Here is a 115,343-nt window from a genome sequence, read left to right on the forward strand (position 1 = left end):
CCGCGGCCCCGCCGGGCGCGCCGGCCGGTCTCGAGGTCGAACTCGACGTCGGTGGCGCCCGCGGCGGTGACGATCGCGTCGACCGCGGCCTGCGACAGCGGCGCCCGCCCGAGATTGGTGTGCACGACCACGCCGGTGGCGTTGATGACGGCTTTCAGGCTGGTGGCCCCTGCGGGCAGCGCCGCGACGGCGTGCTCGGCGACCTCTTCGGGGGCGATGTCGCCCCGTCGGGCCCGCTGCTGGGCGTCGGCGATCACGCTCTTGACCAGCGTGCGGCCCAGTCGGTGTTCGGCATCGGCCAGGCGTGGGTCGGTCAGCAGGGCATCGGTGCGCGGCACCCGCCTCCGCGGGTCACCGTCCATAGCGATTTCGGCGCGTTGGTGCACCCTGCGTGTCGCATTGCGCGCCCGATTCACGGGAGACATGGCGGAGGCGGACGGGAATCGAACCCGCCAGCGACAGCGACTGCCGCTCAGCGATTTTGAAGATCGTGCCGGTCACCAGACCGAAAACGCCTCCCTGACCCATCAGTCCATCATGGCAGGGCAGCATGGAGGCCATGGTTTCCCCCGCGAAAATCCGCCTCACCCAGTTCGCCCACGGCGGCGGATGCGCCTGCAAGATCCCGCCCGGCGAGCTCGAAGACGTGGTGCGGGGGCTGACGGCTGCGACACCGCAGAACCCGCTCGGTGAACTGCTGGTCGGACTCGACGACGGCGACGACGCGGCGGCGGTGCGCATCGCCGGCGGCATCGCGCTGATCGCGACGACGGACTTCTTCACCCCGGTCGTCGACGACGCCTACGACTGGGGCCGCATCGCGGCCGCCAACGCGCTGTCGGACGTGTACGCCATGGGCGGGCGCCCGGTGGTCGCGGTGAACCTGCTCGGCTGGCCGCGCGACATCCTGCCGTTCGAGCTGGCCGCCGAGACGCTGCGCGGCGGGCTCGACGTGTGCGGCGCGGCGGGCTGCCACCTGGCCGGCGGGCACAGCGTCGACGACCCCGAACCCAAGTACGGCCTGGCCGTCACCGGCATCGCCGATCCGGACCGGCTGCTGCGCAACGACGCAGGCAGGCCCGGGGTCCCGCTGTCGCTGACCAAACCGCTCGGCATCGGGGTGCTCAACAGCAGACACAAGAACACCGGCGAGCGATTCGCCGAGGCGATCGACGTGATGACGACCCTCAACGCCGAGGCCTCCGAGGCGGCGTTGCTCGCCGGCGTCCGATGTGCCACCGACGTCACGGGTTTCGGGCTGCTCGGGCATCTGCACAAGCTGGCCCGTGCCAGCGGGGTGACGGCGGTGCTCGACGCCGCGGCGGTGCCCTACCTCGACGGTGCGCGAGAGGCGTTGCGCGACGGCTATGTCAGCGGCGGTACCCGCCGCAATCTGGAGTGGGTGGCCCCGCACGTCGACCTGTCGGCCGTCGACGAGGACGAGGCGCTGCTGCTGGCCGACGCCCAGACCTCGGGCGGGCTGCTGATCGCCGGAGAGATCCCCGGCGCGCCGGTGATCGGTGAGCTGATACCGCGGGGCGAGCACACGATCGTGGTGCGCTAATCCGTCAGCGCGCGAAGTCGTTGGGCCGCATCGGTTCCCGGGACCGGCAGGTAGGCGACGATCTGGATGTCGGGCACGTCGACGGGGGCCACCTGGTGGTGCTCGAGGCGGAGCTCCCCGGCCACCGGGTGGTGGAACAACCGCTCCCGCGAAGTGAACCGTTCGATGCTGGCCGCCTGCCACGCCGCCGCGAAATGCGCACTGCTCTCGGACAATCGGGCGACCAGCGCGGTGTAGGACGGCTCCCCCACCCGCGGTCCGGCGTCGGCGCGGAACTCGGCGAGAAAGCGCCGGCTGTCGGAGTCCCAGTCCGGCAGCAGTTCTCGGATGTAGGGGTCCATGAAGACCAGCCACAGCAGATTGCGGTCGGCGGCGGGCACCTGCTCGATGTTCGGGTACAGCGCGGCGTAGGCGGCGTTCCACGCGGCGATACCCCAGTCCGGGGTGATCGCGAACGCCGGATAGCCGTTCAGCGCGTCGAGGAACCGCTGGATCTGCGGCGGCAGTGGACCGTCCGAGACCGCGGGATCCACGGTGTATCCGCCGAGGGCCAGCACGTACTCGTACTCGGCGGCCGACAGCCGCAGTGCACGTCCGACCGCGTCGAGCACCTGCTTGGACGGGTTGATGTCGCGGCCCTGCTCCAGCCACGTGTACCAGGTGACGCTGACCCCGGCCCGGACCGCGACCTCTTCGCGGCGCAACCCGCTGGTGCGCGACCGAGGCAGTTCAGGCAGCCCATGGTCAGCCCGCGCCACCGCTCGGCGCCGCGCCCGCAGGAACTCGCCGAGGGCGAGCCGTTGCTGCGCGCGTCTGTCCATACATCCGAGGGTAGGCGAGGGTGGTGGTGGCGATACCAGCATCAGCGCCGTCTTCCCCCGCACGCGCCGACGGCCCAGGGTGGAGGTCATGGAGCTGAGGTCGCGCACGGTCACCCACGGACGCAACATGGCGGGGGCGCGCGCGCTGCTGCGCGCGGCCGGGGTGGACAGCGCCGACATCGGCAAGCCGATCGTCGCGGTCGCCAACAGCTTCACCGAGTTCGTGCCGGGCCACACGCACCTGCAGCCGGTGGGCCGGATCGTCTCCGACGCGATCCAGGCCGCCGGCGGGGTGCCGCGCGAGTTCAACACCATCGCCGTCGACGACGGCATCGCGATGGGCCACGGCGGCATGCTGTACTCGCTGCCCTCCCGTGAGCTGATCGCCGACTCGGTCGAGTACATGGTCAACGCGCACTGCGCCGACGCCCTGGTGTGTATCTCCAACTGCGACAAGATCACTCCGGGCATGCTGATGGCCGCGCTGCGGCTGAACATCCCGACGGTGTTCGTGTCCGGCGGCCCGATGGAGGGCGGCACCGCGGTGCTGGTCGACGGGACCGTGCGCACCCGGCTGAATCTGATCTCGGCGATCGCCGACGCGGTCAGCAGCGAGGTGTCCGACCCGGATCTGGCGCGCATCGAGGAGTCGGCGTGCCCGACGTGCGGCTCGTGCTCGGGCATGTTCACCGCGAACTCGATGAACTGCCTGACCGAGGCGCTCGGGTTGGCGCTGCCGGGCAACGGCTCGGTGCTGGCCACCCACACCGCGCGGCGCGCGCTGTACGAGGACGCCGGCGCCACCGTCATGGACCTGTGCCGGCGCTACTACGACGAGGACGACGCGAGCGTGCTGCCGCGCGCGATCGCCACCCGCGAGGCGTTCGACAACGCGATGGCGATGGACATCGCGATGGGCGGGTCGACCAACACGATCCTGCACCTGCTGGCGGCCGCGCGGGAGGCCGAACTCGACTACACCCTCGAAGACATCGAGAAGCGCAGCCGCGCGGTCCCGTGCCTGTGCAAGGTGGCGCCCAACGGGCACTACCTGATGGAGGACGTGCACCGCGCCGGCGGCATCCCCGCCATTCTGGGCGAGTTGTGGCGGGCCGGGCATCTGCACGAGACCGTGCACTCGGTGCACTCGCAGTCGCTGGCGGAGTGGTTGCGCCGCTGGGACATCCGCGGCGGACAGGCCAGTCCGGAAGCCGTCGAGATGTTTCATGCCGCGCCGGGGTGCGTGCGGTCGGCGTCGGCGTTCTCGCAGTCGGAGCGGTGGGACTCGCTCGACACCGACGCCGCGCAGGGGTGCATCCGCGACGTGCGGCACGCCTACTCCGAAGACGGCGGGCTCGCGGTGCTGCGCGGCAACCTGTCGGTCGACGGCTGCATCGTCAAGACCGCCGGGGTGGACGAGTCGATCCTGAAGTTCTCCGGGCCCGCGCTGGTCGTGGAGTCCCAGGAGGACGCGGTCGAGGCGATCCTGTCCGGTCGGGTGCAGCCCGGCGACGTGGTGGTGGTGCGCTACGAGGGACCCAAGGGCGGGCCCGGGATGCAGGAGATGCTCTACCCGACCTCGTATCTGAAGGGCCGCGGCCTGGGCAAGGTGTGCGCGCTGGTGACCGACGGCCGATTCTCCGGCGGGTCCTCGGGACTGTCGATCGGCCACGTCTCCCCCGAGGCGGCCGCCGGCGGGATCATCGCGCTGGTCGAGGACGGCGACCTGATCACGATCGACATTCCGCACCGCTCCATCGAGGTCGACGTGCCCGACGCCGAACTGGACCGTCGTCGGGCCGCGCTGGAGACCGCGGGCGGCTACAAGCCGCGCAACCGGCAGCGCGTGGTGTCGGCGGCGCTGCGCGCCTACGCCGCACTGGCCTTGTCGGCCGACAAGGGCGCGGTGCGCGACGTCGACGCGGTGTAGCGCCGCGTAATCCAACCCGGCGAACGCTCACTCACCGGTGAGCCGGCCGCTGAGCCGCGCGTGCCGCTCCGCACTGGGGTCGTTCATCCCGATGATGGTGACGGACTTGCCCTTCGCGGCGTATTTCGTGGTGATCGCGTCGAGTGTGGCGACGGTGGACGCATCCCAGATGTGGGCGTCGCTCATGTCGATGACGATGTTGTCGGGGTCGCCCGCATAGTCGAACTGGTAGACCATGTCGTTGCTGGAGGCGAAGAACAGCTCGCCGGTCACGACATAGACGCGGGTGTCCTCGTCAGCACTGTCGACGGGGACGACTTCGGTGAAATGCGCGACGCGGCGGGCGAACAGCACCATCGCCGCCAGCGTCCCGACGGCCACGCCATAGGCCAGATTGTGGGTCGCCACGGTGACGGCGACCGTCGAGATCATCACGAAGGTCTCACTCTTGGGCATGCGGCGCAACGTTTTCGGGTGGATGCTGTGCCAGTCCAGGGTGGCCACCGACACCATGATCATCACGGCGACGAGCGCCGCCATCGGGATCTGCGCGACCAGATCGCCCAATCCGACGACCAGGCCGAGTAGGAAAACCCCTGCCAGGAATGTGGAGATCCGCGTGCGGGCGCCGCTGACCTTGACGTTGATCATCGTCTGCCCGATCATCGCGCAACCGCCCATGCCGCCGAAGAATCCGGTGACGATATTGGCCACGCCCTGCCCGGCTGCCTCGCGTGACTTGTCCGAGTGGGTGTCGGTGATGTCGTCGACCAGCTTGGCCGTCATCAACGATTCCAGCAGCCCGACCAGGGCCACCGCCAGCGCGTAGGGCGCGATCACCCGCAACGTGTCCACGGTCAGCGGCACATCGGGGATCAGTAGTGACGGCAGGCTGGACGGGAGTTGGCCTTCGTCGCCGACGTCCGGCACGGACCAGCCGAACCCGACCGCGGCCACGGTCAGCAGCAGGATCGCCACCAGCGGGGCGGGTACCGCGGTGGTCAGTTTCGGCAGGCCGGCGATGAGCAGGACGCCGACCGCGACCATCGGATAGACCAGCCACGGCACACCGACGAGGTGCGGCACCTGGGACATGAAGATCAAGATGGCCAGCGCGTTGACGAAGCCGACCATGACACTGCGCGGCACGAACCGCATCAGCCTCGCCACCCCGAGACCACCGAGGACCACCTGCAGCACGCCGCCGAGGATCACCGCGGCGATCAGATAATCCAGGCCGTGGCTGCTCACCAGCGGGGCGACCACCAGCGCGACAGCTCCGGTGGCCGCCGAGATCATCGCCGGCCGGCCGCCGACGATCGCGATGGTCACCGCCATCGTGAACGACGCGAACAGGCCGACGCGGGGATCGACGCCGGCGATGATGGAGAACGAGATCGCCTCGGGGATCAGCGCGAGCGCGACGACCAGGCCGGCGAGCACCTCGGTGCGCAGCCGGCGTGGGGAACGCAGCGCGGCCAGCACAGACTGCTCCTGTTGCGGTGTCGGTTTCGCCGCCGTCTCCATCGGTAGGTCCCTTCGCGTGACGCGGGCACGATCAGCCGCGCACCGTTGCGCGAAAAGTGGGGTGCGGGGTGCTCATCGAAGCGCGATCGGGTCACACCACCGGACGATGCCGGGCGTCCCCCGCGATGGGCACCCTACTCGCATGACCGCGACATCCGGAAAAGCCTGTGGCGCAGACCACTTGCGGCCCCGAGGTCAGACCTAGCAGACCGGTCAGGGCCGGCCCAGGGCATGGAGCACGCTGTCGACGACGCGGTCGAGGAAGTCGGGCGTGGTGGGCAGTCGCCGCCCGCAGATCCGCCAGAAGACCGGCGCTGCAATCAGGTCCAGCGCGTATTCGACGTCGACGTCCGGGCGGACCTCACCCCGGGCGATCGCGGCGTTGATCACCTCCAGGCCTGACTCTCGGCGGACGAGGCCGATGCGCGCGGTGAGCGCGTCGGCCAGGTCGGGGTTTCGGGTGGCCTCGGCGATCAGGTCGGGCAGCACACGCGACATCTGGGGATCGCTGATCCAGTCGTCGACGGCGCGCACCAGCGAGGTCAGGTCGGTACGCAGATCGCCGGTAGTGCCCGGGTCGGCGGCGGGCACGCTGACAGTCGTCACCGCGTCGAGAACCATGTCCTGCTTCGACGGCCACCGCCGGTAGAGCGCCGCCTTGCCCGCCTTGGCGCGCCGGGCGACGCCGTCCATCGACAGCTTCCCGTAGCCGAGTGCCGCGAGCTCGTCGAGGACGGCCGCGATGATGCCGTCGGTCACCTCCGGCCGCAGCGCACGGGACCGAGCGGGGTCAGCCACGGCGGTCTCCTGACGTCATGCCGGAATAATAACGCGAGACGGAACCGTTCCGTACCGTGTGTTCCGATCGACCGAAGGAGAACCGATGCCCAGCGATGACGAACGTCGCGCCCATACCGACAGCATTGTGGATGCGCTGCTGAACAGCTTGCGGCGCGCAGACATGCGCGCCTTCGCCGATCAGTGGGCGCCCGACGGCGTGATGGAGTTCCCGTTCGCGCCGCCCGGCTACCGCGTGCTGCGCAGCCGCGCCGAGGTCTGGGACTACGTCAAGGACTACGGCAGCATCATCCGTCTCGACGACATCACCGAACAGCAGCGCCACCACACACTGGACCCCACGACCGCCATCCTGGAATTCTCCGTCGAGGGCGTCGCCCTGCAGACCGGCAACGACTACCGGATGGGCTACGTCTCGGTGATCACCACCGGGCCCGAGGGCATCGTGCATTACAAGGACTACTGGAACTCGTTGGCCGCCGCCGTCGCGATGGGTGGGGTCGACGCGGTCATGACCGCCTTCGGACAGGAGCCAAATGCCTGACCACGATTGGGTTCTCGTCACCGGGGCGACCGGGAACACCGGGTCGCGCGTCGTCACCGGACTGCGCGAGCTCGGACGGCGGGCCCGCGCCGCGAGCCGGAATCCCGACCCCGCCGACAGCGACGCCGTGACATTCGACTGGGCCGACGCGTCCACCTTCGCTCCTGCACTGGCCGGCGTCGGAGCCATCTACCTCGTCGCGCCGGTCAGCGTCGTGGATCCGCTTCCGATGGTGCGGCCGTTCCTGGAGTCGGCTGCGGCTGCCGGGGTGCGCCGCGTCGTGCAGTTGAGCTCGTCGGCGGTCACGCGCGGCGACCCGGTCCTCGGCGAGATCCACGACCTCGGCGCCCGGCTCCTCCCGGGGTACACCGCGCTGCGGCCGTCGTGGTTCATGCAGAACTTCGTCGGCGACCATCCGCTGGCCGACGGGATCCGCCGGTCCCGGGAGGTGCTCACGGCTACGGGGGCCGGCCGGTTGGGATTCATCGACGCGGCCGACATCGCCGCCGTCGCGGTGCAGGCGCTGATCCGCCCCCAGTACGCGGGCGGGGAACTGCTGCTGACGGGACCGGAGGCACTGTCCTATCCGCAGGCCGCCGCGCTGGTGTCAGAGGCGATCGGCGAGCCGGTGCGCCACGTCGACCTGAGCACCGGAGAACTGGTGACCCGCCTCACCGGGGCCGGCTACCCCGCCGAGTACGCCATGGCGCTGGCCGCGCTCGACGCACGAATCCGCGCCGGCGAGCAGGACTTCGTCACCACTGTGGTGGCCGAGATCACCGGACGTCCGCCGACCGCTCTGCGGGAGTTCTTGACCCGTGAACGAAGCAGAATCGCGCGCTGACGCCGCCGAACGTGGAGTTTGCCCGGCAAGTCATCCGTATTGGAGTGGCGGGTTTTTCCGCAGGCGCCGAATTGCGCGATGCGATTCGCCGGATTCGATGATGCTTTTCCCGCGGGCGGGGTTGGATTCCCCGTCCGCGGGCGGCTGCCGATTTTGGCGATAGGTGTTTGATAAGGGAAACTTGTCCAGTGTCAGCGCCTGATCGTTCCAGCAGCCTCCGGGAACGTAAGAAGACACAGACCCGCCTCGCGATCCGCCACCATGCGTTCCGGTTGTTCGAGACGAAAGGCTATGCGAACACGACGATCGAGCAGATCGCCGCGGCAGCCGAAGTCTCCCCGAGGACCTTCTACCGGTACTTCGGGGTCAAAGAGGCTCTGCTCGTCTCCGACGATCACAGTGCCCCCATCGCGGCGGCCTTCGCCGCCGCCCCGCGCGAGCTCAGCATCGCTGCCGCCTACCGGCACGCCGTGGAGCAGGTGTTCGGAAATCTCACGGCTGAGCAGCGCGAGGACGCCGTGGTCGGACAACGACTGCTCTATCAGGTTCCCGAGGCGCGCGGGCTCATCTACGCCGAGTACGTGGCGCTGATCGACACGATCGCCGATACCCTCACCGAACGCCTGGGCGAGGAATCCGACGACCTCGAGCGGCGGGTGATCGCCGGCGCGATCGTCGGAGTGCTGATCGCCGCGTCGCACAACACCCCACTGCCCCACGAAACCCTGTTGAAAGCGCTGGCCATTCTGGACACGAAATTGGTCTGAGCGCTTCGCTCAACCGGCAGAACATCCTGCACCAGGGAACTACCGCGATTACGCATGACGATTTCGCATGCACGATTCACGGACGCGATGCGAAAATCTGAATTCGGCCCACCTCGGTGAGGGAGCACGGTGGGAGGAGACCGGGAACCATGTCAGCGCAGGATCCCACGCGAAGTTTGCGGGAGCGCAAGAAAGTCCGCACCCGTCTGACCATTCGCCGGGAGGCTTTCCGCCTCTTCGAGGCGCAGGGTTATGCCAACACCACCGTGGAGCAGATCGCCGAGGCCGCCGACATCTCCCCGCGCACCTTCTACCGCTACTTCGGGGTGAAGGAGAAGTTGCTCCTCTCCGACGACAAGATCTCCCCGATCGTCCGTGCCTTCGTCGACGCGCCGCCGGAACTGTCCGTCGTGGCCGCCTACCGCCACGCCGTCGCCACCGTGTACTCGGGGCTGACCATCGAGGAGCGCGACGACGTCATGGTCGGCGAGCGGATGATGTACCAGATCCCGGAGGCCCGCGGGCTGATCTACGCCGAGTATGTCCGCCTCATCGACCTGATCGCCGACGGACTCGCCGAGCGTCCCGGCGCGCCGTCCGACGAGGCGGAGCGCCGGGTGATCGCGGGGGCGATCGTCGGGGTGCTGATCGCCGCGGCACACAACACCCCCCTACCTGACCGGGCGCTGGCCGAGTATCTGGCGATACTCGACCGTCGGCTGCACTAGCGCTGTCCGCCGAGGGCCTCACCGGCCGGTCCGAGGTCGAGAAACACCGTCTCGCCGTTGGCGTCGTCGAGGCCGTCGTTGTCGGTGACGACGTAGAGGTTGCCGTTGCCCGCGACCGCGAAGCCCTCGACCTTCTCCTGGGTGAAGCCCCGGCCACCCTGCAGATCGGGAAGCAGGTTGCGCGCCAACGTCTTCGGCAGCACCTGCATCGGCGCGGCATCGGCCGGAACGGTCACGCGGTAGATCGCCTTGACCCGGGCGTCGGGTCCGTTGAGCTTGTCGCGCTCCAGGATCAGCAGCTCGTCGTCGTGCACCTGGATCTCGGACAGTCCGATCCAGTCGCCCTCGGCGCCGGTGGATTCGAGTGGGTAGCCGAACCACTCCCAGGTGGCGTCGGCCGGCCGGTAGCGGCCCAGCCGGGCCACCCCCTTCGGATCGGACTCGACCTCGCGCTGCACCGCCACCCAGACCGCGTCGCCGTCGCTGCCGCTTCCGAAGGCCACACCTTCGAGACCCTGACCGCTCAGCCCAGCCGAAACCTCTTCGGGCAGAGCAACCTTGGTGTCGATCGAACCGTCGGCGGCGACGAACACCAGTTGGTTGCCCGGGCCCTCCTCGCCCTCGACCGCGAGCACGAAACCGCCGTCGGGCGTGGCCGCGACGCCTTCGACGTCGAGCGTGACCGGTTGTCCAGCCTCGGTGACCGGCAACTCGGTGTCGATCAGTGCAGGCGACGTGGTGAGGTCGATGCCGAGGATCCGCGACGGCCCGTACGCGGTGTCGGTGGCGGTGTAGAGCCGGTTGGCGTCGGCCGGGTCGGCCGTCAGCGCACCGAGCGCACCCCAGGCGATGGGGGCGCCGTCGAGGTCGCCGGACGCGATGGACGGGAAGACCGGCCTTCCGCCGGCCGCGGCGTACTGCTGCCCGTACCCGTACACGTTGACCGACGCCCGGACCCGGGCTTCGGCATCGTCGGACTCCGAGGAGACGACCAGCAGGCCGCGCGACGGGATGGGCAGCAGGCCTTCGGGTCCCGGTGTGGTCGACAGGATCTGGCGGAACCGGGGCGCGGTGACGTCGCTGATGTCGTAGACGGCGACGAAGTTGCTCCGCTCGGCGGCCACCAGCGCGACCGGGCGGCCGTCGAGCTCGGTGATCGCCAGCCCTTCCGGCTCGGGACCCTTTGCCTCGGCCCGGCTTTCGATGTGCATGCCGGTGCGCACGGCCAACGTCTCGATGCTGTTGCCCGCGTCCCACACCGGCTCGCCCGTCCCGGCGTCGAAGATGGTCCAGCCGCGGGTGCCGCCTTTCCAGTCGCCTTCGTTGGCGGTGGCGACGTGGTCGTCGCCGATCCAGCCGATCGCGTCGGGTTCACGCGGGGTGTCGGTGATCGAGCCGGTCTGATCGACGGTGCCGTCCTCGGCGGTGTCGATGCCGTCCACGGAAACGGTTCCGGCGCTGAAGATCTTCTGCACGGCGCCGGTGCGGCCGTCGACGATCGCGATGCCGTTGTTCTCCTGCAGGGTGACCGCGACCTGGCCGCGGGAGTTGATGCTGACGTACTCCGGCTCGAGGTCCTCGGGGGTGTCCAGGCCGGCGGCGCGGGCGGCGTCGACGTCGAAGTCCACCCGGCGCGGCGTCCAGCCCGCGGGGGCGCCGGTGAGGTCGATCAATTGCAGGAAGCCGGTCGGGGGCTGGGGCAGGTCCCCCTCTTCGGCGCCGGGCGGGGTGAACTCCTCGTCGCGCTGGTTCTCCATCGCGATGGCGGCGAAGCTGCCGTCCTCGGCGATCGCGATCGAGTCGGGTTGGCCGTCGAGGGCGATGCTGTGCACGCGGGTGCGGTCGGTCACCCGGACGACGTCGACGCGCCCGGACGGCTGAGTGAGATCGGCGCCGGTGGTGTCGACGACGACGAGGACGAACTCCCCGACCGCTGCCACCGAGGTGGGTTGATCGTCGGCATGGCCGAGCTCGGACAGTGAAAGCGTGCCTTTGCCAACAGGTTCTGCGGGATCGCGGATGTCGACGAACCCGATGCGTCTGCCCGCGGCGTCGGTGTAGATCACGGTGTTGCCGTCGGGGGTGACGGTGGAGATCTCGGCGACGGTCTCGGCGTCCACCGGCTCGGTGGCCGGCCTGTTCAGATATACCGGGTAGGTGGCGGTGCGGTGGTAGCGCCCGGCGTCGGGCAGGTCGAAGTCCAGCGCCGCCGCCGCGCGCGGCAGGACCGGGCGGGATCCGCTTGGTCCGCCGTCGTCACGCGTATCGGTGGAGCAGGCCGTGAGCAGCAGTGCCGCGCTCGTCGCGGCGGCTGCCGCGCGGGTCAGGTGCGAGGCCGTCATCCGTCACCCTCTTCAGTTGTGCCGATGGGACGGTTGACCTTGGCGTGGTCAGGTGAGCGGATCGAGATCAGCGGATGAACACCGGATGACGGGTCGGTGGCCGGCGACCTGCGGGGGTTCGAACCGGATGAACGGCCGTCCCCGGTCTGTCCCGATCCGGCAGCCGACCCCGTACACCGTCGCGACCAGTTCCTCGGTCAGCACGTCGCCGGGGGTACCCGACGCGACGACCCGGCCACCGGTCAGCACCACGAGCTCGTCGCAGAACATCGCGGCCAGGTTCAGGTCGTGCAGCGCGATCACCGCGGTGACATCCAATCGTCCTACCAGAGAGAGGATTTCCAGCTGGTGGGCGATGTCGAGGTGATTGGTGGGTTCGTCGAGCAGCAGCTCGGTGGGCCGTTGGGCCAGCGCGCGGGCGATCTGCGCGCGTTGCCGTTCCCCACCGGAAAGGCTGTGCCATAATCGTTTCCGCATGTCGGACAACCCTGTCGCGGCCAACGCGTCGCTGACTGCGGCATCGGCGTCGGCGTCGGCGCCGAACAGCGACCGGTGCGGCAGCCGGCCCAGCCGCACCACGTCCTCGACACAGATGTCGAGTTCGGTGTCGGCGTGCTGCCCGACCATCGCGACGCAACGCGCCACCTCCCTGCGGGGTACCCGGGTGATCGGCCGGCCGTGCAGCTCAACCCGTCCGGAGTCCGGGGCGTCGAGCCCGGCCAGGATCCGCAACAGGGAGGACTTCCCCGAGCCGTTGGGACCCAGCAGACCGACCACAGATCCACGCCGGGGCTCGACGGTGACCCCGTCGAGCACCACGTTGCCCGATCGTGTCCAGGTCACCTCGACAGCACGCAGTGTCATGACGGGACACGTCGCCGGCGGAACAGGATCAACGCGAACGCCGGGACCCCCACCAGCGCGGTGACGACACCGGTGGGCAGCTCCTGCGGCGCGAATACGGTGCGGGCCACCGCATCCACCCACACCATGAAGATCGCGCCGAGCAGCGCCACAGTCGGCAGCAGGCGGGCGTGCCCCGGCCCGACCAGAAACCGCGCCGCGTGCGGCAGCACCAGGCCGACGAAGCCGATCGCGCCGGCCGCAGCGACCACTGTCGCGGTCATCAGCGCGGTGAGCACGAGCAGCACCGCACGGGTGCGCTGCACCGACACCCCGAGCGTGGCCGCGGTGTCCTGGCCGAACGCGAAGGCGTCCATCGTCGGCGCCAGCAGCAGGCAGCACACCAGACCGAATCCGATGACCACCGCACAGAGCCGGACATCCGTCCACGTCGCCCCGGACAGCGAGCCCAGCAGCCAGAACAGCACCCCACGGGTCTGCTCGGCGTTGGCCGAGGACAGCACCACGAAAGAGGTCAGCGCCGAGAACAACTGGGTGCCGGCCACGCCGGCCAGCACGACCCGGTCGGTGCCACCCCCGGCGAAATACGCGAGCGAGAGGACCAGCCCGAACGACACCACCGCACCGATGAAGGCTCCGCCGGACAGCGTCAGCGCGCCGCCACCCACCCCCAGCACGGCGACCAGCACGGCGCCGGTGGACGCCCCCGAGGACACCCCGAGCACGAACGGGTCGGCGAGCGGGTTACGCAGCAGTGACTGCAGAATCGCTCCGCACAGCGCCAGCCCGGCCCCGCAGAGCGCGGCCAGCACGGCACGCGGTAGCCGCAGCTGCCAGACGATGCCGTCCTGCAGCCGCGACACCCCGGAGGCTGGGCCACCCAGATGATGAACGACGACGGCGTACACGTCGGACACCGAGATGGCCGCCGGTCCGATGGTGATCGCGACCGCGCCCGACACGATCAGCAGCACGCCGGCGGACACCCACAGCGCCGGCAACAGCCACGGCCGGGTCCTCACCTCGCGGCCGGGAAACCGAACCGGTTCAGGCCCTCGGCGACCTTCTCCACACCGTCGACGGTGCGGATCGACGGGTTCAGGTCGGCGCCGTTGACCACCAAGTACCGCCGTCCGCGGACCGCGCTGAGCTGGCTGGTTACCGGATTGGATTCCAGGAACGCGATTTTGGAGTCCAGTGCGTCGCCTTCGATGGTGCGCCGGCTCAGGTCGGCGAGCACCAGCACGTCGGGGTCGCGGTCGGCGACGGTCTCCCAGCTGACCTGTGGCCACTCTTCTCCGGTGTCGTCGAACACGTTGCGCAGCCCGGTGTGGGCGGCGATCACCCCTGGCGAGCCGCAGCAGCCGGCCATGTACGGCGTGCGGATGTCGGAGAACCAGAACGCGGCATCGACGCCGGGTGCGACCGGGGTGACAGCGTCGAGACGCTGCCGCAGCTCGTCGACCAGTTGGTCGCCGCGCTCGCGGACATCGAAAATCTCGGCCAGGTCCGTGATTTCGCGGTAGATCAGGTCCATGGTCAGCGGGGTGGACCGCTCTCCGTCCTCGCTGGTGATGACCTTGCCCTCACAGTCGCTCGGCGACATGTAGGTGGGCACTCCGAGGTTCTCCAGCTCGTCGCGTTCGGCCACCCCGCCCGCGCCCAGCGTGCCGACGAACGACGCGGTGACCAGGTCGGGGTCGACGTCGAGCACCGTCTCCAGCGATGGCTTGTTATCGGCGAGACGCGGCACCGCGGCGTTGTCGGCGGCCAGGTTGTCCCGCACCGGGTCCGTCCAGGTGGCGGTGCCCGCCATCCGGTCGGCCAGGCCGAGCGACAGCAGGATCTCGGTGGAGCTCTGGTTGAGTGAGACCGCGCGCTGTGGCGGTGCGTCGACGACGACATCGCGACCGCAGTTGTGCACGGTGCGGGGGTAGTCGGCGGCCTCGGCGGTACCGGCAGCCGGAGTGTCTGCCGTGCTGCAGCCTGCGGCGACCAGCATCGCCGCCACCGTCACGAGTGCGCGCTTCATCGGCTCTGGTCCAGACCGGCGGCCAGCTTCTCGATGGCGTCGATCTCCCGGATACCCGGATCGAGTTCGGATCCGGTGAGCACCACGTAGCGCTGCTCCCGCACTGCGGTCATGTTGCGGGTGACCGGATTGTTCTGCAGGAACTGCTTCTTGGTCTCCAGCGAGTCACCCTCGATGCGTTTGCGGCTCAGATCGGCCAGCACCAGCACGTCGGGGTCGCGGTCGGCGACCGCCTCCCAGCTCACCTCGGGCCAGTCCTCGCGGGCGTCGGCGAACACGTTGGCGGCGTCCACGATCTCGGCGTACATGCCCGGCGCCGAACAGCATCCGGCCATGTACGGCGTCTTCACACCGGAGAACCAGAACGCCACGGTCGGCTGTGGCCCGTCGCCGTCCTCTTGGATCACCGTGTCGAGCCGCTGCTGCAACTCGGCGACCAGGTCGGCGCCGCGCTGCTGGACGTCGAAGATCTGCGCCAGCTCGGTGATCTCCTGGAACAGCGTGTCGATGCGCAGCGGTTCGATGCGGGTGACCTGCTCACCGGCGACCTCCGCACCTACGCACACCGACGGCGACTGGTAGGTGGGGATGCCGAGCTCGGCGAAGCGGCTGCGCTCGGCAACCACGGCCGGGGTGAAGGTGTGCGCACTGGCCGAGGTCACCAGGTCGGGATCGGCGTCGAGGACGGTCTCCAGCGACGGGTCGTTGTCCGCCAGCCGCGGAACCTTCGCGTTGTCGTCGGCCAGCTGCGGCAGCACCGGATCGAACCAGGTCGACGTCCCGGCCATGCGGTCGGCCAGCCCCAGCGACAGCAGGATCTCGGTCGAGGCCTGGTACAGCGACACCGCCCGCTGCGGAGGCCCGTCAAAGGTGACCTGCACCCCGCAGTTGTCCAGGGTCAGCGGGTAGACGGTGCGACCCGGCTCCGCCGCGCCGACGCCGTCGGCCGGTGCGGGACCGTCGTCGCGCGCGCACGCCACGCAGGACAGCAGTAGGACCAATAACGCGGCAACAGAGCGCACAGTGCAATTCCTTCGGTGCCGGGCCCATTCGCGGAGCCAGCCGACAATGACACGGGTTGCCGGCGGTCGGACTCGAGCCGATGCGGCCCATACCGTTGCGCGTCAGTTCCGGATTCGCACCGGATTCCCGACAACCTCGCAGCGCACTGTAGCAAAACCTTCCCGGCCTCCGGCATCTCGCCGAGCGCCGCCACTCCCGGTGACGGAAAATAGCGGAATGAACAGTTCCGAGTTGAGTATCGCGGCTTGGGATTTGGTGGAGCACTGCCTGCCATGGCTGACCCCGGAGGAACGGAGCACCGCGTTCGTTCGGTTGGGGGTCGGTGATTACAACGACGCGATGGTGATCGCGCTGAGGTCGACCGCCCGCGCGGATCAGGCCCTACCGGCTCAGCTGCTGTCCCGGCTCACCACGCTGCAACAGGTGTACTACTTCGACCGGGATCTCGCCGAGGTTCTGGCCGTGGTGTCACGGGCGTAGCGCTCAGCTGGCGGCAGCCTGCTCCTCGAGCTTCTCGACCTCGACGAGATTGTCGCCGTAGACGCCGGCGTTACCGAGACCGCAGTGCCGGTCCGCGGTGATCGCGTTGACCGTGGTGCCCGACGTCTTGCCCTGCCAGTGTCCGACGTTGGCCATCACCAGGCCGGGCATCAGTCCCGGCTCGTAGGCCGCGGGGCCCTGGAACGAGCCGCGGTCGTTGAAGACGCGCACCGTCTCACCTTCGGCGATGCCACGCTCGGCCGCGTCCGCGGGATGGATGAAGACCCGCTGGCCGCCCTGGACCTGCTGCTTGTCCGCGGCGTTGCCGTACTGGCTGTTGAGGAACGCATGCGGCTTCGGCGAGATGATCGACAACGGATAGCGTTGGGCGAGTTCGGGGTTGGACTGCGGGGACTCGAACGGCGGCACGTAGTCCGGCACCGGATCGACGTAGCCGCCGGGCTGCATCCCCTCGTACATCGACCGCCACACCGGGACGACGAAGTTTCCGCCTTCGGCGAGACTGGACTTGAACTCGCACTTGCCCGACGGCGTCGGGAAGTTGCCTTCGGCGTGCGGAGCACGGGTGTCGGGGGTACCGACGTTCAGCCGCATCCAGCCGACCTCTTCGAGTTTCGAGTAGGTGATGCCGTTCAGCGCCGGCGCGTCCCAGTCGTGAAAGTCGATGAGCATCTGCCGATCGGTGCGGTCCCAGTAGTCGTCCTGGAACCCCATCGTCTTGGCCAGCCGCCGGAACAGTTCCACGTTGGGCACGCACTCCCCGGGCGGCTCGATCGCGGGCTGGTTCAGTGAGATGTACAGGTGACCCCAGGTCACCATGATGTCGAGCTGTTCGGCCTGCATGGTGGCCGGGAGCAGCAGATCGGCGAATTTCGCTGTGTCGGTGATGAAGTGCTCGCTGACGACGGTGAACAGATCGTCGCGCATCAGGCCACGCATCGTCTTTTCCTGCGCTGGGCCTTGTGACACCGGGTTGGAGTTGTACACGAACAGCGACTTGATCGGCGGGTCGAGCTCCATCTCGCCGGTGAGCGCCATGCCCAGGTCGAGCTCGTTGACCACGCGGGTGCCCTCCGGAATCCACTCCGGTTTGCAGATCGCGTCGAACTTGGTGGGGAACTCCCAGATCGGCATCTCCATGGTGCCGCCGCCCACATGACGCCACGCCCCGACGAGTGCGGGCAGACAGGTGATGGCGCGGATCGCCTGTCCGCCACCACGACTACGTTCCAGTGCGACCCCTTGCCGGATGGCCGACGGCTGGCTGGTGGCGTATTCGTAGGCGAGTTTGCGTACGTCGGCGGCGGGGATGCCGGTGATCTCCTCGACACGTTCGGGTGGGTAGTTCGCGGCGCGCGCGGCGAGTTCGTCATAGCCGACGGTGTAGCGCTCGACGTAGTCGGTGTCGACCAGCCCCTGCGCGATGATCTCGTGGATCATGCCCATTGCCAGCGCGCCGTCGGTGCCGGGCCGGATCGGGATGTGCCAATCCGCCTGCCGCGCCGTGCGGTTGAGTACCGGATCGATCACGACGATCTTTGCGCCGTTGTTTCTGCGGGCTTCGAGCAGGAACGGCCAGCCGTGCAGGTTGGTGCTGGTCATGTTCATGCCCCAGACGATGATGTACTTCGAGTACGCCATCGATTCGACGTCCAGCCCGCCGCTGCCGCCGACGGTCATGTGCCACGCCGTCGACGAGCCGGACTCGCAGTAGGTCTTCTCCGCGACGGTCGAGCCGAGCCGGTTGAAGAACGCGTCCCCGGACGTCAACCCGTTGAGCACGCCCTGGTGCCCGAGATAGGCGTGCGGCATGATCGCCTGGCTGCCGTACTCGGCGATGATCGACGTCCAGCGGGATTTGATCTCGGCGAGCGCCTCGTCCCAGGTGATCCGTTCGAACTCGCCGGCGCCTTTGGCGCCGACCCGGCGCATCGGGTAGAGGAGCCGGTCGGACTGGTAGTGGTGTTCGTGGAAGTTCTTGACCTTGACGCACAGCCCGCCCCGCGTCATCGGGTGGTCCGGATCGCCTTTGACGTCAACGAGTTTGCCGTCCTCGACGTGGTAGAGCATCGCGCAGGTGTCGGGGCAGTCGTGGGGGCAGGCGCCCCGCACGATCGTCAGCGGCTTGGCGGAAGCGGGTACGGCGTCCAGCGTCATGGTGGTGTCCTTGTGACGGGGGCTGCGGACGCGTCCAGTGAAGGCCACGAGTGTGGCACCGCAATTTCGTCGACATTAAGTCGATGTGACCGTGGCCCCGGCTTCGGTCTTCAGTGGCCTGACTCAGCGGTCCGCCGCGTCAACCACTGCACGATCGGCCGGCAGGCCGGCCACGTGTCCGACGGCTCCAGGACGACCGGTGTCCGTGCCAGGCCGCGCTCGAGCCACGTGCGCGCTTCGACAAGGGCCATATCGGCGAAGCGGGTGTCCGGGTCGGTGTTGCGCCCTTCAGCGGTAACGAGCACGCGGCCGATCGAATCCGGCACCAGGAAGGCGTCTGCGACCATTCCCGAGGTGTCGCCGTCGATCGACACGGCGCACGTCAGTTCGTCGCCGCCCGCCAGCCTGGCCCCGATCAGCACCTCCTCACCGGCACCCGGCGCGTGGGTCACCCGGACCGCCCGGTAGACCTCCACGTCGGCCAGATCTGCCAGCCACCGGGGCGCGGTGTCGCGGCGTGCGTCGACCTCCCGGCGGCACTGCGCCCGCAGTTCCGGGTCGTCGAGAACATCGGCCAGCACCGCCAGCAGTGCGGTCGTCTCGTGGGCCGGCGTGTGGAGGAAGCCGTCGAGCAGTCGGGCCAGATCGACGGACTCCCGCTGGTCGTCCGGCGGCAGCCAGCCCGCCGGGGCAGGCTTGGTCGCCTCGATGAGCACGCTGACCACCCCCAGAAGATCCAGCGGATGACCGGCCAACGCCTGGCGCACCTCGTCGACGAGCAGTGTCTCCTCAGGGGATCCGGGTTGCTTCCCGGTCGACCGCTGGGCATCGCGGCGCATCTGCTTGGCCTTGCGGCGCCTGCGTGCGTCGTTCATGACCGCGACGCTACTCGCGGCAGGCGCCACCACCGACCACCGGCCACCGCCCGAGGCGGGCCGACACCTTCGTCACCCGTGTCTACGCAGCTCCGACTTCGCGATCGACCGCAGATGGACTTCGTCGGGCCCGTCGAAGATCCGCATCGAGCGGTGCCAGCCGTACATGGCGGCCAGCGGGACGTCATCGCTCACGCCCGCACCGCCGTACACCTGGATGGCACGGTCGATGACCTGCAGCGCCACCCTGGGCACCGACACCTTGGCAGCGGAAACCAGTTGTGCGGCAGCCTTGTTCCCGTATTCGTCGATCGTCTTCGCCGCATACTGGCACAGCAGTCTGGCCTGATCGATCGCGATCCGCGACTCCGCGATTCCCTGCTGAATGGTCCCCTGGTCGGCGAGCGGCCCGCCGAACGCGACGCGTGCCTTCGCCCGCGTCGTCATCAGGGCCAGCGCACGTTCGGCCGCGCCGAGCGCCCGCATGCAGTGATGGATCCGCCCCGGCCCCAGCCGCGCCTGCGCGACGGCGAAGCCCGCGCCCTCCTCGCCGAGGATATTGGCCACCGGCACCCGCACGTCCTCGTAGGTGACTTCGCAGTGGCCGTGCTGATCGTGGCGGCCGAACACCGGCACGTCGCGCACGATGGTCACCCCGGGGGTCTCGACGGGAACCAGCACCATCGACTGCTGACGGTGGGGGGCGGCGTCCGGGTCGGTCTTACCCATCACGATGAGCAGCCGGCAGCGCGGATCGGCGGCCCCGCTGGTCCACCACTTCCGGCCGTTGATGACGTAGTGGTCGCCGTCGCGTTCGATCCTGGTTTCGATGTTGGTGGCATCGGAACTCGCGACGTCGACCTCGGTCATCGAGAAGGCCGACCGGATCTCGCCGTCCAGCAGCGGGCGGAGCCAGCGCCGCTGTTGTTCGTCGGTGCCGAACAGATGCAGCAACTCCATGTTCCCGGTGTCCGGCGCCTGCCCGTTGGTGGCCTCGGGTGCCAGATGCAAGCTCCACCCGGTGATCTCGGCCAGACCCGCGTAGTCGAGCTGTCCGATGCCCGACTCGGCGGGCAGGAACAGGTTCCACAGGCCGCGCGACCGCGCCTGCTTCTTCAAGTCCTCGACCACCGGCGGCACCACGTGGTCGTCGGGCCCGGCATCGCGCCGGTAGCGCTCGTAGTCGTGTTCGGCGGGGAACACGTGACCGTGCATGAAGTCGACCAGTTCCGCCCGCAGTTCGAGCGCGCGGGCGGACGGACGCAGGTCGAGCGCGGCCCCGCCGTCGGCAAGGGTTGATTCCAGTACCGCGGTGTCCGTCGTCATCGGGTTCCTCTCAGAGCGGGGGAAGGTGCGCGCGTCGCCCGTTCCAACGCGCGGTTCAGCAGCGGGCCGACCATGTCGCCGACGCCCTCGAAATCCGCACCGGTGGTGTGTCCCTGGAGGTGGCGGGCGTGGATGCCCTCCAGGATCACGGCGATCTTGAAGTCTGCGAACACCAGGTACCAGTCCAGATCGGTGACGTCGATGGAACGGGCCTGCGCGTAGGCGTCGACGAGTTCGTCGCGGGTCGGAAAGCCCGCCATCGCGGTGGCTCCCGCGGTGATGGGGTTGAAGAACTCGCCCTCGTGATCCCAGAACGAGCAGAGGATCCCGAGGTCGGTGAGTGTGTCGCCCAGGGTCGACATCTCCCAGTCGAGCAGCCCCAGGATCGTTGTCGGGTCGTCACGGTCGACCATCAGGTTGTCGATCTTGAAGTCTCCGTGCACGATCCCGGGAAAACGGCTGTCCGGCATCGCAGCTCGCAACCGCCTGTGCAACTCGTCGACCTCCGGACGCGGAGAGGTCGCCGATGATTCCCACTGGCGCTGCCACCGTTTCAGCTGGCGCTCCAGGTAGCCGTCCGGATGTCCCCAGTCCGCGAGCCCGACCCCGGCCGGATCCACCTCGTGCAGCGCGACCAGCGTCTGCACCGCTGCGTCGGCGAGCGCTCGACGTTGCGCCGGAGTCAGTCTGGCGGTGTCCTGCGGAGTCCGCAGCGTGATGCCGTCGAGCTTGTCCATCACGTAGAACGACGCGCCGATGAGTTCCGGGTTCTCACAGAGCCCGACAGTCTTCGGAACGGGCACCGCGGTGCCGTGAAGCGCTGTCAGCGCCCGGTATTCGCGTCCCATGTCGTGCGCGGTCGGCAGCACGTGCCCCACCGGGGGGCGGCGCAGGATCCAGAACCTATCGCCGTCCGTGAGCTCATAGGTGGGATTGGAGCGCCCGCCGGCGATCAACCGGGACTGCAGCCGCTCGCCGACCGGTTGGGCATCGACGGCGGCCAGCCACCGCCGGACACGTTCGTTCGCGCCGTCGTCCAGAACCTGCCCGGTGCCGCTCATGACGCGCTCACCTCGTAGCGCCGCAGCTCCGCGGCATTCCACGGACCGACCGCCTGCCGTGGCGGCACCTCCGCGAGCCCGCCGAGATAGTCGGCGGACTTGGCGTGCCGGGAGACCAGGACGTCGACCACGGCCGGTGCGTTGTCGAGGGCGCGTTTGAGGGCGTCGGCCAGTTCGCTCGCGTCCTCGACCCGCTCGCCGTGCGCGCCGAGGCTGCGCCCCAGCAGGTCGTACCGGCAGCCGGGCAGATCGACCCCGACGATATTGCCGTCGAAGCGGTCGACCTGGTCGTGCCGCTCGATGTTCCACGCCTCGTTGTTGACGACCACGAACACCGCCTTGGCACCATGCCGGACAGCGGTGTCCACCTCCAGCGCCGTGAAACCGAAACTGCCGTCGCCGATCACGGCGATGACGGGATCGTCCGGCCGTTGCAGCGCTGCCGCGACCGCGAACGGCACCCCGACGCCGAGACAGCCCAGCGCACCGCAGTCGAGGTAGTCGACAGGCTTGAGCCCGACCCGGGCGAACGACAGGATGTCGCCGCCGTCGGCGATGGCGACCGAGCGGTCGGTCAGCAGATCGTTGACCGCGCCGATGACGAAGTTCGGTGTCATCCGGCCGTCCTCGTCCGGGTCCGGCGCAGCCAGTTTGGTCGCGAGCGCGCGTGCGCGGGCGGCGTTGGCCGTGCGGAGGTCCTCGATCCACGCGCGGTCCGGCGCGCTCGGCGCCGCACCACGTGCCAACAGCGCTGCCAGCGCCGCGCCGGTGTCGGCATGCATTTCCACATCGCCCCGGCGGTTCTCACCGAGCTCGTCGAAGCAGGTGCCGATCCGCAGGAAGCGGGCATCGGGCGCGAAGACCGCGGGCGAGCCGTAGCCGAGCTGGAAATCCAGTCGCCGGCCGAGCGTGATGACGAGGTCTGCCTCGTTCATCGCGCGACCCCGGACAGCGGGGACGAAGCCGGGAACGTCGTCGCGGATGGCGCCGCGGCTCTCCCCGGAGTCCAGATACACCGCCCCGGTCGCCGAGAGAAACTCGCGCACCGTGGCGGCCGCCGCACGCACCGACCGGCCGCCGATCACGAGGATCCGCGACGCGTCCCGGATCAGCTCGGCGGCGCTGTCGACAGCCACCGGGTCGGGCCCCACCACCGTCGGCTCGCGTCGCCGCATGGCCAACGCCGGGATATCGGCTTCGTGCACGACCTCGTCGAGCAGGTCGGTGGGAAAGTCGATGTAGGCCGGACCGGTTGCTCCCGTCGCCGCACCGATCGCGGCCGCGATCACCTTGTCCAGCCGTGGGATCACATGGTGGCGTTCGGAGACCTGTTCGGCGAGTCGCGTGATCGGCCTGACCACGCTCGCCTGGTCGATGTCCTGCATCGCGGCCATCCCGGTTTGTGGCCGCGGCGCCCGCCCTGAGATGACCAGCACCGGGCTGCGCCCGACGAACGCGTTCGAGATGGCCGTGACCGCGTTGGTGAGACCCGGCCCCGCCGTCACGAGGGCCACGCCCAGCTCGCCGGTGAGCTCTGCACCGGCATGGGCCATGTAGACCGCCGCCGCCTCGTGGCGTACGTCCACGATCTCGATGCCGTTGCGCGCCAGGGCATCCCATATCGGCTGAATGTGGCCACCGCAGAGGCCGAATACCCGGCGCACACCCTGACTGCGCAGGCGCTCGGCGATCAGCTGAGCAACTGTCGTCGAATTCATGGCTGACGCGTCACCTCGTCCCGCCGCACCGGGTGGTCCAGGCCGCGCTTGACCGTCCAGCCGGCTTCCTCCCGGTCCCACTGGGTGCTCGACTGTTCGGCGGCCCGCAGCGTGCGCTTGAGCACCTTCCCGGTCGGGGTCTTCGGCAGTTCGGGAATGAACTCCAGGTAGCGGGGCACCGCGAAGTACGGCAGACGCTTGGTGCAATGCGCCAGCACGGCAAGGTGATCGGGCGTTGCAGCACCGTCGGACACCACGAGGTAGGCCTTGATGTCGTCCTCCCCCTCGGTGGCCGGTTTGGCGATCACCGCGGACTCCTCGATCTCGGGCAACTCCGACAGCGCCACCTCGATGTCGTAGGCGGTGACGTTCTCGCCTTTGCGCCGGATGCGGTCGTTGAGGCGATCCATGAAGTAGTAGTAGCCGTCGGAATCCCGGTAGGCGGCGTCCCCGGTGTGAAACCACAGGTTCCGCCACGCCTCGACGGTCCGATCGGGCATCGCGTGATACTCCAGGAACGTGGTGAACGGATAGCGTGGGCGAACCACGATCTCGCCCACTTCCCCGTCCGGCAGCGGTTCGTCGGTGTCGGGGTCCACAACGGCCACCTCGAACCATTCGTCGAGCGCCTTACCGCAACTGCCCGGGCGCAGCGGTTCACCGGCGGGCCGGTAGAGCGGTAGACAGATCTCGGTCATCCCGTACGCCTCGATGCATGTCGTACCGAACCGGCGCTCGAAATCCTCCGCGATCACCGAAGGCAGCGGAATCGTCACCATCCGGCGCACCCGGTGGTGCGTGTCCTCGGCGCTCGCGGGGCGATTGAAGATGTACTGCGCCATCACGCCGAGCAGACTCGTCACGGTCGCACCACAGTCGCGCAGGTCCTCCAACCACCGGCTCGCGCTGAACGATTCGGCGATGACAAGCTCTGCACCGGTCATCAGGCACGGCAGCACCTGCATGAACTGCGCATTGGCATGGAACAACGGCAGACATACGTAATAGACGTCCGACGAGTCGATCTGCAGTTGCTCGACGACGTGCGCGGCGAACGTATGCATGTGGGCGTGTGGCACCACCACACCCTTGGCCGGGCCCGTCGTTCCGGAGGTATAGAGAATCGCAGCCGGGTCGCGGTACGACACCTCGACCTCGGGCGGTGTCCCGCCCGAGGAGTCGAGGTCATCCAGGGCAACTGCTTTCCAGGGCATTTCGGTCATCGATCCACGGACGACCACGGTGCCGAGCGTCGTCAGCTCGCCCGCCACATCCACGAGGGCATCGCTGTACTTGGCGTCGATGATCGCGACCCGGGCGCCGGAGTTGTTGGCGATGTGGGCGAGGCTGCCGCCTCGGCACGCGGTGTTGGCCCCGACCTGCACGGCGCCCAGGAGGTTGATCGCAAACCAGCTCACGACCAGGTCGATCGAGTTGTCCATCAACAGCACCACCCTGTCGCCCTGCGCGACACCGAGTGTGGCCAGGCCCCCGGCCCTGCGCTCGGCGAGCTCCAGTAATTCGGCGTACGTCAGGTGCTCGCCGGACAGGGCGCGCATGGCGACCTTGTCGGGATGGGTGGTCGCCGCTTTCCTCAGGAACGCCGGAAGGGTGAAACCCGTCCGTTGCTCGGGAGTGAACCGGGTGGTGGCGTGGGGCGCCAGGGTGGAGGTCATTCTGCCTTTCCTGCAAGGTGATCGGCGGGATTGGAGGGTCGGGGTGTCGCGGATGGATCAAACCTGCGCGGCAGGTTTGTCCTCCATGTCGTTGTTCTTGGTCTCGGGCAGAGCAAGGATGGCGACAAGGCTCACCGCGGACAGCGCCGCCAGCAGTACGCCGACCCAGATGCTGGAGTAGTTGGCGACGATCTGGGCCGCCAGGATGGGCGGTATGGCGCCGCCGATGATGCCGCCGAGGTTGTAGCTCAAACCCGCTCCGGTGTAGCGGAATCGGGACTGGAACATCTCCGGCAGCAGAGCGCCGGCCGGCCCGTTCGCCACACCGTAGACCGCCAGGGACACGGTCACACCGATCAGGAATGCCAACGGCGAGCCGGTGTCCAGCAGCGGGAACAGCGCCAGCGACCAGATCACCGCGCCGCCGTAGGCGCAGGCGATGACCTTCCGGCGGCCGACCTTGTCCGAGATGATCGCGGCGGCCGAGGTGACGACGCCCAGCACCACGGCGGCGATCATCCCGAAGCCGAGAATCGTCGTCCGGCTCATGTCGAGCGACCCGATGCCGTAACTCGTGAGGAAGGTGCTGCCGGTGTAGAACATCGAGAACACGGTGGACATCGCTACACCGGCGAGCGCGATCTGCTTCCACTGCTTCCGGATCGCATCGCCGAACGGCAGTTTGACCGGTGCGGCCTCACGCTCCTGGTTGAGCTTCTGGTTCTTGAAGACCGGGGTCTCCTCGACCGAGAGGCGAATCCACAGACCGACGATGACAAGCAGCATCGAGGCGATGAAGGGCAGTCGCCAGCCGTAGTTCTGGAACGTGTCGCTGTCGGCGCCGATGGTGATCGAGGCAATCCAGAAGGTGCCGCTGGCGAGGAAGAAGGCGCATGCCGGGCCGAGCTGCGGATAGACCGCCATCCTGCCGCGCTGTCCCTTGGGCGCGTACTCCGCGGTGAGCAGCGTGGCTCCGGCCCATTCCCCGCCCATGGCCAGGCCCTGCAGGAACCTCATCGCCACCAGGATGACCGGCGCCCAGATTCCGATGCCGCCTTCGAAGAGCCCGAACACCGACTGGTTGTAACCGGGCAGCACACCGATCAGCACAGTCGACAACCCCATGATGAGCAAAGTCCAGACCAGCGTGCGCTTGCGACCGATCCGGTCGCCGAAGTGGCCGAACAGAATCGACCCGACGGGGCGTGCGAAGAATGCCACACCGAACGTCGCGAACGACGCGATGGTGCCCATCGCGGGGCTGCTGCTGGGGAAGAAGACTGCGGGAAACACCAGGGCAGCGGCTGTGCCGTAGACGAAGAAGTCGTAGTACTCGATGGTGGTGCCGATCAGGCTGGCAGCACCGACTTTCCGAAGACTTCGCTGGTCAGTGCCGGTACTTACAGCGGGAGGCCGCGTTGCGCTCTGCTGGGTCATCAATTTCTCCAGGGTTCGACGATGCGTCTTTGGTCCTACCATAGGTGTGGTACACGCCACACGCAATGAGCGCAAGTGCTTACCGACACATTGCCTCAAAATTGCCACATATCGAGTTAGCAAAGTTCGCAATTTGCAGTTTCAACGCTCTCAATACTTCGCAAGATGGCCTCCTTGCCGACCCGCCTGCGATCTTGCGAGGGTCGACGTCATGTTCCGAAAAGTGGCGATTGCCAACCGCGGCGAGGCGGCGATGCGATTCCTCAACGCCGCAGGCGAGTACCGGATCGAGCGCGATGTGCCGCTGGAAACCGTCGCGATCTACACCGACGCCGACGCCGACTCGTGGTTCGTGCGGGAGGCCGACCACGCTGTGAACCTCGGTCCGACCATGTCGGTCGATCCCGCCACCGGTGCGCGTCGACACACCTATCTCGACGTGACTGCATTGGAAGCCGCCCTGTCCGCCTGCGGCGCCGACGCGGTATGGCCGGGTTGGGGTTTCGTCGCCGAGAACCCCGATTTCGTCCGCATGTGCGAGCGGATCGGCGTCCGGTTCATCGGCCCGAGCGCCACCGCGATGGACCTGCTCGGCAGCAAGATCGCGGCCAAGACGGTGGCTGAGTCCGTCGACGTCCCCGTCGTGCCGTGGAGCCACGGCCCGGTCGACACCGCCGACGATGCGCTGAATCACGCACGGCGCATAGGCTTTCCGGTGGTGATCAAGGCCGCTGCGGGTGGTGGTGGCCGCGGTATCCGGGTGGTGGCCGACGAATCCGCGATACCGGACGCGTTCCACAGTGCCCGTGCGGAAGCCCAGTCGGCCTTCGGCGACCCGACGCTCTTCGTCGAGGCGCAGGTCCTCGGCGGCCGTCACCTCGAGGTCCAGGTGGCCGCCGACCACGCCGGGAATGTGTGGACGCTGGGCCTGCGCGACTGTAGCGTGCAACGCCGCCGCCAGAAGGTGCTGGAAGAGTCTGCCCCGGTCGACGTCGGCGACGAACTGAGGGCGACCATCCTCGACGCCGCCCGCCGACTTTGCCGCGCGGTCGAATACACCAACGTCGGCACCGTCGAGTTCCTGTTCCGCCCCGACACCGGCGACTTCTACTTCCTCGAGGTCAACACACGACTGCAGGTCGAGCACACCGTCACCGAGGCCGTCACCGGCGTGGATCTGGTGAAGCTGCAGCTTGACCTCGCACAGGGGCGCCCGCTCGTCGGAGAACCGCCCACGCCTCGCGGACACGCCGTCGAAGTCCGTCTGAACGCAGAGGATCCCCGGCGCGGCTTCGCCCCGGCGCCCGGGCGCGTCGTCGAACTCCGGACCCCCCAGGGCCCCTCGATCCGAACAGACTCGGGCGTGGTCGTCGGTGACAGCATCGCCGCCGAGTTCGACTCGATGATCGCGAAGGTCATCGCCTGGGGGCGGGACCGGCCTGAGGCACTGGCCCGGCTCCGTCGTTCACTGGCCCGGTCGACGGCGGTGATCGAGGGGGGAACCACCAACCGGCGGTTCCTCATGGCCTTGCTCGACAACGCCGACATCCGCGCGCGGCACGTCGACACCACCTGGCTCGATCGCGCCCTGGAAGCCGGTGTGCTGCTTGACTCACCGGACGCCGCGGCCGCGATGGTCATCGCCGCGGCCGAGGCCCACCGGCAGGACCGCGCCGACGCCCTCGACCAGTTCGTGGGCAAGGCGGTCCACGGCCGTCTCGACGACATCGACGACGCCACGGCACCCATCGATCTGGAGTACGAGGGTGGGCGCCGGTCATTCCGGGTGCTGCAGTACAGCCCCGCCGACCTTTCCGTCACCATCGACGGGGAGAGCGTCGTCGACGCCCGGTTCGAGGTACGGGGCACGCACGAACGCCGGCTCATCGTCACAGGCGAGCGAAGCGACGGGGTCGGCAGCACAGGCGAGCGAAGCGACGGGGTCGGCAGCAGCGGCGAGCGAAGCGACGGGGTGGAGTGGCCGGCAACGGTCGTCACGAGCGGACCGCTCATCACGGTCGAACTCGGGCACAGCGTCTACCGCATCATCCGTGGCCACGGCGGACTCATACGGGCCGAATCGCAATCCGTCGTCGCGAAGATGGCGGTCGAGGTCGGTCAGGAAGTCAAGCCCGGTGAGGTCCTGTTCATCTCCGAGGCGATGAAGATGGAATCGCCGGTCATGGCGTCGTTCCCCGGTCGGGTCACCGAGATCATCGCCGACACAGGCACGCTCGTCGGTGCGGGTGATCCGATCCTGCGCGTCGAGGCAGTCGACCACTCCCGCTCCGACGACGCGGATCGCCTGTCGTTCGCGGCGTTGGTGCGCGGCACCGGCACCGCCCCGGTGGCCGACGCCGACATCGTGACGCGGCTCGTCCTCGGCCAGGATCTCGGCGACGATGTGGTCAGCGCCGCACGACTGTCCTTCGACGAAGGTCTACGCGTGCTGCGGACCATCGCCGACCGGATGGCCCTGTTCGTCGACGCTCCGGCCGGCGACGGCAGCTCACACCAAGGTGCGCCGCACCTTTCGGTGCGCCCGGACCTGCTGCTGTTCGCCGTCCGCTCACCGGATCGGATCCACGACGTGGCCCCCGCCGAGTTCGTGGCCCGGCTCACCACGATGCTGCACCACTACGGCGTGGACCAGATCAGTCAGGGCCCGCACCTCACCGAGGCGCTCTACAGCATCTGGCGCGCCGAGTCCCGGCTCGACCGGGTGGCTGAGCTCGCCGCGACTCTTCTGCAGAACTGGCTGACGCTGGATCCCGACACCGTGCAATCCCCCGAATTGGTCGGTGTACTCGACGATCTGATCGCCTCGACGGAGGGCGCCCATCCGGCGGTCGCTGATCTCGGTCGCGCGGTGCGCCACCGACTGGTCGAGTACCCGGTCCTGACGGCATTGCGCGCCGACGACGACAGGACGGCCGAACGGCTGGTGGGCGCGGCCACACCGGAGTCGATGGCCGGCCTGCTGCGGCTCCCGGCCCCGCTCGACCGTTATCTCGTCGCGGCGATCGAGACCGGCGACGAGAAAGGCGCTTTCGCCCTGGAAGCACTGGTGCGTCGCACCCACCGGCACCGCGAGCTCGATGCTGTCACCCCCCTGGCCTGCCGGCCCGGCGTCATCGGTCTGCGGACGGCGCGGTTCGAGAACGGCGAATCGGTTGCAGTGGTCGCGGTTTCGGGCCGGTCGGCGGACCTGCGGGACATGCTCTCGGTGGCTGCCAACGCCGTCGGACAGTCCGACGGGGCCGTGGAGATCGAGTTGTTCCTGTCCGATGTTCCCGGTGCCGATGACCTCGACGCGCAGGTCGAGACCACACTGGCCGACCTCGCCGGCGCCGGGAGGGTGGCGGTGACGGCGACGTGGTGGCTGCCCGGCACGGGGCTCGAAGTCCGGTCGCAGCAGCACCGCACTCTCGTCGGCGCCGCGGGACGGTTCGCCGCCGGCGACCATCCCCCCGGTATGCACCCCGCCACGGCGGACAGGCTGGAACTGTGGCGGTTCGCGGAGTTCGACATCACCGTGCTCGACGCCCCCGAGGGGATCCATCTGCTGAAGGTCGTCGCCAAGGAGAACCGCATCGACGAGCGTCTGATCGCCATGCTGGAGGTTTTCGATCTCGATGGTCAGGCGAGCACGTATGCCCGGCTGAAAAGTCAACTCTCACAGTCCGCCATCGCGATCCGGCAGGCCAGGGTGGTGCTGCGTGACCCGTCGGCGTCCTTGAGCAACCGCATCGTGATCTATGCCGAACCCGTGTGGCCGATGTCGGACACGCAGCTGCAGGCGGTGATCGCGGATCTGCTTCCCCTCACCCGCGGCCTGGGTCTGGAGAAGGTGATCGGCAGTGTGCACACCGTGAACGAGGTCACGGGCGAACGCACCGACGAGGTCATCCACATCACGACCCCCCCGACGGTCGGCGTGATGATCGGGCGCACCAAGCCCTCGAAGAGCCGGATACGGCCCATGTCCGACTATCGGCGACGGGTGGTGGCCCTGCAGCGGCGTGGCCTGGTGTATCCGTACGAGATCGTCGAACTACTGGTCGGCACCGGTGCCACCCACACCGAGCTACCCACCGGCGAATTCGTCGAATACGACTTCGTGGCAGCACGGTTCGATGCAGTCGATCGGCCACGAGGACAGAACACCGCACGCGTCGTCACCGGTGTGATCGACAGCAGGCCCGATGGAGCGGATACCTCCATCAGACGGGTGCTGATCCTCAACGAGCCGAGTCGCGACCTGGCGTCGCTGGCGGAACCCGAGTGCCGACGCATGATCGCGGCCATGGACCTGGCTGCCGAACTCGGTGTCCCGGTCGAGTGGTACGCCGTATCGTCGGGCGCTCGGATCGCGATGGACAGCGGCACCGAGAACCTCGACTGGACGGCGGCGGTGCTGCGTCGCATCGTCGAGTTCACCCAGGCCGGGGGCGAGATCAACGTCGTCGTGGTCGGCGTCAACGTCGGCGCGCAATCGTACTTCGACGCCGAGGCCACCATGCTGATGCACACCTCGGGTGTGTTGATCATGGTGGGCCGAAGTGCCATGGTGCTCACCGGAAAACAGGCACTGGAGTTCTCCGGCGGTGTCGCGGCCGAGGACAATGCGGGCATCGGCGGGTATCGGCGCATCGCCGGACCCAATGGTCAGGCCCAGTTCTGGGTTCCCGATGTCGAGTCGGCGTGCGCACTGCTGTTCCGGCACTACGAGTCCTCCCAGTCGCACGGCGCTCAGAGGCCGACGACCGATCCGGCGGACCGTGACATCAGTTCGTCACCCCACCTGGGCGGCACCGGCTCCTTCGAGACGGTGGGCGACATCTTCTCCCAGCGTCACAACCCAGACCGGAAGCGTCCCTTCGATATCCGCTCGGTGATGTCGGCGGTGCGCGATCAGGACGCGCCGCCGCTGGAACGGTGGAAGGGTTGGCAGGACGCGGAGAACGTCGTCGCCTGGGACACCCGCCTCGGTGGTTTCGCGGTGTCGCTGGTCGGGGTCGAGTCGCGCAACCTGCGGCGTAGGCTGCCCAGGCCCGCCGATGGACCCGATTCGTGGACCGCCGGCACGCTCTTCCCGCAGTCGTCGAAGAAGCTGGCCCGAGTGATCAACGGCGCGAGTGGCCGGCGTCCGCTGGTCATCCTGGCGAACCTTTCGGGTTTCGACGGATCGCCGGAGTCGATGCGCAAGCTGCAACTGGAGTACGGCGCGGAGATCGGGCGCGCCATCGTCAACTTCCGGGGCCCGATCGTGTTCAGCGTGATTTCCCGGTATCACGGCGGCGCGTACGTGGTGTTCTCCAAATCGCTCAACCCCAATATGGAGGTTTCGGCGGTCGAGGGATCCCGTGCCTCGGTGATCGGCGGTGCCCCCGCCGCGGCCGTCGTCTTCACCCGCGAGGTACGCGCCCGGGTTCGGCAGGATCCCGACGTCATCCTGCTGGAGAAGCGGCTCGCCGACGCCGCACCCGGTGACCGCGCGCTGCTGCAGCACGAACTGCACCAGCTGACGAGCAAGCTCACCACCGAGGTCCAGACAGCCGTCGCCAGGGAGTTCGACGACATCCACACCGTCGAACGGGCACTGCGCGTCGGGTCGATCGACCACATCGTCACTCCCTCGGACCTGCGCCCCTATCTGATCGGGGCGGTAACCCGCGGACTCCGCAAGACCAACAGCCACACCTCAGAAGGGACACGCCATGCATAAAGTCGTCATCACCGGACGCGGGATCATCGCGCCGATGGGCCATTCGGTCACCGATTATCTGGATGCGTTGCGCAACAACATGTCAGGAATCGGTCGTATCTCCTGGCCGGGTGAATCGGAGAGCTTCTGGTTCGCACCCGTCCGGGACTTCGAGCCGACGCGGTGGATGAGTGAGACGGTGGCCGACGGCACCGATCCCTTCGCGCAGTGGGCGCTCGCGGCGGCCGAACAGGCCAAGCTGGACGCGGGTCTCGGCGATCTGGACCCGGACCGGACCGGCGTGGTGCACGGCACCAGCATGGGCGGCACCCGCTCACTGAGCGAGGCGCAGCGCGGCTACGAGCAGCATGGCGCCAAGGGCGTCGACCGCAAGACCATGATCCGCATCCTGCCCAACATGGCCGCGTCCCAACTGTGCATGAGGTACTCCCTGCACGGCCCGCTGCTGACGGTGACCACCGCGTGCGCCTCCTCCAACGACGCAATCGGCAACGCCGCCAGGCTGATCCGCTCCGGCGAGGCGGACGTCGTGCTGACCGGCGGCACCGAGGCCGTGACCCTCGGCGACGGCGACTTCGCCCCGGCGTGGTACTTCGCCCAGGCCGCCTACGGGATGATCACGCCGAGCGACGACCCCAACCGCACCCTCACCCCGTTCGACAGGGACCGCACCGGCATCGTGATCGGCGACGGCAGTGCGATGTTCGTCATCGAGAGCGAGGAGCATGCACGCGAACGCGGCGCCCGCATCCTGGCCGAGATCGTCGGCTACGCCTCGCTGGCCGACGGCCCGCACCCGTCGGCTCCGGAGCCGAACGGAACCTGGGAGGCGCTGGTGATGCGCAAGGCGCTGGCTAATGCCGGACTGGAGCCCACGGACGTGGACGCCGTGTACGCCCACGCCACCGGGACCGCCAAGGGTGACACCGCCGAGATCCGGGCGATCAACGCCGTGCACGGCGGCCGGAACCTGCCGGTCACCGGCATCAAGGGGCACACCGGCCACACCGGCGCGGCCTCCGGGGCGATGAGCGCCGTCGCGGCGCTGGAGACCTTCGAGTCCGGCATGCTGCCGAATGCGTTCGGGACCGACGTCGTCGACCCCGAAGCGGACTTCCGGGTGATCACCGAGAAGCCGGCGCAGGTGGAAGCCGAAGTGATCCAGATCAATTCGTTCGGGTTCGGCGGCCAGAACGCGTCGCTGATCCTGCGCAGGCCGTCTTCCTGACCACCCCCACACACACGAAAGGTACTTCTTCATGGGCAACGTGCAGTACGACTTCACCGGAAGATCCGTCATCGTCACGGGCGCCGCGCGCGGCATCGGGTTCGAGCTCGGTTCGTTCTTCGCCAACGCGGGTGCACAGACCTACATGGTCGACAACGACGCCGACGAACTCAAGGACGCGGCCAAGCGGGCCGGCGGCGTCGCCGTGGTCGCGGACGTCGGCAGCACCGCTGACGTGGACGCCGCCGTCGCTGCGGTCGTCGAGGACAGCGGCAAGGTCGACGTCGTGGTGAACAACGCAGGGGTGTTGCGCGACAGGGTCGTCTGGAAGCTGACCGACGACGACTGGGAGGAGGTGCTGAATGTCCACGCGGGCGGCACGTTCCGGTTCACCCGCGCCTGCGTCCCGCACTTCCGCGAGCGTTCGTTCGGCCGGATCATCAACATCACCTCCTACACCGGTCTGCGCGGCAATCCCGGCCAGTCGAACTACGGCACCGCCAAGGCGGGCATCATCGGGTTCACCAAGACCGCCGCCAAGGAACTGGCCCGGTTCGGTATCACCGTGAACGCGATCGCGCCGAACGCCGAAACCCGGATGGTCGCCTCCATTCCCCCGGACAAGAAGGCCGAGATGGCCGCGGCGATTCCGATGGGCCGCTTCGCCCAGCCGAGCGAGATGTGTCCGGCCATCGGCTTCCTCGCGTCCGAGGAAGCCGGATTCATCACCGGCACAGTGCTGGCCGTCGACGGCGGGATGTCGATGTGAGCGGACTGACCATCGCCTCGCTGACCGAACAGAAGGATCTCGATCTGGGGCGCAGCCACTGGATGGAGATCGACCAGAAGCGCATCGACGTCTTCGCCGAGATCACCGAGGACCCGCAGTGGATCCACGTCGATCCGGTGCGCGCCGCCGACGGCCCGTTCGGCACCACCATCGCCCACGGCTACCTGACGATGTCGCTGATCGCCCCGGTGCTCAACGAGCTGTTCCTGGTCGATGACGCTGTCGCGTCGATCAACTACGGCGCCAACAAGATCCGCTTCCCGGCGTTCGTCCCGTCCGGCGCCCGGCTGCGTGGCCATCTCGTCCTGCTCGGGGCCGAGGCGGTCACCGGCGGAGTGCAGGCCTCGCTACGGGTCACGATGGAGATCGAGGGCGGCGAGAAGCCTGCCTGTGTGGCGGACATCCTCATCCGGTTGCGAGGTGCCGAATGAGGGCATTTCGGCTGCACTCCTACGACGGGCCGTCGGGCCTGCGTCTCGACGAGGTCCCCGACCCCGCCGGCGACGCAGAGACCGCGGTCGTCGACGTCCGCGCCATCGGGATCAACTTCCCCGATCTGCTGCTCACCAAGGGCCAGTACCAGCGCAAGCCGGACACCCCCTTCACCCCGGGCTGTGAAGTCGCGGGCGTCATCCGGTGGGCCCCGGAGGGGTCCGGCTGGTCGCCCGGTGACCGGGTGATGGCCTTCATCTGGGACGGCGCGTACGCCGAGTCCGTGGCGGTGCCGGTGCGCTCACTGGTCGCGATCCCCGACGACATGGGGTTCGACGTCGCCGCGGGCCTGGTGGTCAACCACCACACGGTGCATTTCGCACTGGCCCGGCGCGGGCACCTACAGGCCGGGGAGAGCGTGCTGGTGATGGGCGCCGGCGGCGGTATCGGCAGCGCGGCGGTGCAGGTCGCCAAGGGGCTGGGGGCGCGGGTGATCGCCGGGGTGAGCGCCGGCGAGGCCGGCAAGAGTCAGGTCACCGTGGCCGAGGAGTCCGGCGCCGACGACGTCATCGTCCTGGAGAAGGGCTTCGCCGCACAGGTCCGCGCCCTCACCGGCGGCGAGGGCGTCGACGTGATCCTTGACCCGCTCGGCGACTGGCTGTTCGACGAGGGCGTTCGGGCCCTGGCCTCGGAGGGCCGGATTCTGGTCGTCGGCTTCGCCGCGGGTGACATCGCGTCGCTGCGGACCAATCGCCTGCTGCTGCGCAACGTGTCGGCGGTCGGTGTGGCCTGGGGGGCGACGCTGGACAAGGATCCCGCGTTGCTGGCGTGGGGGGCCGAGGCGTTGCACCGGATGTACGCCGACGGGAGCGTCCGTCCTCAGATCGGACAGCGTTTCTCGTTCGACGAGATTCCGGTGGCCCTGGACAAGCTCGACGCCCACGGAATCCGCGGCAAGGCCATCGTCGAGCTGACCTGATCCGCGGTTGCGAAATCTGCTAATTCTGGCCCTCGCAGTGGGGCTAGGCTGACGTGGTGGACAAGGTATTCGCCGGCATTCGACTCCGGAGACTGCGTGAGGAACGCGGCCTCAGCCAGGTCGAGCTTGCGCGAATCCTTGCCATCTCGTCGAGCTATCTGAACCAGATCGAGCACGACGCCCGGCCGATGACCGTCACCGTGCTGGTGCGGTTGACCGAGGTGTTCGGCATCGACCCCGCGTTCTTCGCCCCGCGCGACACCGCCCGTCAGCTCGCGGAGTTGCGCGAAGCGCTGCCCGAGGTCGCGCCGGGAGTGCCCCACCCCACCTCGGACCTGCAGCAGCTGGCGACGTCGATGCCGGAGGTGGCCGATGCCGTGATCGGGCTGTACCGCAGGTACCGGGACGCGATGGTCCAACTGGAGGCGCTGACGGACTCGCGCTCCGAGGGCCCGTCGTCGATGCCCCATGAGCATGTCCGGGACTTCTTCTACCGGCATCAGAACTACGTGGACGTGATCGACCGGCAGGCCGAAGACCTCGCGGCCGAGATCGCCAAGCTGGGTGGTGAACGCACCGGCAGCCTGCGGGCGTTCCTTGAGCAACGGCACGGCATCAGAGTCGTTCCCGGCCGGCAGGAACGCGACGGTGACCTGTACACGTTCGACGCTTCCCGAGGGGTCCTGACGCTGGCCGCGGATCTGCGCGAAGGGCAGCAGGCGTTCCGGATGGCCACGCAGATCGCGTTGCTGGACGCCTCGTCGACGCTGGATCAGGTCCTCGACGCCGAAACCTGGCCGGACGAGACGACGCGAGATCTGGCCCGGCTCGGGTTGGCCCACCACTTCGCCAGCGCGCTGATCCTGCCGTATACGACGTTCCACACCGCGGCCGAGCGGTTCCGCTATGACGTGGAAATGCTGTCGGAGCACTTCGAGGTCAGCTACGAGACCATCGCCCACCGGCTCAGCACGCTGCAGCGTCCGGGACTGCGGGGGGTGCCGTTCATCCTGGTCCGCGTCGACAAAGCCGGGAACATCTCGAAACGCCAGTCCGCCACCGGATTTCACTTCTCCCACACGGGCGGGACCTGCCCACTCTGGAACGTCTACGACGCGTTCGCCACGCCCGGGAAGGTCGACGTCCAGATCGCGGAGATGCCGGACGGACAGCGCTACCTCTGGGTCGCGCGCACCGTGATCCGCCGCCGCGGCGGCCACGGCACCACGGCAAAGACCTTCGTGGTGGGACTCGGCTGCGAACTCCGCCAGGCCGGGCGGCTGGTGTACAGCAAGGGACTGGACCTGGTCGACCCCGACGTCGTCCCGATCGGACCGGGGTGCCGGACCTGCGATCGCCAGCGGTGCCCGCAGCGCGCGACACCACCGATCGGCAGGCAATTGTCGGTGGACGCCACCCGCGGGCGCTTTGTGCCCTACCCGCTGACGTTCCCTGGGCGTCCCGGCCAGCATGTCGAAAACAGTTCGGCGACTGGGTAGTTCATCCCATCTGAGTGGACGTGCCGAGTCCGAGGACATGGTAGAAGCCCATGATGTGCTTGGTGACGAGCTCGGCCGCGCCATCGCCGTCTCCGGCTGCTATCGCATCGAGGATGAGCTGATGCTCGTCGGTGACCGCGCTCATCGTGCCGGCAGGATCGTCGAGGTTCTCGAAGCCGGCCACCATGGCCTGCCGCATCGCCTCGCGCATGGCGGCCATCATCGCCGCCGCAAGACCGTTGCCGGACATCTGGGCGATGCCGACATGGAATGCGGTGTCGAGATCGTTGTACTCGGCCACGGTGTGCGGTCCGCGCATCTGTGTGACGAGCCTGCGCAATTCATTCAGATGGTCGCCCTCGACGACCCCGGCGGCCTTGTGGCAGGTCAACCGTTCCAGCATCAGCCGCGTCTCGATCATGTCGTCCTGGGTGAAGGACGCGAGTTGCAGGTGGATGCGCAGGACCATGCCCATGCCGACAGTGCTGTCCTTGACGATCCGCGACCCGGAGGTCGGCCCGGATCCCGTCCCGGCTTCGACGACCCCGATCGCCTCGAGGATGCGCAACGCCTCCCGCACCGCGCCACGGCTCACCCCCAGCGCCTCGGCGAACTGCCGCTCCGGCGGTAACCGATCCCCTGCCTTGAGCTTGCCGCTGTTGAGCCGATTCTCGATCTCGGCGACCACCTGCTCGTGGGTGCGCAGCCGAGGGAGCGGCTGCCACTGGGATGACGTTGTGTCCGACACGTGCCCCCTCCACCCCAGGTCGCGGAAATCGCTAGTGCCTTACTGTACCGACCACAGCGTGGTTCGCCCGGGTCTGGCAACGCTCGATGTCAGGCGGTCAGCCCGAGGTCGCGTCGCGGTGGACGCCCAAGAGGTACTCGTAGGCCGGCGCGTTCACACTGTTGGCCTCGATCTCCTCGGGCGTGAGTTCCCTGCGCACCTTGGCCGGCACACCCACCACCATCGACCGCGGCGGGATGACCATCCGCTGCGGCACGACCGCCCCCGGCGCGATGAGCGACTGCGCGCCGACGGTCGCCCCGTTGCCGATGACCGCCCCGATGCCGATCAGGCAGTCGTCCTCGACGGTGCAGCCGTGCAGAACCGCGTTGTGCCCGATGGTGACTCGCGCACCGATCTTGACGGGGAAGCCCGGATCCGTGTGGATCGTGACGCTGTCTTGCACATTGGAGCCCGGCCCCACCTCGATCGGATCGAACTCTGCCCGCAGCGTCGCCGAGTACCACACGCTGGCATTGGCACCGAGTGAGACGTTTCCGACGACTACCGCATTCGGCGCCACCCAGGAAGTGGCGTCCAACTTCGGCGTTCTGCCCGGCAGGGCGATGATCAGCGGCTCGGCCATGCGCCGATTGTGCCGAACGACATGAATGCATCCCCATCTGGGTTGCCGATCTCGACTCCGGGTGCCCCGCTGGTCAGGCGATGCAGCGGAACCCGATGTGCGTGGTGGCACTGTCCTGCGACTGGGACGAGCGGGCGGCGGGCCGGTAGCGGTGGCAGTATTCCGGCGCACACAGATGTGACCCGCCTTTGAGCGCCTGATGCACCGTCGGGTCGCCCGCCGGCGGGGGCGTCGGGCAGCACCCTTGGGCGGGTTGATCGAGTCGATGGTGCCGGGTGTACGGGGTGGTGGTCCACTCCCACACATTGCCGATCATGTCGAGGAGCCCAAACCCGTTGGGCGGGAAGGCGCCCACCGGGGATGTGCCGCTCCAGCCGAGCGCGCCCTCGTTGCGGTACGGGAAGCGGCCCTGCCAGGTGTTGGCCATCAACTGCCCGTCGGGGCGCACGTCGTCGCCCCACGCGTAGGCCGCGGTCGTGCCGGCGCGCGCGGCGTACTCCCACTGCGCCTCGCTCGGCAGCCGGCGTCCCGCCCAGCGCGCATACGCCGCCGCATCCGGGTAGGCGACCTGCACCACAGGATGATCGAGCCGGTCCTCCAGCGATGAGGCCGGCCCGAACGGGTGCCGCCAGCAGGCGCCGGGAACCCATGTCCACCACTGCCGCCAGTCGCGCAGATCCACCGGACCCGGTGTGGGCCGGAACACCAGCGCGCCGGGAACCAGGTCCGCCGGGGGAACACCGGGAAAGTCCGCGGGGTCGAGTTCGCGCTCGGCGACGGTGACATAGCCGGTGTCGGAGACGAATTCGGCGAACTGCGCATTGGTGACCGGATGACGCTCAATGGCGAACGGCGCCACCGAAACCGTGTGCACCGGCGCCTCTTCGGGATAGAAATCGACCGACCCCATGCGGAACGAGCCACCGGGCAGCTCGACCAGTTCAGTAAACACCCAGCAAGGCTAGGCGCTCGGTGCACGACCTCAGCCGGATCGGTGAAGGGTCCTGAGGCTGGGCGCCGGGGTGCACGTCTCTTTTTCTGCGCGTCAACAACTGTTGACGCGTCATCACATGATGACGCGCAGAAAAAGCGAAGTGGTCACCGGAGCCGGCATCGCTTCGTCGACGACGCGCCTGCCGCCGCGGCGCGCACCCACGTGTGCCCGGAGGTGCCCGACGAGCCTATTGACGCCCCACATCCGCTGTCGTACTGTATCGGCCATCACAATTTGAAACGTTTCATTACGCAATCGGCGGGGAGGCGCAGTGGCGGACACCGTGCAACGCGTGTGTTTCGTGATGTACCTCAAACCCGACCGGGTCGAGGACTACCTAACCGTCCACCACCACGTGTGGCCGGAAATGCTCGACGCCCTGCGCGCCAGCGGCTGGCGGAACTATTCACTGTTCCTCCGGCCCGAGGACGGCATGGTGGTCGGCTATCTGGAGACCGACGACTTCGCGCGTGCCTCTGCGCAGATGGCAGAAACCGCGGTCAACGAACGTTGGCAGACACAGATGTCCCAGTACTTCCAGCCCGCGGCCTCCGGCCCGGCAGGCGCTGACGGCGCCAACCCCGACACCGTCCGACACCAGCTCACCCAGTACTTCCACCTCCCCTGAACCGAGGAAGCCCATGAAGATCGGAGCTCGCTCCACCACCGGTTGGCGCGCCACCATCGCGGTCGCGATGTCCAACTACATCGAGGCCGGCTCGATCATCGCGATCGCAACCAGCCTCGGGTTCTGGCAGCACGAGTTCGGCATCAGCAACTTCGCCGTCGGACTGCTCGCCGCGCTGAGCGCCAACGCGTTCGGTGCCGCGATCGGCGCCATCCTCGGCGGCCCGCTCTGCGACCGGTACGGCCGCAAAGCCATCTACACCTACGACCTGCTGGTCTACATGGCCGGCGTACTGCTGGCCGCGTGCGCGGCCAACTACACGATGCTGCTCGCGGCGTTCGTCGTCACCGGCATCGCGGTCGGCGCCGGCGTACCCGCCTCCTGGACCTACATCGCCGAGCAGGCGCCGTCCGTCGAGCGGGCCAAGCACGTCGGCACCGCCCAGCTGGCCTGGTCGGTCGGTCCGTTCATCGGCTTCGCGCTGGCCGCCGCGCTGGCGCCGCTGGAGCTGCTCGGCTCGCGACTGATCTTCCTCCACCTGTTCGTCGTCGCCGGCATCGTGTGGTGGATCCGGCAGGGCCTCCCGGAATCGCAGATCTGGCAGGACGAAGCGGTCAACGAGAGCCGCGAGCTCTCCTCCCGGGTGGGTGACCGGGGCCTGCGCGGCCTGTTCTCCAAGAAGGTCAACATCACCGCACTGCTGTTCCTCGGCGGCATCTACCTGTTCTGGAACACCGTGGCCGGCCAGGCCGGCATCTTCATGCCCCGCGTCTACGACACGGCCGGCCTGCACAGCCCGGTGCAGCAGAACCTGTTGCAGGTACTGGTGTGGGGATGCACCGTCGCCGCAACGTATTTCGGATTCATGCGGTACGCCGACCGGGTGTCCCAGCGGCTGCTCTACGTGTTCGGCGCCGCCTTGGGCATCGTCGGCTGGATCGTGCTGGTGGCCCTCACCGACAACGGCATCAGCACCATGCTGATCTTCGCAATCCTGTGGGGTGTGTCGGCGGGCATCGGCTGCCAGGCCTTCTACAGCCTCTGGGCCAGCGAACTGTTCGCCACGCCGTACCGCGCCAGCGCCCAGGGCACGATGTTCTTCGTCGTGCGCACCGCCACCGGACTGCTCAGCTACTTCTTCCCCACCATGCTCGCCGTGATCGGGCTGACCGCGGTCGGCGTGCTGCTGGTCGGGCTGCTCACCGTCGCGCTGATCATCGGCGCCGTCTGGGCCCCGCAGACCCAGGGCAAGACGTTGCAGCAGATCGAGACCGAACGCTACGGCGCACCCGTGAGTCCGTCGGCGTCCACGCCGTCCACCTCGAACGTCTGAGGATCATGAACTTCACCGACACCGTCCTGGACAACCTCGACATCGAACTCCCCTCTTGGGCTTTCGGCAACTCCGGCACCCGGTTCAAAGTCTTCGGCACACCCGGGACACCGCGGGACATCCGGGAGAAGATCGCCGACGCCGCACAGGTGCACCGCCTCACCGGCCTGGCCTCGACGGTGGCCCTGCACATTCCGTGGGATCGGGTCGACGACTACACCTCGCTGTCGCGCTACGCGCAGGATCTCGGCGTGCGACTGGGCACCGTCAACTCCAACACCTTTCAGGACGACGCCTACAAGTTCGGCAGCCTCACCCACACCGACAAGACCGTGCGGCAGAAGGCCATTGACCATCATCTCGACTGCATCGAGGTGATGAACCAGACCGGATCCCGCGACCTGAAGATCTGGCTGGCCGACGGCACCAACTATCCCGGCCAGGGTGACATCCGCGCCCGGCAGGACCGGCTCGCCGAATCGCTGGCCGCGATCTACCAGCACATCGGCGAGAGCCAGCGACTCGTGTTGGAGTACAAGTTCTTCGAACCCGCGATGTACATGACCGACGTGCCCGACTGGGGCACCTCTTACGTGCACGTCTGCGCACTCGGTGAGCGCGCGATGGTCTGCCTGGACACCGGTCACCACGCGCCGGGCACCAACATCGAGTTCATCGTCGCGCAGCTGCTGCGCCTGAACAGGCTGGGCTCGTTCGACTTCAACTCGCGGTTCTACGCCGACGACGACCTGATCGTCGGGGCAGCCGATCCGTTCCAGTTGTTCCGCATCATGTTCGAGGTGATCCGCGGCGGCGCTCTCGATCAGAACTCGGCGGTCGCACTGATGCTCGACCAGTGCCACAACGTCGAGGACAAGATCCCCGGCCAGATCCGCTCGGTGCTCAACGTCCAGGAGATGACCGCCAGGGCACTGCTCGTCGACACGGACGCGCTGCGCCGCGCACAGGACGACGGAGACGTGCTGGCCGCCAACGCCGTTCTGATGGACGCGTTCTACACCGACGTCCGGCCCGCGCTGGCCGGGTGGCGCGCGGAACGCGGGCTGCCGGAAGACCCGATCGCGGCGTTGCGGGACAGCGGCTACCAGCAACGCATCAACGCCGAGCGCGTCGGCGGCACTCAATCCTCCTGGGGAGCATGACATATGGTCAACGACACGGTCGCCGAACTCATTTCCCGGTCCAACCGGCTCGGCAAGGACCCGAAGAACACCAACTACGCCGGCGGCAACACCTCGGCCAAGGGCACCGGCACCGACCCGGTCACCGGCGAGGACGTCGACCTGCTGTGGGTCAAAGGGTCCGGCGGCGACCTGGGGACGCTGACCGAGCAGGGGCTGGCCGTGCTGCGGCTGGACCGGTTGCGCGCGCTGGCCGGCGTCTACCCCGGAGTCGACCGCGAGGACGAGATGGTCGCCGCGTTCGACTACTGCCTGCACGGCAAGGGCGGCGCGGCCCCGTCGATCGACACCGCGATGCACGGACTGGTCGACGCCGCCCACGTCGACCACCTGCACCCCGACTCCGGCATCGCGATCGCGACAGCCGCCGACGGAGAGTCCCTGACGCAGAAGATCTTCGGTGACCGGGTGGTGTGGGTGCCGTGGCGGCGGCCCGGCTTCCAGCTGGGTCTGGACATCGCCGAGATCAAGCGCCGTAATCCGCGGGCCATCGGGTGCATCCTGGGCGGACACGGCATCACCGCGTGGGGCGAGACTTCCGAGGAGGCCGAGGCGCACTCGCTGGAGATCATCAAGAGCGCCGCCGAGTTCATCGCCACCACCGGCAAGGATCAGCCGTTCGGGCCGCCGTTGCCCGGCTATGCGGCGCTGCCCGACGACGAGCGGCGCGCCAAGGCCGCCGCCCTGGCCCCGTTCCTGCGCGGCCTGGCCAGCACGGACCGTCCGCAGGTCGGCCACTTCACCGACACTGCAGCGGTATTGGAGTTTCTGGAAGCCACCGAACATCCGCGGCTGGCCGCGCTGGGCACCAGCTGTCCGGACCACTTCCTGCGCACCAAGGTCAAGCCGCTGGTGCTGGACCTGCCCGCCGACGCCACCGTCGAGGAGTGCAAGAGAAGCCTCATCGAACTGCACAGGCAGTACCGCGAGGACTACCGCGCCTACTACGAACGCCATGCGAGCGCCGACAGCCCGGCCATGCGCGGCGCCGATCCGGCGATCGTGCTGATCCCCGGGGTCGGCATGTTCAGCTACGGCAAGGACAAGCAGACCGCGCGGGTGGCCGGCGAGTTCTACCTCAACGCGATCAACGTGATGCGCGGCGCCGAGGCGGTCTCCACCTACTCGCCGATCGACGAGTCGGAGAAGTTCCGCATCGAGTACTGGGCACTGGAAGAGGCCAAGCTCGCGCGGATGCCCAAGCCCAAGCCGTTGGCCACCCGGATCGCACTGGTCACCGGCGCTGCGTCGGGGATCGGCAAGGCCATCGCCACCCGGCTGGCCGCCGAGGGCGCCTGCGTGGTGATCGCCGACCTCGACGCCGGGAAGGCGCAAGCGGCAGCCGAGCAGATCGGCACCAGCGACGTGGCCATCGGGATCGCCGCCGATGTGACCGACGAGGCCGCGGTCCAGGCCGCGGTCGACGCCACGGTGCTCGCGTTCGGCGGCATCGACATCGTGGTCAACAACGCCGGCCTGTCGCTGTCGAAGTCCCTGCTGGACACCACCGTCGACGACTGGGATCTCCAGCACAACGTGATGGCGCGCGGCTCGTTCCTGGTGTCCAAGGCGGCGGCCCGAGCGCTCATCGACCAGAAGCTCGGCGGCGACATCATCTACATCTCGTCGAAGAACTCGGTGTTCGCCGGCCCCAACAACATCGCCTACGCGGCGACGAAAGCCGATCAGGCGCATCAGGTCCGGCTGCTGGCCGCCGAGCTGGGTGCGCACGGGGTGAAGGTCAACGGGATCAATCCCGACGGCGTGGTCCGCGGGTCGGGCATCTTCGCCGGCGGTTGGGGCGCGCAGCGGGCCGCGGTGTACGGCGTGGCCGAGGAGGACCTCGGCGCGTTCTACGCCCAGCGCACACTGCTCAAGCGCGAGGTGCTGCCCGAGCACATCGCGAATGCCGCGTTCGCGCTGTGCACATCGGACTTCTCGCACACCACCGGGCTGCACGTACCGGTCGACGCCGGGGTCGCCGCGGCCTTTCTGCGATGAGTTCGGCGCAGTTCGCCGCCGTCGACCTCGGCGCCACCAGCGGCCGGGTCATGCTCGCCGACATCAGCCGCCACCATATCGAGCTGGCGCAGGTGAGGCGCTTCCCGAACGATCCTGTGTATCTGTGGAACGGGCGCCGCACCGCGATGCACTGGGACGTCCCTGCGCTGTTCCAGCAGGTCTGCGGCGGGTTGCGCGAGGCCGCGCGCGTCTCGGGAAACCTGGTCGCCGTCGCGGTGGACTCGTGGGCCGTCGACTACGCGCTGCTGCGGGACGGGGCCCTGCTCGGCTTGCCGTACCACTACCGCGACGCCCGCTGCCAGACGGGCGTCGACGACGTCCACGCCCGGATCGACCCGCAAGATCTGTACCAGCGCAACGGTTTACAGTTCCTGCCGTTCACCACGCTGTATCAGCTCGCCGCGGAACGGCGCGGTGACCTGTTGACGCTGGCCGAGCGCGCGCTGCTGATCCCCGACCTGATCGGGTATTGGCTGACCGGACGCGAGGTCACCGAACGCACCAACGCCTCGACCACCGGACTGCTGCACACCGACGGATCCTGGGACGACGACCTGTGCGAGGTGCTCGACCTGCCGCCCGGACTGTTTCCCGCGCTTGTCGACCCGGGCACCCCGTTGGGCCCGGTGTTGCCCGACCTCGCCGATTCCCTGGGGTTCTCCTCGGGAACCTCGGTGACCACGACCGCCTCGCACGACACGGCCTCGGCCGTGGCTGCGGTCCCGATGGACCCCAGCTCGGCGGCCTACATCTCCTGCGGCACTTGGGCTCTGGTCGGCGTGGAGCTGCCCGGTCCGGTGCTCGGCGAGGCGGGCCGGGACGCGAACTTCACCAACGAGGTGGGGGCCGACGGCCGGATCCGGTACCTGCACAACGTGATGGGTCTGTGGCTGCTCAGCGAGACCCTCCGCCAGTTCGAGCGCGACGGCTATCGGGCCGACCTGTCCGAGCTGCTCGCCCAGGCCGCCGAGGTGCCGTCCCGCTTCGACGTCTTCGACACCACCGACGCGCGGTTCGCCGCCTCCGGCGACATGCCGGCCCGGATCCGCCAGTGGTACGACGAGCGCGGGTTGCGGGTTCCGGTGGCCAGGCCCGAGCTGGTCCGGGTGATCGTGGAGAGCCTGGCGGTCGCGTTCGCCGACGGGGTCCGGCAGGCCGCCGAGTTGTCCGGGGTTCCCGTGCGGACGGTACACATCGTCGGCGGCGGCTCGCAGAACCGGCTGCTGTGCCAGCTCACCGCCGACCGGCTCGGGCTACCGGTGCTGGCAGGCCCGGTGGAGGCTACCGCGATCGGAAACGTGCTGGTCACTGCCCGTGCGCACGATGCGGTTTGCGGGGGTCTGGAAGAATTGCGGCGCAAGGTGGCCACCAGCTTCCCCGCACAACGCTACGTCCCCCGCGCGTCCCGGATCTCGGTCGGCTTCGCACCGGTGGGGGCGCGAAAGGTAGTCCGATGAAACGTCGTGTTCCCCGCGTCCGGGACCTCGCCCCGCTGATGCAGTTCAAGAAGCCCGAGTTCGATGCGACGAAACGCCGGCTGGACAAGGCGCTCACCATCGAGGACCTGCGCGCCATCGCCAAGCGCCGCACCCCCAAGGCCGCGTTCGACTACACCGACGGTTCCGCCGAGGCCGAACTGTCCATCGCGCGGGCCCGTCAGGCATTCCAGGACATCGAGTTCCACCCGTCGATCCTGCGCGACGTGTCCAAGGTCGACACCAGCTGCACCATCCTGGGCGGCCGGTCGGAGCTGCCGTTCGGCATCGCGCCCACCGGCTTCACCCGGATGATGCAGACCGAGGGCGAGTACGCCGGCGCCCACGCCGCTGCCCGGGCCGGCATCCCGTTCTCCCTGTCCACCATGGGCACCGCGTCCATCGAGGATGTGCAGGCCGCGAACCCCCATGGCCGCAACTGGTTTCAGCTCTACATGTGGAAGGACCGGGACCGCTCGATGGCGCTCGTCGAGCGCGCCGCGGCGGCGGGCTTCGACACGCTGCTGGTGACCGTCGACGTGCCGGTCGCCGGGGCGCGGCTGCGTGACAAGCGCAACGGCATGTCGATCCCGCCCGCGCTGACCGCCAAGACCGTGCTCAACGCGATCCCGCGGCCGCAGTGGTGGATCGACTTCCTGACCACCGAACCGCTGGCGTTCGCGTCGCTGGACCGCTGGTCGGGCACCGTCGCCGAGCTGCTGGACACGATGTTCGACCCGACGGTCACGTTCGAGGACCTGGCCTGGATCAAATCGCAGTGGCCGGGCAAGCTGGTGGTCAAGGGCATCCAGACGGTGGACGACGCGGTCGCGGTCACCGACCTCGGCGTGGACGGCCTGGTGTTGTCCAATCACGGTGGCCGGCAACTGGATCGGGCGCCGATCCCGTTCCACCTGCTGCCGGATGTCGCGGCGGCGGTGGGTGAGCGCACCGAGATCATCCTCGACACCGGCATCATGTCCGGCGCCGACATCGTGGCCTCGGTCGCGCTGGGGGCCCGCTTCACCCTGGTCGGCCGGGCCTACCTGTACGGCCTGATGGCCGGCGGTGAGGCCGGTGTGGACCGGGCCATCGCGATCCTCGCCGAGCAGGTCAGCCGCACGATGCGGCTGCTCGGGGTCAACTCGCTGGACCAGCTGGAACCCGGGCACGTCACGCAGTTCGAACGGCTGGTCCCCCGTACCCGACCCTGACCCGCGGGCCCGGTCTGGTGTGATGGGCACATGGCCGTGAGCATGCGGGACGTCGCCACCGCGGCGTCGGTATCGCTGGGCACCGTCTCCAACGTGCTGAACTCGCCGGAGAAGGTCTCGCCCGCCACGGTCGCGCGGGTGCACGCCGCGATCGACCAACTCGGCTTCGTGCGCAACGACGCGGCACGGCAGCTGCGTGCGGGCCGGTCGCGCTGCGTGGGGCTGGTGGTGCTCGACATCGGCAACCCGTTCTTCACCGACATCGCTCGCGCGGCCGAGCGCCAGGCCGCCCAGCACCAGCTCACGGTGCTGCTGGGCACCTCCGACGGCGACGAGTCCCGGGAACGGGCCTATGTCGACGTCTTCACCGAGCAGCGGGTCTTCGGGCTGATGGTGTCGCCGTTGGGCGAGGATCTGGACCGGCTTGCCGTGCTGCGCCACAGGGGCACCCCGGTGGTGCTGGTCGACCGGGACGGCACCGGCACGGACTTCGATTCCGTCGCGGTCGACGACGTGGCCGGGGGCCGGCTCGCGACGCGCCACCTGCTCGACACCGGCCGGCGACGCATCGCGTTCGTCGGCGGCCCGCTGGGTTTGCGGCAGGTCGCCGACCGGCTGCGCGGCGCCCGGCAGGCGGTCGACGAGGTGTCCGGCGCGCAGCTGGAGATCATCGAGACGCCGGCGCTGGGCGTGCTGGACGGACGCGCCGTCGGCGAACAGCTGCACCGGCGCGCGGCGGCCGACCGCCCCGACGGGGTGTTCTGCGCCAATGACCTGGTGGCCATCGGGGTGCTGCAGGCGCTCACCCTGCTCGGCGCCCTGCGGGTGCCCGACGACATCGCGTTGATCGGCTACGACGACATCGACTTCGCCCGGGCGTCGATGGTGCCGCTGTCGTCGATCCGCCAGCCGACCGCGCTGATCGGGGCCACCGCCGTCGACCTGCTGATGGCGGCGGCTGGGTCGGCCGAACGCGCCCCCGAGCATCCGGTGTTCGCACCGGAACTCGTGGTGCGCCAGAGCACCGGCTGAACCGCTACTCCGCCATCCCGATCGCGTCGGCGCGCGCGTACCAGTGCGCGATGTGGCGCCGGCGCCGTTGGTCGTACATGGCCTGGTCGGCGCGGTCGAGCACCGCGTCGACGCTTCGGCCGTCGCCCGGGCGGTGGGTCGCCACGCCGATGGTCAGCGTCACCGGCACCGTGGTGCCGCCGGTCAACGCGATCGGTGCGGCCTCGAACTGCCCGGCGATCTGTGCGGCCAGCAGACCCAGCGCGCGGTCCTCGACGATGTCGGTGATGACGAGGAATTCGTCGCCACCCCACCGAACCACGAGGTGTTCGTCGCCGACGGTCGCGAGCAGGCGGGTGGCGACCTCCACGAGAAGTTGATCGCCGGCGTGGTGGCCGCGGCTGTCGTTGACGGCCTTGAATCGTTCGATGTCGCAGAACAACACGCCGTAACCGTCGTCGTTGGCGTCGAGCTCTTCGAGCCTGCTCCAGCCGGCGGACCGGTTCGCGATCGCGGTCAATGGGTCGGTGGCCGCCTGGCGGGCCAGGTCGGCGGCGCGAACTCGCTCGGCGGTGACGTCGACGATCTGGGAGACGAAGCACAGGGGCCGGTCCCGCGGCGCGTGCACCAGCACGGCGGTCAACGCGCACCACACCACGTGCCCGTCGGCGGCGATGTACCGCTTGTCGATGCGGTATGAGCGGCGGCGCCGCGCCAGGCACTCGGCGACCAGGCTCAGGTCGGAGTCCAGATCGTCGGGGTGGGTGATTTCCTGAAAAGTGAGCTCCGCCAACGCCCGTCGGCTGTATCCCAGCATCGTGCGCAGCGCCCGGTTGGTGCGCAGGAACTTGCCGTCCAGGCCGACGACGGCCATCCCGATCGGTGAATGGGCCAGCGCCAGTTCGAAGGGCCGCTCCCCCAACAGATCTACCGCGGTGGGCGCGGATTCGGCGGGTGCGGCGGTCGCCTGGGCGGCGGGAAAGCCGTGGTGGTGCGGCTTGGGCCGGCTGAGGCAGTAGCCCTGCGCCCAACTGATACCGGAGGCGACGACCGCGTCGAGTTCGCCCTGGGTTTCCACACCTTCGGCGATCACCGTCGCGCCGATCTGGCCGGCGAACTGCGCGATGGCCTGGGCCAGTCGGCGGCGGGCGTCGTCGACGTCGATGTGCCGGGTGATCGACTGGTCGATCTTGACGAACTCGGGGGCCAATTCCAGGACATGGGAGAACGAGGCGAAACCCGCGCCGACGTCATCGATGGCCACCCGCATACCGCGCGCCCGGCACGTGTCGAGCGCGTCGTCGAGCGCCCCGTAATTCGGGATGGCATCGTGCTCGGTGATCTCCAGGACGATGCGCGACGGGTCCACATCGGCGAGCAGCTCATGCCAGGGCACGGCCAGCGCCGCGGCCGGGGAGATGTTCATCGCCACGAACGCGTCCTCGGGAAGCTGCGGGATCAACGTCAGCACCCGGCCGACGATCGCCGTCTCCAGCTCGATACCGAGCCCTTGCAGGGCCGCCTGCTCGAAGAACTTGTCGGGCCGGAACGGTTCGCACGGGAAGCGGGCGAGCGCCTCGACGCCGACCACCTTGCCGGAGGAGGCGTCATGGATGGACTGGAAGACGACCTCGAAGTCCCGTTCCGACACCACCCGCCGGATCGCCTTGCGCTGCTCGACTGTGGGGTCGGCGCTGCCGGGCGGCGAGTCGATCAGGGTGCCGATCAGATCGGCGACCTGTTTGACGATGCGCAGGTCTTCCTCGGCGAGGTCGGGCTTCGCCTCCCGGCTCACCACGCAGACCATGCCGACCGTCGCGCCGGCCTCACCGAGCACCGGCACACCGACATAGGCGCCCAGACCCGAGTCGCGGGTGATCGGCAACGCGGCCGTGATCTGATCGGCCGAGGTGTCGGGGATGACCGCCGGCAGCCGGCCGTCGATGACACGCACACAGTACGACTCCGACATCTGGTAGCGCTGACCTGGGGAAACTCCGAGGTCGGCCGCGTTGCCGTCGAGGACTTCGATCACCTGCATGCCGTCCTGGAAGACCGACAGCCACGCGGCGTCCAGGCCCAGGCGGTGACGCAGCACGCCCAGCAGTGTTCGAACAAGATCGACGGGGACCTCCCGTTCGTCCCCGGAGCGGTACCCCGGCACCTGTTCGACCCACATGGCAAAAAATAATAGATGTGTTAATTACCTGTCGCCGACCAACGGCTGTTCCCGTTTCAATGACGTGACCATGACGTGACCTTGATTGAGCTGGTCGAACCGGGGTGGATCCTGGCGATTCACCCACATAGGGTCGACCTGACCGATCTTTCACAAGCACCGCGAGAGCGAATCCAGCAAGCATCGCGGCAGCGTCAGATTGGTGCGTCCGCGGGTGCCGGAGTCGGCCGATAATGAGACGCATGGCAGGGGCGGCGCGGGGGTGAGCGCACTCGAGGGGTTCCTGTCGACATGGACCAGGGCGCGGGCGACCTTCGGAGCCGGCGCTCCGCAACCGGGCGCGTCGTATGACCACAGCGGCGCGCTCAGCCGGCTGACCGACGACCTCGACCGGGCGGCACCCGCGGGGCACTGGTCGGGCGGCGCGGCCACTGCGTACGGCAGAGCCAACACCGATCACCAGTGCGTGGTGCGCGAACTGGGCAGCCTCGACCAACGGCTGGCCGAGCAGATCGACCGGTCCGCGCACATCGTGACCGCCGGTCGGCAGGACCTGGACGCGGTCCGCGAATGGGTGGTCGCGGCCGCGGCGAGCGCGCCGCGCAACCGGGCCGGCGAGCTGATGCTGGCCCCGATCATCCAGAAGGGCCTGACCCAGCTGACCGAGATCGTGACGCGCGCGAACGCCGACCTGAACGCGGTCGGCGGCTCCATCGCCACCATCGGCGGGGAGTTCCAGGCGCTGGGCACGGGCCAGAAGTTCGGCGGGCCGCCGGAGACGCCGGCGCCCGGAGAAGACAACCTCGACGAACTCGATAAGTCGGAGCGCACCAGGAACCAGATCGACGCGTTCCGGGAGGTGTTCGGCCGCAACCCGGTCAGCGACAGCGATTGGCTGACCGCCTCGGCCCTCGACCCGCACAGCTACGACCCGAAGAACCAGGGCGTGGAGGCCAATGTCGTGGTCGGGCGGATCGAACCGGTGCCCGGGCAGGGCGTGGTGCGCACCAACCTGTTCATCCCGAGCGAGGACGTATGGGCCCCGACCGTGGGACTACCTCCCTACGACAACAACCTGGGGGACAACCGGGGCTTCTCCCCCACCGCCGGGCCGGAGGCGTCGCGGGTCGCGATCTACACCGACTTCGACAACGGCATTGTCGTGGCGCGGCAGAACCCGTCGATCAACGCCGACACCGGCGAAGTGCGCACCGGCACACCGTCGATCGGTGCGGTACAGACCGCCGATGGCGGGGTGCTGATCAACTACAACGCCGCGGATCCGTTCTCGCCGGGCGGGGAGAGTCTGGCCAAGGGGTCGGGCATCAGCGTGAACGGCACGCTGGGCATCGTGCCGTCCGAGACCGGACCTCGGGTGGGGGGTGACGACGTGACGACGTTCCCCGCGCTGGAGGTCTACAGCGACCGCGGCGGGACGACGACCACGCTGCTGCAGGAGTGGCCGACGTTCTTCGACAATGCCGCCGGCCCGCTGGCCGGTCTGCCCTTCGACAAGGGCGTCGGCGATCCGACCGTGGTGCCGAGCTTCAACAGCGTTGTCCCGCAGATGGTTCCGCCCGCGATACCCGGTGTCGGCGAGCCGGCTCCGATTCCGGTGCTCCCGCCGACGACGATCGTGCCGCCGGGGAACTTCACTCCGTTCGGCCCGGCCGGCGACGCGCCGGCGGTGCGGCAGTACACGCCGCTGCAGGGCACCGAGTTCCTCCCGGGCCGATGACGCGTGCAGTACCTACAATCCACGAATGGGAAGGCTGATGCGGTGATCGACTGGACGCGTGCGGCGCTGATCGGGGCGCTGGCAGGCGCGGTGTTCTGGGCGGTGACGGTGTACGTGCTGATCGCCTCCGACGGGGCGCCGGCCGTATGGGCGGCGGTCGCGATCGCGGGTATCGCGCTGCTGGCGGCCGGGGTACTGCTCTACCGTCGCGGCAACTCCACTGAATCACGTTGCCGCGGTGCGGCACTTGCATTGGCTCCGCTCACCGGGATCGTGCCGGTGGCAGTGTTCAGCGCGGCGGGGTTGCTCGTGGAGGTGGGAGCATCGGTATGACGAACCCCCAAGTCGTCCGCACGCAGCGGCCAGCTGTCCTGCTGACGGGATTCTTCGTGGGGTTCGCGTCGGTGTGCCTGACGATGGGGGTGTTCTGGCCGTTCGCGCCGTTGTTCCCGTTGTTCGTGGCCGGAGTCTCCGCACTGGTTCCGGTGAAGGGGCACTTCGAGTTCGCGAAGGGCGCGCTCATCGCGATGCTGGGCGTGATCGCGTTCGAGATCCTCTTTGTGGTGTTGATGTTCGTGGGGGCGGGGTTGCGGTGAGCTGAAGGCGGACACCGATAAGGAACCCGCGCCACGTATCTCCGACACAGAGGTGCGGGGCAATTGCAATCGGTCACGTCCTCGCCCCTCGTCGCGAAGTATGTCAGCAGCGACCACCAAGGTAGGAACAAGACAGCGAGATCAAGGGTGCGGCAACAGTTTCGTCTGCACCCGGTACAGCAGAATCACCGGTGTTGCTAAACACTTCCTCGAGCCGCGTCAACAGCGCCGGAGACCGACGCTGGGCACCGGCGCGCTTCACGATCAGCTACCTATCAGGTGCCCGTGACAACGATTCCGGTGATGTAGGGCGGGCGCCATTCGAGCACCGAGTCCCGCGGAAGAGCGGACCGGTCTGCACAAGGTCGCGCAGGCAACTGTCTCGCAGATAGCACTGAACTGCCGATGGCCAGGGAAAGTTGAGGTTCTCACAATCCTGTGCGTCGGCAGAACGGGTTCTCTACCGTCAGAGAGCATGACGGAGAAGACGATTCCAAGGCTGATGGCACCGTCCATTCAGCCGGTGGCTGACTTCTACACCGCGCTGGGATTCGAAATCACGTTCCAACAAGCGGCGCCATACCAGTTTCTGAGTGTGAGGCGTGGAGGCATTGAACTGAACTTCTACGGCGACAAGGAGTTCGATCCGGTGACCTCCACGCATGGCTGCCTGGTCGACACCGATGACGTCGACGAGCTCTACACCCTCTTCACCAAAGGGTTGCAGGATGCCTATGGGTCCGTGCCCATCCAGGGGGTTCCGCGGGTCGGTGCGTTGGCGGACACGAGTTACGGCGTGCGACAGTTCCTGATGGTCGATCCCGGTGGGAACACGATCCAGATTGCCCAATCGATCAGCGAGGACCAGGGTCATCGGCCACTGCCACGAGGAACGTTCGACCGCGCGATCCACATGGGTTCGTTGTACGCGGACTCGAAGCAAGATCTCGGTTTGGCGGTCAAGGTTCTGGACCGGGCGCTACATCGCACCGATGAAGAGCCGACGGAGATCCAGCTCGTCAAGCTGCTGGTGTTGCGAGCAGATGTCGCGGTCCGCCAGGACGCGCAGGACCTCGCGCAGGAACTGCTGGCCCGCGCAAGGGCGGTCGGAGCCGGCGGACCGGAATTGGCGGACACCCTCCGGCGGGCAACGGAGCTCGAAGCCGGGCTGCAAGCAAAATCCATGCGGCCGCCTCGGACTGAGGCGACCTGATCATTTGTCGACGCGAAGCCGGCGGCTCGGCTACCGCACCAACATGGCCCGACGCACCCGTCCGGACAACATCTGGGTTCTGTCACCCCGCGGCCACGCGTCCGGTATCGAATCGGATCGCCCAGTCAATGTCGTCACCACTTTCGGAGGTATCTCGCACGACCGCTAGGCCGGAATGTTCAACCGCCGAGCCAGATCCGGTCCGCCGACCTCGCGCAGGAAGTTCGGATCTCCGCAGACGACGAGTTGGTCTCGGGCACGGGACAATCCGACGTAGAGGCGTTCGCGGGAGCGGTCGAATGCGGACTCCTCGTTGACCACGAGCACGACGGCGCGGCGTTCGAGGCCTTTGAAGCCGAGGACGTGCCCGTAGAACACCTGATCGTTGTCCCAGAAACTGTCCCAGTAGGCGGCGCTGCCTGCGGCCTGACGCTCGCGCTGCTCGGGGTGGCGGGTCCCGGTGGTCAGCAGCGCCACATCCTCAGGCCGCCAGCCCTGCTCGAGCAGTAACTCGACCTCGTCGTCACCGGCATCCATCGCCTCCGTCCGAGAGCACGGGACGTACTTGACCGCCGGGCCCTCGCCGCCGAGGAACCGCATCGGGTGGTCCACCAACGGCTGGAACGCGTTGGCGATCTGGCGGGTGTTGCGCAGGTTGTGGTCGAGCACCAGCGGGACCAGCGGCACCGGCGGTGAGCCGTGCCGGCTGAACACCCGCTGCCCCTCGTCGGTGAACACGTACAGCCCGCCGGTCTCGTCGTCTTTCAGCGCGGCCAGCAACGGATCCCACCAGGCGTCGGCGAAGTCCTGGGCCTCGTCGACGACGATCGCGTCGAAGCGGTGCCCGTCGTCGAGTTGTGCTGCCAGTTCCGCCATCTGGGCGGGCAGGTCGTGTTCCCAGAACTGGACGGTCTCGTCGGTGCGCAGCGATTCGTCGGGTCCCTCCGGAGCTCCCCAGCGCTTGCCGAGGTCGTGGAACTCGCCGACGTAGGCGGGTTGGTGGCGGCGGTTCCAGGTGGCGGTGATGCGTTCCAGGTAGGAGGCGAGGCCGTGCGAGTAGCAGACCAGCGCGACGCGCTGTCCGTCGCGGGCCAGCCGGCGGGCTTGTTCCATCGCGAGGAACGTCTTGCCGCTGCCCGCGCCGCCGCGGATCTCGACACGGTTGAGCAGCCGGATGGCGTCGAGGATGACCGACTGGTGCTCGGTGAGAATGTCGGCGGCGTCCTCGTTTTCGAGCGCGCGGGCCACGACGCTGCGTTGCGGCAGCCCCCGGCCGCTGAGGGATTCGCCGAGCTGGGCGATGCCGTCGCGGGTCAGCAGGGGCCGCTCGAGTTCCTGGGCGTGCAGGACGTGACGCAGCTGGGCGCCGATGTCGGACAAACCGGTGCGGTCGATGACTTTCCAGCGCGGGCACTCGGGCAGGGCGAAGTCGTCGGGCAGATCGGTATTGGGCAACACGACGACGTGGTCCCAGCGCAGCCGGCCGTGGCTCCAGCGGGGATCGTTCTCGACGAAGCTGCGCAACGCATAGCAGGCTTCGCGAGCCTGGCGCACAGGGTCGATCTCGACCTCGCGGCCGCGGCGCTTCTGCCGCCACGATTCGCCGTCGTGCCACACCTCACCGCCCTTGACCTCCAGGCACACGATGCCGGCGCCCTCGATCGCGACGAAGAAGTCGATCTCGTGGTCTTTGAGATGGTCGGTGACGCGTTTTCCCGGGATCACCAGGTCCCCGGGTTCGAGCTGGTCGAGCAGGGCCTGCCAGACCTTGCGTTCGGCGCCGTTGGCCAGCCGCGGTGTCTCGGTGACGGTGATGGTCACGCGACGTCCCCCTTCGTCGCCGCTGATGTTAGCCAGCAGCACCGACACCGGGGTCAGGAACTCGTCAGCCGGAGGCGTGGCCCCCGACCGACGCTCACAGATCTGGGTGTTGCTTGTTCCACGGCGTCGCGGCCTGGAACGCGCCCACCACATCGACCAGCCGTCGTTCGGTGAACGCGCCGCCGACCATCTGCAGGCCGACCGGGAACGGCAGGCCGGCTTCGGTCGTGGTGAATCCTCCAGGGAACGTGATGGTCGGCAACTGCGACAGTGTGAACGGCACCGTGAACCGGTGCACACCGGCGGTGGTCTCCTCGTCCATCCGGATCATCTTCTCGACCGGCGGCGCGATGAACGACATCGCCGGGATCAGAACGCCGTCCACCCCGGCCAGCGCTGCCTCCATCTGCCCCTTGAAGATCAGCCGCCGTTGCAGCAGCTCGTCGTACTCGATACCCGACATGGACCGTCCCCGGTCGATGAGCTCGCTGAGCGCCGGGCCGTAGCTGTCCCGGTGCTCGGGGTACAGCCCGCGGTGTGCGCGTGCGGTCTGCACGGCGCACACCCCGAACCAGTCGGTGATGGCCTCGGTGGGATCGGGCAACCGGGTCTCGATCAGTTCGGCGCCCAGGTCACGCAGCGCCTGTTCGGCTTCCCGGTGCGCCTTCTCCACGTCGATGCTGACGTCCTGATAGCTCCAGTCCGGGTCGATGCCGATCCGGACTCCCTGCAGTGAGCTGGGCACCGTGGTGCCGAACTCGGGCACAGGCTGCGACGACGCCGTGGGATCGCGGGGATCCGCGCCGGCGATCGCGCCGAGGATGAGGCCCGCATCCCGCGCGGAGCGGCAGATCGGTCCGACGTGGTCGAGCGTCGCGGCGAGCTCGACCACCCCGGCGCGGCTGACCCTCCCCCAGGTCGGCTTCAAACCGGTGGCGCCGTTGGAGGCTGACGGCATCCGGATCGATCCGCCGGTGTCGGACCCCAGCGCCCCGTAACACAGCCCGGCCACCGGGGCCACCCCGCTGCCGCTGGAAGAGACGCCGACCCAGCGATTCGGGTCCCAGGGATTCAACGGAGCCCGGAACGGTGGTGTGTGTTCGGTGTAGACGCCCTCGGTCGTGTGTACCTTGCCGACGATGACCGCGCCGGCCTGTTCGAGCCGCTCGACGACGGTGGCAGTGCCGGCGGCCACCTGACCCGCGCGCACGGCCATGCCCGCTTCGGTCCGCCAGCCTGTCTTGTCGTAGATGTCCTTGATGGCCAGTGGGATTCCGTCGAGTGGTCCCCGCGTGGCGCCGGCTGCGCGCCGATCATCGGATTCAGCGGCGGCGACCATCGCCTCCTCCGCTGCCACGTAGGCGTACGCGCCCAGGCGGTCGTCGGTCGCGACGATCCGGTCGAGTGTCGACTCGGTCAGTTGCCGGGCGGTGACGTCCCCGTCGGCCAACAGGCCGACAAGTTCGCAGATCTCCCGGTAGTGCAGCGCCTCAGTCATGTCGTCAACCTTCCTGTGCTGGTGCTCATGTCGGGTCACTCGGCCGCTCGGGACACTGCCGTCTTGCGCAGGTCCGCCATGTCGTCGACATCCAGCGCGGGTAAACCGTACTGCGAGCCCTTGGTGAGGATGGTCAGCGGTATGTACACGATCGGCCCGATCAGCATCGCAGCGAACGAGGCGAAGTGCATCGGGTACACACCGGCCACGCCGAGTGCGCCGACGGTGAGTCCCGTTGCCAGCGCTGCCATTCCACAGACATTCCAGTCCTTGACACGACCTTCGCGGTATTCGATCAGGTTGCTGGGGGCCAACTTGAGCAGCTTGCGGCAGATGAAGTAATCGCTGAGGAGGATGAAGATCCACGTGTTCGTCATGATGCCGGTCACCGCGAGGAACTTGTCGGTGTACTGCAGCACGTTGATCGGGTAGAGGACGATGCCCAGGACGACCAGCACCACCATCCACCACTGTCGGCCGACCTTCCTCGGCGACAGCACATCCCAGGCGTTCGACAGCGCAAGCGAGCCGGAGTACAGGTTCATCACGTTGATGCGCACCTGAGTCAGGATCGCGAAGATGACGCCGAGGACACCCATCACGACCGCGAAGATCAAGCCTGGATCGGTGGCGGCAAGCTCTCGCTCAGCCTGGGTGCCGTCGAAGTGCGAGATCATCGTGAAGCCGAGGAACACGCCCAGCACCATGACCACGGAGATCATCAACAACTCGACCAGCATCACACCGCCGGTGCCGACGTAGGTCACCGACCGCTTCACGAACCGGCCGTAGTCGGTGGCGATGAGGGCCTGGAAGACGACCTGGCCGTTGGCGAGGCTGAGCGCCTGCCACATCGCGGTGGCAGTGACGCCGTCCTCGACCGCCCACTCACCGGGACCGACGAGCACGTACCCGTTGGCGAGCATCACCATGCCGACAACGAACAGCACGAGGAAGATCGGCATGCCGAAACGCTGCAGGACGTTCATCGAGTGCATGCCGCGCCACGAGTAGTACAGCGCGATCAGTGCCACGATGGCGAAGACGACGCTCGCACCCGCCGAATTGATTGATATCCCGAGGATTTCACTCAGCCCGTGCGAGACGATGCTGCCCTCGAAGATGAAGTAGAAGACGTAGTTCACCGCGTAGACGAACGACGCGATCGCAGAACCGCGGGCGCCAAAGCCCAACCCGCGCGACAGTAGCGGCAGCGAGAGGCCCTGCTGGCTGGCGATGCGCATGACCAGCGCACCGACCACGGTGGCGCCGATGACCATGTAGGCGATGGGCACGAGCACTCCCGGCCAGCCGACCAGGAAGCCCATCTGACCGCCCAGGGCGAACCAGAACATCGCGGTGACGTTTCCGGTGAGCACCAGCAGGATCGCGGGCCTGCGCCATCGCTGACTGTCCGGCACCCGGGTGGTGGCATAACTTTCGACCTGGTCATCCAGACTGGTGGCCGGCCCGTGGAAGTAACTACTGAAACTCAACGCGAAATCCTTTCCTGCCTCCGTTACGCAGCTCAGCGCTGCGGAACCTGAGGTGATGAGTGACGAAAGTGCAGCCAGACTAGGAGTATTGGGGCGTGCCACAATGCACTGCGATGTGGTACACATCAGAGCCTGGGCGTTTGCCGAAGTCAATGACTATTTCTGCACCAAGCAGTGCAGAAATGCAGGGCCAACGACCTGCGCGGCACTCGCGCTCGAAATATCCTCTGCTGCAACACATCCCGAGATATCGGGTACAACCAGACGCTTACGCGGCGTGTGTGGTCGCGCTCAGATCGGGGTGGTTGTCGACGGTCTCCTGCAGGAATGCACAGACGGTCCGGACCCGCTCCAGGCGTTCGAGTTCGCGCGGCACGACCAGCCAGTACAGCCGCCTGACGTTGAACGAGTCCGGCAGGACACGGACCAGGCGTTCGTCACCGTTTCCGATGTAGGCGGGCAACGGCGCCACGCCGAGGCCGCTGCGGGCCGCGAGCCAATGACCGGTGATATTCGATATCTGCGCGTGGACGGTTTGAATGTGCGGCAGCTCGTCGAAGATCCTCAGCGGCTCAACGTCCATGAGCGCGTTGACATACCAGATCAGTGTGTGCGCACGCAGATCGGCCACCGCGCCGATCGGCGGATGGGACGCCAGATACTCACGCGTCGCGTACAGGCCGAGGTCGTAGTACGCCAGCGCGTCGGAGCGCACGGCGCGTGACGTCGGCCGCTCCAACGTCACCGCGACGTCGAAATGCCGCTCAGACACCGCGTTGTGCACGGTCGCGGTGACCAACTCGACGCCGAGGTGGGGGTGGGCTTTCTTCAACTCGACGAGCTTGGGCGCGATGATGAAGGCACCGAAGCCGTCCGTGGTGGCGATGCGGATCGAACCCGTGAGGATGTCCGCCGTCGCGCCCTGGGTGTCATAGGCAGCGATGACCGCCGATTCGACCGCCTCGGCGCGGGGCATCAACCGCTTGCCGGCTTCGGTCAGCCGCCAGCCGCTCGGCGCGCGGTCGAAGAGGCGCTCACCGAGGGAGCGTTCTAGCGCGGTGATGCGGCGCCCCACGGTGGTGTGGTCGACCTCCAGGACACGTGAGGCGTCGCTCAGCCGCCCAGCCCGGGCCACCTCCAGGAAGTACCGAAGATTGTCGGCATTTCGCATGCAGCCTCCCGTGCATTTTTGCAGTCGCCAAAGCGTATTTTCTCGTTGACTGGTGCGCAAATCTCACCTCTGATGGTGGTGTGACACAGACCGCCCACGCCACCGACACCAGAACGGCTGATGCTTTGCCCTACAACGTGACTCTCCCGCGCCACAGCAAGATCGGCGCCGGTGCCGCCGCGGAACTCGGCTCGCTGTGCACGCAGGTGGGCATACGCCGCCCGGTCCTGGTGACCGACCGCTACCTCAGCGAGACCGGGCAGGCCGACCGATTGGTGGACATCCTGCGGGCCGCGGGCTGCGAGCCGGCCGTCTTCTCCGAGACGGTGCCCGACCCCACGTCCTCGTCCCTGCAACCCGGCCTGGAAGCGGTGCGAAAGCACAAGGCGGACGGGGTGATCGGCTTCGGCGGCGGCAGCCCGATGGACACCGCCAAGGCGTTGGCCGTGCTGGCGAACTCCGAGGACGGCATCGCGTCGTTCAAAGCCCCGAATCTGTACAGCGGCCCTGCGCTGCCGATCGTGGCCGTCCCCACCACCGCCGGAAGCGGTTCGGAAGCAACTCAGTTCACGGTGATCACCGACGACGACTCCGACGAGAAGATGCTGTGCCCGGGATTGTCGTTCCTGCCGCTGGCCACGGTGATCGACTTCGAGCTGACCGTCTCGATGCCTGCGCGCCTCACCGCCGACACCGGCGTCGACGCGCTCACCCATGCCATCGAGGCCTATGTGAGCCGGCGCGCGAATCCGTTCACCGACGGTCTGGCCCTTGCCGCGATGCGCACCATCAACGCCAACCTTCGGCGCGCCTACGCCGACGGCCAGGACCGGCAGGCCCGCGAGGCGATGATGCTGGCGTCGACCCAGGCGGGCATGGCCTTCTCGAATGCGAGTGTGGCGCTGGTGCACGGGATGAGCCGACCGATCGGCGGGCATTTCCATGTGGCGCACGGTCTCTCGAACGCGATGCTTCTTCCTGCCGTGACGCGGTTCTCGGCGGAGGCTGCCACCGGGCGCTACGCCGACTGTGCGCGCGCGATGCGGCTGGCCGACGAGTCGGCGAGCGACGCCGTCGCGGCGGGGGCTCTGGTCGACGAACTGGACGCCCTGTGCGACGACGTCGCGGTGCCTTCGCCTGCCGAGTACGGCATCGACGAGAAGGAGTGGGACGCACGTCTGGAGGTGATGGCCCAGCAGGCGCTGGCCTCCGGATCCCCGGCCAACAACCCGCGGGTGCCTGACGCCGACGACGTGGTCGAGCTGTATCAGGCGATCTACCGGTAGCCCGGTTCACGATCCCGTGCACTCCAGGGTGTACTGCCGCACGGCTTCGCCGAGTCGGTACTGCGTGCGACCCTCGTGGACGTGTGGGGTCAGCAGCGACTTGTCGACCAGCGCGGTCACCACATCGGGCGCGCCGTCCGCATCGAATCCGTCTGCGCTCCTGGCAAGTTCGTTCAGCAGCGACTTCTCGGAATCACCGAGCCGCCGGTACGACCAGTCGAGGCAGGCTCGCAGTGTCCGGTGCCGGGGTGCGACCGTCCGGCACCCCGGGTGTGACGCATCGAGTCCGGCGCGGAGACTGTCCCGGATCTCGCTGAGAGACAAGGTCCGGCTGCGTGACGCGACGATCTCGATCGCCAGCGGCAGACCGTCGAGCCGGTGGCAGATCTGCGCGACCGTCGCCCGGTCATCGCACCGCAGAGCGAATCCCGCGTTCGCTCGACGCGCGCACTCGACGAACAGCGCGGTCGCGTCCTCCGGTGACATCGGCGGGACCCGGTAGAGCTGCTCACCACTGATCGCGAGCGGTTCGCGACTGGCGGCCAGCACGGTCGCCGCAGGGCAGGCGCCCAGCACCGCACCGATCAGCGACGCTCCGGCGTCGAGCAGGTGCTCGCAGTTGTCCACGACCAGCAGCAGGTTGCGGTCACCGATGTGCCCGGCCAGCTCGGTCGCGCCGACCGGTCCCGCCAACCCCAGCGCCTGCGCTGCCGCGTGCGGCACCTCGGCCGGGTCGGTGACCCCGGCCAGGTCGACGTACCACACGCCGTCGTCGAACCGGTCGCGCGCACGGTCGGCGACTTCCGCCGCGAGCCGGGTCTTACCGGCGCCTCCGGGCCCGCACAGGGTGATCAGCCGACGTCCGTCCAGAAGTGTGCCGAGATCGTCCAGTTCGGCGCTGCGGCCGACGAATTCGGTCAGATACACCGGCCGGTGGTGGAACGTGCCGATCTGGCCGGACCGAAGAGGGGGAAACTCGTTGCCGGAATCCGGATGGCACAGCTGCGTGATGCGTTCGGGACGGGTCAGCCCGCGAAGCGGGTAGCTACCCAGGTCTTTGAGCCACGTCTGCGGCGGCAGCGTGTCACAGATGAGATGTGCTGTCGCCGAGGACATCAGGGTCTGGCCACCGTGGCCGAGGTCGCGCACCCGCGCCGCGCGGTTGACCAACGGTCCCATGTAGTTGCCCTCGTCGCGCAGGTCCGCGGCGCCGGTGTGGATACCGATACGTAGCCGGATGGGCGACAGCTGGGCAAGTTGCAGGTCCAGCGCACACGCCACCGCGTCGTCGGCACGGGCGAAGGCGAGGACGAAGCTGTCACCCTCGCCCTGCTGGACCGGGCACACGCCGTTGTTGAGGTAGGCCAACTCGTCGACGACGCGATCCATGGTCGCCAGCGCGGCGGCCATCTGCTCGGGCTGGCTGTCCCACAGCCGGGTGGATCCTTCGATGTCGGCCAGCAGCAGCGTGACGGTTCCCGTGGGCAGGCAGCGGTTCTGCTCGCCCGTCCACGACAGGTCCGGGCGCGTCGGTCCGCACTGTCCTGAGGGCTTGAGGGCTGACATGCGATCTCCACCGGATTGAGAAGTCGTTCAGATGTTTCCATCCTGGTCTCGGCGTCGCGTGGGTTCGACGGTGCATGCAACACAATCGACGGTGGTGTACACACCACCGACCGTCACGAACGGGCGACATCGACGGTCGCGGTGACGCGGGTGCCGCGTCCGGGCGCGGTGTCGATGGCCAGTTGTCCGCCGATCGCCGACAGGCGGTCGGTCATGTTGGTCAGCCCGGCGCCGACGGCTCCCGGCCGGAATCCGCGGCCGGTGTCGGTGATCTGCAGTGTCAGCAGCCCGCTGTCGACGTGGCCGGTGATGTGGACGGCGGTGTCGGGCCCGCCGTGTTTGGCGGCGTTCTGTAGCGCCTCGCTGCAGCAATAGTAAAGGGCCGCTTCTGTTGTCGGCGGGTGTCGGCCGAGTTCCCGTAGCTCGAGGTGGACCGGCGTCACCGCCCGGGCGGTCAGCGCGGGCAGTGCCTTGTTCAGTCCCCCGCTGACGAGCAGCGGCGGGTAGATGCCGTGGGCGAGGCGCCGTATCTCGGCGATGGCACCGTCCACCAGTCCGGACGCTTCGGCGAGCAGATCCGCGCGCGTGTCACCATTGCTGTTGCGCGCCAGACCGATCAGCACCGACAGCGCCACGAGGTGCTGCTGCGCGCCGTCGTGCAGGTCGCGTTCGAGCCGGCGTCGTTCTTCGTCGGCCGCGGTGATCAGGCGGGTGCGGGATGCGGCGAGTTCGGCGGCGCGTTCGGCGAGTTGGGCTTCCGAGGTCCGCAGCGCGGCGGCGTTGTTCCACACGATGATCATCAGGTGCAACGCGTTGACGGGCACCGCGATGAGGACGAACGCGGTCGCCATCCACCGCGGCGCCTGTGCGACATGGGCGGTGAACGGGGTGAACAGCGCGATGGCGGCCGCGGTGAGGACACAGCCGGCGGTGAGCACCGTGAACGCCAGGCCCCGCCGCAGGCTGATGTAGGGCTCGGCGAAGACGACGGGCACCAGCGCCAGCAGCGCCATCGCGGGCAGCAGCGGCGGCGACACGAACGTCACGCCGAGCACGGCCAGCCAGTTCCCGATGCAGACCAGGCTGATGGACTGCTCGAACATGTTGCGGCGGGCCAGATTGAACGCGATGGCGAGCACGGCGCACTGGAAGCAGGCCACGGCGACGAAGCCGAGCATCCACGGCGACCGGAAGATCCAGAAGTACTCCCACAACGGCAGCACGATGCCGGCGCCGAACCACAGGCCGAAGTGGCCGGACAGGAACACCTCGAAGCGTTCGGACCGGAAGCGGTGGATCAGGTCGTGTCCGAACCACGACGACGAGTGAAAGGCCGCGGTGAGAAGGAGTTTCGGGACGCGCCAGTCCGGAACGGTTGCGGATACCGGCGGTAGTTTCAGCTTGCTGTTCGCCATATGTCGCTCAGCACTTCGGGGCACAGGTGTTGCTTCTGCAGATAGGTGGTGCCGTTTTCGGTCACCGCGGCGGGAAGCTCGTCGGCGTCATAGGTGGACATGAGGACGACCACGAGGTCCGGGTGCCGCGCGCGGAGCTGCCGTGCGGCTTCGATGCCGCCGATGCCGGGCATGTGGATGTCCATCAGGACCAGGTCGGCGGCGGCGTCGGCATCGGCACCGGCCAGCCGTTCCAGCGCGGACTCCCCGGTGGCGCTCTGGCCGGCCAGCACGAAGCCGTCGGTCGCCGCCAAGGTTGCCGCGCTGGCCAGCCGGAAGCTGGCTTGGTCGTCGACGACCCAGACCCGGACCTGCTGGTTCACCACTGTCCCAGCGTGGTCGCCCAGGAGCGGGCGCGCCAGGGTGTACACACCACTGTCGGCGGTCACGACGGGCCGCCGTCGAGGAACATCAGCACGGCTTTGACGCGCCGGTCCACGGAGTCGTCGACGGTGAGTTCCAGCTTGGCGAAGATGGAGTTGATGTGCTTTTCGACGGCGCGTTGGGACAGCACGAGCCGTCGCGCGACGGTGCGGTTGCTGAAGCCGGTCGCGAGTTCACCGAGCACCTCGCGTTCGCGGGCGGTCAGGCGGCTCAGTGCCGCGGCCTGGCGGGGCTGGGCGAGCAGGGCCTCGACGACCAGCGGGTCGAGCACGGTGCCCCCTGAGGCGACCTGGCGGACCGCCTCGCCGAGTTCGTCGAAGTGCGCGACCCGTTCCTTGAGCAAGTACCCGCGGCCTGCTGAGCCGCCGTCCAGCAACGCCGATGCGTAGGTGTGGTCGACGTACTGCGACAACACGATCACGCCGACGTCCGGGTGGGCGGTGCGCAGCCAGTTGGCCAGCCGGATGCCCTCGTCGGTGGACGTGGGCGGCATACGCACGTCGGTGACCAGCACGGTGGGCTGGTGGGCGGCGACGAGGTCGGCGGCGGAGTCGTAGTCCTCGGCGACGCCGACGACCGTGGTGTCGGGGCTGGTCGACAACGCGCGGGCAACGCTGTCGCGTACCAGCAGGCAATCTTCGGCGACGACGATCGAGATCTGATCACTCACTTTGGGCAGCACCCCCTCGCGTCCCCCGCCAGCGGCTAGAGGTGATTATCCGCTGGTGGAAGCGATTCGGGGCGGTAGCGTCCCAAAACGACTCAGACGCGGATCACGCTCAATCCGGCGACGCCGTCGAGTGAGTCGAAGTCATCGTCTTGGGTGACCACCGGAAGACCATGTGATGCAGCAACGGCTGCGATCCACAGATCGTTGACACGCACGCGGCGGCCTGTCTCGGCAAGATGAACCCGCATTCGCGCCCACATCTGGGCGGCCTTCACATCCACGGGCAATGCGGCGAGATCCGGGACGGCATCCAGGGTGGCAAGTCGCTGCGCACGCGTTTCGGCATTGGCGGCGACCAGGACCCCCGCGTTCAGCTCCGCCAGGGTGATGACCGTCGTCGCAACCTCGTCCGGAATGCGTCCGCTGTCCAGCGATCGACCGCTTTCCTGGGCGATGAACACCGACGTGTCGAGTACACCGGCGGCGTTCACTGAATCGGCCCGAGATCGTCGGTGGTCTCCCCCGCAAGGGCTGCCAGGTCATCGCGCATCCCCGGGTCAGCTTGGGCGCTGCGCATTCGGCTTATCAGTTCGTCTCTGGTGAGCCATCGACGCCGTGATGGCTCGAAGGGCACCAGACGCGCAACTGGGCGTCCGTTCAGTGTGATCGTGACGTCCTCCCCGGCCTGAACCCGACGGAGCAAGCTGGCCGTTTCGTTGCGCAGTTCGCGGGAGGCAACTTCAGTCATGCGACAAACGTAGCACCACTGTAGCACTGGTTGCTGGCGCGCCATCCTCGGGGCTATCGGATCGGTGTTCGTCGGACTTGTCGGAGGTGCTCAATACAGTGCCGTCACGCGCTGTCCACCCTGGGAGGAGACGGAGATGGCACCGAAACCAGTGGCCCCCGTACGGCCGGTCAACCTCGTGCCGGCACGGCCGCGCCCGATGACGTCAGTGGCGCTCGCCGTGAGCCGGCGCAGCGACTCGCTGTACCGGTACTCCGCGCGTTCCGAGACCCATCGCTGGACCGGCACCGTGGAGGCCGAGTCGGTCGACACCGCGGTGCTCGACGTGGTCAGCCGGATCCGCGACACCTCCGGCGGGGCGCGGCTGCGTTTTCTGGTGCAGTTGCCGGCACGCAGCACGCTGTGGGCGCTGCGCGACGAGATCGCGCTGCTGATGCCCGGGGTGTGGATCGAGCGGCCTCGTCTCTCGGACGAGACGCTGGTCCGGGCGGCGTGCGCGGGGCTGCGGGAGGCCCCGCCGGAGCCGGTGTGCGTCGCCACAGACGGCTCGGTGCGGGGGAAGTTCACCGGCTACGGGTGGCTGGCGTCGACGGGCGAATACGGGCTGCAGGGTTTCCGGCATTCGACCAAGCTGATCGGCCCGGAGGTGGTGTTGGTCGCGGAGCTTCGGGCGATCGGCGCGGCCGTGCAGAAGCTGCGGGGCCGCGACATCACCGTGCTCAGCGACAGCCGGGGTGCCGTCGCGATGGTCGAGCAGTGGATGGCCGGCGACGACGTGCTTCCCGAGGGCTACGCCGTCTACCGCGAGAGTGGCAAGACGCCGGGACTGGTACGCGCCCGGCAGATGATCTTCGAGGAGCGTGACCGGATCACGCCGGTGTGGGTGAAGGGGCACCGCGGCGAGCCGCTTAACGAAGGTGCTGACGCGCTGGCCCGGCTGGCGTCGCGATACGCGTTGGGCGACAGCGCTCTTGACGGCGGTGAGTATCACCGCCGCGCGGAGGATCTGGCTGAGACGTTCTCGCGCGAGTTCACCAAGCAGACCGCTTGAGGACTCGCACCAGCCCGTCCATCGACACAGAGGTGTAGCATTCTGCTACGGGCGTATCACACTGCTACAGCGGAGGGGCTCCATGTCCGACACAGCCGACCGGGTGACCAGGATCGCCGCGGATCTGATGGACAGCGCTGCCGCCGAAGGCGCACGTCAGAGCCGGTCGGCAAAACAACAGTTGGACCACTGGGCGCGGGTCGGGCGGGCGGTGTCCACTCAGCACAGCGTGGCGCGCCGCAGGGTGGAAACTGCCCTCGCCGGTGATGTTCCTCTACGGGATCTGACCGACGAGGAAGGGGTCGTATTCAACGCCGAGATCTCCGCGGCGATCCAGGAACGCCTCGCGAGCGCCGACTACGGGGCGGTACTGGGCGCGCGAGGAGTCGCCACGGTGGCGCTCGACGAGGATGGCGAGATCGTTCAGTACGCACCAGACGGCAGTTCGGTACGACTGGGCCGCGGTGTGTGAGGCAGCTTCGCGCTGAGATGCTGGACACTTCGGTCCGGTGAAGCGTCTCGATCTCGTCGTCGGGTCCAACGGCGCCGGCAAGTCGACCTTCATCGAGCTGACCCTCGCGCCGCTGTTGCCGCGCAGCGTCTACGTGAACGCCGACGAGATCGCCAAGCGACGCTGGCCCGACGACCCAGCCGGACACAGCTACGAGGCGGCGCGGATGGCCGCTGCCACTCGCGCAAAACTCATCGAACTCGGCGAGTCCTTCATCGCCGAGACTGTCTTCTCACATCCCTCGAAACTTGAACTCCTCGATTCCGCCCACGCAGCGGACTTCACGGTGATCCTGCACGCGGTGTTGATCCCGGAAGAGCTTGCCGTGCAACGTGTCCGATACCGCGTGCGAGCCGGAGACCATGACGTCCCCGAATCCAAGATCCGGCAGCGCTATCAACGGCTATGGGATCTGGTCGCCACCGCGGCCGGACGTGCGGACGAGGCGACGTTCTACGACAACAGCGCGATCCGGGGTCCACGCATCGTGGCTCAACTTGCCGGCGGAATCGTCCTGGGTTCCCCCAGGTGGCCGGCTTGGACACCGACCCCGCTCGCCAACCGTTGGCCTGGCGGGTGAGCGAGGATTCGGCCATAGACGGTGCGCGTGCTGTCCGGGTTACCAGATCAGCTTCATTCGCGTCGACCGCGCTCTCGACAGCGCCGCAACCTAATCCGGCGGCGCGATGCCGACCTCCGCGAGCACCTCGGCAGTGTGCTCACCCAATCGCGGCGCCCCACCGCGCACCCGCCCGGGTGTGCGCGAAAAGCCGGTGGGCACCCCGGGATAACGCACCGGGCCGTGCGCTGTCTGCACCGTTTGGAAGAAGCCGACTGCTTCCAGATGAGCGTCGGTGAACAGCTCGTCGGTGGTGCGCAGCGGGGAGGCCGGGATACCGAGCTTGTCGAACAGCGCCAGCCAGTCCGCGGTGGTCTGCTCGCGCAGTGTGTCGCCCACCAGGCCGTAGACCGTGTCGATGTCGGCGGCGCGGCCGGCCATCGTCGCGTACCGGTCGCTGGCCCAGGCGGGCTTGACGGCGTCGATGAAGGCCTGCCACTGCTTGTCGTTGTAGATCAGCACCGCGATGTGCCCGTCGAGCGTCTGGTATGGGCGGCGGTTGCGCGCCACCGTGCGCGGATACAGCGCGGGTCCCAGCGGTGGCTCGAACATCGCGCCGTTGGCATGCTCGACCAACATGAACGCCGCCATCGTCTCGAACATCGGTACTTCGACTTCCTGGCCCTCGCCGGTGCGGGACCGGTGAAAAAGGGCCATCATCGTCGCGTTCAGCGCGGTGAGTCCGCACACCTTGTCGGCAATGATGGAACCCACGTAACCGGCTGTGCCCGTGAGCTCTTTCTGCACCGCGGCCAGTCCGCACTCGGCCTGGATGATGTCGTCGTAGGCCGGCCGGGGCGCGTACGGCCCGGTGCGGCCGTAGCCGTAGCAGTTCGTGTAGACGATCGACGGGTTGAGCGAGGCTACTGCCTGATAGTCGAAGCCGAGTTTCGCGATCGCGGCGGCGCGCATCGAGTGGATGAACACGTCGGCCTGACCGACGAGCGCGCGCAGGGCCCGCTTGCCCTCCTCGGTCTGCAGGTCGAGGACGGCGCTGCGCTTGCCGCGGTTGACGTTCGTGAACACCCCGCTCAGGCCAGGCTCGGGGCCCACGGAATTGTATCGGGCGTTATCCCCCTGCGGTGGCTCGACTTTGACGACGTCGGCACCCATGTCGGCCATGATTTGGGTGCAGTACGGCCCCGCGACCACGGCGGTCAGGTCGACGACTTTGATCCCGCACAACGGCCCCGCAGAAGACATGGCGGGAACCTTACGCCACCGCATTTCAGCCATAGACCGAGCTCGGTAGCGAGTGGTTCAGGCGGATCGACGGTCTGGATCTGCCCGGTCGAGGGCGGCGAGGGCACGTGCGGTCAATCCCTCCCGGATTCCACTCCGCGCGTGAGCGAACGGGATGAACGCCCGCAGCAGATCGGGCACATCCAGCAGGACCTTCAGCGGGTGACCGCCTTCCAATAGCGACGACTCCAGCACCTGCTTCACGCGCGCCGCACTCCACCGCAATGGGTCGGCCGTCCCAGATTCCACGAGTTCCTGCAACAGGTATTGATGGTCGCGACAGTCGAAGACCGCGCCTGCCTCGGACGCAAAGAACTCATCGAGCAGCGCCTTGCTCGCGTCACGACCCGACATGGGCAGCTGATAGAAGTCGCCGCCGCCTGGCAGGCGACCGACCAGCCACCGCACCAGCGGTCGGCAATCAGGCCACGTGGCGGTCTCCCGGAAGACGTAGGTTCGCCGTAACCCGTAGTCGATCCAGGCCCGCGCATCGGCGAGACTCATCTCGGTGGCCGTGAGGTCGGGGTTGGACAGCTCGTCCACGGCATCGTCGATCGTGACGACAAACAGGGCAGCATCGGCGATCTCGGACTCGTCGAGGTGATCGACCCATACCGCGCACGTCGCTTCCTGCCCGTCGGCGAGCCGGGCGCCGAGCAAGATCTGGTCGAAGTCTCCGAGCACATGCGAAAGGTGCACGGCGCGGTACACGTCGACGTCCCGCAGTGCGGTGACCCACGACATCAGGGGCCCGTTGTACGCGTTCAGCGCTTCCCGGCAGCGAAGCTGCAGATCGCCGTCCACCAGTTCGGCGAACAACGCGACGACGGACGCCGACCCGGGGTTGGGGTCATCGATAAGGCTCTTGACGAGGTAGTCGACGTCGATTGGATCTTCCTGGCGGGACCGGAACTTCGCCAACGGGTCGGGTTTGGCCGCCTCGACCTGCTTGCTGGCGAACACCAGGAACGTCCACGGGTCAAATATGTTCGGTGGTTCCGGTGGCGGATCCTCGGGAGGTAATTCGGCGACAGTGTCGACGCTGCGCTTCCGCGCTCGCCGTTGGTCGCGTCGCCTTTGCTTGGCCTTGCGTCGCATTCGTCCGTCGGTCATGGCGCGGACGCTACTCAGGAGCAGTGACATGTCGGCCCCGCGCTTTATCGTGCGGGCGCGAAACCGGGGACCCCAGCCCGTGGACCGTGTCGAGAAGATTGCCCGTCATCACTTGTTGACGTGATTCAGTGTCGGTGATTCAGGTGCAGCGGCGGTCGGAGTCTCGTCAGCCAAGGCCCGCAGCAGGCCGCAGTGTCAGCCTCCGCACACCACTTTCGGAATCGGGTCGTAGCGCACGGTGTGCGACTCCCTCCGTGTCTCCCCGGTGGTGATGTCGCGCAGCGTGCGGGTGTCGGTGATGGTGAATCCCGGTGCGCCGCTACTGGCGCTGCATGATTCACCGTCGGGGATGGTGATGGTCTGGGGTTGGGTCGGCTTTGATCGCGGGCTCTGCGCCGACGTCACCTCGTAGCGTTTGATACCGAAGATCTGGACAGTGATGGACGACGACGTCCAGGTGGTCTGGATCTGTACCGGGGTGGGTCCGTCGTTGCGGAACTTGACGTCGATGTCGTTGCCGGACACGGTGGCCTCCCGGCCCGCCGGGTACCGGCTGATGTAGTAGCTGTGTTCCTGGTGCTCAACGAGTTCCATGCCGGCGAAGTACGCGGCGTTGAACAGCGTGGTGGCCACCTGGGACACCCCGCCGCCGACACCGCGGTCCGGTCTGCCGTGCATGATGATGCCCGCCTCGACGTAGCCGTTGGCCTTGCTGCGCGGGTTGGTGGCGCCGTTGAGGCTGAACGTCTCCCCCGGTGCGACGACGATGCCGTCGATCGCGCCCGCCGCGCGTTTGATGTTCACGCCGGAGTCCCCGGCGAAGCCGGACGTCTGGAACTCGCCGATGACCTGGACAGGCCCGAGCGCGTTGAGGTCTTCCGTGGTGAACGTCGCCGGCTCGTCGACGTAGACCGCGGCGATCTCACGGTCAGTGGTGCCGGTCAGCACGTCCATCAGGTCGGCGAGGGTCTCGTCGTAGTCGATGCGGCGGCCGTCCTGGGACGGCACCTTCGCCGGCGGTGACGCCGTGAAGTCGATGGTGGCTTCGCGCAGCGGTGTCTCGGACGCGGCGAGTTGGGGCCGCGCAGCGTCGGCGATGGCGTTTTCGTCGACGGTGGCCACGATGTCGCCGTCGTCGATGTCGAAGTTCAGTGCCGCGGCGATGACGTCCTCGTCGATGCGGGCGCGGGTCCTGTCGTCTCCGGTGATTACCAGCGGCGCAGAGACCGCGGGAGCGGCGACGTCGTCGATGGCGGCCTGGACATCGGAAGCAGTTGTGCTGGGCGGTAGTTCGACGACGGGAAGGTCGATCACGGTGCCGTCGGCCCAGTCTCGCTTGAGCAGCTCGGCGGAGGCGTCGACGTCGAGTTCGCGGCCGTTCTGCGGGTCGACGGCGACGGGCTCGCTGCCGACGAAGCGCACGGTGCCCTCGACCGGGTCCTGGGCGACGGTGGCGCCCAGGTCCTCGAGGGCCGCGGTGAGGGCGGTGTCGTCGGCGGTGGAGACCACGCCGATCTCGCGCGTGGTGAACAAGGACGTGAGGCGGGTGATCGGGCTCAGCGGCTGGGCGCCGGTCTGCTCCACCGTGGCGCGCCAGTCGACGGCCAGACCGGCCGACGTCGGGTCGATCTCGCTGCGCTCGGGGCCGGCGGTGACGGGGATCGGCCGCGTTGCGCGCGGGGTGACCTCGGCGCGCAGGCGGTCCTCGGCGTCGGTCAACGTCAGGCCGCCGATGTGCACGCCGGCAGCGGTGACGCCTCGGACCACGCGGTCTTTGCTGTACAGCAGGTCACCGAGGTAGGCGGCGACCAACAGGGCAAAGGGTGCGGCAAGGAGGATCAGCAGCAGTCGGCGGCGGGGTTTCGGGGGCGGGGCAGGGGCGGTCCCGGCGATGACCTGCGGTTGCGCTCTGTCGGCGCGCATGGCGTTCGTTCCTTAAACAGTCGCTCGCGCTGCCTAGGCACACGTCGACCCGCAGCGCACTGCAGCCAGCCTAGCGATTGGAAAGCGGGGGTGCCGTGCCGCAACCTGGCGACGGGCGTGGCCAGGCCCCCCTTCGGCCTTTGCTCACGCCGCGGACTCAGACATGTCGGACCTCGCTTCTACAGTGACGACTCCGGCCTGGGGAGGAGACGGATATGGCAGCGCAGCGTTATTCACAGCCGAGTGACGGCTCGGTGTTCTGCGCCATCCTGCTGCTGCTCCTCGCAGTCGGCTTCGTCATCAAGTACATCTGGTGGTTCGTCGGCGGCGCGGTGCTCGTGGGCGTGTCCGTCGCCGTCTATCGGCTCGCACAGAAGAGGGGAGAGCAACGCCGGCTGGAGGCGGACGAGGCGGCCGACAGGGAGTTCGAGCGGATCCGGCGCGCCGAGCGGCACAAGCGGTGGACGCTGATCGGCGACCAGCGGGCCGTCTACGGGGAGGACGGCGCCGCAGCGATGCGCAAGATCACCGACGGTCCGGAGATGGACGAAGAACCGGGACCGGATGCGTCTGCGGTCGCGCAGGTGGCGACCACGCCACAGGAGTTGGACGCGCTGGTGCGGGACAAACCGAAGGCGTGGGAGCAGGCGCTGTACGTCTCGGTCCTGGTCCAGCGGGTTGCTCCCTTGCAATCACGGTTGCGTGACAGCGAGCTCGGCTTCACCGCGCCGACGTCGACCGGCGCGCTGTCGCCGGCGCATCTGGCCTCCACGGTCGTGACACTGATCGACGAAATGATCGCTACCGCAGAGCACCTGCAGGGATTCATGACAGCTCCCGCGTTCATGGCGGCGTTCACCGGCAAGGACGATACGGGGGCGGATCCGGAGGCGATCAAGCACATTGCGCATCGCACGATGGACTACCTGGAGCGGTTCCTGGAGCTTTCGGAACGCTGTAGGGCGCTACCGGTGCGCTCCGGGCACGTCGACATCGTCGCCGACTGCGCGCGGATGCTCGATGATCCGTTGGCGAGCTACCGGGAGTTCATCGCGGACTTCGTCGACGTCATCGAGGCGCTGCCGAAGGTGCTCAAGCACGCCACGGGCCCCGTCGACATGGGTTCGCTCGGACTGTATTTGAAGATCGACGACAAGCGACACTCGCGGATCCTCAAGCGGCTGGACGCGATCACGACGACGTAACCGGCGGTGTAGGCGATCTCCTTCGAAAATTGGTGACGGGACCCCTTCCCCGGCGCTTTTAGACTCGGTTCGACCGGGCGCCGAGTGGGGGAAGCTATGGACAACCTGGAGGTCGACCCCGACGTGGCATTCAGCACGTCGCAGTCGGTGAGCAACGACGCCGTCGAGCTTCACGAGCAGTTGGCCGGACTGCAGCGGGACTGGGACAACCTGTCGCGCGGCTGGTCGGGGGCGGCGTCGTCGGCGTACTCGCCGCTGTGGATGGAGTGGCTCAACGGTGCGACGGCCCTGGTGGACTCGCTGGAGGAGTTGTCGCACAAGGTCGCCGCGGCCGCTGCTCGATATGTCGATCAGGACGGCAGCGCGGCCGAATCCATCGACTCAGCTGCGGTCGACCTGGGGCTCTGATGCGGTACCGGGTCGAACTCGAGGAACTACTGGCGTTCGTCGACCGCCTTCAGGCCTTCGAGCAGCGTGCAGAAGCCATCGCGACCCGGGTGGACGGTCAGATCGCCGATCTGCACAACACGTGGTCCGGAAACGCCGCCGCTGCGCATCGCGCGCGTCACGACGAATGGATGGCCGCCGCCACGCAGATGCGGGAAGCACTGGCGCAACTGCGTGCCGCAGCCCACCATGCGCACCGCAACTACACCGAGGCCGCCCAGCTGAACCTCGACATGCTGCGATGACGGTTCAGGACGTCGATCCGGACACGTTCTACGCGGTCGGGAAGGGCCTGTTCGAGAAGGCAGGCAAGCTCTACGACGCGTTCAACGTCAACGTCGCGGTCCTCGGCGACACCGCGGCGATGGCGGGCACCGACGACACCGGCGCGGCCTGGGCCGCATCGTATGACCAACGGGTCGGTGAAATCCTCGCCGCGGTCAACGATCTCACGCAGGCGCTGGAGAACTATGGCGGCGTGGTGTTTCAAGCCGGGTACAACCATGCTGTCGCCGAACACAATGCGACACCGGGCAACGGCGGCCCGGCGCCGGTCAAGCCGCAGGAACCCGTGAGTTCGGCAGGCATCCTGTCGGCACCGCCCTCAGCAGGCGGGCCCGGGGCTGGGCTGCTCGACAACGTCGGCTTGCTGCAGCAGGTCGGCGTGCCTGTACCGGACGGTGACACCGACAAGGTGTCGAAGGCCGCGGACGCGTGGGACCGTCTCGCGACGGTGTACCAGACCACGACGGTCGCGGAGGGGCTGGGCGTGGACGCCCGAGCGTTCCGGGAGACGCGGTCGCCGGAGGTCGAGTACCTCGTGTCCGATCTGGAGGCGCTGCAGCGGGCAACGTCGGCGGTGCTGGACGGTTGCGCCGAGCTGGCCCAGTCGTGCCGGGATTACAAGGCCGCACTCGACGATCTGCGGACAACTCTCGAAGGCATCCTGGAGGACCTCGCCGTCGAACTGGCCGTGACCGCAGCGATCGGCATCGCCGCGTCGTTCGTCTCGTTCGGCGCCGGGGCCGTCGCCGCCACGGCCAAGGCGGCGCATTCAGTCACCAAGTTCGCCCGCATCATCGCTGAAACGGTTGGCGCGTGGAGGATCTCGAAGAACATCAGCAAGGGTGTCAAGAGCGCGCACGACATCGCCGGCGTGCGTACCAAGCTGCAGCGCATCAAGAACCTGGGGCGCAAGAACAAGCCGGAGGAGAAGCCCCCGGTCCCTCCCCCAGCCCCTCCAGGTGTGCCCGCTGGATGGACCGCACGGCCCGCCGACAACGGTATGGGCGCTGTCTACCAGCAGCCTGGGTCGCTGGGTAACAGTAATTCGGTGAGAATCATGGAACCCGGCGCTGACCCCCGCTACCCCAACGGCTATGTAAAGTTCACAAACGAGCACAACCAGCCGATAGATCTCGATGGAAAGCCGGCGACGCACGCTGCCACTCACATCCCGCGCAATCCGGACGGCACGTACTCGATCCCGAAAGGCTGGTCGTAATGGACCTAGGGCTGAACGGAAAATGTCTGCAGTCGGTACTCATCGAGTACACGCTCAGAATGAAATTGTCGGATGTCTATTTCATCGTCATCGAATCACCCTTCAACGTCGAGTCTCATGGCACGAATGTCTCCCTCTCGCCGGAAGAAGACGCTGACGAGGCTTTCCAGCCGATACGCCAGCTCGTAGGGCGAATGGTCGAGGAGGCCACGGCGGATGACGCCGGAGCGCTCCACGTCCGGTTCAGCGATGGGACTCGGCTCGAGGTGCCGCCAGACGAGGCGTATGAGGCGTGGAATGTTTCGGGACCGAACGGCGCGCTGGTCGTATGCACGCCTGGCGGCAAATTGGCTGTGTGGAGTGGAAGTGCCGAAGCGTGACACCGGCTTACGTGTTCAGAGACGTGGCCGGCAACCAAGTCTCGTGGCCGATACATCGAGGTCACCGTGCGCGACATCGGCCGCTCGGTCCCCGCTTCGCGCGGAGTTACGCGAGCACGCGCATGCCGACTGCACTTGGGCAATGATCCGCCTGGTCTGGCTCACGCACTTCTGCAGCTCCTCGTACACTCACCGCCGAGATGAACCGTAAGCCTTTGCAAGGCCACCTAGTACTCGTCAGCGACTGCCTATTTCCCCGCCGCTTCCTGACGAGCAGTACTGGTCGGAAGCTCGGCCCAAAGTAGATCGATCGGGTCGTTGCCTCTCCTTCATGCTTGAGGCTCGAACTTCTGCGGTAGCGCCTCGTCTTCCCGACCTTGTTCGCGAAGTTCGGCGAGCCAGCGCCTGTAGGCGGCCTGGTGCGTCGACGCAACACGTTTGCCTTCCTCGGTGATGCGCAACCACAACGTCCACGGCCACCCGGCACGGTCATCGAAACGTTTGACGTAGTCGTCGCGTAGACGCTCGATCGACTCTTCTGACGTCGTCGTCCAAGGTTCGAATCGTGCGCCGTGATCACGCAAGTCGCCGACCTCGGCCAAACCCTCCCGAATCAATGACCTGATGAGATCAACCGTTTTACGCTGAACTTCGGCCAAAGTGACCGATAGGTCCTCTTCCGCAACGTGTCGGTGAACCTCCCAGATCTTCACCCAATCGTGCTGGCCTTCCACGAGAACCTTCTCGCGCGCCGACAGCCTCGTAGCCATGGAATTAGCATAACGACAAGGATCGACAAGAGGTCACGCGAAACCGTCGTAGACGCTCTGTGCGACAGCACAATTACCCTGAGGATTGCTTCTGGGCGAACGGCGTGCGGGCTTGACGTTGAGTCCTGGACGTCCCGTCGGAGAACTGGACCGACAAGCACCGTCCGACAAGCATCAAATGTCGGACAGCGCCTTAACAGTCCGTACGATTTGAACAGGGTTGACTGCAACGGAAACCTCGTGACAAGACGAAGTCCGGGCAACCACACGCCGATCGTGTGGGATTGGTGAGTTCATGATCGACTACACGAAGTTCCCTGGCCTCACGTGTGTCTATCTCGAGGACAGCTACGTACTCGAAATTCTCGAGGAACCGGGGGAACTCATCTTCAAGCTTGACGCGGTCCTGACTCCGGAATGCCCGGCATACCGGCCGCCGCGCCCCGACGAGCAGTACTGTTACGCGGCGGGATGTCTCGTGTTCCCGAGCGTTCTCAGCATCGACTGGATCGAGCGCACCGACCAGAAGTTCACTGACGCAAGTGGTGAACAGGATCTCGGCAACATCGATGTTCTCAAACGCGATGGCGATTTCTTTGTAGCAGAGGGTGACTGGGGCAAGGTCCGAGTCCAGAGTGCAGAGCCACAGTTCGAGCTTGATGATTGATTACTCCACACCCCTCCAGCCTGGTCGATTCCGCGGTACAGCCGCGATTGAACTGCTCGACGAGATACTTGCTCCGCGAGTTCCGTCCATGTTCCGAATGGCGGCAACGTTTCGCAGGAGAGGATGCCGAGCAGAGACCTCTCGACGGCGCCAGATCAGTTCGGAGAAGTCCCCGACACCATCCGCCTGTTGCGACGTTCCTGAGCGGGTTGTCATCGAGAAGTGATGGACGGTTTAGGTGAGAGCGTGACAGTCCGTGACGTCATGAACAACGGGGTCATCAAGATTGGAATGGCATTGATCCTATGAAGGAACAGAATTGGCGACCTATTGCGCCTGAGGAATCCAAGGCTGTGGAGGCCATCGTGTCCGCCTCAGGACTGCGCCACGCTCCACTGCTGCTTCGAGATCTCGACGGTGCGCTCGTAAGAAACGAGTCGGCCTGGATTCTCGAGGTGAAGGCAGCTGCGAACGGGCCCGGTGCTTCAGACCTGCGCGATGGGCCGTTGCCCGCACGCGCGTACGTTCGGTCGGACGGTGTCTACCAAGGCGAAATCATCATCTGGATTTCCAACGGCCACATATCGGGTCTGGAGTACGCGTGGGTCACCGATCAGCCTCCCACGAGGTGGCCGCGACCAGCCGAAATCGAGGTCGTGACGCAAAGAGATACGTGACCGACGGAAAGGACAAGCGGGTGGATCAGCGCTTCGGGTTTCTCAGCAAGAGCCAGTCGGCTCACCTTCTCGATATCGTGTCTCGGCGCAATCCTCACCTTTACGAGCGCCTTCGTAGTGCCGGTGCGGTATCGCGACCGGACACCGAGGAAATCGTCAATGCACTCGGCGATGAACTGGCGAACAATATGGACGACGACTGGGAGCCCACCGAATACGGTCAAACGGTGAGCGCATTGCTAGCACGTTTCAACGCCGCCAGGATCGCTGAATGGCCGCGATAGAGCTGGGCCTCGTGTGAAAGCGCGTGCTGTCGGTGCTCATGGAGTACACGGTCACAATGCAGCTGCGAGGTGGGTATTTCATCGTGATCGAGTCACCGCTCACCATCAGCGACCATGGCCGGAGCACGACGCTGTCGCCTGACTCAGACGCCGGGGAGGCCTTTCTGCCACTGCGCCGGCTGGCGGGGCAGACGATCAACGAAGCCTTTGCCGACAGCACGGGGTCGCTGCTGGTGCGATTCAGTGACGGAACGCGGATTGAGGTCCCTCCGGATACTGCATACGAAGCGTGGAGCGTGTCGGGTCCCGACGGCGAGCTCGTGGTGTGCACCCCAGGAGGCAAGTTGGCAACCTGGAGCGCAGACTGTGGGACATGACCTTGCGCCGTCGTGATCGAGCACGAGAAGAGTCCAGGCCTTGCCTGCGCCTATCGCAAGAACCGCTACGCTTCGCCGTGTCCGAGTTTCCGGACCGGCTGACTGCCATCGCGTCGCGGTCCTACACGGAGAGCCCGGCGTACGTCGGCCACAGCCGGGTGATTAATTCTCCAGCGATGCCGCAGGCAAGCACGAGCCCGGCAGAATCGACGTCGTCGACGCAGCCGGAGATCTGCTTGTCAGGGAGGGCCACTGGGGTTGTGTGCACGTCCAAGGGGCGGTGCTCGCTGACCAGCTCATACCGGATGGCCACGGCGGGACGAGATGGATGCCATACCGGCATAGCGCCTCACATCCAACCGCAGCAGGAACGTGTGGCGCACGCATGAACGATCCACGAATATGACTCAGGAGAGGATGCTTCCGCTGATGTCCGACAACCGACGCCCACCCGACATATCCGTGTACCTCGACGCGATCGACGACTTCATCACGCACGCGACATCGGCTGCATCATTCGAAAGATCCTTCCTTCAGGCATTCAAAGCGGAACGAAGAACGCTCGGCGAACCTGTGTATCCGATCCTGGAAGAGTTGTTCGAAGACGCCGATGCATATGTCGCTGACCCGAATCTTCGGACTGGCCCAGACGACGTCGATGACGAGCGCCTCCTTGAATCCGCACGACGGGCGCGGCGTGCATTGAGAGACATTGGATTTGAATGATCACCCGTGACCACTTCAAGGCATCACGGACCCGGTCACCACGTCGTGTCGCGCGATCATGGGCCAACTCCGCCCTAACGCTAGGGCGATCAGCGATAGAATCGGAACATGCGGCCTACGAGAAGCGCGGCGAGATGACCCCGCGGGAAAGCATCCTTCTCAGAGTTCTTGCCGACTGGGTCGCGCTCGACCGAATCCATTGGGATGTATCTGAATCCAAGCCCGGCGCTCCGCTCATCGCAATTCAAGACGCGACGCTGACGCTGATTCACGACCTCGTCGAGGAGGGCTTGTTTGAGGTCGGCGAGGTGTCCGATGAGCGAGGGTTCTCCCCGTGGACCGAACCGCTCGACGAGGCCGTGGAACGCATCCGTAGTGTCTACGTCGACGGATTCGACAAGCAGAACATATGGCCGTGGTACTGCTGGCTCAATCTCACGGACAAGGGAGAGCAGCTAGCGCAACGGATTCAGTCGACGCCATCTACCAGCTAGCAGTCACAGGCCGTTGCCATTGACGGCCTGCGAACATCATCTCGTCGGTGACAACCGTATCTGCGTTGGCGACCAAACGTCCGTCCTCAGCCCGCTCAAGCGTGCAGTCCGGCAAGCGGGGATCACCTGCAGCCCGCCGCCGAACGCAGAGATGTCGACCTTTGCCCCGGGGACGAGGCCCAACGCATCACGGAGTTGATTGGGTAGGGACGATGCGACCACCCGAATCAATGACAGCCTCCATGCGAGCAGGGTACCGACAACATCCCATACGTCCTCGAAGACGAAAGTCAGCTTCAACCGCCCACACACCAGCGGATCGAATCTGCACCGGGGCCGGTCAGGGATGTACCCCGTGCGCACAGCGTTGCCCACAGGCTTACCTCGTGGCGAGCAAGCGCGATCGCATACCGTGGTCGCGTGGCAGCACAGTTTGACCCGGCCGAGGCCCTCGCGCGGATCCTCATCGAGCACGGTCCTCTGCGTGAGGACGATATCGCCCACCGCCTGGGCGAAATGGGCTTCGTGGACCCGGAGGATCTCCTCCCGCGCTTGTTGAACGAGATCGACTGTGCAGCTGTCCCGTTGGTGGACGAGAGCTGGGTCTGGCTCCCCGCGGTGATCGCAGGAAGGGTGTTCACCCACCGGGTCGGAGCCGAGGAAATCGCTCATGACGTCCTGATCGTGACTCCGGATCTCGATGCGATCACCCACCTGTGCGAGTTCGAGGAGTACGCGCAGCTGGCCGACGGCACCCCGATCAACGTCGCGGTACCGGGTTTCGACGAGGATGTGCTCGACCAGCGGGGCGTCCCGCTGGACATGGTCGACGACGGCGGCGCGATGGTCCTGCCGCCGGGCACACTGCGCGACCTGGACGTCGCCGCCGGCGATCTGGTCGGTCTGCGGTTGACGCCCGAGGGGCTCACCCTGTCAAAAGTCACTGCGGCCCCGTCGCCGCAGGTGGGCGCCGCGCTGGCGGCCACCCTGAACCCCGACGAGCCGACACCTTTCGATTCCGCGGTGTGGGCCGCATGTGTGGCCGATTCGACGCTGTTCACCGAACCCGTGCCACCACTGTCCGAAATCGCCGACGACCACCACCTGGTGCGCCGCCTCGACCTGCTCGCACCCGCAGATTTCGACTACGACCGGTGGCGCTTCGACCTGGATTGCGAGGTGATGAGCAAGCGCTACGACATCGACGAGGACGCGGCGCTCGCCCTGCGCACGCTGGTGTCGATCTACGAGCAGATGTCGCAGCTGATCACGATGTCTCTTCCTGATGACGACGAGGCGCCCGACGATGATGCGCCGGCGCCGACCACCGAGGGCTACCGCGAACTGGTCGCCGAGTTCGGAGCCGAGCTCGCCGATCCGCATCTGGCGGAGGTGCTGGTAGCCGAAACCCTGGGCCGCAATCCCGACGGCGCCGCGGCGCTGGGGTTGTTCGCCGAGACGCTGGAGCCCCAGGTGCCGCGCCGCGCGCGGGTCGCGTTCCGCTGGCTGCGGGCGGTGGCACTGGAGCGCATCGGCGACATCGAGGCGGCCGAACGGGAGCTGCTGGCCGCCGAGACGATGGATACCGACTGGCCGTTGCCGCTGTATGACCTGGCCCGGATTGCGTCCGATCGCGGCGACGTCGAGCGCGGGTTGGCCTTGCTCCATCGCGCGGGCGCCGCGCCCGACGATCCGCTGCTCACGTTGCTGCGTAGCCACCGGGCCGAGGCGCGCCCCGACGTGGGCCGCAACGAGCCGTGCTGGTGCGGTTCGGGTCGCAAGTACAAAAAGTGCCATCTCGGAAAGGAGCAGTTGTCGCTGCCGGAGCGGGTGGGGTGGCTCTACGCCAAGGCCGCGCAGCACGCGCTGGCCAGCGGGTGGCGCGGCCTGGTCGCCGAGCTGACCTATGAACGCACCCGGCATCAGGATGCGCCCGACGACATGATCGACCCGCTGGTGATCGACGCGGCACTGTTCGAGGGCGAGGCGTTCGCGGACTTCCTGGCCATCCGCGGACCGCTGTTGCCTGACGACGAGCGGTCGTTGGCCGAGCAGTGGCTGCTGATCGACCGATCGCTGTTCGAAGTCGAGCAGGTGCGGCCCGGCCACGGGCTCACGGTGCGCGACGTGCGCACCGGTGACGTCCTCGAGGTGCAGGAGCGCACCGCCAGCCGACAGCTCAAGGCCGGACAGCTGATCTGTACCCGGGTGCTGCCCGCCGGCGATAGCGCCACGCAGTTCTTCGGCGGGGTGGAACCCGTTGCGCTGCATGACCGCAGCGCGCTGATCGCGCTGCTCGACGAGGGACCTGACCCCGTGGAGATCGTCGCGTTCCTGAGCCGTCGGTTCGCTCCGCCGACACTGACCAACACAGAGGGTGACCCGCTGATGATCTGCGAAGCGGTTGTCCGCGTGAGCGATTCGGCGCGCATCGAGGCGGCGCTTGACGTCACCTATGACCGGGTCGAGGACGGGGAACCACCGCAGTGGTTCGAGCATGTCGCCACCCAAGGCATGGACCGCATCCGCGCGACGCTGGTGCTCGACGGTGACACGTTGCGGGTGGAGACCAACAGCGACGAGCGGATGGACCGGGTGTTGGCCACTGTGGAGCGGCTGGACCCAGCGATGCGCGTTGTCGACAAGACCCGCAAGCCGATCGACGACCTGCGCGAGATGGCCGCGCAGATGCCGGCAACTGCTCAGGGCGCGGTGGACCCGGACAGCCCCCAGGTGGCCGCGCTACTGGACGCGATGATCCTGGACTACGAGGCGAAGTGGCTCGATGAAGCGATTCCGGCGCTCGACGGGCACACTCCGCGCCAGGCAGCCGATGACCCGACCCGCCGGCCTGATCTGATCCGGCTTCTGGACTCCTTCCCGGCCGACGCGGGCCGCCACGGGATGAATGCGGACCGGCTGCGGGCGGCGTTGGGATTGGAGTAAGGCGAGAGCAGTTGCGGGGCCTAGGACGCCAGGTCGCGCGGCGGACCCCGGTGACGCATTGGTTGGCGCGGGTAAGCCGGCGGGGCTTGCTCCATGGTGAAACCTCTTGCCTCTCCCCCCGCCACACCTGATCTCCCCGCGGTTCAACAGCCGAACCGCGTCGAGGATGAACTGATGCCGAGTGAGAATGTATGCGGCATATTCCTTTTCGAGCAGATGGTGTCAGCGGGTGAGACGATTCGGCAGGCTTCTCGCCGAGGGCGGACTTGCGCCCTCCAGCGGTCTGACGCCGCGGCTGCCACAAACCGCGCAGGGGCCACGGCGTTTCCGAATGGCAAACCCAGCCTGGCACTAACGCGTGAACATCCCTGACGCCAGCGGCGACAGACGAGATCGTTGAGCGCTACGCGGTGTCGGCGGCGCGCAGAAAGCCATCCGGGACTGCCAGTTTGTGGATAGTCCGCTGGGTCCGGAAGTACTGGCTCGGGAACGATCCGGTGTTGTACGGCAGGTCGTACTTCTCGCACAGTTCCCGTACGCGGACACTAACCTGCGCGAGGCGGTTGCTCGGCAGGTCGGGAAACAGGTGGTGTTCGATCTGATAGCACAGGTGCCCACCCAAGAATGCCAGCAGCGGGCCGGCTTTGAAGTTCGCCGCCCCGAGCATCTGGCGCAGATACCAATCGCCTTTGGTCTCGCCCTCGAGCACTGCCGGGTCGAACGTCTCGGCGCCATCGGGGATGTGCCCGCAGATGATGTTCACGTACACCCACACGTTCCGGAGAAGATTCGCGCTGAGGTTGGCCGCGAGCGTTCGACGCCACCGTCGCAGACTCAGGGCCGGCAGCACCACATAGTCCTTGCTCAACTGCCGGGCGACCTTGCCGAGGAACTTCCGCTTCTCCGCTGCCACAGCAGCGGGCGTCTCCCCCCGATCCCGCTCCGAGCGCAGCCCGTGCAGGGCGATACCCCACTCGAACATCGCTGCCAGCAGCAGGTTTCGCACAGGAGTCGACAGGTAGACCCGACGCCACGGCTGTTCCGTCGTCACCCGCAGCCAGCGATAGCCGATGTCCTCGTCCATTCCGAGCACATTGCTGAAAATGTGATGCCGATAGTTGTGGGAGTACCGCCACTGTGCCGAGGGCCCCACCATGTCCCACTCCCAGTTACTGGAGTGGATCTCGGGATCGTTCATCCAATCCCACTGTCCGTGGGAGATGTTATGGCCGAGCTCCATGTTCTCGATGGATTTCGCGAACGCCAACGACGCGGTGCCCAGTACCCAACCGGCCTTCGACCGGCTGCCGGCGATCACCAGACGCGCACCGACCTCAAGCGCCCGCTGGAACGCGATCGTCCGGCGGATGTAGTTCGCATCCGCTTCCCCGAGGGACTCCTCGACGTCACGGCGAATCGCATCGAGTTCGTCCGCGATCGCTTCGATGTCGTGCCTGCTGAGATGGGTGTAGGTGGAGACATCGGCGATCGCCATCAGGGGGTGTCCTCGGGTGGGTTGCGTAGATCGGCAGTCCAGCCACCGTCGGTATCAACAAAGCACCCTAAGGCCTCGGACTTCACAGCAGGCATCCAGGTTCGACGGGGTGGCCGAAATGGCCGCGCGACCAGCGGTTGAACCACGACACCACCCACAGGGTCCGAAGTATCCGGCCGCCCCCCTGCGTGCTGGAGTACCTAGGAGGCAGTCACGAATCGGGCGTCGACTGTCGCCGACACTCTGATGTCTTCGGGCACGAGTGCTACGGCGGGGCCGCCGCCAGACGACTCCGGTGCCGCGTGCAGCGGTCCGATCCCGCCGTCGCCCTGAGAATGCGATTGGGCACCGAGCATCCCGGCATCGGCGATCGCAACGGGACGGACCGTTCCGAGATCGAGGGCGTCGGCGTAGAGCTGCGCACGGGCTGCCGCATTCCGAACGGCGCCGGTGCGGACTTGCGTGACCAGTTCGTCCCGGCTTTTCGTTGTGAGCGCCCACTTGACGTACGAGAGTTCGAATCCTTCGGTTCCGGTGACGTGCCTTTGCACCCACTGCGACAGCGTGGTGAAGTCCCGGAACTTGACTTCTAGAGCGATGCTCGCGACGTGGACCAGCGGGAGCTCCTCACCGTCGTCGTTGAAGGATCGACGCGTCCAGGTACGCAACTGTGCCGCTGACCACGACATGACGGCGCCGTCGTCACCGTCCTTGAGCCGGAGGACTGATTCCTTCACGACGTCGAGGTCACGCGCCACCTGGTCGTAGACCCAGTCCATCTCGGGGCCGTGGTAGCTGATGGAGGCGTGCACCGTGGCCCGCTCGGGCGGCCGGAACGCAGAGTACGAACCTCGGACCGTGATCTCAGTTGACATGCGGGCAAGCTACCGGGGAGCACTGACAGCAGAAATGGCAGCACAGCAGCTGTCTTAATGCGCGCATGACAGCAGGGGTGCGACTGTCTGGACCTACTCACCGGGCTTGATCGGTCAGACGCACTACGCGCGGCCTATTGGATCGCACAGCCCTACGCCCGCCGGAACAGTTCCGCAGGCCGGCCCCTCCCCCTGCTGCTGAGGACGCCGGTCGGGATGAGCTGGGGTTCCATCGTGCGGCGGAACCAGTCGCGTTGCAGCGGTGTGCCGGCGATCTGCTCGTGGGCCAAACGCAGTTCTCGGATGGTGAACTCGTCGTCGAGCAGATGGTCCGGGTCGGGACTCCGCGTGTAACGCTCACGTAGATAGCCGAGCGCGCGGGCGATGATGTCGGCGTGATCGAAGGACAGCCGACCTGGGCTGTCGACCGGCATCAGCCGGGTGGACTCGGGCAATCGTTGCGCCAGCCGCTCCTGTCGCACGACGTCGACGTGTGCGACCGACAGCACCCAGCCTCGGTTATCACGCCCTGGTTCGTCGAACACGTGCAGCTGCCGGGGCGCCAGGCCATCCACGTTGGCCTTGAATTTCAGCGACCGCTTCACCGCATCGGCGAGCCGCTCCCCCTGGTGCAGGAACGTGCCGGGAAGTCCCCAGCCGCGCTCGTTCTCGCGGTGCACCTGCAGCACCACCAGGCCATTGCGCTCGTCGAGAGTGAGCACCGCGGTGTCGACCGCCACCGAAGGCCGCGGGTAGTCGGCCAGGGTCTTGCCGCTGCGGTCGCGGTACGGGCCGGCGGTCATACCCTCCACTTTAGAGCATCTGTGCGCTAATCTCGGCCGGCTTCTTCCGTCTGTCGGAGTCCGCGCGTAGCATCAGAAGCGCTTCACGAGTTGCCGTCGCCAAGCTCCGACTGGACGGTACGCCAACCCCACGCTCGTGGGTGGCTCGGATGACGAAGCGGCCAGCACCAACCGGTGCCCGGCAAGAGCACCCTCTCCGGGTCCTGAGTCCTCAGGAGCTTCCATGAGCACCTCTGGCACGACTTTATCCACCGCGCAACGTGATCGCGCCGCAGGCGTCCTGCTCGGCGCGGCCGTCGGTGACGCACTCGGGTCGGGACGCGCGTCTGGCCCACTCACCTGGTCGGCCAACACGGCAGCGACGGTCGCCATCGCCGAGATCGCCTCGAGCGGGGCAGATCTGCGTCAGCAGTCGAGCCTGGACTACATCGCCGAGCGCTGGCGCTGGCTGGGCCGCACTGGCATACAGACCGCCCCTGGGAATAGCGCGTTGGTTCGGGCAGCACCGATCGCGTTGTCGGGCCTCGCCGATCTGACATCTCTCACCACGGCCGTCCACGCGGTCACGGCGCTGACGCATCAGGACGCCGAGTCGGCCGAGGCCTGCATGCTGTGGTGCGCGGCGATCCGGCACGCGGTCCTCTCCGGGACCCTCGACGCCCGCATCGGTACGGGACAGCTCGACCCGCAAGGGCAGGTCATGTGGGAGCGCCGGCTCACCCAGGCCGAGGAAGCGGCGCCGACGGTGTTCGCAGCCGAGAACGGCGGCGTCGTCGCAGCACTTCAAGTAGCATGGTCGGCCATCGCGAATACCGCACTACCGGAACATGATCCACGCAGCAGCATGTTTCGGTCCGACCATCTGCGGACGGTCATCGAGGCGGCCGCGCAAATTGGCGGGGACAGCGCCGCAGTCGCGTCGATTGCGGGCGCACTGGTCGGCGGCGCGTACGGCGCGGCGGCTGTGCCGTGGCAGTGGCGGATCGGCCTGCGGGGATGGCCCGGGCTCAACAGCCGCGGCCTCGTGCATCTGGCCGAGCGGATCACCGATCGTGGTCGGCCCCGTCCACTCGACCGCACCTACGCAGCCTGGCAGGGGTACCCCTCCCCGGTGCGCCACCCGCATGACACCCAGCTGTGGCTCGGCGCGGCGGCCTCGCTGCGGACGCCACCTGCCGGTGTCGACGCAGTGGTGTCGCTGTGTCGGATCGCCGACGGCGACATCCCCGCCGGTGTGATTCACCTCGACGTACGACTCGACGAGGAAACCACGGCCGACCTCGACTTCGTGCTGGTCGACACCGTGCGCGCGCTTGAGGCACTGCGGGCGAACGGAAGAACTGTCTTCCTCCATGGGCTGCGCGCCACTAGCCGAACACCGGCCGTCGCCGCGCTCTACGGCGCGCGACGGTCCGGGACGGACATCGAGTCATCGCTCGACGATGTGGTCACGACGCTTCCCCAGGCCGAGCCGTCCGCCCGACTGGTCGCGGCACTGCACAGGGTTCACCCTGTCGGCGCCCCGGATGCCGGCGCGCGATGAGCACCGGAGCCGCCAAGCGGCCGTCGACGCAGGCATCGCTGGGTTACGACGACACCTGGGGACCGTACTGGGATGCGATGTTTCGGCCCGCGTTGGTCACCGCGTGGATTGACTGGAAGCGATGCTCCACCGGGGTGAACGTTGCGCGCGCGTTGTGGCGCCAGCGGGAGTATCTGCGTCGGGTGTTCATGGAAGTCCACGGTGACGATCCCGATGGCTGGCCCTCCCACCATCCCGGGGTGGTCCTGGACGACGTCTCCTCCTCCGGATACGCGGCCTGTCTGGGCTGCCCATGGCTAAATGGGCGTGAGCGTCCCCCGATGCTCGCCGCGCGACGCCACGAGACGTCCGGTGGGGACGCCGACTGACCATGGATGTCGGCACAATGCGCTACACTACAGATAGTTAGCGCAGATTCGCGCTAAATGGTTCGAAGGGGGTGGTCCACATGGCATCACGCGATGATCGGATCGAAGGGGTACTGCTGGCGACGGCCGCGGGGGACGCGCTCGGCGCGCCGTATGAGTTCCAGCCGCCGCGCGGTCCGGAGCTCGACGTCGTCATGGCCGGCGGCGGAGTGTGGGAGCCGGGCGAGTGGACCGACGACACCGCGATGGCCGTCGCGATCGCCGAGGTGGCAGCCACCGGAGCTGATCTCCGCGACGACGCTGCGCAGGACGCCATCGTCTCGCGTTGGCTTGACTGGTCCCGCGAATCCAAGGATGTCGGCGTGCAGACGGGATCGGTGCTGCGGTCAGCTGCCGCGGGCAACGGAATCACCGCGGAGCGGGCCCGCACCCAGGCCGCACTGCTGCACCAGCAGACCGGTCGCAGCGCGGGCAACGGGTCGCTGATGCGCACCGCCCCGGTGGCCCTGGCCTATCTCGACGACGAGGACGCGATGGCCGACGCCGCCCGCGCGATCAGTGCGCTCACCCACTACGACCCCGAAGCCGGTGACGCATGTGTGCTGTGGTGCAGCGCTATTCGGCACGCCGTGCTGACCGGTGAGCTCGACATCCGGGTCGGCCTGCGCCACCTCGACGCCGCGGCGCGGGCGGTGTGGGCGGAACGCTTGGACCTGGCCGAAGTTTCGCGACCGGCCGACTTTCCGACGAACGGGTGGGTGGTGTCCGCGCTGCAGGCGGCGTGGTCGGCGATCACAACGACACCGATGCCCGAGAATGATTCGGCCGCCCCTACGTTCCGGGCCGATCATCTGCGCCACGCCCTCGACGCGGCGGTGCGAGCGGGTTTTGATACCGATACCGTCGCCGCGATCGCCGGCGGGCTGCTCGGCGCCGCGCACGGCGCGTCGGCGGTACCGCTGGAATGGCGGGCGCTGCTGCACGGCTGGCCCGGGCACACCGCGCGGGAGCTGACGCAGCTGGCTCGCTCGATTGCCCACGGCGGCAGGACTGATCGCTTCGACGGGCGTTATGGCGGGTACCGGACCGGCGCGCTGGCACCGCACCCGTTCGACGACAAGGTGCTGTTGGGCGGGATCGGCGCCCTGCACGATCTACCCGACGAAGTGGACGCCGTGGTGTCGCTGTGCCGGATCGGCGAGGACGCCGTGCGCCGCGACATCCCGCACGTGGAGGTGCGGCTGATCGACCGGCCGGATGCTGATGAGAATCCGCATCTGGATTTCGTTCTGCTGGAGGCGGTCCGGGCGATCGAGCGGTACCGCGACGATGGTCGGATCGTGCTCGTGCACTGCGTGGAGGCGCTGAGCCGCACACCCACGGTCGGGGCGCTCTACGGTGCGCGACTGCGCGGGGTGCCCACCGACGAGGCGCTGCAGGCCGTGTGCGGCGTGCTGCCGGATGCGTCACCGAATCCGTCGTTCCGGGAAGCATTGCACCGCATCGCTTCTTGACGGTGACAGACTTTGTCCAGTTCGAAATGAAGGGGGACGCGATGACTGAATCCATCGCTCACGGGTACGACATCATCGGCGACATCCACGGATACGCTGACAAGCTCGAGGAGCTGCTGCTCGCACTGGGGTATCAGCAGGCGGGCGGGACCGGCGAGTACCGCCATCCGCACCGGCAGGTCATCTTCGTCGGTGACCTCATCGATCGCGGCGGTCAGCAGCTGCGCACGCTGCAGCTGGTGAAGGCGATGGTCGACGCCGGCAGCGCCCGAATCGTGATGGGTAACCACGAGTTCAACGCACTGGCCTACCACACGGAATGGCCGGCAGGTAGCGGGAAATACCTGCGCCCCCACGACGACCCGGACGACAAGCGGTCGGCGAAGAACATGCGCCAGCACCGGGCGTTTCTCGAGCAGGTGACCGGCGACGAACGCCGGATGTTTCTGGACTGGTTCACCACCATCCCGGTGTGGCTGGATCTCGGCGACCTACGCGTCGTGCACGCCTGCTGGCACCCCGAGTCGATCGCGGTGATCGAACGGGAATGCGGCACCAGCACGCCGTTCGGCAAGTTGGAGAATCTGGTGGCGGCCAGCACCAAGGGCGACCCGCTGTATGACGCGGTGGAGACCCTGTTGAAAGGCCCGGAGATCAGCCTGGTCGAGCACGGTCAGGAGCCGTACCACGACAAGGACGGCCACTCCCGGAACAACGCCCGGCTGCAATGGTGGAACAGCGCCGGTCACACGTTGCGTGACCTCGCCGAGATGGGCGGTAACTTCACCACTGCCGACAAGAAGCCCTACCCGCCCCTGCCCGAACTCGAACTGCCGGAAGGGCGCCCGTCCTACGTCTACTCGGACCACGTGCCGGTGTTCTACGGGCACTACTGGCGGAGTGATGATCCCGAGCACGGCCACGACTGGACCGACTACACCGCGTGCGTGGACTTCAGCGCCGGCAAGGGCGGGCCGCTGACAGCCTACCGGTGGTCGGGAGAGAAGCAGATCAAGCCGGACAAATACTTTCGGTGCGGGGCGGAATCTGTCACTCGTTGATCGTTTGAAGTGACGGCTCCCCCAGCGCCCCCAAAATCTCGTCGATGCACCCGCGGACCTCGGCGGTGAGCTGCCCGGCGTTATCCCGGGCCGCTGCGTCGCTGGAATCCCACTCACGGATGATCTCGATTCCGGGCCGAATATGGATCTGGCGCTTCGCCGGCTGCTTATTCACCCACAGGTCGAATCCCTGTCGGTCGTCTGGATCCGCGTATCGGCGGCCGATCAGCCAGTCCCAGAAGGCAATGCTCTCAATGTCCGCCCGTCGGCGTGCCCCGGCACGATTCTCCCGGAGGTCGTCCACCCATTGAGTGACGTACTGCCGCCCCGTCAGGCGCCGGCATGGGTACACCGCATTGCTGCCGCGGAGAACGGGAAGGCCAATTGAAAGTTCGGACGAATGCGCCAATGGGACGAAGCTTCCGCATTCACGAGGACACTTGCCTGTGATGCGCTGGAGTACACAGAGGAGTACTGACTCTTCAATTCTGCGGGCCAACAAGCAAGCTTGATGGCGCCGCATTCGGACCACATGTTGATGCGCTCAACGGCAACGACCTTCGTCTTTGGAAGCTTCACCGAGACACTGGGCGGATATACGTCACCCGAGGTGGCATTGACCGATCCCGGCAGTTGGTCGCCGTCCAGTCCGGTGGCGGTGCGCAGGATTGCGAAGAGGCGCTCCAAGACCAGATCGCTGTCTCCGCCACACCGTGCGAGATCCGTGCTCACCTCAAGCTCCTCTGGTCAGTTGCTTTGCATCAAGCCGCTTGTACCCGCTCGTGCGAGCTGTCACGTCGTCCCTCACCAACTTGGGCTAGGCGCCGTTCTGGATGTCGCCTCGGTCCCATACAGCAGTTAGCGACGGTGGCTTCCGCTTCGGCGAACCCATCCTTGGTCGTCGACGTTCGGGCCTTCAAAGCCGCCACATCAGTCAGCCCTCACATCCGTCGCATCTTCCAGTCATCGGCAATGTCAAGAAACACTCGGGACAGAACTTAGGCGGCTCTGCCTCTCTTGCTCTCGCTCTCTTCCATTCCCGCGCAGCTTTCGCTTTCGGCGTCAGTGTCGGCTCACCCCCGCCCGGAGGCAGATCAGCACCGTAGTAGCGATAGCACTCCAACCGATCCACAGCGGCATGGTCATCGAGGTGCTCGACGCCGTCCGGGATCGACCTTCCGTAAGCGCGTAACACCTCGGCGTAGCCCTTGCCGACGGTGCCCTCGGCGCTGACGCACAGTGACGTCAGCGGCGGCAATCCTTCGCGCACTGCTCGGTCGAGAACATAGCCGAGAATGTTGCCCACCCAGTTCTGAACCAGTGCACCGTAAGTGATGTGCGTGGCCTCTTGAACCAAGACCGTGAGGTCTTTGTACGTGATGTAACCGTTGTAGGTCCTGGCGGTGCTGACCAATGCCTGGAACGCGACAGGGCCCCACTGCTCCATCGCTGCGGCGACCGAAATAGATCGCCCGTTCTGATCTTTAGGCATGCTCTTCACCCTTCCCGGCGGTCCGCAAAGTGGTCTGCGCCGACTTGTCGACGCCAACGCGAAGCTTGTTACGTGCGGTGTCGAAAGGATTCCGAATGCGCATAGCGTCACCCCTGCCCGCGACGATGTCGCGCCGGGCGTGCGTACCGCTCGTGCACGTTCGCAACCTGAACGGACCAGAACTCAAGCTTGTCCTCCGCAGTCGCCGTGTTCGGCAGAAGACCGAGCTCAGTGGCGAACTTGTAGAACCCCCCGGACCCGCATCATTGCGGTTCAGATAGGCGACGATCGCCGAGAGCATCACCTTGCTGTCGCCGATGGTCTGTTGGACCGCGTCGCCGAGAATGTGGCCGAGTGCAGCTCTGTCACTTTCAAGGTCGAAGTTGAAGGCAACGTGCCCGCGCCGCGCCAACCCTGAATTCAGATCGCTGTAGCTCACGATCCGTTTCAGCCGGGCTTGGTCGGCGAGAATCGCCACTGTGTCGTCGCCATCGATTCCCACTCGTCGTCACTACGCCCAAATTTCATCGACTCCCCTTACACCGCATCTCCCGAATCTGACGACTACTCCCGCAGTACGTTGCGCGATGCACACCTCAGCGCTCTTGATTGCGGTGGCGCAGCTTCTTCAATCCCGACTTCGCGGCGACCGATGTCAACCTCCCGGCCTTGCCTGCCGAAGACGCAGCGGCGCGCAGCGCAGCTTCACGGCTAAGGCCTGCCTTCGCATTTGGATCAGGCGGCGTGATTTGATCACGGTTCGTACTCGCAACGCTATGGCGAACCTCAGGCGTCAAGACCGTGGCAGAGATCTCCGATGCCTCCTGATGGCCCTGATCGATCGCGCTAATCTGCTCGGTAACGTCGTGAAGACCGATGTCGCTCAAGCCTTGCGCCCTGAGCCGAGCATCGTCGAGTCGCGATCGCGCGCGTTGGCGTCGTTCGTTGCGCGCCGCAACCTGGCGCTCGCCGACTCGCTTGGCCTCCTGTCTCCGAGCCGGTTCCGTGATGCGGTCGGACAAGCTCTTCGCGGTTACTGCGCTCTGCTTGAGCGCCTTTTCGACGTCTCCCAGATGAGCGACGATTTCTTTGATTTGATTAGCCGCGTTTTCCATCGTCGTCCGATCCTCCTCGGAGGCATCGGGCCGAAGATCGCGGACTGCGGCTGACAGCTCAGAGGACACGACGGCCCGCTCTGCCGCAGCGAAGACGAGACGGTCCATCTCCACCTTGCCGAGGACTCCACTCGTGTAGGCCACGCCCGACTTCACCGAGCGGGCGGCGCGGTAGATCCGGCGCATGCTGGCCTTCACCTGTCGCGGAGCGTCCGGATAGTGGACCTCGCAGATCACATATCCGCCCTTTCGGCGCTCCATCTCGGCGTACGCCCAAAGGTAGAGAGCACCCAACAAGCCAAGGAGGACCAAAAGAAGTGCCAGTGGGACGGCGAAGATAATCGCGACGGGACCCATCGACCAGAACAGCGCAACGGCCACCGCGACGATCAGGGCGGCGACGGCGATCGCCAAGCCTTGCAACCACCTCATGAGGTTGCGTGCGGGATCCTGCACGTCGGGATTGATCGCCCGGCATCGTAGCTGTCGAAGCACTCGGTACGCATAGCCGGCGCCGACTCCCGCAGTGATCAGCGGTAGGGCGGCACCCCCGCCAGATGCTCGTTCCATTCGAAGATCGTCCCCTTCCCCACCGACGGACTCGCATAGACGCTGATTGAGCAAAGGCGACGCTCGCGCGACTATCACCCGATGTCGCCACGTCGTCTCCCAGTTTTCCCGGCGCGCGGTGTCCGATGCCCCCATGCTAGACAGTCCATGCCATATTGTGCTGAGTGTCACTCGTTTGCTGTTGCGTATCCCCCGTGCGGACGTCTGGGAAACCAAACCGAACACTTCACCATCGACGTCGAGAATTAGCAGGCCACGACCTGCGCGGTCGCTACCACTCAGCAATGAGACATCGAAACTCATAGGCTGAGGAAGTTGCTCCACAAACCAAGCCTGTCGAGGCGACCGTGGATCCTGCGCCCCGACGGGGTATGACTCCTCCCAAGAAGTGCGACCGTAGCAAAGGGGGCTTAGAAGTGGCCGATCAGTCGGACCCAGGAAGTTCGCAACGTTCTGCGGAGATTTCAGACGGCCTACCAGCAGTAGAGCAGGAAGGAGAGATTGCCGTCTGTGTCCAGTCCGAGGGCATTCTCGTCGCCGGGGATCCCGCTGAAATCGATGCGTACATCGATCGAATCCGGGGCATCACGGGCAAGACGATCGATGTGATCGGCGCAGATAGGGCGTCGCTTGGCAATGCGGCAGGTTTGGCCGCGGGTGCCGCCGCCTTCTTAGGGCAATCTGCGAAATTCGTGCAATTGCATCCCGACAGCCTCAAAGCGATCCAGAAGGGAAAGCTGATCCCCGGCACCGACGGCTTCTATCGAATGATGACCCGCGGTGCGGACAAGAAGTTCGTCAGCCAACTCCAGTGGAAACACGCGAATCTCAATCCAACCCGCATGATGTCGCTTCAGATGGTCGCGGTGCAACTAGCGCTCAAGACGGCCATCGCTGAAGTCGAACAATCAGTGCAGCGCGTCGAGGGCAAGGTCGAAGAGGTCCTGAGGCTCGCCCACGCAAACCGGTCGGGAGACGTATTGGGTGACCGCCTCACAATCGATCGGATGGCGGCATACCTCGATAGGAATGGGTCCTTCTCCGACGCCGACTGGGATGCGATCGCCACGATCGGCCCGTCACTGACTCGCACGGTAGAACAATTGCGCCATCACGCGGACCGCACGCTGAAGTCCTTTGACGCGTCCAAGCCTATTCAAGATCGCGCGGAGTTCATTGTCAGAGCCGTGGAAGGCGACCAGCTCGGAGAGACACTCGGTCTGCTCGTCGTCGCTCAAGAGTCTTTGTTCAAGTGGCAGCGACTGCGCCTGGCTCGCGTCGAAGCCACACAACCCGAGCACCTTCAGCACGTACTCGACGACGCGCGCGACCTCCTGACTCGGCAACTGGCCGAGGACGCGGCGCTTTTTCAGCGCGCACGTGGCATTCTCGACGCCGTCGCCAAGACCGAAGCCATCGACGGTTTCCGCTTCTGGTCGGTACAGGGTCTCCAGCGCGATCTACCTCTGCTGCGCGCGGATCTAGACAGGTTCGCGAAAGCGAGACGCGCGCAATTATCGGAATGGCAAGAGTTCAAAGCGCCGACCGCGCGGGATGCGGCGACCGCGGCAATCGACATGGCCAGTGACACTGCGACCGCTGCGCTGACCGCAGCGAGCAACCAAGCCGCGCTCGCTTTGGAAGTAGCCAGCGACGGTTTTGAACGACTCACGGGATTTTTTGGTCGCTCCCGCGACAAGGCCCGTCCACTGCGGCGCGACAAAGACGGGGACGGTGATCAGAAATCGAGTGGCGCCGGCGATTCAGACCCAGGTGTCGGTTCGGGTTGAATTGTGAGCAGTGCGTTCCGTCATCGAGCGACATTTGATTAGAGCCCAACCCGGAATCACCTGCTCACTTTTCGATCAGCGCTGACAGATCTATGTATGGTTCAGTGTCATGTGTCGGCACGGGGACGGTCGGCACACTCGCGCGGGGCAGCTCATGGGGCGGCAGCTTCCACCGTCGACAGCACAACTAACCCGTTCCGTCGTCGAAAACGCTCGCAGCACAGACCCGGCCGATCGTTCGTGACATCGGAGCGACGGGCGTGCTGCGCTCAAGTTTTACTCGCAGCTTCCGGCGACGGTCAGAAGCTGTCGGGGACTGCCAGCTTGTGGATGGTCCGCTGGGTCCGGAAGTACTGGCTCGGGAACGATCCGGTGTTGTACGGCAGGTCGTACTTCTCGCACAGTTCCCGCACGCGGACGCTGACCTGCGCGAGACGGTTGCTCGGCAGGTCGGGAAACAGGTGGTGTTCGATCTGATAGCACAGGTGCCCACCCGAGAAGGCCAGCAGCGGGCCGGCTTTGAAGTTCGCAGCCCCGAGCATCTGCCGCAGATACCACTCGCCTCTGGTCTCACCGTCGAGCACCGCCGGATCGAATGTCTCTGCGCCATCGGGGATGTGCCCGCAGATGATATTCACGTACACCCACACGTTCCGGAGCAGATTCGCGCTGACGTTGGCCGCGACCGTTCGGCGCCACCGTCGCAGACTCAGGGCGGGCAGCACCACATAGTCCTTGCTCAACTGACGGGCGACCTTGCCGAGGAACTTCCGCTTCTCCACTGCCACAGCAGCGGGCGTGTGCCCACGGTCCCGTTCCGAGCGCAGCCCGTGCAGGGCGATACCCCACTCGAACATCGCTGCCAGCACCAGGTTTCGCACGGGAGTCGACAGGTAGATCCGGCGCCACGGCTGTTCCGTCGTGACCCGCAGCCAGCGGTAGCCGATGTCCTCGTCCATGCCGAGCACGTTGCTGAAAGATGTGGTGCCGATAGTTGTGGGAGTACCCCCACTGCGCCGAGGGCCCCACCATGTCCCGCTCCAGACTCGGAGTTGCCGCGCCGGTTCCCCCGTCGCCGACGTAACCGACGAATGTCCCGATAAGCGAGAGCCGCAGCCGCGAGAACTGATTTTGAGGACTTTTCCGTCGCAGCCCGCTCGCATTACCCGCACACTGAGTGATACTGGCTAAATGAGCGCGGAGCAAGCTGACTACGACTTCGACCGGTGGCTCGCGGCCTTCGACGGCAACATCGAAGTGTTCGTACGGCTACGTGAGGAAGTGCAGTACGCCGTTGAGTCGGCTATCAAGGCGTCGGGAATCAAGGCCCACACAGTCGTTAGCCGAGTCAAAAGCCGCGAAAGTTACCGGGAAAAACTGGAACGCAAGCAATATGCCGATCCAATGCAGCAGATGCACGACATCGTTGGCGCTCGCATTGTATGCCTTTTTCCGGACGATGTAGAGAAGATTGGCGCAATTCTCGGCGATACGTTCGAAGTTCTTCACTTTGACGACAAAGGCAAGGGCATCTCGCCCGAAATATGGCGATACGTCTCAGTCCACTACGACTGCAAGATAAAGAACATACATCAGGGACCGCGGTATGACGACATAAAGGACTCTGTATTCGAAGTTCAGGTTCGTACCATTTTGCAAGATGCTTGGGCGAACGTTGAGCACTACCTGGCATACAAGGGTGCCAGCAGCATTCCAGCTTCGCTGAGGAGGGACTTTAGCGCTCTTGTAGGACTTTTTCACGTAGCTGACAAGAGCTTTCAGCAGATTTATGATCAGTCGCAAGCCCTCGATGATCAAGCTTCTCAAGAGATGCTCGCGACACACAGGCCGCCCGCGAACGATGCACACGACAAGATTGACATTGACCGCAGTACCGTAAAAGCGCTATGCAAGCAGCTCTATCCAGATAGGCGGCAGTCACCCGACTCGGCTTACTCAGATTTCGTCGAGGACCTTGCGACAGTTAACTTACGCGACCTCGATGGACTTCAAGAGCTAATTACAGACGGACGCAAAGAAGCAGAGGAAAGAGAAGCCACGTACCTTGCTAACCATCAAGGATTTCAACCGCTGACGGATATTGGAATCGCCCGATTGGCCGTATCGGTGGTTGTACCCGAATTCAAACAGCTACAGCGAGAACGTCGCATTCGGCCCACTGCTTACGAATAAGTAATGCCATCAGGCCGATAATCTACCTTATCGACTCCAACAGCTCTCGCCCTACCCGCGCATCCAAGAAGCTCCAGCGAGGGGCTAGCTAACTCTAGCCAATACGCCAGAACCTTCCCAGCAAGGGGCCTCAAGCGATAAACTGACTTAAGCGGTGGCCATCTCGGCAGGCAAGTGTTCGAGGGCTCCGTGACGCGTCCTGCCCAAAATGAGTGAGCCGTAAGCGATTGAAATATAGCGAGAGCGCGAAGTGTGCAACCCACTTGAACGGTGGCGTTCGAGCCGCTGGCCGAATCGACACAGCGTCAACTTTGATCTTGATGGGCGTCGCGTCCCATGAAGCCTGAGCACTACTACGTACGAGACGAAACGTCAGCCACCGCGCACCACTGGGACTACGTGAACGACCGGGCAACGCATGCCCTTTGCGGCCGACGGTACCAGGGAGAAATTAGATACGAAGGCGTGGACCGTCCACGGTCGGTCTGTCGCGCATGCCAACTATCGCTTCCTGTCTACGAGGCAACTTGGTGGCAGCAGGCCGCCCGCGTTTTAGAGAAACGATGCAATGAACTCAAATCCGCTTTAGCCGGATCGCAGAAGGAGTGCGAGCGGCTTCAGAACCGCGTGGGCGAAGTGGATCATCTTTGCGCAGGGCGTGTCGGGAAGTCATCCTCTCGCCCCTATTTCGTGCGCGACGCGGCCTCCAAATTCGCGCACCACTGGTCCTACACCGACGGCGCAACCGATACAGCGCTGTGTGGGTATCAGTTCACTGGGCAGATTAGCTACGAGGGTGACGAGCGCCCGTTGAAAGTGTGCCGACAATGCGAGGAACGTGTGGTGAAACTCGACTCCGCTTGGTGGCGCGCGATCGCGCAGACCGCCGAAAACAATCGGCGTAAGTTCCAACAGCGATCGGATCGCGCGACCAACGAGCTCCGGAAACTTCAGCGGGCGTATGCCGAACTCTCCAACAAGTACGACGATTTGGTTCGGCTTCAGCACGCGAACGGTAGTGCCGAGCCTTGGAACCGTATTCGCGATCCACTTCTCAACCTATTGAACGGATGATTGATCTCGCTGTGTTGCCAAGATTCGCCGAAGAGCTGACCTAAGCAAATGGGAAAACACCATCGCCCAGACGATGACCCATTCGCCGACCTCCGGGCGGAGGCCGTTACGTTGCCCTCGTCGTTGTCAGAGATGCTGGCAATGTGCGAACAGGTCAATGATTGTTGGCTGTTCCCGAGGACGGGGAATTTCGCATGCACCGTCCCAGACAACGACGGTGGGCCAGCCCCACGCAATGCTCCACACCGCTGGGCGTGGATGGTCGCCAATAACCGTATGCAGGAGGGCCTCCCGAGCAACGTGACGGTAAGGCACCGTTGTCACGACAAAGCGAGCTGCAGATTCGCTTCGAACTGCGCACACACTCGCTGCTGCAATCCCGCCCATCTATACCTGTCAGCGTCTGGGTCAAAGCACGAGCTTTCTCCTGCGATGCTCGAGGCTTACATCGACGGCACGTTCATCCCTGGTCCAGTCTTCGGTGAAGACCTTGAAGAGATCGCCGCAATGTGCGACCTCGAGGCCGTACCAGGATGTTGGCTCTTTACCACGCGGTCAATGGTGCCGTGCCGCAATCGGTGCGACAACAGCGAGCGGTCGCAATTACCAAAGTTCACTCCCCATCGGTGGACCTGGGCCGTTGCACACGGTCGGACCGTTGCCCCCATTCCTAGTAGCATGTTTCACATCCGTCGCCGATGCGGGCAAGGTACTTGCTGCAATCCAGATCATCTGTACGTCACCGGAGTGGACGGTGCAGAGCTGACGCTAGAACAAGTTGATCGTTTACTTGAGCCCAGATCATCGGGTATTCAAGCCGCTGACATTAGCGAAACCGCGCCGGAGCTCGAGCTCCTGCCCCCGAGGATCGACACGGACCACTCAGGTCATCCCGGCACCCAATCGACTGTTAGTCACCATGTAAGTCATTCCGAGATCCGGCTTTCTTACACTGCGTGGATCGCTTCGAATTGTCCAGTGCTCAGCACCGTGGCGAGTGAAATTGCGGTGTCTATACACCCATGGCCAGACTTCGCGGTCGATAAAGCTGTGGTGAATGCACTTGTAGCAGAACTGCATCCGGCCGCTAACCTGTGCCATCCCGATATTCGACTGATCGCCGCTGACCGCTTACTCCGCATGGTGGACGTCGCTGGCGAACTCGACGAACCACGGCTAACTGTGGATTTTCTCGCGGCAGCACACGCACTGGATGCGTGGGAGCCTTCATCCTTTGAGGAGGCTCAGGCGTACAGCGAGGTCTTACACCCGCTGTTATCGATGCGAACAGGCTTCTCGGCATCCGCGGACACGTGTTCAGTTTTAGGGAGGGCCTCCTCCTTTTCGTCTGCCCTCCCCGTAGCTGGGTTCAAGGGAATCGTTAACCGTGACGAAGGGTTCGAGAACGACGAGCCCGTTCCTGTTCCGACCCTGCCCGCGGCGGCACTCGGCTGTCTGCTGCCGAAGGTGGCGATGACTGGGTCGCGCGATTTGGGGGTCTTGTTGGGTGGTGGACCTGTCGGTTTCGACGTCGCGAATTTAGCCGAGGGAACCGACGTTGCAATGGTTCTTTCTTTGTTCACTCGGTACCTCTCGAGCCTCTCCGAACGCGACCGCGACATTCTCGTACAGCGTCATTTCAACCTCGAGCGCCCGCCAACCCTCGATTCGCTGGGCCGCAAATGGGGTGTAACGCGGGAAAGGGCGCGACAGATCGCACGGAGCTTCGAACGATCTGTCGACGCGGCGTTCGGCGACGAACTTCGAACAGTGTCCCACCAGCTGCTTAGCCCTCTCCACGACTTCGCATTACCAACTGCCGATCTTCACAAACTGATCGGTCTGTTTGCACCAGATGAGCCTTCTACTGACATTGTCACCGTTGCGCTTCTAAATACCGACGGCACATGGGTGCACGACGCCGGATGGAGTACTACAGTATCGACTTTTGGCAAGATCGCTGCCGGCGTCGAAGCCTTAAAAGAGTGCACCGACGGCTACTGGTCGGTGTCACAGGAGGACGCGAGCCATTACCTTACTCCGCACTTCCTCCGCAGTAGTCATCTCGAAAGCTACCTTCGCGACCGTCTCGGCTGGGTCGCAGTAAAGGACAGGTGGTCGCTTCGCGGGTCGAAGCGAAACCAGATTGCCACGGCACTCTGGGCTATCGGGCGGCCTGCCACAAAGGCTGAGATCGCACAAGCAGCGGGAGTCAAGGACGTCAACCAGGTATCGAACCATCTGGGCAACATTCCGGAAGTGGTTCGCGCCGACAAAGAGCGGTGGGCCTTCGCGGGCTGGGTCGAGGATCCTTACGACGGCATAGTTGGTGAGATCGAGCAACGCATCGATTCACACGGCGGAGCTGTCAGGTTCGAGCTCCTCCTCGAGGAGCTTCCCGCCAAGTTTGGAGTGTCTGCGTCCTCAGTTAAGACATACGTTGCCACTGATGCGTTTATCCTCGACCACGGACTGGTACGCCGCAACAACTCAGATTATGTCGCTGGAGACCCACGACTCCAGGCTGGCGCGACGAAAGTAGGCGAACTCTGGGGCCAACGAGTTGTGCTGCATCAACGCCACTTCGAGGGATACTCGCTGGCCGTTTCGTTTGACATCGCCTACGCGAATGGGCTTCGCCCAGGCGACGACATTCTGGTTCCCACAAATGAAGGCGACGGCCGCGTTAGCGTTAGCTGGCAACGACACAACCCGAGCCGCACTGTCTTCATCGGCAGAGTCGCGCGAATGCTCACACATCTGGGATGCGCTTCGGGTCAAACGATCTCACTAGTTCCCTGCCGGAATTTCGTGCACTTCGTCACCGATAGCCAAAGTCCCGTCGACCGACTTGACGTAACCACTGCAGTAGAGACACCTCGTTTCGACGTAGCGCATCACGAGGCATCTCGCTTCCTTTCCATGGACAAGTCGGACCGAGTAAGGGACCCGCTGCTCGACTTGCTGGGCGGTGACTGATGCTAGGAGGATTGAAAAGTTGGTCGGGGTGGAAGCGACGCTATAATTCGCCGCCTGACGATCTTATTGAGTCCTTCTATGTACCGGCGTTCGCTAGATCAATCAGGTACGACCGCGCTGTCGGCTTCTTCTCATCTCACCTACTCGCACAGATTGCACCATCCATAGACCAGTTCGTCGTAAATGGTGGTGTCATGCGGCTTATTACGTCGCCCGCACATCTCAGCGACGATGACCTCGAAGCAATGGGGAAGGGCGAGGAACTGCGAAAGCGCTTGAAGGAGGATCTCTTCCAAGCTATCCGCACCTCCATACCCGGCACGGTCTTGAACGATCGCCTCCAATTGGTCACATGGATGGTAGGCACCGGACGATTACAGGTCCGGATCGCTCTACGTGAACACACAGAGAACTACTCACTATTTCATGAGAAGATCGGCGTCTTCTCAGATAGTTCCGATTGTTGGATGACTTTCACTGGTAGTCCAAATGAAACGATGGGCGGGGCCGTCAGACACTCGGAATCGTTTCCGCTGCATCGGAGTTGGGCCGGAAAAGATCAGCGCGCATACGCCGCCGAGGAGCGCCATCGATTTGAGGAGATCTGGGATGAGCGTGTTGATGGCATTGCCACTTGGACAGTCAACGACTGGATCGCCGAGCCAATGCGCCAGCAGTTCGGCTCACGAGAGCCCTACGAGCACACGATCGCAAAAACTACTGGCGCACGTACAACTGTGCCTCCAATATCTGAGGCGAAACCGGACGTGACACTCCCTGCCGACGGAGTGAGCCTGCTCCCCGCAATTCCGACCGACCTTCGGCTGCACGACTTTCAACGGGATGCAGTCAACGACTGGCTTCGGTCCGGTGGTCATGGCACCTTTGCTATGGCAACGGGCACCGGCAAAACGGTAACCGCGCTTGCAGCGGCAACGCAGGCATCCACCTACGCTGCGCGGCGCGATCGGCCGCTTCTAGTTATCGTCATCGTGCCGCTTCTAGATCTCGTCGACCAGTGGGCTGCCGAAGCTGAGCGATTCGGCTTTCGCCCGGCGAAGTGCCATGGCGACTTGACAAAGCAGGAACTTGGCGCCGTCAAGTCCGCCTTCTCATCAGTGCGGTCCTCGACGGGTCAACGTACGGAGATGGTCATTACTACAGCCGGCAGTCTGACACCTCAGTCCTCGAATTCCGACGTCGAAAAGCACTTCCTTCAACGGCAGCTCGCAAGACACCAGGGCTTACTAATGGTTATTGGAGATGAGATGCACGCACTCGGCACTCCGCCACGGCTCGCAGCGCTACCTGTTGAACCCACATTTACCCTCGGGTTATCCGCGACACCAAAGCGTCACGGCGACGAGGTAGGCACCGAACGCCTGATCGATTACTTTGGTGCAGTAGTAATATCGATCAGCATTAAAGATGCAATCTACAAGTACAGGGCTCTAGTCCCGTACGAGTACCGCATTGAGCGCGTCGACTTAACCGGCGACGAAGCAGCGCAGTACAGAGTCATTTCTCAGCGCATCGCAGCTGCGTACGCCGCCGGCGATGACGAAGCTGCCGAGCGACACATCAGAGCTCGTACGCGGCTCATCCAGCATGCTTCGAACAAATTGGGGTGCCTTCGGCGACTGTTAACGAACGGACTCGCCGTGGCTGACCATCAGCTGGTGTACGTCGCCGAGGGCAAGGATCCCGCGACTGACTTAGCCCAACTCGACGAAGTGGAGTCGATGATGCGGCATGACTTCGGAATGCGTGTGGCGAGATACTACGGCGAGACCGATCGGTCGCGACGCGCTTTACTGCAGGACCAGCTGGCATCTGGAGATCTGCAAGCGCTGATAGCGATGAAGTGTCTCGACGAAGGCGTCGACATTCCCTCTGCTAGAACCGGCGTAATCATGGCGTCGACGCAAAACCCACGTCAGTTCGTTCAGAGGCGCGGGCGCCTACTGCGTCGAGATCCCAATGGCCCGAAGTCGCATGCCACTATTTACGACTTATTGGTACTGCCCGAGCGTGCGGACGCATCAACAGATTCGGAGAAACGACTCCTCGGAGCCGAACTCTCACGAGCTGTTGAATTGGCTGATGCCGCGCGGAATCCTGAGATCCGGTTCCAAGTAATTGAGTGGGCGTACGAGTACGACCTCGATCCCGAAGAGTACGACTGGATGGCTTTGACCGATGGAGACGATATGCAGGAATGGGTGTCATGAGCGCGTTTGAAGAACGTATGAGGAAGATCGCGGCGACGATGTCTCCTGAGGCGAAAGAAGTTGTGCGACAGGTTATTACGAGCGAATACAGGTTCCGCTTCGCCCAGCGCAACGAGCTCTCGGAGTCCTTCGCTGCTTTGGCGCTAAAGGTAGCCAAGAACGACGGAGAGGAATAAGTGAAGTTCGTATCGCTCCGGCTTCGCAATTGGCGCTCATTCCACGGCGACAATCACATCGAATTCGCCACGGACGCCGATAGACCAGTCACCCTCTTATTAGGACCGAATGGTGCCGGTAAGACTGCGTTGCTTAACGCATTCACGTGGGTGCTCTACGGACAGTTCACGCAGGGCTTCGATAATCCAGACCAGTTGGTAAATCTCGAAGCAGCGGAGCTAGAGCCGACTGCCCAAGCGAGTGTCGAACTTGTGATCAAGCATGACAATGACGAATACCGGATTCGTCGAGTGACCGACGCTCAGAGCCAATCTTCGGATCCCACAGGGACCCTGGTCGTCACTAAGAACGATCAGAGGGCGGTCGAAGACGACATCTTTCGGATACTGCCACCACCGTTGAAGGACCTCTTTTTCTTTCCTGCTGAAACATTCAGCACAGCAAGCGTTCTCAAGGGAGACACTCCGGGTGAGGGCACCTCGTTCGACGTCGGGACCGCGATTCGCGCCTTGCTGTCCGGCGATATCTACGATCACGCATTCACGGATCTCAGCGAAGCGATGAATAGTGAAGCTCTTAAACCACCGCAGAACTACCGAGACGACACCATCGATGCGGCGCGAAGGAAGTACGAGCAAGCGCAAGCCGAACTCAATGACTCGGAGGAGCGGCGAGACAAGCTACCCGGCCTCCTCGCACAAGCAAGAGAGCAGGCTACGAAGGCGAAACTTGAAGCAGACAGGTTCAATCCCGATGAGATGAGAAAGTGGGAGCTGCGCTACCAGCAGCTGGATGCTGCAGTCAAGACGGCTGACAACCGGGTGGCGCAGGCACAAGGCTTGTACATCGACCTCGCCCGTTCGGCTCATCTCCATTTCTCTCAGTGCGCGGTGACGGCAGCAGTCGGAAGGCTTGACCTTGCAGAGTCTGGGGGGCTGATGCCACCCCGCATCCACGAACATGTGCTCGATCGCACGCTTGAAACTCGCCGCTGCTCTCTGTGCGGCGAAGGGCTCACATCTGCGGGCGAACGGCGAGTCGGAGCTCTCCGCGAACGCGTTGCGGACGCCCAGGTTGCTATTAGGGGAGTTGAAATTAGAACGATGCTTAGGCAATACGAAAGTGGGCATGCTGCCGAACTCGAGCGTCTGCGCGCAATGATCACTGTTCTAGCCGAAGCGTCCGGCGTGGATAGACCACCGGCTGACGCCGACATGAAGATGCTGAGCTCGGTCCTCCGCACCTGCATCGACGTCGCAGATCGGCTGCGAACACAAGCCATACGCGAGTTTGACGAGTTTAAAAGCGCGTCCGAAGTTGACCGACCGGCGGACGGAAAGAACCCTGTCGAGATAGCCATGGTCAAACAGAACCTGCTCGACAGCCTCATGTCCGAGTCAGTCAAGATTCACGAGACCGTGGAGACGCTAAAGGCCGAGGCTCGGAGGCTCTTCACCGACTACGAGACCAAATCCGGCAAGAGTAAAGATCATGCTCGCAAGACGCGAGCGATCGCGATATTGAACGAGGCGAAGAATTACTTCGATGAGGCAAAGCGCGGTCTCGAGAAGTTCGGGCGCGAGGACTTCGAGAATGCTATCAACACCACCTATTCAGAAATGATTCGCAAAGACATCCATATTTCCGTCGGAGATGATTTCAGCATCCGAGTCTTTCGCGCGGGAAGTGTCGACAGACTTCCGCTGTCACAGTCAGAAAAGGTACTCCTCCTCATTGCGTTCCTTGGCGCAATCGCTAGGCTCGCACCACATTACGAGAAGATCGCAGAAGCCGGTCAGCAGCTAGTTCGAACAGGAGGTGTTGAGGTGTCTAAGGGTCAGGGCTTTCCCGTGGTCCTCGACGCGCCTACGAGCCCACTGGACGACGAGTACGAGGTAGAGGTGGTCACAGCGCTTCCGCGACTTCTTCCACAGATAGTCATCCCGGTGTCGGCGAAGTCAGTCGCGGTGTGGGAGCTGATCAAAAAGGATGTCGGCGCCACATATGTGATGGAGCTGACCGCTAAGAACGCAACTAATCGGACCGTGCACTGGAACGGTAAAGATCATAAGTACAGCACCCAGGATGACGGTGTCACGCCCGCGCGGACCCGCATCACGCGGATAGGTTGAGCAACCGGTGGCCAACGTATCTATCTACCCCGAACATCGCGACATCCTGGACGCGTTGATTACGACTGCCAAAGTGTCTTCGCTAGCCGGCGCTACACGTACTGGACCATTTCCCGCACAGCGGGATGCGTACGTCTTTGCTGCAGCCATCGCGATGGCCCGCGGAAACCCACGTAGTGAAGCCGACATGCCGACTGCTAGGAAGGACGTCACTACAATCCGCGACCAAGTCTTCCTAGGAGCGAACGGAGCTTCGGCCCTTGCGTACGCGGTCACACTAATCGAGGACCACCCCGATGAGTCTGCCGAGGCGACGCTGTCCCGACAGCTCGATCTCCTGATGGACGATAAGCTTCAGGATAGGCTCACCGCGCTCGATCGTTATGCTTACGCCGGATTCGAGTGGCTTAAGACGAATCAGGCAGACGAACGGACGACCCGAGAATTAGTGTTGACCGCTCTCGATGAGATCGCCTGTGTGGCAACGGGTCCTGGCGAAATACCGCAGATTCATGATCCGCTTCTCGAGATGTTGCTCGATTGATCGCTCATTATTGACCACCACTAATGAGCGGTCTCGCGGCGCAAGCCTTCGAGACGAGATGCCATCTCGCTCCAATCCACACTCGGCGTCAGATGGCTCCATGACAACCTGACCGCCCCCGCTATACGCTGACTTGGGATCCCCGATGCTGTCAGCACGTGGCTCGGTTCGTACTTTTGAGACGTGCATGCAGAACCGTTGGAAATCGCCACCAGATCCTTTAACGCGACGATGGCCGCTTCCGAATCGACTCCAGGCACCGAGAAATTCAAGACGTGGCTCACCGACCGATCGCCATCACCATTCAACTCGATCCCGAGGGGCTGGAGCGCTGACACGGCATCACGTTTTACCGCGGCGCACTGTTCATCGCGTTTCTGTGAGTCACGCGCCGCTAACGACGCGGCGAGCCCAAGCCCAGCGACGAGGGCGACCGGCAGCGTCCCCGGTCGAAGCCCGCGCTCTTGACCGCCCCCGTACTGCAAGGGTTCGATCGGCGGGCGGTTGAAGCGGCGTCGGCGGTTTACTAAAGCGCCAATCCCTTTTGGGCCATAGATCTTGTGGGCCGAGATCGACAGAAGATCGATCCTCCTCGAGCGCAGGGGCTCCATGACCTTGCCGAATGCTTGCGCAGCATCCACATGGAAATATGCCTCATGTTCAGCGAGCAACTCAGCGATCTCCGCGATCGGCTGTACAACACCCGTCTCATTGTTGACCGCCATTGTTGAGACGAGGAGCGTGTCATCGCGAACCACGGTCCGAATCGCTTCTGGTTCGACAAAGCCCCCGGCGGTCGGGGATACCAATGTCACCTCGAAGCCACGGCGCGCGAGCACCCCGAGCGGCTCTAACACTGCCTTGTGCTCGATCTGAGTCGACACGATATGCCGACGGCCGACCGACTCCCCGTATGCCGCGAGGCCGAGTATTGACAAGTTGTTGCTTTCCGTAGCGCCGCTGGTGAATATCACCTCTTCAGGCGCTGCGTCCACTACCTTCGCAACTTGCTCGCGCGCCTGTTTCACACGCGTCTTCGCGGTTTGCCCGTACGAGTGGGTTCGACTACCCGCATTCCCGTACTCCTCAGCGGTCCACTTCAGGACTTCGTCCACAACAGCTGGCTCGACCGGCGTGGTCGCATTGCAGTCGAGATACACAGGGCGCGGTGAGTCCCGGGTCTCGCTTTCGACGGGCGTGTCGGTAGGTGCAACTACGGTCATAAGCAGAAGAGTACGTGTAGCTTCTGACAGATGTACGGAGCAACACGGCCATATGTACGGATGTTGGGATCCGTACTCCAGCATGGAGGTGCGGTGTGATGTCGGTCCAGATTGACCTTGCAGATGGCGAGGTCAACCGCAAACGCTCACCCGGATTCGAGTATGTGTTTCCGGCGATTCGCGGCATTCAGGCTGGTCGCGAGTATTACGTGACAATGTGTCCGCTTCGACTAATTCCAAAGATCTTCGTTTTTGACGAAGAAGAGCTACCACCAGAGATGCGCGCACAACGGTCCCTCAACAAAGCCCGTGTTCCAGAGATGTCCCGCTACATCGTCGACAACCCCGACACCTATACTTTCTCGGCGCTCACGGCATCGGTAAACGCAGAGGTTCAATTCGATGCGCTCGATGGTGCGGCTGGTCCGGGTGAGCGTATGGGGATGCTATCGATCCCTATGTCGGCGAGATTTGTCATCAACGACGGACAGCACCGCAGGGCCGCGATCCAACAAGCGCTGGTCGAGAATCCAGATCTCGGCGACGAAAGCATCGCAATCGTGCTGTTCCTCGATGTCGGCCTAAGCCGATGCCAGCAGATGTTCGCGGACCTCAACCGTCATGCGATCCGTCCCTCGAAGAGCATCGGCGTGCTGTACGACCACCGCGACGAAATGTCGGCTATCGCAAAACTTGTAGTTATGCGTTCGCCGTTCTTCAACGACCTCACTGAGATGGAGACGAGCAATCTCTCTTTGAGGTCGCGCAAGCTTTTCACCTTGTCGGCGCTGTACAACGCCAATAAGTCCCTACTCGACGGAGTCGAGGAGGAACTACTCGAACGACGTGTCGACATAGCCGCCCGATACTGGCAGGTGGTCGCCGACCAGTTCCCGGAGTGGCACCAAGTGCGCACGCGTGACGTGAGCTCAGGCGAAGTCCGTCGCGACTTCATACACAGTCATGGTGTCGTCCTGCAATCGCTGGGAAAGATCGGCAATGCGCTCATTCGGAAATCCCGTGATGAACGCGACTGGTCGAAAGTTCTGGAGAAGTTGAAGGACATCGACTGGCATCGGTCCAATGCAGCAGTTTGGGAAGGACGGGCGACGGTCGGCGGCAAAGTCAGCAAGGGAGCGTCAAACGTTCTGCTAACCGCTGGCTACATACGATCCGCGTTGGGGCTAGAACTGCCGCCTGACGAGCAGCAAGCCGAAGACGGATTTACAAGGGGAAATAGATGAAGCGCGAACTTCCGATCACGCCGCGTCGCCGATCTGCGTTCGATGAACTTGGCTACGGCGCGACGGTTGACGCAATCCTGGACCAGACACGCCAGCTGTACCTCGCCGACTCGGTTCCGTGGGTTGTCGGATATTCGGGAGGTAAGGACAGTACCGCAGTGCTTCAGTTGGTGTGGCTGGCATTGGCCGGCCTCGAGCCCGCGCAACGTAGTAAGCCGGTGCACGTCATCAGCACCGACACGTTGGTAGAAAACCCCGTCGTTGCAGCCTGGGTAACCCACTCGCTCGACGTACTCGCTGAACAGTCAGCGACACAAGGTCTCCCAATCACACCGCATCGTCTGACTCCTGCAGTGACTGACACGTTCTGGGTGAACTTGATCGGGCGTGGCTACCCGGCACCTCGCCCGAAGTTCCGCTGGTGCACAGAACGTTTGAAAATCAAGCCATCCAACACCTTCATTCGAAACATGGTCCGCTCGCACGGCGAGGCCATCCTCGTCCTCGGGACACGAAAAGCGGAGAGCAGCGGGCGTTCACACCGGATGACCACGCTCGAAGCACGCAGATCGCGAGACCTGCTGAGCCCCAACGAGTCATTACCTAATTGCCTGGTTTACTCACCGGTCGAGAACTGGTCCAACGACGACGTTTGGACCTTCCTCATGCAGACCCAAAATCCTTGGGGTTACTCCAATAAAGAGCTGCTCACGATGTACCAGGGCGCCTCTCCCGATGGCGAATGCCCGCTGGTCGTGGACTCGACCACACCAAGCTGCGGCGATAGTCGATTCGGTTGCTGGACATGCACCTTAGTCGACAAGGACAAGTCCATGTCGGCGATGATCCAGAACGACGACGAGAAGGAGTGGATGCTCCCGCTTCTGGAATTGCGCAACGCGCTGGACGTCGCCGATGACCGCCACCTCCGCGACTTCCGCCGGATGAACGGCTCGGTGCAGCTGTTCCACGACAAACCGATTCCTGGCCCCTACACCCAGCACTCGCGAGAGCAATGGTTGACGCAACTTCTCGAGGCGCAAGCATGGATCCGCGCCAACGGCCCGGATTATGTCCGGTCGCTCGAGCTGGTGACGCTCCCCGAGCTTGAGGAGATCCGTCGGCACTGGGTCGTTGAGAAGCACGAGTTCGAGGACAACCTGCCGCGGATCTTTAAGGAAGCGACTGGTGAGGACTACCCCGGTCGACCGCTGGACGAGCATCTCCCGTTGGGCGCTGATGCAGTTGAGGTTCTACAGGAGGTCGTTGGCGACGATCGCTTGCACTTCGAACTTGTGCGGGAGCTCCTCGACGTTGAGCAGCGGCACCGATCGCGAGCACGCCGCGCAGGACTTTTTGACTCGCTTGAAAAGGCGCTCCGCCGTGGCTTTTACGAGGATGAGGTCGACGCCACCGAACGCGCACTTAACCGCCGAACGGCGCTCGAAAAATCTGAGGCATCAAATGCTGATGACCCTGATCCTCTCGATGTGGTGGACGGGTTTGTGCGGCCCGCTCAGGCGGGAATCGAACGATGATCATTGATCAGCTTGTTCTGCACAACGTCGGTACCTTCGCGGGACGCAACACGATCGAGCTGACGCCACCCTCGGCGAAGAAGCCAATCGTTCTCATCGGTGGACTGAACGGTGCCGGCAAGACAACACTGCTCGAAGCGATCCACTTGGTGCTCTACGGACCTCTAGCCCAGATCGCAGCTCGGAAGTCGGGAAGCTACGACAACTATCTCCGCGGACTGATCCACAGGGGCGCGCCCGCAAGTGAGGGCGCCGCGTTGGAGCTCACCTTCCACGCCCACCAGGAAGGTGTCGAGCGCGAGTACTGGATTCGGCGCAGTTGGCGCAGCACCGGTTCATCGATTCGGGAGATCCTTTTGGTGTCTGTCGATGGAATGCACGACGAAGCCCTCACTTCGACCTGGAGTGAGCATGTCGAAGCATTCCTACCGAGAGGCATCGCGGGCCTCTTCTTCTTCGATGGCGAGCAGATCGAGGCGTTAGCTGACCTAGAACGGTCCCAGGAGGTACTTTCGTCGGCGCTCGCGTCGCTGATGGGCCTCGAGCTCGTGGACCGGCTCTCCACCGACCTTGCCGTACTGCGTAAGCGTCATCAGAAGGCCCACGTGTCAGACACATCGCGCTCGGCGGTCGATGACTGTAAACAGGCCGTCACGAAGATGCGTCAGGCCGAGGAGGCAGCCGCTCAGCAGACGGCGAAACTGCGCGTAGATCTCGACCGGGCGGAAAAGGCTCTGTCTGAAGTCAACGAGCGCTTCCGGGCGGCGGGCGGGGATCTTGTGGAGCAGCGCGTATCAGCTGAACGCATCGCCGATAACATGCGCAGCGAACTCGGGCGTATCGAGGATTTGATTCGACATGAGCTGAGTGAAGCGGCTCCTCTGCTTATGATCTCGGACTTGCTGCGCGCCGTGTCGAGGCAAGTCGACGCGGAGTCCGCAGCAGAACAGAATCGCGCGGTTAGCAGCATTTTAGCTAGCCGGGACGATGAGCTTGTGGCGCTGCTCCAAACTGCAAAGGTAGCGGCTGCTGCGCGCCGCCGGATAGAGGAATTTCTAGCTGAGGATCGCGCAACGAGAGCCGCAGCATCCTCGACTCGGGACATCGTCGGTATCACCGACGCCGCAATGGTGCGCCATCTCACGTCATCGACGCTGCCCAACGCCGAGAAGCGTCTGCGCGAACTGATCGAACTACGTGCGGTGACGCGCGGAAAGCTTGAACAAGCCGACCGAGTACTCGTTGCGATCCCTGACGACGAAGCGATCGGCGCGGTTCTATCCGAGCGCAGAGACGCCGCAGACGAAGTGTCGCGACGCCGAGCGGCGCTTAGCGTCTCTGAGGAACGACTGAACGTTGCCCGTCAGGACCGCGCGCGAGCTGATTCGGCGTACGAGGCAGCACTCGAAAAAGCCGCGCAAGATTCTCTACAAGCGGACGATGAGCGCCGGCTTGTTGATCACATCGACAGAGTTCGAGCTACACTCGCAGATCTCCGACTGGCAGCTAGCCGCCGCCATCTCGGACGAATCTCGGAGTTCGTTCTTGACGCACTAAGTCGTCTCCTCCGCAAGGAGAATCTAATAACTCAGGTCGAGGTGGACCCCGAAACGAACATGGTTCAACTGTCCGGGCGCGACGGTTTACCTCTGCCAGCTAGTGACCTGTCGGCTGGAGAGCGCCAGTTGCTGGCGGTTGCGCTGCTGTGGGGTCTGGCTCGCGCTGCGGGACAACCGCTTCCCGTTGTAATCGATACTCCGCTTGGTCGGCTCGATGGCACGCATCGAGAACATCTGCTTGAGCGCTATTTCCCGCATGCGAGCCACCAGGTTCTGCTGTTGTCCACCGACACAGAAATTGATGATGAGGCGTATGCCCGCATAGCGAAGCACGTCGGACGCGAGTACAGACTCGTCTTCGATCAGTCCACCAATGCGACCTCAGTGGTCGACGGATACTTTTGGGAGTAGGCATGGCGATTGAGAACATCCGGCTCTCGCAAACAGCACGCGATCAGCTGATCACCTTGAAACGCCGTACTGGAATTGCGAATTGGAACATCCTCTGTCGATGGGCGTTGTGTCGATCGCTGGCAGAGCCGGCGCCGCCACCCTCTGTGCAACTGACCCTCGACAGCAATGTCGAGATGTCATGGCGAGTATTCGCCGGCGAACACGGCGATCTGTATTGGGGATTGATCCGATTCCGCTGCCACGTTGACGGGTTGTCCCTCGACGACGAGACGCTTGCGACGCAGTTCAGATTGCACCTGCACCGCGGTATCGGATACCTCGTCGGTGATCCTCGTGTCACGGACGTCGCGGGACTTGCCGGTTTGGCATTGGCGGGTGAACCCGCCGCATGAGTAACGGAGTTGCCCGGCATAAGACCGCAATGAGTCGGGCGACTCTCTCCCGACCCGTAGCCACCGCCATTCGCGACGCCATAGTCACTGAAGCGACATCAGTCTTCGACTACGGCTGTGGCCGCGGCGATGATCTCCGCAATCTGAAGGCATTGGGCTACACCGTCGATGGGTGGGATCCAACCCACCGAGCATCAACCTCTTTGAAGGCCGCGGACGTGGTCAATCTTGGTTATGTCGTCAACGTCATTGAGGATCCGCGCGAGCGTACGGAGACACTGCGAAGCGCATGGAAGCTGACGGAGAAAGTGCTCGTTGTTTCGTCCCGACTAACGTGGGATGCGCGAAGTCTCGCGGGGCGACCGCTGGGCGATGGACTGATCACAAAGACAGGTACATTCCAAAAGCTCTATGATCAAGCCGAACTCGGCCGTTGGATCGAAGGAACCTTGGGCATGGAGGCGCATGCCGCGGCGCCAGGGGTGTTTTACGTCTTTCGCGAGGCTGCCGATGCCCAAGCTTTCCTAGCCAACCGCGTCCATACGTATCGTCCTCGCCTGCGTATCGATGCGCACGACCTCTACGAGGCGCACCAAGCAGTCCTGGAACCTCTGCTCTCGTTCATGAAGGCGCATGGCCGAGCCCCACGGGCTGGTGAAGTCAGTCAGCAGTGGGCATCGGCCATCAAAGACGCAGTCGGCAGTCTTGGGCGTGCCCAGCAGCTCATCCGCAAGGTCACGGACGACGACTACTGGGAGCAGGTGACGATTCATAGACGTGCCGAACTCCTGGTCTACATAGCCCTGTCACGGTTCAGTCGCCGCCCGCGCTTCAACCAGTTGGGATTGACCCTGGCGACGGACATCCGCGCTCACTTCGGCAGGTACCAGGACGCATGCCTGCAGGCCGACCGAATGCTGCTGGCGTGCGGAGATCCGGCGATTGTGTTGGTGAATGCGCGAAGTTCGAAAGTCGGTAAGCAAACGCCGAGTGCGCTATACGTGCACAAGAGCGCTCTCGGCGAACTGCCGCCGATACTCCAGGTCTATGAGGGATGCGCGCGAGCCCTATCAGGCACGGTTGAGCACGCGAACTTGGTGAAACTCTCGGTCACGGAACCACAGGTGTCGTACCTGACGTATCCCGAGTTCGACCGTAAGGCGCATCCGACGCTGGCGTCTTCGGTGATTGTGAACCTTCGGAAGCTGACGGTGGACTGGCGCGATTATCGACGGTCCCCGAACCCACCGCTGTTGCACCGAAAAGATGAGTTCGTCGGAATCGATCACCCTCAAAGGAGCCTCTACGAGCGGCTCACCGCTTCCGAACGCCGAGCCGGGCTCTATGGAAACCCAGAGACCATCGGCACGGTTAATGGCTGGCGCGCTGTACTCGCGGAAGCGAACGTGGACATCCGAGGACATCGGGTGTACAAACGGATGTCGGCTCCGGTTGAATACTGAGCAGCCTGCTCCGGGGTGGGTTCTAGTCAGTCGCAACACTGACGAACTGGATGAGACTAGCAGCGCGGCGAATAGGTCCGCCGGGCAACGGTCTTCGAGGACCATGCGGGCACGGGTGTGGAGCTCGTCCTCAACGGCCAACAGGTGCTCCGGCAGGCCGTTGATCAGCGTGACGCCCTTGGGGAATTAGTCGCGCAAGACCATTGGTGTACTCGTTGGTGCCGCGTTGCCAGGGTGATCTGGAGTCGCAGAAGTAGGTGGGCGCGCCGAGTTTCTTCGGCGAGCATGCGTGAGCATTTGACGAACCGGATGTCGCCGCTGCGTCGGGCGACCTGGTGTCCGAGTGCTTGTTCCA

Annotated in this window: 97 protein-coding genes, 1 tRNA gene, 3 pseudogenes and 1 riboswitch (1 of these 102 running past the window's edge); of the genes and pseudogenes, 55 read left to right on the forward strand and 46 right to left on the reverse strand. The window is 65.8% G+C overall.

Going from position 1 to position 115,343, the window contains the following annotated elements; genetic code table 11:
• A pseudogene (locus tag MVA01S_RS00005) lies at positions 1-362 on the reverse strand (L-seryl-tRNA(Sec) selenium transferase); the annotation flags it as partial.
• A 62-nt stretch (positions 363-424) separates the two neighbouring features.
• Positions 425-519, reverse strand: a tRNA-Sec gene (locus tag MVA01S_RS00010).
• 40 nt (positions 520-559) lie between these two features.
• Between MVA01S_RS00010 and selD the strand changes: the two genes are divergently transcribed.
• Positions 560-1,564, forward strand: a complete 1,005-nt coding sequence (selD, locus tag MVA01S_RS00015; RefSeq protein WP_003929733.1) for a selenide, water dikinase SelD — start codon at positions 560-562, stop codon at positions 1,562-1,564.
• Here selD and MVA01S_RS00020 read toward each other — a convergent pair.
• Entirely contained in the window at positions 1,561-2,385 is an 825-nt protein-coding gene (locus tag MVA01S_RS00020; RefSeq protein WP_003929734.1) for a helix-turn-helix transcriptional regulator, read from the reverse strand. The two genes, selD and MVA01S_RS00020, sit on opposite strands and share 4 nt — an antisense overlap.
• Before the next feature lie 88 nt (positions 2,386-2,473).
• On the opposite strand from MVA01S_RS00020, the gene ilvD reads away from it, so the two are divergent.
• A complete protein-coding gene (gene ilvD, locus MVA01S_RS00025; protein ID WP_060941523.1) occupies positions 2,474-4,315 on the forward strand; it encodes a dihydroxy-acid dehydratase in 1,842 nt (613 codons plus the stop codon).
• Positions 4,316-4,342: 27 nt separating this feature from the next.
• On the opposite strand, the gene MVA01S_RS00030 is transcribed toward ilvD, so the two are convergent.
• A complete protein-coding gene (locus tag MVA01S_RS00030) occupies positions 4,343-5,842 on the reverse strand; it encodes a SulP family inorganic anion transporter (protein WP_003929737.1) in 1,500 nt (499 codons plus the stop codon).
• A 213-nt stretch (positions 5,843-6,055) separates the two neighbouring features.
• The gene (locus MVA01S_RS00035; RefSeq protein ID WP_003929738.1) at positions 6,056-6,640 is read right to left on the reverse strand and encodes a TetR-like C-terminal domain-containing protein; all 585 of its coding nucleotides are present in this window, start codon (positions 6,638-6,640) and stop codon (positions 6,056-6,058) included.
• An 85-nt stretch (positions 6,641-6,725) separates the two neighbouring features.
• Between MVA01S_RS00035 and MVA01S_RS00040 the strand changes: the two genes are divergently transcribed.
• The 4 genes from MVA01S_RS00040 to MVA01S_RS00055 all read left to right on the forward strand — a co-directional run bounded on the left by MVA01S_RS00040 (position 6,726) and on the right by MVA01S_RS00055 (position 9,523).
• Positions 6,726-7,184 carry a nuclear transport factor 2 family protein gene (locus MVA01S_RS00040; RefSeq protein WP_003929739.1) on the forward strand — a complete coding sequence of 153 codons (459 nt, stop codon included), beginning with the start codon at positions 6,726-6,728 and terminating at the stop codon, positions 7,182-7,184.
• On the forward strand, positions 7,177-8,028 hold the full coding sequence (locus MVA01S_RS00045) for an NmrA family NAD(P)-binding protein (protein ID WP_003929740.1): 852 nt from the start codon (positions 7,177-7,179) through the stop codon (positions 8,026-8,028). The genes MVA01S_RS00040 and MVA01S_RS00045 overlap by 8 nt, the downstream gene beginning before the upstream one ends.
• A gap of 188 nt (positions 8,029-8,216) precedes the next feature.
• The gene (locus MVA01S_RS00050; RefSeq protein ID WP_003929741.1) at positions 8,217-8,795 is read left to right on the forward strand and encodes a TetR/AcrR family transcriptional regulator; all 579 of its coding nucleotides are present in this window, start codon (positions 8,217-8,219) and stop codon (positions 8,793-8,795) included.
• A gap of 149 nt (positions 8,796-8,944) precedes the next feature.
• Entirely contained in the window at positions 8,945-9,523 is a 579-nt protein-coding gene (locus tag MVA01S_RS00055; protein WP_003929742.1) for a TetR family transcriptional regulator, read from the forward strand.
• Here the strand turns inward: MVA01S_RS00055 and MVA01S_RS00060 are convergent.
• Genes MVA01S_RS00060 through MVA01S_RS00080 form a run of 5 tightly spaced genes read right to left on the reverse strand, consistent with a single transcriptional unit; the run spans position 9,520 to position 15,783 of the window.
• Complete coding sequence (locus MVA01S_RS00060) at positions 9,520-11,865, reverse strand: esterase-like activity of phytase family protein (RefSeq protein WP_003929743.1); 2,346 nt, start codon at positions 11,863-11,865, stop codon at positions 9,520-9,522. The genes MVA01S_RS00055 and MVA01S_RS00060 overlap by 4 nt on opposite strands.
• A gap of 48 nt (positions 11,866-11,913) precedes the next feature.
• The gene (locus MVA01S_RS00065; RefSeq protein ID WP_003929744.1) at positions 11,914-12,729 is read right to left on the reverse strand and encodes an ABC transporter ATP-binding protein; all 816 of its coding nucleotides are present in this window, start codon (positions 12,727-12,729) and stop codon (positions 11,914-11,916) included.
• Complete coding sequence (locus MVA01S_RS00070) at positions 12,726-13,751, reverse strand: FecCD family ABC transporter permease (RefSeq protein ID WP_040540727.1); 1,026 nt, start codon at positions 13,749-13,751, stop codon at positions 12,726-12,728. Before MVA01S_RS00070 ends, MVA01S_RS00065 begins: the two co-directional genes overlap by 4 nt.
• Positions 13,748-14,761 carry an ABC transporter substrate-binding protein gene (locus MVA01S_RS00075; RefSeq protein WP_040540728.1) on the reverse strand — a complete coding sequence of 338 codons (1,014 nt, stop codon included), beginning with the start codon at positions 14,759-14,761 and terminating at the stop codon, positions 13,748-13,750. The genes MVA01S_RS00070 and MVA01S_RS00075 overlap by 4 nt, the downstream gene beginning before the upstream one ends.
• The gene (locus tag MVA01S_RS00080) at positions 14,758-15,783 is read right to left on the reverse strand and encodes an ABC transporter substrate-binding protein (protein ID WP_237024339.1); all 1,026 of its coding nucleotides are present in this window, start codon (positions 15,781-15,783) and stop codon (positions 14,758-14,760) included. Before MVA01S_RS00080 ends, MVA01S_RS00075 begins: the two co-directional genes overlap by 4 nt.
• 232 nt (positions 15,784-16,015) lie before the next feature.
• Between MVA01S_RS00080 and MVA01S_RS00085 the strand changes: the two genes are divergently transcribed.
• Entirely contained in the window at positions 16,016-16,264 is a 249-nt protein-coding gene (locus tag MVA01S_RS00085) for a hypothetical protein (RefSeq protein WP_237024338.1), read from the forward strand.
• A 3-nt stretch (positions 16,265-16,267) separates the two neighbouring features.
• On the opposite strand, the gene MVA01S_RS00090 is transcribed toward MVA01S_RS00085, so the two are convergent.
• The 7 genes from MVA01S_RS00090 to MVA01S_RS00120 form a co-directional block, all read right to left on the reverse strand.
• Entirely contained in the window at positions 16,268-18,442 is a 2,175-nt protein-coding gene (locus MVA01S_RS00090; RefSeq protein ID WP_003929749.1) for a molybdopterin-containing oxidoreductase family protein, read from the reverse strand.
• Between the two features lie 110 nt (positions 18,443-18,552).
• The gene (locus tag MVA01S_RS00095; RefSeq protein WP_003929750.1) at positions 18,553-19,317 is read right to left on the reverse strand and encodes a hypothetical protein; all 765 of its coding nucleotides are present in this window, start codon (positions 19,315-19,317) and stop codon (positions 18,553-18,555) included.
• A gap of 72 nt (positions 19,318-19,389) precedes the next feature.
• Positions 19,390-20,643, reverse strand: coding sequence for an acyl-CoA dehydrogenase family protein (locus tag MVA01S_RS00100; RefSeq protein ID WP_003929751.1), 1,254 nt, complete (start codon positions 20,641-20,643; stop codon positions 19,390-19,392).
• Positions 20,640-21,704, reverse strand: coding sequence for a phosphotransferase family protein (locus tag MVA01S_RS00105; RefSeq protein WP_003929752.1), 1,065 nt, complete (start codon positions 21,702-21,704; stop codon positions 20,640-20,642). The genes MVA01S_RS00100 and MVA01S_RS00105 overlap by 4 nt, the downstream gene beginning before the upstream one ends.
• Positions 21,701-23,422, reverse strand: a complete 1,722-nt coding sequence (locus tag MVA01S_RS00110) for a 2-hydroxyacyl-CoA lyase (protein ID WP_003929753.1) — start codon at positions 23,420-23,422, stop codon at positions 21,701-21,703. Before MVA01S_RS00110 ends, MVA01S_RS00105 begins: the two co-directional genes overlap by 4 nt.
• Positions 23,419-25,098 carry an AMP-binding protein gene (locus MVA01S_RS00115; protein ID WP_003929754.1) on the reverse strand — a complete coding sequence of 560 codons (1,680 nt, stop codon included), beginning with the start codon at positions 25,096-25,098 and terminating at the stop codon, positions 23,419-23,421. The genes MVA01S_RS00110 and MVA01S_RS00115 overlap by 4 nt, the downstream gene beginning before the upstream one ends.
• Before the next feature lie 57 nt (positions 25,099-25,155).
• Complete coding sequence (locus tag MVA01S_RS00120; RefSeq protein ID WP_003929755.1) at positions 25,156-26,535, reverse strand: MFS transporter; 1,380 nt, start codon at positions 26,533-26,535, stop codon at positions 25,156-25,158.
• 223 nt (positions 26,536-26,758) lie between these two features.
• On the opposite strand from MVA01S_RS00120, the gene MVA01S_RS00125 reads away from it, so the two are divergent.
• From MVA01S_RS00125 to MVA01S_RS00150, 6 genes are read left to right on the forward strand one after another with little or no spacing between them, the layout of a single operon-like run.
• Positions 26,759-32,263, forward strand: a complete 5,505-nt coding sequence (locus tag MVA01S_RS00125; protein WP_159426292.1) for an ATP-binding protein — start codon at positions 26,759-26,761, stop codon at positions 32,261-32,263.
• Entirely contained in the window at positions 32,256-33,491 is a 1,236-nt protein-coding gene (locus MVA01S_RS00130; RefSeq protein ID WP_003929757.1) for a beta-ketoacyl-[acyl-carrier-protein] synthase family protein, read from the forward strand. Before MVA01S_RS00125 ends, MVA01S_RS00130 begins: the two co-directional genes overlap by 8 nt.
• Positions 33,492-33,522: 31 nt before the next feature.
• Positions 33,523-34,260 carry an SDR family NAD(P)-dependent oxidoreductase gene (locus MVA01S_RS00135; protein ID WP_003929758.1) on the forward strand — a complete coding sequence of 246 codons (738 nt, stop codon included), beginning with the start codon at positions 33,523-33,525 and terminating at the stop codon, positions 34,258-34,260.
• Complete coding sequence (locus MVA01S_RS00140) at positions 34,257-34,712, forward strand: MaoC family dehydratase (RefSeq protein WP_003929759.1); 456 nt, start codon at positions 34,257-34,259, stop codon at positions 34,710-34,712. Before MVA01S_RS00135 ends, MVA01S_RS00140 begins: the two co-directional genes overlap by 4 nt.
• Entirely contained in the window at positions 34,709-35,692 is a 984-nt protein-coding gene (locus MVA01S_RS00145) for an NADPH:quinone oxidoreductase family protein (RefSeq protein WP_003929760.1), read from the forward strand. Before MVA01S_RS00140 ends, MVA01S_RS00145 begins: the two co-directional genes overlap by 4 nt.
• Before the next feature lie 56 nt (positions 35,693-35,748).
• A complete protein-coding gene (locus MVA01S_RS00150) occupies positions 35,749-37,191 on the forward strand; it encodes a short-chain fatty acyl-CoA regulator family protein (RefSeq protein ID WP_040540837.1) in 1,443 nt (480 codons plus the stop codon).
• Position 37,192: 1 nt separating this feature from the next.
• On the opposite strand, the gene MVA01S_RS00155 is transcribed toward MVA01S_RS00150, so the two are convergent.
• The 3 genes from MVA01S_RS00155 to MVA01S_RS00165 form a co-directional block, all read right to left on the reverse strand.
• Entirely contained in the window at positions 37,193-37,939 is a 747-nt protein-coding gene (locus MVA01S_RS00155) for a FadR/GntR family transcriptional regulator (RefSeq protein WP_003929762.1), read from the reverse strand.
• 97 nt (positions 37,940-38,036) lie between these two features.
• Positions 38,037-38,564 (reverse strand): gamma carbonic anhydrase family protein, encoded by a 528-nt coding sequence (locus MVA01S_RS00160; RefSeq protein ID WP_003929763.1) that lies wholly within the window; start codon positions 38,562-38,564, stop codon positions 38,037-38,039.
• A 73-nt stretch (positions 38,565-38,637) separates the two neighbouring features.
• On the reverse strand, positions 38,638-39,516 hold the full coding sequence (locus tag MVA01S_RS00165; protein ID WP_003929764.1) for a formylglycine-generating enzyme family protein: 879 nt from the start codon (positions 39,514-39,516) through the stop codon (positions 38,638-38,640).
• A 346-nt stretch (positions 39,517-39,862) separates the two neighbouring features.
• Between MVA01S_RS00165 and MVA01S_RS00170 the strand changes: the two genes are divergently transcribed.
• From MVA01S_RS00170 to MVA01S_RS00200, 7 genes are read left to right on the forward strand one after another with little or no spacing between them, the layout of a single operon-like run.
• Positions 39,863-40,186 carry an L-rhamnose mutarotase gene (locus MVA01S_RS00170; protein ID WP_051015249.1) on the forward strand — a complete coding sequence of 108 codons (324 nt, stop codon included), beginning with the start codon at positions 39,863-39,865 and terminating at the stop codon, positions 40,184-40,186.
• A gap of 13 nt (positions 40,187-40,199) precedes the next feature.
• Positions 40,200-41,519 carry an MFS transporter gene (locus tag MVA01S_RS00175; RefSeq protein ID WP_003929766.1) on the forward strand — a complete coding sequence of 440 codons (1,320 nt, stop codon included), beginning with the start codon at positions 40,200-40,202 and terminating at the stop codon, positions 41,517-41,519.
• Positions 41,520-41,524: 5 nt separating this feature from the next.
• Complete coding sequence (rhaI, locus tag MVA01S_RS00180) at positions 41,525-42,682, forward strand: L-rhamnose isomerase (protein WP_003929767.1); 1,158 nt, start codon at positions 41,525-41,527, stop codon at positions 42,680-42,682.
• Between the two features lie 3 nt (positions 42,683-42,685).
• The gene (locus MVA01S_RS00185; RefSeq protein WP_003929768.1) at positions 42,686-44,722 is read left to right on the forward strand and encodes a bifunctional rhamnulose-1-phosphate aldolase/short-chain dehydrogenase; all 2,037 of its coding nucleotides are present in this window, start codon (positions 42,686-42,688) and stop codon (positions 44,720-44,722) included.
• On the forward strand, positions 44,719-46,200 hold the full coding sequence (locus MVA01S_RS00190) for a rhamnulokinase (protein ID WP_003929769.1): 1,482 nt from the start codon (positions 44,719-44,721) through the stop codon (positions 46,198-46,200). The genes MVA01S_RS00185 and MVA01S_RS00190 overlap by 4 nt, the downstream gene beginning before the upstream one ends.
• Complete coding sequence (locus MVA01S_RS00195; protein WP_003929770.1) at positions 46,197-47,432, forward strand: alpha-hydroxy acid oxidase; 1,236 nt, start codon at positions 46,197-46,199, stop codon at positions 47,430-47,432. The genes MVA01S_RS00190 and MVA01S_RS00195 overlap by 4 nt, the downstream gene beginning before the upstream one ends.
• A 30-nt stretch (positions 47,433-47,462) precedes the next feature.
• Positions 47,463-48,464, forward strand: coding sequence for a LacI family DNA-binding transcriptional regulator (locus MVA01S_RS00200; protein ID WP_003929771.1), 1,002 nt, complete (start codon positions 47,463-47,465; stop codon positions 48,462-48,464).
• 4 nt (positions 48,465-48,468) lie between these two features.
• On the opposite strand, the gene MVA01S_RS00205 is transcribed toward MVA01S_RS00200, so the two are convergent.
• Positions 48,469-50,622 (reverse strand): EAL domain-containing protein, encoded by a 2,154-nt coding sequence (locus MVA01S_RS00205; protein WP_003929772.1) that lies wholly within the window; start codon positions 50,620-50,622, stop codon positions 48,469-48,471.
• A gap of 262 nt (positions 50,623-50,884) precedes the next feature.
• On the opposite strand from MVA01S_RS00205, the gene MVA01S_RS00210 reads away from it, so the two are divergent.
• The 4 genes from MVA01S_RS00210 (at position 50,885) to MVA01S_RS00225 (ending at position 54,169) form a co-directional block, all read left to right on the forward strand.
• Positions 50,885-52,360, forward strand: coding sequence for an EspA/EspE family type VII secretion system effector (locus MVA01S_RS00210; protein WP_003929773.1), 1,476 nt, complete (start codon positions 50,885-50,887; stop codon positions 52,358-52,360).
• Positions 52,361-52,402: 42 nt separating this feature from the next.
• A complete protein-coding gene (locus MVA01S_RS00215; RefSeq protein ID WP_003929774.1) occupies positions 52,403-52,693 on the forward strand; it encodes a hypothetical protein in 291 nt (96 codons plus the stop codon).
• Positions 52,690-52,956, forward strand: a complete 267-nt coding sequence (locus tag MVA01S_RS00220; RefSeq protein WP_003929775.1) for a hypothetical protein — start codon at positions 52,690-52,692, stop codon at positions 52,954-52,956. The genes MVA01S_RS00215 and MVA01S_RS00220 overlap by 4 nt, the downstream gene beginning before the upstream one ends.
• 475 nt (positions 52,957-53,431) lie before the next feature.
• The gene (locus MVA01S_RS00225) at positions 53,432-54,169 is read left to right on the forward strand and encodes a bleomycin resistance protein (protein ID WP_051015241.1); all 738 of its coding nucleotides are present in this window, start codon (positions 53,432-53,434) and stop codon (positions 54,167-54,169) included.
• A 165-nt stretch (positions 54,170-54,334) separates the two neighbouring features.
• Here MVA01S_RS00225 and MVA01S_RS00230 read toward each other — a convergent pair whose 3' ends face one another.
• The 4 genes from MVA01S_RS00230 to MVA01S_RS00245 form a co-directional block, all read right to left on the reverse strand.
• Positions 54,335-55,990 carry an NERD domain-containing protein gene (locus MVA01S_RS00230; protein ID WP_003929777.1) on the reverse strand — a complete coding sequence of 552 codons (1,656 nt, stop codon included), beginning with the start codon at positions 55,988-55,990 and terminating at the stop codon, positions 54,335-54,337.
• 94 nt (positions 55,991-56,084) lie between these two features.
• Positions 56,085-57,488, reverse strand: a complete 1,404-nt coding sequence (locus MVA01S_RS00235; RefSeq protein WP_003929778.1) for an amidase — start codon at positions 57,486-57,488, stop codon at positions 56,085-56,087.
• A 35-nt stretch (positions 57,489-57,523) separates the two neighbouring features.
• On the reverse strand, positions 57,524-58,984 hold the full coding sequence (locus MVA01S_RS00240) for a purine-cytosine permease family protein (RefSeq protein WP_003929779.1): 1,461 nt from the start codon (positions 58,982-58,984) through the stop codon (positions 57,524-57,526).
• A 268-nt stretch (positions 58,985-59,252) separates the two neighbouring features.
• Positions 59,253-60,155 carry a LysR family transcriptional regulator gene (locus tag MVA01S_RS00245; protein WP_003929780.1) on the reverse strand — a complete coding sequence of 301 codons (903 nt, stop codon included), beginning with the start codon at positions 60,153-60,155 and terminating at the stop codon, positions 59,253-59,255.
• 125 nt (positions 60,156-60,280) lie between these two features.
• Here MVA01S_RS00245 and MVA01S_RS00250 point away from each other — a divergent pair, with 125 nt between their 5' ends.
• Positions 60,281-61,441, forward strand: coding sequence for an iron-containing alcohol dehydrogenase (locus tag MVA01S_RS00250; RefSeq protein WP_040540846.1), 1,161 nt, complete (start codon positions 60,281-60,283; stop codon positions 61,439-61,441).
• Positions 61,442-61,447: 6 nt separating this feature from the next.
• Here the strand turns inward: MVA01S_RS00250 and MVA01S_RS00255 are convergent, their stop codons facing one another.
• From MVA01S_RS00255 to MVA01S_RS00280, 6 genes are all read right to left on the reverse strand, one after another.
• Complete coding sequence (locus MVA01S_RS00255) at positions 61,448-63,007, reverse strand: ATP-binding protein (protein WP_003929782.1); 1,560 nt, start codon at positions 63,005-63,007, stop codon at positions 61,448-61,450.
• A gap of 113 nt (positions 63,008-63,120) precedes the next feature.
• Positions 63,121-64,422, reverse strand: coding sequence for a sensor histidine kinase (locus tag MVA01S_RS00260; protein WP_003929783.1), 1,302 nt, complete (start codon positions 64,420-64,422; stop codon positions 63,121-63,123).
• Entirely contained in the window at positions 64,404-64,850 is a 447-nt protein-coding gene (locus MVA01S_RS00265; protein WP_003929784.1) for a response regulator, read from the reverse strand. The genes MVA01S_RS00260 and MVA01S_RS00265 overlap by 19 nt, the downstream gene beginning before the upstream one ends.
• On the reverse strand, positions 64,847-65,515 hold the full coding sequence (locus tag MVA01S_RS00270; protein WP_051015251.1) for a response regulator transcription factor: 669 nt from the start codon (positions 65,513-65,515) through the stop codon (positions 64,847-64,849). Before MVA01S_RS00270 ends, MVA01S_RS00265 begins: the two co-directional genes overlap by 4 nt.
• Positions 65,516-65,607: 92 nt before the next feature.
• Positions 65,608-66,006, reverse strand: coding sequence for a type II toxin-antitoxin system VapC family toxin (locus MVA01S_RS00275; protein WP_003929786.1), 399 nt, complete (start codon positions 66,004-66,006; stop codon positions 65,608-65,610).
• Positions 66,003-66,263 (reverse strand): type II toxin-antitoxin system Phd/YefM family antitoxin, encoded by a 261-nt coding sequence (locus tag MVA01S_RS00280; RefSeq protein WP_003929787.1) that lies wholly within the window; start codon positions 66,261-66,263, stop codon positions 66,003-66,005. The genes MVA01S_RS00275 and MVA01S_RS00280 overlap by 4 nt, the downstream gene beginning before the upstream one ends.
• A 136-nt stretch (positions 66,264-66,399) precedes the next feature.
• Here MVA01S_RS00280 and MVA01S_RS00285 point away from each other — a divergent pair, with 136 nt between their 5' ends.
• The 3 genes from MVA01S_RS00285 (at position 66,400) to MVA01S_RS00295 (ending at position 68,405) form a co-directional block, all read left to right on the forward strand.
• A complete protein-coding gene (locus MVA01S_RS00285; protein ID WP_003929788.1) occupies positions 66,400-67,314 on the forward strand; it encodes a ribonuclease HI in 915 nt (304 codons plus the stop codon).
• An 82-nt stretch (positions 67,315-67,396) separates the two neighbouring features.
• Positions 67,397-67,786: a TA system antitoxin ParD family protein gene (locus tag MVA01S_RS00290; RefSeq protein ID WP_003929789.1), complete on the forward strand. Its 390-nt coding sequence runs from the start codon at positions 67,397-67,399 to the stop codon at positions 67,784-67,786.
• Positions 67,787-67,823: 37 nt separating this feature from the next.
• Entirely contained in the window at positions 67,824-68,405 is a 582-nt protein-coding gene (locus MVA01S_RS00295) for an ATPase (RefSeq protein WP_003929790.1), read from the forward strand.
• Between the two features lie 90 nt (positions 68,406-68,495).
• On the opposite strand, the gene MVA01S_RS00300 is transcribed toward MVA01S_RS00295, so the two are convergent.
• From MVA01S_RS00300 to MVA01S_RS00310, 3 genes are all read right to left on the reverse strand, one after another.
• On the reverse strand, positions 68,496-69,647 hold the full coding sequence (locus MVA01S_RS00300; RefSeq protein WP_003929791.1) for a CaiB/BaiF CoA transferase family protein: 1,152 nt from the start codon (positions 69,645-69,647) through the stop codon (positions 68,496-68,498).
• Positions 69,648-69,704: 57 nt separating this feature from the next.
• Positions 69,705-70,799 (reverse strand): hypothetical protein, encoded by a 1,095-nt coding sequence (locus tag MVA01S_RS00305; RefSeq protein WP_237024336.1) that lies wholly within the window; start codon positions 70,797-70,799, stop codon positions 69,705-69,707.
• 195 nt (positions 70,800-70,994) lie between these two features.
• A complete protein-coding gene (locus tag MVA01S_RS00310; RefSeq protein WP_003929793.1) occupies positions 70,995-72,722 on the reverse strand; it encodes a VanW family protein in 1,728 nt (575 codons plus the stop codon).
• 215 nt (positions 72,723-72,937) lie between these two features.
• On the opposite strand from MVA01S_RS00310, the gene MVA01S_RS00315 reads away from it, so the two are divergent.
• From MVA01S_RS00315 to MVA01S_RS00335, 5 genes are all read left to right on the forward strand, one after another.
• Positions 72,938-73,927, forward strand: a complete 990-nt coding sequence (locus MVA01S_RS00315) for a hypothetical protein (protein WP_003929794.1) — start codon at positions 72,938-72,940, stop codon at positions 73,925-73,927.
• 96 nt (positions 73,928-74,023) lie between these two features.
• Complete coding sequence (locus MVA01S_RS00320) at positions 74,024-74,335, forward strand: WXG100 family type VII secretion target (RefSeq protein ID WP_003929795.1); 312 nt, start codon at positions 74,024-74,026, stop codon at positions 74,333-74,335.
• On the forward strand, positions 74,335-74,619 hold the full coding sequence (locus tag MVA01S_RS00325) for a WXG100 family type VII secretion target (RefSeq protein WP_003929796.1): 285 nt from the start codon (positions 74,335-74,337) through the stop codon (positions 74,617-74,619). The genes MVA01S_RS00320 and MVA01S_RS00325 overlap by 1 nt, the downstream gene beginning before the upstream one ends.
• Positions 74,616-75,878 (forward strand): WXG100-like domain-containing protein, encoded by a 1,263-nt coding sequence (locus MVA01S_RS00330; protein ID WP_003929797.1) that lies wholly within the window; start codon positions 74,616-74,618, stop codon positions 75,876-75,878. The genes MVA01S_RS00325 and MVA01S_RS00330 overlap by 4 nt, the downstream gene beginning before the upstream one ends.
• Entirely contained in the window at positions 75,878-76,258 is a 381-nt protein-coding gene (locus MVA01S_RS00335) for a DUF6188 family protein (RefSeq protein ID WP_003929798.1), read from the forward strand. The genes MVA01S_RS00330 and MVA01S_RS00335 overlap by 1 nt, the downstream gene beginning before the upstream one ends.
• Before the next feature lie 329 nt (positions 76,259-76,587).
• Here the strand turns inward: MVA01S_RS00335 and MVA01S_RS00340 are convergent, their stop codons facing one another.
• Positions 76,588-77,028, reverse strand: coding sequence for a hypothetical protein (locus MVA01S_RS00340; RefSeq protein WP_003929799.1), 441 nt, complete (start codon positions 77,026-77,028; stop codon positions 76,588-76,590).
• Positions 77,029-77,323: 295 nt separating this feature from the next.
• On the opposite strand from MVA01S_RS00340, the gene MVA01S_RS00345 reads away from it, so the two are divergent.
• The 6 genes from MVA01S_RS00345 to MVA01S_RS00365 all read left to right on the forward strand — a co-directional run bounded on the left by MVA01S_RS00345 (position 77,324) and on the right by MVA01S_RS00365 (position 83,199).
• Positions 77,324-77,695 carry a hypothetical protein gene (locus MVA01S_RS00345; RefSeq protein WP_003929800.1) on the forward strand — a complete coding sequence of 124 codons (372 nt, stop codon included), beginning with the start codon at positions 77,324-77,326 and terminating at the stop codon, positions 77,693-77,695.
• A gap of 673 nt (positions 77,696-78,368) precedes the next feature.
• Positions 78,369-78,656: a hypothetical protein gene (locus tag MVA01S_RS31140; RefSeq protein ID WP_144033033.1), complete on the forward strand. Its 288-nt coding sequence runs from the start codon at positions 78,369-78,371 to the stop codon at positions 78,654-78,656.
• Positions 78,657-78,679: 23 nt separating this feature from the next.
• Positions 78,680-79,033 (forward strand): DUF6188 family protein, encoded by a 354-nt coding sequence (locus tag MVA01S_RS00350; RefSeq protein WP_003929801.1) that lies wholly within the window; start codon positions 78,680-78,682, stop codon positions 79,031-79,033.
• 429 nt (positions 79,034-79,462) lie between these two features.
• Entirely contained in the window at positions 79,463-79,759 is a 297-nt protein-coding gene (locus tag MVA01S_RS30085) for a colicin immunity domain-containing protein (protein ID WP_157895603.1), read from the forward strand.
• Positions 79,756-80,253: a hypothetical protein gene (locus MVA01S_RS00360; RefSeq protein WP_144033034.1), complete on the forward strand. Its 498-nt coding sequence runs from the start codon at positions 79,756-79,758 to the stop codon at positions 80,251-80,253. The genes MVA01S_RS30085 and MVA01S_RS00360 overlap by 4 nt, the downstream gene beginning before the upstream one ends.
• Before the next feature lie 420 nt (positions 80,254-80,673).
• Positions 80,674-83,199 carry an SEC-C domain-containing protein gene (locus tag MVA01S_RS00365; protein WP_003929804.1) on the forward strand — a complete coding sequence of 842 codons (2,526 nt, stop codon included), beginning with the start codon at positions 80,674-80,676 and terminating at the stop codon, positions 83,197-83,199.
• Positions 83,200-83,602: 403 nt separating this feature from the next.
• On the opposite strand, the gene MVA01S_RS00370 is transcribed toward MVA01S_RS00365, so the two are convergent.
• From MVA01S_RS00370 to MVA01S_RS00380, 3 genes are all read right to left on the reverse strand, one after another.
• Positions 83,603-84,694 carry a fatty acid desaturase family protein gene (locus tag MVA01S_RS00370; RefSeq protein ID WP_003929805.1) on the reverse strand — a complete coding sequence of 364 codons (1,092 nt, stop codon included), beginning with the start codon at positions 84,692-84,694 and terminating at the stop codon, positions 83,603-83,605.
• Between the two features lie 200 nt (positions 84,695-84,894).
• Positions 84,895-85,569: an SIMPL domain-containing protein gene (locus tag MVA01S_RS00375; RefSeq protein WP_003929806.1), complete on the reverse strand. Its 675-nt coding sequence runs from the start codon at positions 85,567-85,569 to the stop codon at positions 84,895-84,897.
• 152 nt (positions 85,570-85,721) lie between these two features.
• On the reverse strand, positions 85,722-86,372 hold the full coding sequence (locus MVA01S_RS00380) for an NUDIX hydrolase (RefSeq protein ID WP_003929807.1): 651 nt from the start codon (positions 86,370-86,372) through the stop codon (positions 85,722-85,724).
• A gap of 81 nt (positions 86,373-86,453) precedes the next feature.
• Positions 86,454-86,566: riboswitch (SAM riboswitch) on the forward strand.
• Positions 86,567-86,595: 29 nt separating this feature from the next.
• Between MVA01S_RS00380 and MVA01S_RS00385 the strand changes: the two genes are divergently transcribed.
• The 4 genes from MVA01S_RS00385 (at position 86,596) to MVA01S_RS00400 (ending at position 90,858) form a co-directional block, all read left to right on the forward strand.
• Positions 86,596-87,915: an ADP-ribosylglycohydrolase family protein gene (locus tag MVA01S_RS00385; RefSeq protein WP_003929808.1), complete on the forward strand. Its 1,320-nt coding sequence runs from the start codon at positions 86,596-86,598 to the stop codon at positions 87,913-87,915.
• The gene (locus tag MVA01S_RS00390) at positions 87,912-88,283 is read left to right on the forward strand and encodes a hypothetical protein (protein ID WP_003929809.1); all 372 of its coding nucleotides are present in this window, start codon (positions 87,912-87,914) and stop codon (positions 88,281-88,283) included. Before MVA01S_RS00385 ends, MVA01S_RS00390 begins: the two co-directional genes overlap by 4 nt.
• An 80-nt stretch (positions 88,284-88,363) precedes the next feature.
• Positions 88,364-89,797 carry an ADP-ribosylglycohydrolase family protein gene (locus MVA01S_RS00395; RefSeq protein WP_003929810.1) on the forward strand — a complete coding sequence of 478 codons (1,434 nt, stop codon included), beginning with the start codon at positions 88,364-88,366 and terminating at the stop codon, positions 89,795-89,797.
• A 41-nt stretch (positions 89,798-89,838) separates the two neighbouring features.
• A complete protein-coding gene (locus MVA01S_RS00400; protein ID WP_003929811.1) occupies positions 89,839-90,858 on the forward strand; it encodes a metallophosphoesterase in 1,020 nt (339 codons plus the stop codon).
• On the opposite strand, the gene MVA01S_RS00405 is transcribed toward MVA01S_RS00400, so the two are convergent.
• The 5 genes from MVA01S_RS00405 to MVA01S_RS00420 form a co-directional block, all read right to left on the reverse strand.
• Positions 90,848-91,162: a hypothetical protein gene (locus MVA01S_RS00405; protein ID WP_003929812.1), complete on the reverse strand. Its 315-nt coding sequence runs from the start codon at positions 91,160-91,162 to the stop codon at positions 90,848-90,850. The genes MVA01S_RS00400 and MVA01S_RS00405 overlap by 11 nt on opposite strands.
• A 26-nt stretch (positions 91,163-91,188) precedes the next feature.
• On the reverse strand, positions 91,189-91,590 hold the full coding sequence (locus MVA01S_RS31145; protein WP_144033035.1) for a hypothetical protein: 402 nt from the start codon (positions 91,588-91,590) through the stop codon (positions 91,189-91,191).
• A gap of 202 nt (positions 91,591-91,792) precedes the next feature.
• Entirely contained in the window at positions 91,793-92,350 is a 558-nt protein-coding gene (locus MVA01S_RS00410; RefSeq protein WP_064635219.1) for a hypothetical protein, read from the reverse strand.
• A complete protein-coding gene (locus tag MVA01S_RS31695; RefSeq protein WP_003929813.1) occupies positions 92,343-92,852 on the reverse strand; it encodes a hypothetical protein in 510 nt (169 codons plus the stop codon). Before MVA01S_RS31695 ends, MVA01S_RS00410 begins: the two co-directional genes overlap by 8 nt.
• A gap of 94 nt (positions 92,853-92,946) precedes the next feature.
• Positions 92,947-93,879, reverse strand: coding sequence for a hypothetical protein (locus tag MVA01S_RS00420; protein ID WP_144033036.1), 933 nt, complete (start codon positions 93,877-93,879; stop codon positions 92,947-92,949).
• A 572-nt stretch (positions 93,880-94,451) separates the two neighbouring features.
• Here MVA01S_RS00420 and MVA01S_RS00425 point away from each other — a divergent pair.
• A complete protein-coding gene (locus MVA01S_RS00425; RefSeq protein ID WP_051015243.1) occupies positions 94,452-95,825 on the forward strand; it encodes a hypothetical protein in 1,374 nt (457 codons plus the stop codon).
• Positions 95,826-96,124: 299 nt separating this feature from the next.
• Here the strand turns inward: MVA01S_RS00425 and MVA01S_RS00430 are convergent.
• A pseudogene (locus tag MVA01S_RS00430) lies at positions 96,125-96,866 on the reverse strand (fatty acid desaturase family protein); the annotation flags it as partial.
• 150 nt (positions 96,867-97,016) lie between these two features.
• Between MVA01S_RS00430 and MVA01S_RS30100 the strand changes: the two are divergent.
• The 6 genes from MVA01S_RS30100 to MVA01S_RS00455 all read left to right on the forward strand — a co-directional run bounded on the left by MVA01S_RS30100 (position 97,017) and on the right by MVA01S_RS00455 (position 107,155).
• Complete coding sequence (locus MVA01S_RS30100) at positions 97,017-98,018, forward strand: GTP pyrophosphokinase (protein ID WP_003929817.1); 1,002 nt, start codon at positions 97,017-97,019, stop codon at positions 98,016-98,018.
• Between the two features lie 465 nt (positions 98,019-98,483).
• Positions 98,484-99,092 (forward strand): hypothetical protein, encoded by a 609-nt coding sequence (locus MVA01S_RS31155; RefSeq protein ID WP_144033037.1) that lies wholly within the window; start codon positions 98,484-98,486, stop codon positions 99,090-99,092.
• A 978-nt stretch (positions 99,093-100,070) separates the two neighbouring features.
• A complete protein-coding gene (locus MVA01S_RS30105; protein WP_157895602.1) occupies positions 100,071-102,071 on the forward strand; it encodes a sigma factor-like helix-turn-helix DNA-binding protein in 2,001 nt (666 codons plus the stop codon).
• A gap of 194 nt (positions 102,072-102,265) precedes the next feature.
• Positions 102,266-104,302 carry a DEAD/DEAH box helicase family protein gene (locus tag MVA01S_RS30110; RefSeq protein WP_159426293.1) on the forward strand — a complete coding sequence of 679 codons (2,037 nt, stop codon included), beginning with the start codon at positions 102,266-102,268 and terminating at the stop codon, positions 104,300-104,302.
• Between the two features lie 176 nt (positions 104,303-104,478).
• Positions 104,479-106,611 carry an AAA family ATPase gene (locus tag MVA01S_RS00450; RefSeq protein ID WP_081529007.1) on the forward strand — a complete coding sequence of 711 codons (2,133 nt, stop codon included), beginning with the start codon at positions 104,479-104,481 and terminating at the stop codon, positions 106,609-106,611.
• Between the two features lie 7 nt (positions 106,612-106,618).
• Entirely contained in the window at positions 106,619-107,155 is a 537-nt protein-coding gene (locus MVA01S_RS00455; protein ID WP_144033038.1) for a hypothetical protein, read from the forward strand.
• A gap of 20 nt (positions 107,156-107,175) precedes the next feature.
• Here MVA01S_RS00455 and dndA read toward each other — a convergent pair whose 3' ends face one another.
• Positions 107,176-108,378 (reverse strand): cysteine desulfurase DndA, encoded by a 1,203-nt coding sequence (dndA, locus tag MVA01S_RS00460; protein WP_040540736.1) that lies wholly within the window; start codon positions 108,376-108,378, stop codon positions 107,176-107,178.
• A 98-nt stretch (positions 108,379-108,476) separates the two neighbouring features.
• On the opposite strand from dndA, the gene dndB reads away from it, so the two are divergent.
• From dndB to MVA01S_RS00485, 5 genes are read left to right on the forward strand one after another with little or no spacing between them, the layout of a single operon-like run.
• Positions 108,477-109,622 carry a DNA sulfur modification protein DndB gene (gene dndB, locus MVA01S_RS00465; protein ID WP_081529015.1) on the forward strand — a complete coding sequence of 382 codons (1,146 nt, stop codon included), beginning with the start codon at positions 108,477-108,479 and terminating at the stop codon, positions 109,620-109,622.
• Positions 109,619-111,160, forward strand: a complete 1,542-nt coding sequence (gene dndC, locus MVA01S_RS00470) for a DNA phosphorothioation system sulfurtransferase DndC (RefSeq protein WP_040540737.1) — start codon at positions 109,619-109,621, stop codon at positions 111,158-111,160. Before dndB ends, dndC begins: the two co-directional genes overlap by 4 nt.
• Complete coding sequence (dndD, locus tag MVA01S_RS00475; protein WP_003929825.1) at positions 111,157-113,130, forward strand: DNA sulfur modification protein DndD; 1,974 nt, start codon at positions 111,157-111,159, stop codon at positions 113,128-113,130. Before dndC ends, dndD begins: the two co-directional genes overlap by 4 nt.
• Positions 113,131-113,132: 2 nt before the next feature.
• Positions 113,133-113,525: a DNA sulfur modification protein DndE gene (gene dndE / locus MVA01S_RS00480; RefSeq protein WP_040540739.1), complete on the forward strand. Its 393-nt coding sequence runs from the start codon at positions 113,133-113,135 to the stop codon at positions 113,523-113,525.
• Positions 113,522-114,988: a DNA phosphorothioation-associated putative methyltransferase gene (locus MVA01S_RS00485; protein WP_040540741.1), complete on the forward strand. Its 1,467-nt coding sequence runs from the start codon at positions 113,522-113,524 to the stop codon at positions 114,986-114,988. Before dndE ends, MVA01S_RS00485 begins: the two co-directional genes overlap by 4 nt.
• A 275-nt stretch (positions 114,989-115,263) precedes the next feature.
• Here MVA01S_RS00485 and MVA01S_RS00490 read toward each other — a convergent pair.
• Positions 115,264-115,343, reverse strand: a pseudogene (locus MVA01S_RS00490) (ATP-binding protein) (its annotated part continues 298 nt past the right edge of the window); the annotation flags it as partial.

It is taken from the genome of Mycolicibacterium vaccae NBRC 14118 = CIP 105934 (assembly GCF_001552715.1).
GTDB classification, from domain to species: domain Bacteria; phylum Actinomycetota; class Actinomycetes; order Mycobacteriales; family Mycobacteriaceae; genus Mycobacterium; species Mycobacterium vaccae.

Bases quoted from the DNA above. Each gene is read 5' to 3' on its own strand.
- selD (WP_003929733.1), top strand. From the start codon at position 560: ATGGTTTCCCCCGCGAAAATCCGCCTCACCCAGTTCGCCCACGGCGGC.
- MVA01S_RS00020 (WP_003929734.1), bottom strand. From the start codon at position 2,385: ATGGACAGACGCGCGCAGCAACGGCTCGCCCTCGGCGAGTTCCTGCGG.
- ilvD (WP_060941523.1), top strand. From the start codon at position 2,474: ATGGAGCTGAGGTCGCGCACGGTCACCCACGGACGCAACATGGCGGGG.
- MVA01S_RS00030 (WP_003929737.1), bottom strand. From the start codon at position 5,842: ATGGAGACGGCGGCGAAACCGACACCGCAACAGGAGCAGTCTGTGCTG.
- MVA01S_RS00040 (WP_003929739.1), top strand. From the start codon at position 6,726: ATGCCCAGCGATGACGAACGTCGCGCCCATACCGACAGCATTGTGGAT.
- MVA01S_RS00045 (WP_003929740.1), top strand. From the start codon at position 7,177: ATGCCTGACCACGATTGGGTTCTCGTCACCGGGGCGACCGGGAACACC.
- MVA01S_RS00055 (WP_003929742.1), top strand. From the start codon at position 8,945: ATGTCAGCGCAGGATCCCACGCGAAGTTTGCGGGAGCGCAAGAAAGTC.
- MVA01S_RS00060 (WP_003929743.1), bottom strand. From the start codon at position 11,865: ATGACGGCCTCGCACCTGACCCGCGCGGCAGCCGCCGCGACGAGCGCG.
- MVA01S_RS00065 (WP_003929744.1), bottom strand. From the start codon at position 12,729: ATGACACTGCGTGCTGTCGAGGTGACCTGGACACGATCGGGCAACGTG.
- MVA01S_RS00075 (WP_040540728.1), bottom strand. From the start codon at position 14,761: ATGAAGCGCGCACTCGTGACGGTGGCGGCGATGCTGGTCGCCGCAGGC.
- MVA01S_RS00090 (WP_003929749.1), bottom strand. From the start codon at position 18,442: ATGACGCTGGACGCCGTACCCGCTTCCGCCAAGCCGCTGACGATCGTG.
- MVA01S_RS00095 (WP_003929750.1), bottom strand. From the start codon at position 19,317: ATGAACGACGCACGCAGGCGCCGCAAGGCCAAGCAGATGCGCCGCGAT.
- MVA01S_RS00100 (WP_003929751.1), bottom strand. From the start codon at position 20,643: ATGACGACGGACACCGCGGTACTGGAATCAACCCTTGCCGACGGCGGG.
- MVA01S_RS00105 (WP_003929752.1), bottom strand. From the start codon at position 21,704: ATGAGCGGCACCGGGCAGGTTCTGGACGACGGCGCGAACGAACGTGTC.
- MVA01S_RS00110 (WP_003929753.1), bottom strand. From the start codon at position 23,422: ATGAATTCGACGACAGTTGCTCAGCTGATCGCCGAGCGCCTGCGCAGT.
- MVA01S_RS00115 (WP_003929754.1), bottom strand. From the start codon at position 25,098: ATGACCTCCACCCTGGCGCCCCACGCCACCACCCGGTTCACTCCCGAG.
- MVA01S_RS00120 (WP_003929755.1), bottom strand. From the start codon at position 26,535: ATGACCCAGCAGAGCGCAACGCGGCCTCCCGCTGTAAGTACCGGCACT.
- MVA01S_RS00130 (WP_003929757.1), top strand. From the start codon at position 32,256: ATGCATAAAGTCGTCATCACCGGACGCGGGATCATCGCGCCGATGGGC.
- MVA01S_RS00135 (WP_003929758.1), top strand. From the start codon at position 33,523: ATGGGCAACGTGCAGTACGACTTCACCGGAAGATCCGTCATCGTCACG.
- MVA01S_RS00145 (WP_003929760.1), top strand. From the start codon at position 34,709: ATGAGGGCATTTCGGCTGCACTCCTACGACGGGCCGTCGGGCCTGCGT.
- MVA01S_RS00160 (WP_003929763.1), bottom strand. From the start codon at position 38,564: ATGGCCGAGCCGCTGATCATCGCCCTGCCGGGCAGAACGCCGAAGTTG.
- MVA01S_RS00170 (WP_051015249.1), top strand. From the start codon at position 39,863: ATGTACCTCAAACCCGACCGGGTCGAGGACTACCTAACCGTCCACCAC.
- MVA01S_RS00175 (WP_003929766.1), top strand. From the start codon at position 40,200: ATGAAGATCGGAGCTCGCTCCACCACCGGTTGGCGCGCCACCATCGCG.
- rhaI (WP_003929767.1), top strand. From the start codon at position 41,525: ATGAACTTCACCGACACCGTCCTGGACAACCTCGACATCGAACTCCCC.
- MVA01S_RS00185 (WP_003929768.1), top strand. From the start codon at position 42,686: ATGGTCAACGACACGGTCGCCGAACTCATTTCCCGGTCCAACCGGCTC.
- MVA01S_RS00190 (WP_003929769.1), top strand. From the start codon at position 44,719: ATGAGTTCGGCGCAGTTCGCCGCCGTCGACCTCGGCGCCACCAGCGGC.
- MVA01S_RS00195 (WP_003929770.1), top strand. From the start codon at position 46,197: ATGAAACGTCGTGTTCCCCGCGTCCGGGACCTCGCCCCGCTGATGCAG.
- MVA01S_RS00200 (WP_003929771.1), top strand. From the start codon at position 47,463: ATGGCCGTGAGCATGCGGGACGTCGCCACCGCGGCGTCGGTATCGCTG.
- MVA01S_RS00205 (WP_003929772.1), bottom strand. From the start codon at position 50,622: ATGTGGGTCGAACAGGTGCCGGGGTACCGCTCCGGGGACGAACGGGAG.
- MVA01S_RS00220 (WP_003929775.1), top strand. From the start codon at position 52,690: ATGACGAACCCCCAAGTCGTCCGCACGCAGCGGCCAGCTGTCCTGCTG.
- MVA01S_RS00225 (WP_051015241.1), top strand. From the start codon at position 53,432: ATGACGGAGAAGACGATTCCAAGGCTGATGGCACCGTCCATTCAGCCG.
- MVA01S_RS00235 (WP_003929778.1), bottom strand. From the start codon at position 57,488: ATGACTGAGGCGCTGCACTACCGGGAGATCTGCGAACTTGTCGGCCTG.
- MVA01S_RS00245 (WP_003929780.1), bottom strand. From the start codon at position 60,155: ATGCGAAATGCCGACAATCTTCGGTACTTCCTGGAGGTGGCCCGGGCT.
- MVA01S_RS00255 (WP_003929782.1), bottom strand. From the start codon at position 63,007: ATGTCAGCCCTCAAGCCCTCAGGACAGTGCGGACCGACGCGCCCGGAC.
- MVA01S_RS00260 (WP_003929783.1), bottom strand. From the start codon at position 64,422: ATGGCGAACAGCAAGCTGAAACTACCGCCGGTATCCGCAACCGTTCCG.
- MVA01S_RS00280 (WP_003929787.1), bottom strand. From the start codon at position 66,263: ATGACTGAAGTTGCCTCCCGCGAACTGCGCAACGAAACGGCCAGCTTG.
- MVA01S_RS00285 (WP_003929788.1), top strand. From the start codon at position 66,400: ATGGCACCGAAACCAGTGGCCCCCGTACGGCCGGTCAACCTCGTGCCG.
- MVA01S_RS00290 (WP_003929789.1), top strand. From the start codon at position 67,397: ATGTCCGACACAGCCGACCGGGTGACCAGGATCGCCGCGGATCTGATG.
- MVA01S_RS00300 (WP_003929791.1), bottom strand. From the start codon at position 69,647: ATGTCTTCTGCGGGGCCGTTGTGCGGGATCAAAGTCGTCGACCTGACC.
- MVA01S_RS00305 (WP_237024336.1), bottom strand. From the start codon at position 70,799: ATGACCGACGGACGAATGCGACGCAAGGCCAAGCAAAGGCGACGCGAC.
- MVA01S_RS00310 (WP_003929793.1), bottom strand. From the start codon at position 72,722: ATGCGCGCCGACAGAGCGCAACCGCAGGTCATCGCCGGGACCGCCCCT.
- MVA01S_RS00315 (WP_003929794.1), top strand. From the start codon at position 72,938: ATGGCAGCGCAGCGTTATTCACAGCCGAGTGACGGCTCGGTGTTCTGC.
- MVA01S_RS00320 (WP_003929795.1), top strand. From the start codon at position 74,024: ATGGACAACCTGGAGGTCGACCCCGACGTGGCATTCAGCACGTCGCAG.
- MVA01S_RS00325 (WP_003929796.1), top strand. From the start codon at position 74,335: ATGCGGTACCGGGTCGAACTCGAGGAACTACTGGCGTTCGTCGACCGC.
- MVA01S_RS00330 (WP_003929797.1), top strand. From the start codon at position 74,616: ATGACGGTTCAGGACGTCGATCCGGACACGTTCTACGCGGTCGGGAAG.
- MVA01S_RS00335 (WP_003929798.1), top strand. From the start codon at position 75,878: ATGGACCTAGGGCTGAACGGAAAATGTCTGCAGTCGGTACTCATCGAG.
- MVA01S_RS00340 (WP_003929799.1), bottom strand. From the start codon at position 77,028: ATGGCTACGAGGCTGTCGGCGCGCGAGAAGGTTCTCGTGGAAGGCCAG.
- MVA01S_RS00345 (WP_003929800.1), top strand. From the start codon at position 77,324: ATGATCGACTACACGAAGTTCCCTGGCCTCACGTGTGTCTATCTCGAG.
- MVA01S_RS30085 (WP_157895603.1), top strand. From the start codon at position 79,463: ATGTCCGACAACCGACGCCCACCCGACATATCCGTGTACCTCGACGCG.
- MVA01S_RS00360 (WP_144033034.1), top strand. From the start codon at position 79,756: ATGATCACCCGTGACCACTTCAAGGCATCACGGACCCGGTCACCACGT.
- MVA01S_RS00370 (WP_003929805.1), bottom strand. From the start codon at position 84,694: ATGGCGATCGCCGATGTCTCCACCTACACCCATCTCAGCAGGCACGAC.
- MVA01S_RS00375 (WP_003929806.1), bottom strand. From the start codon at position 85,569: ATGTCAACTGAGATCACGGTCCGAGGTTCGTACTCTGCGTTCCGGCCG.
- MVA01S_RS00380 (WP_003929807.1), bottom strand. From the start codon at position 86,372: ATGACCGCCGGCCCGTACCGCGACCGCAGCGGCAAGACCCTGGCCGAC.
- MVA01S_RS00385 (WP_003929808.1), top strand. From the start codon at position 86,596: ATGAGCACCTCTGGCACGACTTTATCCACCGCGCAACGTGATCGCGCC.
- MVA01S_RS00390 (WP_003929809.1), top strand. From the start codon at position 87,912: ATGAGCACCGGAGCCGCCAAGCGGCCGTCGACGCAGGCATCGCTGGGT.
- MVA01S_RS00395 (WP_003929810.1), top strand. From the start codon at position 88,364: ATGGCATCACGCGATGATCGGATCGAAGGGGTACTGCTGGCGACGGCC.
- MVA01S_RS00400 (WP_003929811.1), top strand. From the start codon at position 89,839: ATGACTGAATCCATCGCTCACGGGTACGACATCATCGGCGACATCCAC.
- MVA01S_RS00410 (WP_064635219.1), bottom strand. From the start codon at position 92,350: ATGCCTAAAGATCAGAACGGGCGATCTATTTCGGTCGCCGCAGCGATG.
- MVA01S_RS30100 (WP_003929817.1), top strand. From the start codon at position 97,017: ATGAGCGCGGAGCAAGCTGACTACGACTTCGACCGGTGGCTCGCGGCC.
- MVA01S_RS30110 (WP_159426293.1), top strand. From the start codon at position 102,266: ATGCGGCTTATTACGTCGCCCGCACATCTCAGCGACGATGACCTCGAA.
- dndA (WP_040540736.1), bottom strand. From the start codon at position 108,378: ATGACCGTAGTTGCACCTACCGACACGCCCGTCGAAAGCGAGACCCGG.
- dndB (WP_081529015.1), top strand. From the start codon at position 108,477: ATGTCGGTCCAGATTGACCTTGCAGATGGCGAGGTCAACCGCAAACGC.
- dndC (WP_040540737.1), top strand. From the start codon at position 109,619: ATGAAGCGCGAACTTCCGATCACGCCGCGTCGCCGATCTGCGTTCGAT.
- dndD (WP_003929825.1), top strand. From the start codon at position 111,157: ATGATCATTGATCAGCTTGTTCTGCACAACGTCGGTACCTTCGCGGGA.
- dndE (WP_040540739.1), top strand. From the start codon at position 113,133: ATGGCGATTGAGAACATCCGGCTCTCGCAAACAGCACGCGATCAGCTG.
- MVA01S_RS00485 (WP_040540741.1), top strand. From the start codon at position 113,522: ATGAGTAACGGAGTTGCCCGGCATAAGACCGCAATGAGTCGGGCGACT.